Source organism: Rhizobium sp. 16-488-2b (assembly GCF_017741815.1).
Classification (GTDB): domain Bacteria; phylum Pseudomonadota; class Alphaproteobacteria; order Rhizobiales; family Rhizobiaceae; genus Rhizobium.
The window spans coordinates 1-114,204 of sequence record NZ_JAGHMF010000009.1 but is presented as its reverse complement, the minus strand read 5'-3'; the positions used below and the strand labels follow the sequence as shown (position 1 = coordinate 114,204).

The following is a 114,204-nucleotide window of genomic DNA, read 5'->3' as shown; positions in this document are numbered from 1 at the left end:
AGGATCATTCTGGGATCAGCAGCGTCGCTCCGGTCGTTTTTCTAGCTTCCAGTTCCGTGTGGGCTCGCCCAACCTCGCGCAACGGATAGGTCTGATTGACATTGATACGCACTTTGTTGCTCAAAACAACATCAAATAACGCGTTTGCACAATCAGTTAGCTCATCCCGCGTGGCGATATAGGTGAAAAGCGTGGGACGGGTCGCAAAGAGCGAGCCCTTCTGCGCCAGCAACGCCAGGGTGAAATCCTCGATCGGGCCGGATGACTGGCCGAAGGACACGAACATGCCCAAGCGCTTCAGGCAGTCCAGCGATTGCGGGAAGGTATCGCGGCCGATGGAATCGTAGACCACGTCTACGCCCTTGCCGCCTGTTATCTCCGACACGCGCGCGACGAAATCCTCGGTGTCGTAGTTGATGACGTGGTCGTAGCCATGCTCGCGTGCCAGCTCGGCCTTGGCGTCGGATCCGACCGTGCCGATGACGGTCGCGCCAAGCGCCTTGGCCCACTGGCCGGCGATCAGGCCGACACCGCCCGCTGCGGCATGGAAGAGCAGCGTGGTTTCAGGACCGACCTTGAATGTGCGGTTCAAAAGATACTGCGCCGTCATGCCCTTCAGCATCATCGCCGCGGCTGCATCAAGCCCGATGCCATCGGGCACGGTGACGAGATGCCTGGTCTCGATGTTGCGCTCGATGCTGTAGGCGCCGTCGGAGCCGGCATAGGCGACGCGGTCGCCGACCTTGAAATCCGAAACGCCGGGACCGACCGCAGTCACCGTGCCGGCAGCTTCCTTGCCCGGAACGAAGGGCATATGCGGCGCCTTGTAGAGGCCGGTGCGGAAATAGACGTCGATGAAATTCAGGCCGATCGCCGCGTGCCTTATCTGCACTTCGCCGGCGCCGGGCGGCGGCAGGTCGATATCGACATAATCGAGAACTTCGGGACCACCGGTCCCGTTCAGCACGACCGCCTGTGTCTTCGTCATTCCTGTTCTCCTAGCCCAATTCTCCTATGCACGACGTCCCAGCGTCGGCAGGAACTGCAGGACGGCGCCGATGCAATACAGATAGATACCGCTCAGAACGAAAAGAACGAGCGCCCATTGCGGCACGACGAAATGCATCAGCAGCGCATAGATACCGAGCGCCGACCACAGGAAGAAGATGCCGAGATTGAGCGGACGCAGGCGCTGGACGCGCACCGGATGCAGGAAGTTGATTGGTAGGAAGGTCAGGATCACCGAGACGGTGACAACGACGAGCGCCGTTGTGGCGCTGGCATCCATGACGAAGAGCGTGAAGACGATCATGTTCCAGACAACGGGGAAGCCTGAGAAGAAATACTCCTCCGTCTTCATGCCCATGTCGGCGTAATAGATGGCGCTCGAGACGACGATCATGCCGGCGGCGACGAAGGACCAGGGCTCGCCGATCATGCCGCTCTGATAGAGCGCAAATGCCGGCAACAGGACGTAGGTGACGTAGTCGATGATGTTGTCGAGCGTGTCGCCCGACCAGTTCGGCAGCACTTCCTTGACCTTGACCTTGCGCGCGATCGGTCCATCAATACCATCGACCAGAAGCGCCAGCCCCAGCCACCAGAACATGTCGACGAAACGATGCTCGGCGGCGGCGACGACGCCGAGGAAAGCAAGAAAGGAACCGGAGGCCGTCAAAATATGGACGGAAAATGCGCGCATTTCCGCGTAGGGTACGCGCTTGTAATTGAAAATCTTCATGTTTCCCCGAGTTGCCATAAGCAATCCGCACCCCCGAGGCGCGATTTCGGCCTAATATGCATCCTTTGTCAGGCTTCGCCAGAGCAAAAGCGAATGATGCACATCGGGTTTCCCAAACCTGACGATAACATGCATATTTCATGCAACTCGCCACAGAGGGAATGGAATACCTTTAATCCGCCGCCTATTTGTAATATCTCGCTCGCATCGAATTGATGATCGACGAACTACGGGATCCGATACCGCAATGAACGCCCCTGCAAAGACCGAAGAATTCGCAGCCCCAATCCCTGCCGGCGTATTCGCCGAAACCGTTCTCAGCGTCACGCATTACACGGACAACCTGTTCCGCTTCACGATGACGCGTCCTGAAGGTTTCCGCTTCCGCTCTGGCGAATTCGCGATGATCGGTCTCATGGTCGACGGCAAGCCGATCTTCCGCGCCTACTCGATCGCCAGCCCCGCCTGGGCCGAAGAGCTCGAATTCTTCTCCATCAAGGTTCCCGACGGTCCGCTGACCTCGCATCTGCAGGCGATCAAGCCCGGTGACCAGGTGCTGATGCGCAAGAAGCCGACGGGCACGCTGGTGCTCGACGCGCTGACGCCCGGCCGCCGCCTTTACATGTTCTCGACCGGCACCGGCATCGCGCCCTTCGCCAGCCTAATCCGCGATCCGGAGACCTATGAGAAGTTCGACCAGGTCATCCTCACCCACACCACGCGCAACATAGCCGAACTGAAATACGGCTTCGACCTGGTGCACGAGATCCAGAACGACGAACTCTTGCAGGAAGTGGTCGGTGACAAGCTGCTGCACTACGCAACGGTGACGCGCGAGGATTTCGAGTATCGCGGCCGTATCACCGACCTGATCTCCTCAGGCAAGCTCTTCACCGACCTCGGCGTTCCCAAGCTCGATCCCGAGATCGACCGCGGCATGATCTGCGGCTCTTCGGCGATGCTGAAGGACACCAAGGAACTGCTTGAGCAGGCTGGGCTGGAAGAAGGCGCCAACAGCAAGCCGGCGCAGTTCGTCATCGAACGCGCCTTCGTCGGCTGATCGCCTCATCACATCCTTAGAATAACGGCTCCGGAAACGGGGCCGTTTTCATTTTTGGCCGAGGTAATCGATCAGCGTCGTCATGGCCTTGCGTGCTTCAGTCGCCTTGCCCTGCTGGATCGCGCGGATAACGGCGACGTGCAGAGAGATCGAGCGATCCATGCGCTCGGGGCTTGCCTTCGAATACCAGAGCCGGCGCGAATGGGTCTGCACCGGGCCGAGCGCCGAGGTGATGAAGGCATTCGGACAGGACTCTTCGAGAATTTCGTCGAATGCCTTGTCGGCCGCGAAGAAGCCGGCGAGATCGCCGCTGACGGCGCAGTCGTTCATGGCGCGCGCGCATTCGACCAGCTGGTTGCGCTGTCCGTCGGTCGCCTGTTCGGCAACGAGTGCGGCGGCGATCGGTTCGAGTTCGCGGCGAACCTGCATGACATGGACGTGATCGGTCGGCTTGATCTCGGCGATCTGCAGGCCGACGCGCGGCTTCACCACGATCAACCCTTGCCAGGCCAGCTTCTGGATCGCCTCGCGCACCGGCGTGCGGCCGTGTCCCGAGAGATCGATCAGCTGCTTTTCATTGACGAGCGCACCAGGCGTCAACGCCAAGGTCACGATGGCATGTTCCAGCGCCAGATAGGCAAGATGGCTCTGTGAGGAGTTCGGCATCGCGGATCCGTGATTCGAGCTGATATATCATAAGCCCCGCGTTAACGGATTCAATGGCAGGTTGCCATGATATATTAGGCCGCGCCGAGAGCCGTTATTTTACAATGGTTTACTCGTGCCTCAGCGCATCGATCGGATTGAGCTGGGCGGCCCGCCTTGCCGGGAAATAGCCGAAGATCATGCCGATCGCGGCAGAAAAGGCGAAGGCGACGATGATCATCGTCGGGCTCAACACGAACGGTACCTTGAGTAGCGAGACGGCGCCGAAGCCGAGCCCCAGCCCCAGCAGAATGCCGCTCATGCCACCGAATATCGACAGCGCCACCGCCTCGACCAGAAACTGCATCAGCACCTGCCGCTCCAGCGCTCCGATCGCCAGGCGAATGCCGATTTCGCGCGTGCGCTCGGTGACAGAGACCAGCATGATGTTCATGATGCCGATCCCGCCCACGAGAAGGCTGATCGCGGCCACCGCGCCGAGCAGGCTGGTGAGGAGCGTCGTCGTGCCGGTCATCGCGGCTGCGATCTGGGTCATGTCGTTGACGTTGAAATCGTCTTCGCGGCCGGGAATGATCTTGCGCCGTTCGCGCAGCAGGTTTTCCGTGTCCGACTGGACCTTGGATGTCGCAACGCCATCGCGCGCCGAGATCAGGATCATCGAGACATTGGCATTGGCCTTGCCGCCGATACGGCGCTGGTAGACCTTGATCGGCACGATGACGACATCATCCTGGTCGGTGCCCATGCCGGACTGCCCGCGCTTGGCCAATACGCCGATGACACCGCAGGAGACCTTGCCGACACGCACTTGCTGGCCGATCGGATCAGCCGAACCAAAGAGCTGCGAACGGACGGTCTCGCCGAGAACGCAGCGCGCGCGGCCGCGCTCTTCGGCGGCGTCGAAGGTACGGCCGGACGCGATGTCCCAATCCTGTGCGGTGAAATAGTCGTTGGTCGTGCCCATCACCGTCGTCGAGTGGCTCTGCCCCCCATAGATGACGGTCGCGGTGGTCTGGTTGAGCGGCGCCACGGCCCGCAGCCCGCTCACCTGCTCGCTGATGGCATCGACATCGGCGACGGTGAAGCGCCGTGCCTCGGAGCTTGCGCGGCCGGGGCCGAACTGGCCGGGGCGGGCAAACAGCATGTTGGTGCCGAGCCGCGACAGCTCTGACGTGACCTGCGCCGTGGTGCCGTTGCCGATCGTGACCAGCGCGATGACGGCGGCGACGCCGATAACAACGCCGAGAACAGTGAGGAACGAGCGCAGCATGTTACGGCTGATGGCGCGCAGCGCGAGCTTGACCGTCTCAAGAAACATGATGACCCGCCCTTCCCTGATGCACCGTTTCCGCTTCCAGCTTTCCATCGACAAAGCGCAGCAGCCGCTGTGCATAGGCAGCGATATCAGGCTCGTGCGTGACCATGACGATGGTGATTCCCTGCTCGCGGTTCAACCGCGTCATCAGGTCCATGATTTCGATGCTGGTCTTGGTGTCGAGATTGCCCGTCGGTTCATCGGCAAGAAGCAGCGATGGCTGGGTGACGATGGCGCGCGCGATGGCGACGCGCTGCTGCTGGCCGCCGGAAAGCTCCTGCGTCTTGTGATGCTCGCGGCCGCCAAGGCCAACGAGGCCAAGGGCCTCCTTCGCCAGACGATGCCGCTCCGCGGCCGGCATGCCGCGATAGATCAGCGGCAGCTCGACATTCTCGACCGCCGACGTGCGCGGCAAGAGGTTGAAGCCCTGAAAGACGAAGCCCAGCATGTGACGGCGCAGCATCGTCAATTGCGCACGGTCGAAACCGGTGGTCGAGATGCCCTGGAACAGGTAGTCGCCGGCGCTTGGGACATCGAGACAGCCGAGAATGTTCATGGCCGTGGACTTGCCGGAGCCCGACGGCCCCATGATCGCGACGAATTCGTGCTCGCGGATGGCGAGATCGACATGATCGAGCGCACGGATCGAGGCTTCGCCGCGACCATAGATCTTCGACACCTTGCTGAACTCGATGAGAGGCGGCGTGGTCATGGCGCGCCGCTATCTCGACCGCTCGGTCGAATCGGTGATGATCGCTTCGTTTTCCTTGAGATCGCCTGACGTCACCTGGGTGAACTGCCCATCGGAGGAGCCGACCTGGATGACAACAGGCGTTGGTTTGCCGGATTTCAGCACCCAGACCCGACGCTTGGCACCGGTCAAGGTCTCGCCGCCGCCCTGATTGCCGCCGCGAGGACCCATGCGTGGGGGAGCGAACATGCCGAACAGGCCGCGGTTGCGCCTGGTTTCAGTGGCCGGCGGCGCGTAACGCAGGGCGGCGTTCGGCACCATGAGCGTGCTCTTGACCGCTTCGACTGTGACGTCGGCGGTCGCCGTCATGCCCGGACGCAGAAGCAGATCGGCATTGTCGACCGAGAGGATGGCCTTGTAGGTGACGACGTTATTCGTTGTCTCCGAGGCAAAGCGGATCTGCTTGATCTCGGCGGGGAATGTGCGATCCGGATAGGCATCGACCGTGAAGGTGGCTTTCTGGCCAACCGCGATCTGGCCGACATCGGCCTCGTCGACATCGACCTGCAACTCCATCTGCCTGAGGTCGCCGCCGATGACGAAGAGAACCGGTGCCGACAGCGAAGCCGCGACCGTCGCGCCCGGATCGACCGAGCGCGTGAGGATGACGCCATCGATCGGCGAGACGATCTTGGACTTGGTGAGATTGACCTGGGCAAGCTGCAGATCGGCTTCCGCCGACAGCACTGCCGCTTCGTTGATCTCCTTCGTGGCAACGGCCGAATCGTACTTGTAGCGGGCGTCCTCAAGGCTCTGCTGCGTCGTCACGTTGCTTTGGACGAGGTTGCGGTAGCGATCGTAGGAGCTCTTGGCGGACTCCAGATCCGCCGTCGCCTTAACGACGTTGGCCTTGGCCGAATCGAGCTTCGCCTGCGTGCTCTTGACGTCAGCCTCGACCTTGATCGTGTCGAGGACCGCCAACACGTCGCCCGCCTTCACCTCGCTGTTATAGTCGACATTGACGTCGCGAACGGTGCCGGAGAGCTCGCTTGAGATATCGACCTGCTCGGTCGGCTGGACCGATCCGGTGGCGGTCACAAGCACGGTCAGGTCGCCGTTCTTGACCTGCTGCGTGGTGTAGCTCACCTCGCTGCCGCCCTGACGCGCATAGAAATAGTATCCACCTGCCAAAGCCGCTCCGACGACAAGCGATACCAACGAGCGCTTCCACCAGCGGCCCTTCTGCTTCTGCTGGGAAGCGGCAAGGACAGCGGCGAGATCGGCGTTTGCTGTGCTCTTGGGCTTCGTGCTCTGGGGTCTATTGGGCGTTGTCATATCGTTCATGCGGGCGGCCTCGGTCAGATACAGCCAATATGACTGTCAGCTTCGGGAATAACGATCTGAAGCTGAACGCAGGATTAGCAAGTTGACCGCATTGGCACGCAGCAACGTCAAATGGAAATGAAATCTTGGTAATGAAAGTCGAGTTTGTTGCAGGGCGTACGCCGCACATCATCGCTCTCAAGCGCTGATAGCCGTCGTGATTCTTTCCCGGGCGCGGATGGCGCCGATCAGGCGCCAAGTGATTCCAGCGAGACGGGCGGACGACGCTTGGCAGCCATCAAGAGGTCGAGCTCGGTTGCGGATGGACCGAATTTCTCGAACAAGCGAACGGCTTCATCCTGGCCGAGCCTGTATTTGCGCGAGAACTCCGTGAGGCTATAGGCACGGCCACGCAGCACCTTGCGGCTATTGGTGTGTTCGATCACGTTAGTCATGGTCATCTCCTTGTTCAGGGGAGAATTAGGGTCCGGGATCGATTTGTTAAGCTGCGAATGCAATTGAACCGATTGATTTTATTAAATATTTTTCGGGAACTTTATGGCTGCTCGTGCATTTGCGGCGATCGTCGATCCGAAGGCGCTCCAGCAACTCGGGGCTTATCCCAAATTTGAGAGTTGCGGATTTTCCGACCCGCGACCAAAACACCACAAATCTTCTAACTATTTGATTTAATGGTGAGAGCGATGGGGCTCGAACCCATGACCTACTGATTAAAAGTCAGTTGCTCTACCAGCTGAGCTACGCTCTCCCGTGTTGCGAGGCATCTCTGAAAGGCCCCGTCTGGAAGTGCGCGGAACATATGCAGACGCCCCATTGCGGTCAACTGAAAAATCCACCTTTCCTGTGCATTAGGCACATTTCTTGCGGGGGATGGAAAACCACTCGGCTGCCTCCGGAACATTTTGCTGCTGCCGCCAGTTCTAGCGATGGAAAACATCGGAGAACATCATGTCAGACCGTGAAAAAGATATCCGCGACCGCGCCCATGCCATCTGGGAGCGTGAGGGCAGACCTGAGGGACGCCATGAGGAGCATTGGTCGCAGGCCGAGCATGAGATCAATCATGGCGGCGACCAGATCGAGGGTGATGATGTGCCGAACCTCGACGCGCTGAGGGAAGCGGCAAGACAGCATACGGATGCCTTCATCGTGAAGACGGATCTGGAAGATGCCGACGAGCGCGAAGCGACGCCTGGGATGCGTGAGCAGCCATAGCGCGACAGGTAGGCGGAACGACTATGGAATGCAACCAGCAGCCGCGCCATGCGTTGTGTCACAGGTTCCACGAAAAGGATTGTGACATGACTTCCTCCATCACCACGAAGATCGCGGCGGCTCTTTGCGTCATGCTGGCCCTCAGCTCCTGCGGCAATACGATCCGCGGCATGGGTAAAGATGCGGCCAACACCGTTGACGCAACGCAGAATGCGGGCAATCGGGTTGGCAACGCCGCCGCCAAGTAAGGCGGCTAGCTGCGTCTTGGGATCGATAACGAGATCTCGCTAAGGCATCTTGCATGCTTCGGCGAGCGTCTTTACCGGCGAGCCGATCACCCCTACTCTATCGCGGTATTCGTCCACCGAGCGACGCTCGCCAGCAGCCTATCTGTGCGCGAGCCTGAGGATATGGTCATGACCGTTCGTCCGCCGCAATCGCTGAGGCAGCCCTTCTCGGTCGAGGGCGGGTTCAATGTTCTCGAATATGAATTGAGAGCGGAGCGGGCGAACTCGCTTGGACGCAGCGGGCTGAAGGCTGAGGCGGCATTGGCCGAGCTCAAAGGCTGGGATCCGGCGCGCCATGGCCAGGACGATCGCGACGCGCGCCTCAGGAAGGCGGCAGACGCCGTATGGGATCTGTTCGTCCAGCGCGAGATTTGCGGGCTGCGCAACAGCCGCGACGTTATCCAACGCTACGGCATTCCGGACGAGGTTCTGGTGCGGCTTGGATCGACGCAGAAATAAGCGATTACCTCTCCGTTTAGGCCGAGCCGCGCATTTTGCTGCCCGGCACCAGCACCGAAGCCATGACGGTCCTGTTGCGTCCCTGCGCCTTGGCTTCCAGCAACGCCGCGTCAGCGCGCGTCAGCAATGTCGAGACGGCAGCGCATTCCGACAACGAGCCAACGCCGATCGACACCGATATCGGGCCGAGAATGCGGCCGCGATGCGAGAGCGCCAGGCCGCGAATGTTGGAGCGCAGGCGCTCGGCGATCTCGAAGCCTTCTGCATCGCCGATATCAGGCAGCAGAACGGTGAACTCCTCGCCGCCGAAGCGGTAGGCGCGCCCGGCATCGCCGATCGTATCGACGATGGTCTGCGCGACGTAGCGCATGACCTCGTCGCCGGCGTCATGGCCGAACTCGTCGTTGAAGCGCTTGAAGTGATCGATGTCGACCATCATGCAGCTGAGCTGCTCCAGTTCGCGGTTGCGCGCATGCTGATTCATGTCCTCGTCGAGCGATCGCCTGTTATAGAGTCCCGTCAGCGCGTCGCGAATGGAGAGGTTTGTCAGCTTGTCACGCAGTTGCAGGTTGGCGGCAGCCAAGCCGATATTCTCGGCGATAAGCTCCAGATAGAGGCGCGATGCCTCGGCCTCCATATGGCCCTCTGGCCTCTCCTCGAAATAGAGCAGCCCGACGATATCGCCCTGCGCCGTTAGGGGAACGCACAGTCCCATCGTATCGGATTGGTCGAGATGCTGGCAGCTGATGTCGCCGTGCTCGTGAGAGCTCACATGCGGGCGACCGCGCCTGAGGCCCCAGCAGGCCGTCGCGGGAAATACCTGATCGGAGCGCTGCGGCTCATGCCATGAGGAGATGCGCGACAATGTCGAGCGGCTTTCGTTCATGATGTAGAGGTTGCCGGCGAGATCGGGAAAGATCTGCGGGGCGAAGAGCGCCACGACTTCGGCCAGCTCCTCCTGCGCCTGGCAGGCCTGCAGGCGATGCATCATCTGCAGGATGAGGTCCTTCGTCTGCTGGTCGCGCCGGCGCTCGGCGTCCAGACGATCGCGTTCCAGCCCGTTTTCGCGGAAGATGTGGATCGCCTCGTTCATCTCACCTATTTCGTCGCGACGACGATCGAGCGGCACATCGACCGCGTAATCCTGCTTGGCCAGGCGCGTGACGATGCCGGTCATCCTCATCAACGGCATGGCGACGCGGCGCTTGAGGATGAAGTAGAGGACACTGAGAAAGAGAGCTGCGGTGATGGCGAGCAGCGTCTTGGCGATGAAACCCCACCAGTCACTGCGCAGCTGCGTGTCGTGCATCACGGCTTGGGTGCGTGCATTCGTCAGGTCGCGAAAGCGCGTGACGGCGCCGAGAAGCGCCGTCTGCAGGCGGTCGTGTTCCGGGCCGAACAAGGTCTGGCGGGCGCCAGCCTGATCGCCATTGCGATACGCGGCGATCGCCTCTTCCTCGATCCTGTCGAGAACGTCGGCGTTCTTTTCAACGTCTTCCAGCGCTTGCAACTCGATGGTCGTAGCACCTAAATCACGGACGCCCTTGATTGCACGTTCGCGCCGGCGCTCCTCGCCTTCCTTGCCCTGGAAGGCATCGAGATGCCTGATGTCGTCGCGCATGACATAGAGGCGCGCCTCATCGCTGCGCTCTTCGGCGCCCAGCGCCAGACCGTCGGCGAGATCGTCCAGCGCCAGATGTTCCTCAACCGCGATCCGTTCGCGGGTGGCACTTGTGGCAGACAGGATGAAGGCAGAGCCTGAGAGGACGGTCAGAACAACCGTCACTCCGTAGGCCCAGTTGGTGATGACGCTGATCCGCATGTGGGTATATTAGGGCATCCGAATTGCCAGACAATTAACACAGGTTGTATCGACCACGCCAAGCTCCCGAGACGCGAGACGCAAAAAGGTGATTGGCGGCGAGCCACCGGCTGCGCTAGGACTGCGCACGAATGCCCTGCGCCGGAGAACCGCGTGTCGATTGCCGATATTTCCCTGTTGAGTGCCTTGCTTGCCGGCGCCCTGTCATTTCTCTCGCCCTGCGTGCTGCCGCTGGTGCCGCCCTATCTCTGTTACATGGCCGGCATTTCCGTCGAGCAGTTCAGGGGTGGCGGCGCGGTGACTGTTGCTCCGGATGTTCGGCGCGGCGTGCTGTTTTCGGCGTTGTTCTTCACGCTCGGCTTTGCCACCGTCTTCGTGGCTCTTGGGGCCGGCGCGTCGAGCATCGGCATGGCGCTCCGTCAGCATCTCGATCTACTCTCCAAAATCGGCGGGCTGATCATCATCGTCATGGGCCTGAATTTCCTCGGCGTCTTCCGCATTGGCGTCCTGGCGCGGGAGGCACGCTTCCAGGGTAGTGGCAAACCGGCGACGCTGACGGGCGCCTATGTGATGGGGCTTGCCTTCGCCTTCGGCTGGACGCCATGCATCGGCCCGGTGCTCGGCGCCATCTTAGGCGTCGCAGCGTCACGTGAGACCGTGGGCTCGGGTGCCGGCCTGCTGGCCGTTTATTCGCTCGGGCTCGCCATCCCTTTCTGGATCGCCGCCGGCTTCTCCGGCGCCTTCATGGGCTTCCTCACGCGCTTCCGCCGCCATCTCGGCACCGTGGAGAAGGTTATGGGGGTGTTTCTTATCCTAACGGGCCTCGCCTTCATCTTCGGATTCGTCAGCGATGCCGCAATCTGGTTCCAGCAAACCTTTCCAATCCTGATGAAAATCGGTTAAGCCTCAAGTCCTCCCGCAGACAAGCCGTATTGGGCCGCCTATAGCGCCACACCGGCCCCAGCATTGGAATGACCCTTGGCCGACATTGTCAGTCTTCTCCTGCCGTTCTTCGGCCTGATCCTCATTGGCTTCATCGCCGCCAAGGTGACCAAGCAGCCGACCGAGGCGATGGGGTGGCTGAACACATTCATCGTCTATGCCGCCCTGCCCGCGCTCTATTTCAAGCTGGTGTCGCGCACCCCGTTCGAGGATCTGACGCGGATCGACTTCATCGTCACGGATCTCGCCGCCACCTATTCGATCTTCATCGCGATGTTTTTGATCGGCCGCTTCCTGCGCCGCAACTCGTTTGCCGACAGCACGATCCAGGCTTTCGCCGGGTCCTACGGCAATATCGGCTACATGGGGCCAGGTCTTGCGCTGATCGCGCTAGGTGAAGGCGCTGCCGTGCCCGTGGCTTTGATCGTCTGCATCGAAAATGCGTTTCACTTCATCGTCGCGCCGGCGATGATGGCAGCGTCGGGCGACGACAAGCGCTCGCGCGGACGGCTGGCGTTCGATATCGCGCGCAAGGTGGCGCTGCATCCATTCATCTTGTCGACCGCACTTGGCTTCTTCGCGGCCGGCTTCGAGATACCGCAGCCGGCGGCGTTCCAGCGCTTCATCGATTATCTCGCGCAGGCCGCCGCGCCCTGCGCGCTGTTTGCCATGGGTGTCACGCTGGCGCTAAGGCCAATGCGGCGCATTCCTGTCGAAATCAGCTACATCGTTCCAGCCAAGCTGATCATCCACCCCATCGTCGTATACCTTGCGCTGACGACCGTGGGCGGCTTCGATCCGGTGTGGATTTACGCAGCTGTCCTACTTGCCACACTGCCGACGGCGACCAATGTCTTCGTGATCGGCCAGCATTACGGCGTTTGGCAGGAGCGGGCGTCGGCAACGATCCTGATCACCACGACGCTATCCGTGGTAACCGTGTCGCTGTTCCTGATCGCGATGAAGTCAGGCTTTCTTCCGACGTAGATGTTCCTTGATCGCATCCGGGATCGCGCGCAGACCGCGCCCGGGCTCGACACCCTCGCGCATCACCATGCTGCGGAACGGCGGCACGGCGGCCAGGATATGCAGGCCGGCTGCGCGCAGCACTTGCATCGGCAGGAAATCGGATAGAAGCGAGCGGTTCAGCACGTCGACGCTCGCGGTGCGAGTCATGATATCGACGCGGCGCTTGCGGTCGAACTGGCTGCCGGCGTCCTTTGATATCGGCAGTTCCGGCCGGTCGCAGAGTATATCGGTCAGCGCCATGACATCGCGCAAGCTGAGGTTCAGCCCCTGCGCGCCGATGGGCGGGAAGACGTGGGCGGCCTCGCCGATCAGCGCTACCCGGCCCTTGCCTGAGCGATGCGCCATCATGCCCGACAGCGGCCAGATCTGCACGCCCTCCTCGACCGTCACCTTGCCGAGCAGCGATTGCATGCGTTCCTCGACGACGTTGCCAAGTTCGGCCAGCGAAAGCTCGCTGCGCGTCTGAGCATCCGACGGGCTCTGTACCCAGACGAGGCTGGAGCGATTGCCGGGAAGTGGCACTTGCGTAAAGGGGCCGTTTTCCGTGTGGAACTCGGTGGAGATGTTTTCGTGCGGCAGGGAATGCTGGAAATTCAGCACCATGGCCGATTGCGGATAGGACCACTTCTTGACGTCGATACCAACGGTTTCGCGCAGCTTCGACTTGCGGCCATCGGCGCCGATCGCGAAATCGGCCGTGAGCGTTTCGCCATTGTCGAGCGAGATGGAGACGGCGTCTTCGGTGACATCGATCACATCCGCGAAGGCGGTGAAGCGGGTGATGTTACCCTCGGCGGCAGCGGCCGCTTCCAGCACTTCCATCAACGCCTTGTTGGGAAAATTGTAACCGAAGGCTTCGAGCCCGACTTCGGCGGCGCGGAAGGTCGCGGTCGGCGCGCGCAGCAGGCGGTTCGTGCCGTCGATGATGCGCATGGTCGAAAGCGGCGCGGAAGAAGGCCGCAGGCGTTCCCAGAGCGTCAGCCGGTCGATGAAGCGGATCGACTGATCCATCAGCGCCGTGGTCCGGCGATCTTCCCTTGGTGCCGGTGGCGCAACGAGTGCAACGTTGCGTCCGCCGCGTCCTAGGGCGATTGCGGCGATCATTCCGGCCAGTCCGCCGCCGATCACCGCGATTTCGAAAGTCTTCATTGCACCGTTCCGCAAATTCTGAAACGGCGAGCCGGCCTTATGCCGCCGGCTTCGCCTGACGGCGCCAACTATAGCTCTTGCCCGGCTCCGCGTCACGCGCAGTCGGCTGATAATAATGCGGAATCTCCGGCAAGCGCTTCTCGGTGAGACGCTTTATCGCAGTCTCGTTGGTTACAGCGAAGCTATCGATGCCGCAACGCAGCATATGCGGCACCTGGTCGATCAAGACATCGCCGACGGCGCGAAGCTCGTTGGTGTAGCCGAGACGCTCGCGCAGCAGCGAGGCATGGCTGAAAGAGCGGCCGTCGTTGAAGGCAGGAAACGCCACCGCCACGAGTTCGAGGCGATAGAGATAGGGCTCCAGCTTGCGCACGTCGTCGGCGGGCTTGATCAGCACGCCGAAGCCGACTTCATTGCTCTCGTCGGCCTTGGCCACCAGTTCCTCGAGGCTGAGCAGAGGCTTCTGCCCCTCGCCGGCCTTCACCTCTTCGGTCTCGATGACCCAGGGGTCGTTCTCGACGAAGCCGGTTTCTCTCCAGATCCTGGTCATCATGCAGCCTCCGCCTTGGAATCACCGTAGAGCGCATCCTTGAAAGGCTGCGGCCCGACGCGGCGATAGGCATCGAGAAATATCTCGGACGGATCGTTGCGCAGGCCGAGATAGGTATCGACGATCTTTTCGATCGCATCCGTCACCTTCTCCGGCTCGAAGCCACGGCCGATGATTTCGCCGATCGAGGTGTGCTCGTCACCGGAACCGCCGAGCGTGATCTGGTAGAGCTCGGCTCCCTTCTTCTCGACACCCAAGAGGCCGATATGGCCGACATGGTGGTGACCGCAGGCGTTGATGCAGCCGGAGATCTTGATCTTCAGCTCGCCGATTTCAGCTTGACGCTCGGGGTTGCCGAAACGCTTCGAGATTTCCTGCGCGACGGGGATGGAGCGAGCATTGGCGAGCGCGCAGTAGTCCAAGCCGGGACAGGCAATGATATCCGTGATCAGGCCGGCATTGGCTTCGGCGAGACCGATGGCGACGAGGCCGCGATAGACGGCTTCGAGATCGGCCAGCGCTACATGCGGCAGGATCAGGTTCTGCTCGTGGCTGACGCGGATTTCGTCGAAGGCGTATTCCTCGGCGATATCGGCGACCGCATCCATCTGGCTGTCGGAGGCGTCACCCGGGATGCCGCCGATCGGCTTCAGCGAGATCGTCACCATGCCGTAATCGGGATTCTTATGCGGCTGCACATTCTGGTGGACCCAGCGGGAGAACGCCGGATCGGCCTTCTTCCACCGAGCGAGATTTTCCCAGCCTTCGGCACGCTGCGGCAGAGCCGGCGGTGCGAAGTAAGCGGTGATAGCGGCGACGTCGGCTTCTGGCAGCTTCAGCTCGGTGTCCTTCAGCGCCGCGAACTCGACCTCGACCTGGCGGGCCAGCTCTTCAGCGCCCGTTTCGTGGACGAGGATCTTGATGCGGGCCTTGTACTTGTTGTCGCGGCGGCCGTGCAGGTTATAAACGCGCATGACAGCGGTGGTGTAGGACAGCAGGTCCTCTTCCGGCAGGAAGTCCTTGATCAGCTTGGCGATCATCGGCGTACGGCCCTGGCCGCCACCGACGTAGACGGCAAAGCCGATCTCGCCCTTGTCGTTCTTCTTCAGGTGCAGGCCGATGTCGTGGACCTGGATCGCGGCGCGGTCGCGCTCGGCGCCGGTGACGGCGATCTTGAACTTGCGCGGCAGGAACGAGAACTCCGGATGAACGGAGGACCACTGGCGCAGGATTTCGGCGTATGGGCGCGGATCGGCGACTTCATCGGCGGCGGCACCGGCGAAGTGGTCGGCGGTGACGTTTCTGATGCAGTTGCCCGAGGTCTGGATCGCGTGCATCTCGACGGTGGCGAGTTCGGCAAGCACGTCGGGCATGTCCGACAGCTTCGGCCAGTTGAACTGCAGGTTCTGACGCGTGGTGAAGTGGCCGTAGCCACGATCGTAGGTGCGCGCGACATGGGCCAGCATGCGCATCTGCTTGGAATTCAGCGTGCCGTAGGGAATGGCGATACGCAGCATGTAGGCATGCAGCTGGAGATAGACGCCGTTCATCAGGCGCAGCGGCTTGAACGCATCCTCGGCGAGCTCGCCGGACAGACGGCGCTCAACCTGATCGCGGAACTGCGCGACGCGCTCGGCGACAAAGGCGTGGTCAAATTCATCGTAACGGTACATCGTATTCCTCAGACTGCAATGAATGCGGGATCGGCGGGCTTGTAGCCCGGCGCGTATTCCATGGTCGGACCCTGTGCACGAATGCGCTCGCGAAGGCGCAGCGGCCAGAGAACACCATCGGTCTCCTGCACGTCAACCACGGCGACATCGACGACCAGATTATCGGCATAGGACTTCTTGCCGATCGCCTCCAGCGCGGCAACGGCCTCGGCATGGCGCGCGACCAGCGCATCCTGCAGCGACGTCACCCAGGTGCCGTTGGCATCGAGCCAGACGGCGATGCCGTCGGTCAGCCTGTTGGCGGTCAGAACCTTGTCTCCCATAGTCAGCTCCTTAGCAGTTCATCGGACCGGGCGCGTGCACGCACCAGCGGTTCGGACAGTTCGAAATTGGCGCCCGCAACGGCGTCGCCGATGATGACCATGACAGGTCCGGTGAGTTCATCACGGCTCTGCAGATCGGGCAGATCGCGAAGCGTACCATGCATCAGCCGGCGATCGGCGCGGCTGGCGTTCTCGATGACGGCGACCGTCGTCTCCGGCGCGATGCCGGCATGCATCAGGCGCTCGGCAACGGATGCCGCGACGGTGCGGCCCATGTAGACGGCGATCGTGGCGCCCGATACGGCAAGGCTTGCCCAATCGGGAAGCACGTCGCCGGTCAGATCGTGGCCGGTCGTGAAGACCAGAGACGAGGCAACGCCGCGGAGCGTCAACGGCAGTTCGAAATCGGCGGCGGCGGCGAAAGCAGAGGTGATGCCGGGCACGACTTCATAGGCGATGCCGGCGGCGCGCAGAGCGGCCATTTCCTCGCCGGCGCGGCCATAGACCAGCGGATCGCCTGACTTCAAGCGAACGACGCGCTTGCCCTCGCGGCCGAGATAGACGAGGAGGTCGTTGATCTCTTCCTGCGACTTGGAATGACAGCCCTTGCGCTTGCCGACCGAGAGGCGCTCGGCATCGCGGCGGCCCATGTCGACGATTTCCTGCGGCACCAATGCGTCATAGACGATGACATCGGCGTCCATCATCACGCGCTGGGCGCGCAGCGTCAAAAGATCGGCGGCGCCCGGACCGGCACCGACCAGCCAGATGCGGCCCTCGGCCTTGTCGGCGGAGCGCAACAGTTCGTCGGCACGGCGTTGTGCCTGCGGCATATTCTCGTTGGAAACAGCATCGGCCACGGCACCGGAGAAGAAGCGGCGCCAGAAGAGACGACGCGTGGCACCCTTCTCAAGCGCATGCTCGACGCGACCGCGATAGCTGACCGCCAGCTCGGCAAGGCGACCGAGCGACGGCGCCAGCAGCTGATCGACCTGAGCGCGGATCATCTGCGCGAGAACAGGCCCTGCCCCTTCCGTGCCGATCGCAACCGCGACAGGCGCGCGATTGACGAGCGCCGGGGTGTAGAAATCACAGTAGTCGGGCTGATCGACAGCATTGGCTGGGACCTTGGCGGCGCGCGCGGCGTCGACGATGGCGCGATCGGCGGCGGCATCGCCTGTGGCCGCGAAGACCAGCGTTGCGCCTTCGATCTGCTCAGCCGCGAAGGCGGCGCGGACGGTTTCGATGCGGTTGGCGATCAGATGGGCGTGGTAATCGGCCTCGGGGCGATCCGTGTAGGCGACGATCCGGGCCTTGGTGTTCGACAGCAGGCGCACCTTGGCGAAGGCTTCATCGCCATTGCCGAAGACAGCCGCAATCTTGCCTTCGACACGAACGAAGGCAGGAAAAACCGACAGTTGCTCACTCTTGGAAGGCATCATCAATCCATTTCGAAGTTGCCGGAATATGCACCACCCAACCAGCCAAATGAAGAAACATAAATTCCAAACCCGCTACGACCGCGTATTGTTTTACCCGGCATGTCAATGATTTGAGCAAAACTCACCGATGCGGCGCCCGTGGCACGATGAATCACGCTGCAATGCGGCACAAAGCCTGTGACAAATTCGGGTGCGGCCAAGAATCCTCGTTTGCCTCGCGCAGCACCGGCGATAAAGTGCCGGCAACAAGGAGAACACCATGTCCGACACCACCATTGCCGCCCGCCTGCTCGATGTCATGGAGCACGATATCCTGCCGATGACCGAACGTGGCGTCGGCCTCGGCAACAAGGTCTTCGGCGCGGCCATCCTGCGCAAATCGGACCTTTCGCTCGTGGTTGCCGAGACCAACAACGAGCTGGAAAACCCGCTCTGGCATGGCGAGGTGCACACGCTGAAGCGCTTCTACGAACTGGGCGAGAAGCCCGCGACCAAGGACCTGATCTTCCTCTCGACGCATGAACCCTGCACCATGTGCATGTCGGCAATCACCTGGGCGGGCTTCGACAATTTCTACTATTTCTTCAGCCACGAGGATTCCCGCGACGCCTTCGCGATCCCTCACGACCTGAAGATCCTGAAGGAAGTGTTCGGGCTCGAGCCCGGCGGCTACCGGCGCAGCAACGCCTTCTGGAACAGCTTCGCGATCGCCGATCTCGTCGAGACCGAAAGCGATGCCAAGAAGGCCGAGCTGAAGGCGCAGACGGCGCGGATCAAGGCTCGCTACGACGCGCTCTCCGAAAGCTATCAGTCGTCCAAGGGCGACAACGACATTCCGTTGAACTGACACGATCGGCCAGAACACGATGGAAGCCTCCAAAGACATTTCGCGCCTGATAGAGATCATGGCAGCCCTTCGCAATCCCGAGACCGGCTGCCCATGGGACATCGTCCAGACCTTCGAGACGATCAAGCCCTATACGATCGAGGAGGCCTATGAGGTCTCCGACGCGATCGAGCGCAACGACATGGACGATCTCTGCGACGAGCTCGGCGATCTGCTTCTGCAGGTCGTGTTCCATGCCCGCATGGCCGAGGAGGCCGGAGAGTTTTCGTTCGGCGATGTCGTCGAGGCGATCACGCGGAAGATGATCCGCCGCCATCCGCACGTCTTCGCCCGCTCCGAGGCGGATACGCCCGACGCGGTGAAGAAGCAGTGGGACGATATCAAGCAGGCGGAAAAGCCCGAGCGTGCCGAGCGCCGGGCCGCGCGGGGGATCTCGGAGGATTTCAAGGCCGGCTTTCTCGGCTCGGTGCAGCGCAGCTTTCCGGCGCTGACGGAAGCGCTGAAGCTGCAGGAACGCGCCGCCAAGGTCGGATTCGACTGGTCGGCGCCGGAGCCCATTCTCGACAAGATCGAGGAGGAAATCGCGGAACTGAGGGAAGCGCTGGCCTCGGGCGACCACACCAAGGTGAGCGACGAACTCGGCGATCTGATCTTCGCCGTGGTCAATATCGGCCGGCATGTGAAGGCTGATCCGGAGCAATCTCTGCGCGGTACGAATACCAAGTTCAGGCGCCGTTTCAACCATATAGAAACGTCTCTTGAAGCGGAAGGTGAAACGCTGGAGGCCGCGACGCTGGAGCGGATGGAAGAGCTATGGCAGGCGGCCAAGGCCATCGAGCGACAGGTGGGCTGACTGGGCGCGCCATGAAGCTTGAAACGCTCGACATCGCGATTGCCGGCGCCGGTGTTGGCGGTCTTTCGCTGGCCGCCCTTCTGGCAAGCCGAGGCGCCCGCGTGACCATCTATGACCAGATGAGCGCGCCGCAGCCCGTCGGCTCCGGCTTCGTGCTGCAGCCGACGGGGGCGGCCGTGCTCTCGCGCATGGGTCTGCTTGATCAAGTCGAGGCGCGCGGCGCCCGCATCAGCCGCATGCATGGGAGCCTGTCCGGCAACGGTCGGACGGTGCTCGACGTCGGCTACCGCCCAGGCGCCTACGGCATCGCCATCCAGCGCGTCGCGCTGTTCGATCTCTTGCTTGAGGCTGCGATCAGTGCAGGGGTGCGGTTCGAGACATCATCACGGGTGACGGAGATCGAGGCAGGCAGCGCGCCGCGCCTGGTCCTCGACGGCGGCATACGCACAGCGACCGCCGATCTCGCCATCGACGCCATGGGCGCCAACTCGCCGCTCGCCGCGAAGGCCGCCACCGAGCTCGGCTATGGGGCGCTCTGGGCGACGGTTCCGTGGCCGGAGCATGGCGTCTTCCGCAAGGACGAACTGGAGCAACGCTACAAGAGGGCAAGCCAGATGGCCGGCGTGCTGCCTGTCGGCACGGCACGCGACGGCGCGGCTCCGATGGCGACGTTCTTCTGGAGCATCCGCAACAGGGATTTCGAGGCGTGGCGGGCCGCCAGGCGCGAGGTCTGGATCGACTCGGTACGATCCTTCTGGCCTGAAGCGGAAGCGCTTGCCGCCGTGGCCGAGCCGGTACACGCGCGCTACCGGCATCTGACCCGCACGCCGATCGTTGGAAAGCACACGGTGAAGATCGGCGATGCCTGGCATGCGACGAGCCCGCAGCTCGGCCAGGGAGCCAACATGGCGCTGCTCGACGCGGCGTCTCTCGCTTCGGCGCTCTGCCGCGAGGCAACGGTCGGCGAGGCCATCGAGCGTCACCTGAAGCAGCGGCAGATCCATATCCGGTTCTATCAGCTGCTCAGCCGTATCCTGACGCCATTCTATCAATCAGACAGTTCAGTGCTGCCTTTCAGCCGCGACATCATGATTGGCCCGGCGACCAAGCTGCCGCTGGTGCGCAGCCTGATCACAACGCTGGTCACAGGTGAGTTGCTCGATCCGGTTGGACGGATCGAGCTCGATCGACTTGCGTCAGAGAGGAAAGTCGCCGAGCAGGATGAGGGCGCGCTGGTTTAGCCGAGCGCGACACATAGAGAACGGGGGGCGCCTGATCAGCGCTCCCAGTCTTCCTTCGGCCTGGTCGTATTGCCAAGCCGGCGCTCAAGTTCGACAGCTTCCGTTTCAGACAGCCTGAGATCGAGCGTGATCGATCCATCCTCATTGTCTTCGCGGCTGTCGACGATGGCGTGATCGTAAAGCCATGGCAGCAAGGCCAGCTTGTCGACCGGGAGCACGACGGTGGTTTCCGTCAGCACGCCGGACAGCCTGCGGCTGATCTCTTCCATCAGCGCATCGACGCCCTCGCCCGTCACGGCGGAGACGGCCACGACATTGCGCGCGCCTTCCGCCTTCTGGACGATCGCTTCGTGGTTTTCCCGCTCAAGGCGGTCGATCTTGTTCCAGACCTCGATGATACGCTTTTCGCCTTCGGCCTCGTTGATGCCGAGATCCTTCAGGATGCGGAGCACGTCGGCGCTTTGCGCCTGGTTGTCCTCATCGGCCATGTCGCGGACGTGCAGGACGAGGTCCGCTTCCAGCACCTCTTCCAGCGTCGCGCGGAAGGCGGCGACGAGGTGGGTCGGCAGGTCGGAGATGAAGCCGACGGTGTCCGACAGGATCACGGTGCGGCCATGCGGCAGCTTCATGCGGCGCAGGGTCGGGTCGAGCGTCGCAAACAGCATGTCTTCGGCCAGAACACCGGCGCCGGTGATGCGGTTGAACAGCGTCGACTTGCCGGCGTTGGTGTAACCCACCAGTGCCACGATCGGATGCGGCACCTTGCGGCGCTTGGCGCGATGCAGCTGGCGCGTGCGAACCACCTGCTCCAGCTCGCGCTCGAGCTTGATGATGCGGTCCTGCAGCATGCGACGGTCGGCTTCGATCTGGGTTTCACCTGGACCACCCATGAAGCCACCGCCACCGCGCTGACGCTCAAGGTGGGTCCAGCTGCGAACCAGCCGGCCCTTCTGATAGTTGAGATGCGCGAGATCGACCTGCAGCGTGCCTTCCTTGGTGGAGGCGCGGCGGCCGAAGATTTCGAGAATGAGGCCCGTGCGGTCGATGACCTTGGCGTTCCATTCCTTCTCGAGATTGCGCTGCTGAACCGGGGTCAACGGATGATCGACGATAACGAGGCCGGAATCAGTCTCATCAAGGCTGTCCTTGATCTCCTGGATCTTGCCGGTGCCCATCAGCGTTGCCGGACGCGGCTCGCTGACGGTGACGACGGTGCCCTTGACCACATCGAGATCGATCGCCTGCGCCAGGCCAGTCGCCTCTTCGAGGCGGCTTTCCGGCGTGCGGGTCGTGGTGACGGTGTCGGCACTGCCGCGGCTGCCGCGTGCCTGCTTGAGCACGGGCACAACGACGGTCGCACGCATGTCATCCCGGTGCTTCATGGCTTCCGGGATGATCGAATCATTCTTGGTATCACGTGTCGAGATGACGTCTGTCCTGTCAGGAAGCGGATTCTTCGCTTTCGAACATCTGCATCGGCTGGCCGGGCATGATGGTCGAGATCGCGTGCTTATACACGAGTTGCGAATGGCCGTCACGGCGCAGCAGAACGCAGAAGTTGTCGAACGACGTAACAACGCCGGTCAGCTTCACACCGTTAATCAGAAATATAGTCAGGGAAATCTTTTGCTTGCGAACAGTATTGAGAAATAAGTCCTGCAGGTTTTGAGAACGTTCCGCCATCGCGCCGATTCTTTCTTTATTGCCGGCCTTCACGTGCCGGTAAAATACTTCTTATTTTTCCATCAGGCAGCCGACAACCCTCATCCCTGCAGCCTGGAAAGCCTTTGGTATCAAATCGCAATCTTTTCCGCAACGGCGAAAAAGACCTGTCTAATTTTATGCGGCAGCAGATCAACTCATGCGCTGCCGCTACCCTGCCCGCCCATCGAAAAGACACGCCGGCTACCGATCAAGCCTCTGATCAGACACCCAGCGACTTCAACTTGCGGTGCAGCGCCGAACGCTCCATGCCGACGAACTCGGCGGTACGCGAGATATTGCCGCCGAATCGATTGATCTGGGCGATGAGATAATCCTTCTCGAACATCTCGCGCGCCTCGCGCAACGGCAGCGTCATGATGTGGTAGTCGTTCTTGGCCGATACTTTCGGCAGCATGTCGCCGAGGTCGGTCGGCAGCATCTCGGCAGTGATCGGCGCATCCGGGCCATCGGACCGGGCGAGAATCATCAGGCGCTCGATGTTGTTGCGCAGCTGGCGGATATTGCCCGGCCAGTCGTGGGCCTGCAGAACCGCCATCGCATCGTCGCCGATGCGGCGTGGACGAATGCCGGCCTGCTCGGAAATCTGGCGCATCAACTGATCGACAAGGAATGGAATATCCTCGCGACGCTCCGCCAACGACGGCACCTTGACCGGCACCACGGCGAGGCGGTGGTAGAGATCCTCGCGGAACCAGCCCTCGGCAATCCGGCTTTCCAGGTTGTAGGCCGTGGACGAGACGATGCGCACATCGACCTTCACGCGCTTGGAACCGCCAACGCGCTCGAACTGCTGATCGACCAACACGCGCAGGATCTTGTTCTGCGTCTCGCGCGGCATTTCGCCGACCTCGTCGAGATAGAGAATGCCGCGATGGGCTTCCTCAAGCGCGCCGATCTTGCGCGCCTGGCCGGGCGAGCCTTCGGTTCCGAAGAGCGCCACTTCCATGCGGTCGGGCGTGATGTTGGCGGCATTGATGGCCACGAACGGACCACTCGCGCGCGACGACTTCTTGTGGATCATCCGCGCGACCAGCTCCTTGCCGGAGCCGGAGGAGCCGAGGATCATGATGCGGCTGTTGGTCGGCGATACCTTCTCGATCGTCTGGCGCAGCTGCGAGACGGCAACGGAGGTGCCGATCAGCTCGACCGGATCGCCGGCCTTGCGCTTCAATTCGGAGACTTCACGCTTGAGCTTGGAGTTTTCCAGCGCACGCTCGGCAATCAGGATCAGGCGGTCGGCCTTGAAGGGCTTCTCGATGAAATCGAAGGCGCCGCGCTTGATGGCGGAGACAGCGGTTTCGACGTTGCCGTGACCGGAGATCATGACGACCGGAATATCGGGATGGCGCGCCTTGACCTCATCCAGCAACGCCAGACCATCGAGCTTGCTGCCCTGCATCCAGATGTCGAGGAAGATCAGCCGCGGCGCACGGTCCGAGATCGCAGCCAGAGCGCTGTCGCTGTCGTGTGCGGTGCGGGTCTCGTGGCCCTCGTCGGAGAGAATGCCGGAGACGATCTCGCGGATGTCGTGTTCGTCGTCGACGACCAGAATATCAGAGGCCATATGCATTTTCCTTGTCACTTGCGGCCGAGGCGGCGGGCGATTGCTCCAGGCGTGGCAGATGCACGCGGATCATGGCCCCTCTTCCCTGGTCAAAATCAGCGGGTGCATCATGCAGTTCGAGCTGCCCGCCATGTTCTTCAATAATCTTCTTCACGATGGCGAGGCCGAGACCGGTCCCTTTCTCGCGCATCGTCATATACGGCTCCAAAATGCTGTGCCGGTTCTCGACAGGCAGACCGCGCCCGTTATCGATGATATCGACGGTGAAACGGTCACGCGGCTGATCGAGCGATGCGCGTACCAGCACCTTACGCTCCTCGCGCTCGTTGGCCGGAACAGCCTCGATCGCTTCCACCGCATTCTTGATGAGATTGCCGAAGGCCTGCCCCAGCATGCGGCTGTCGAATTGTCCTTCGAGCGGCGCGTCGCCGAACTCCTGAAGGAAGGCGACGTGGCTGTTACCCATCTCGCGCAGGAAGACCGCGTCGTGCAGGATCTTGCGCAGGTCGCTCGGCTCCTTGATCGGCTTCGGCATGCGCGCGAAAGAGGAGAACTCGTCGACCATGCGGCCAATATCGCCGACCTGGCGGATGATCGTCTCGGTGCACTGATCGAAGACGCCGCGGTCATCCTGGTTGATCTGCTTGCCATAGCGGCGCTGGATGCGCTCGGCCGACAGCTGGATCGGGGTCAGCGGGTTCTTGATTTCGTGGGCGATACGGCGCGCCACGTCTCCCCAGGCGGTGGAGCGCTGGGCGATGACGAGGTCTGTGATGTCGTCGAGCGTGATGACGTAGGATTCGCTGAGATCGCGCACTTCCTCGCGCGTTACCTGGACGCTCAGCGTACGCACGGTGCCGGCACGTACCAGCGCGATTTGCTTGCGGAAATCGCCGCGATAGCGCGACGCCGCCTCGGTGAGCACCTGGTCGACCTCGGGCGCGATCTCGGAAAGCTGCTTGCCGAGCATGTCCCCCGCATCGAGTGCCATCAGCGTTTCGGCCGAACTGTTGACGATGGTGACCCGGCGATCATGCTCGACGCCGATGACGGCGGCGGTCACGCCCGACAGCACGGCCTCGATGAAGCGGCGGCGGTCATCCACCTCGTCCTTGGCCTCAAGGATCTCGTCGCGCTGGGTGCGGATTTCGGAGATCATCTTGTTGAAGGTGCGCGACAGGTTGGCGACGTCGCCATCGACGGCGTGCACGGGAACGACGATGTCCATGTTGCCGGAGGCGACGCTGTCGGCCGCGGTGATCAGCAACCGGATCGGGCGGACAATGCGGTCGGCCACGGCGATTGCGGTCCAGATTGCGGCAAGAAGCACGATTAGTGCGAAACCGACATATAGAATGGCAAAAGCGATCTGCAGCGAGAAACGCCCCGCCTCCATCGATTTATACTCGGTGGCGTTCTCCTCCATCATCCGCATCGCGGTCATGACCTTGGGGTCAACCGCGCGCACAGTATAGAGGAAAGCGCCGTCGATGGATTCGAGCCGGATGATGGCGCCGACGAGATTGGTGACACCCGGCGGGATGAGCGTCGGTTGGCCGGCCGAGGCCTTGTTCAAGGCATCCTGCGGGATCGCCGGTAATGGCTTCTCGGTCTTGATATCGGCCTGCGTGATCACAGTACCATCCGCCTCCACCAGGAAGGCGCCGAGCAGGCCGCGTCCCCTCGCCTGGCGTGTCATCAACTCAGCAAAGCCGGTGCGGTCGAGATTGAACAACTGGCGATTGCGCTCGAGATCGTTTGCCATCGAGACCGTCTGGCCCTGCAGATAGCTTGCATTCTCCATCATGTAGGCCTGCCCGATGTTTCGGGAGGAACTGACGATCGACTGCGTCCTCAGCGCGAACCAGCGGTCGAGACCGGCGTTCAGCGTGATACTGGCAAAGAGAGCAACGAGGATGGCGGGCGTGATCGCGACGATCGAGAAGAGGACAACGATGCGGATATGCAGGCGTGCTGCGGCACGGCCACGCTTGCGCGCTTTCAGAAGCCGCGAGACCTCGCGACCGATCAACGCCATAAGGCCGAGGACGAAGAAGGAATTGACGACGACGGAGGTGATGACCACCGGCGATGTCGGGGCGATCGGCGTCAGGCCGAGCAGCACGAAGAGCGTCATCGTGGCGCAGAGGAGCGCGCCCCCGGCAAGCACGAGACCGGGCAGAGCAAACAGCGCGCGGCGATCCGTTACCGTGGTAACTGCTTCGCCCTCCGCCGCCGGCGGCAACGCATCCTGCTTCATTCGTTTAACTCTCCACGCGGCGAAACGCATTTCGCCGCCGTCCATGGGTCAGGGTGAAAGACCGCGCTCGATCTCCCGCTCGTCCATCGTCGAGCCGGATCTTCGGACGCAGAACTGACCGCAGGAACACAAACCCCTTGCGTGACTTATTGGCAACGCAATGTGGCGAAAATGCAACGCATCACGTCACATTGTCAAGCGTTGCAGGGCGTCAAGCGGTGCGGGAGCTTCGGTAGACCGATACGCCGAGTTCGCGGATCTTCTTGCGCAGGGTATTGCGGTTGAGACCGAGCAGATCGGCGGCCTTGATCTGGTTGCCGCGCGTGGCCGTCAGCGCTGCCAGGATGAGAGGATACTCCATCTCGGTCAAAACGCGGTCATAAAGGCCCGGAGGCGGCAGGTTATCGCCGAAAGTCGCGAAATAGGACCGCATGTTTTCTTCGACGGCCTGGGCAATGGTCATGTTGCCATTGCGGATCGGACCCTTCTCGATCGGGCTGTCCGGCACATCGGACCGCAGCTCGGATTCGATGATTTCGCGGGTGATCACATCCTGTGGATAAAGTGCCATCAGACGGCGGATGAGGTTCTCCAGCTCGCGCACGTTGCCCGGCCAGGCGTAAGCCTTCATCAGATCGAGCGCTTCCTGATCGAGGCGCTTGGTGCCGAGGCCTTCCTTCTCCGCCTGCTGGACGAAGTGACGGACGAGATCGGGGATATCTTCAGCGCGGTCGCGCAGCGGCGGCAGGCGCAGCGGCACGACGTTGAGGCGGTAGTACAAGTCTTCGCGGAAGAGGCCCTGGTTGATCGCCTGCTTCAGATCCTTGTTGGTGGCGGCGACGATGCGCACGTCGGTGCGGATCGGGGTGCGACCGCCGACGGTGGTGTATTCGCCCTGCTGCAGCACGCGCAGCAGGCGCGTCTGCGCATCCATCGGCATGTCACCGATTTCGTCGAGGAACAGCGTGCCGCCCTCGGCCTGCTCGAAGCGGCCGGTGGAGCGGGTCTGGGCGCCGGTGAAGGCACCCTTCTCATGGCCGAACAGCTCGGATTCGATCAGATCGCGCGGGATCGCAGCCATGTTGATCGCGACGAAGGGACCGTTGCGGCGCTTGCCGTAGTCGTGCAGCGCGCGGGCGACCAGTTCCTTGCCGGTGCCGGATTCGCCGGTGATCATCAGCGTCAGGTCGGTCAACATCAGACGCGCCAGGACGCGATAGATTTCCTGCATGGCGGCCGAGCGGCCAACCAGCGGCATGCCGTCCTGCACGTCATCTTCGACCTTGGCCGGCTTGCGCTTCGGTTCGGACAGCGCTCGGCCGATGATGCCGATCAGCTCGGTGAGATCGAAGGGCTTGGGCAGATAGTCGTAGGCGCCCTTCTCTGAGGCTTTGATCGCCGTCATGAAGGTGTTCTGCGCGCTCATGACCAGCACCGGAAGATCCGGGCGGGCCTTCTTGATGCGCGGCAGCAGGTCGAAGGCATTCTCGTCGGGCATCACGACGTCGGTGACCACGAGGTCGCCCTCGCCCGCCGAAACCCAGCGCCACAGTGTGGCTGCGTTCGAGGTGATACGCACGTCATATCCGGCGCGGCTCAAGGCCTGATTAAGCACCGTACGAATTGCCGCATCATCATCCGCGACGAGGATCGTTGCTGTCATCGAGAAGGTCCTGTGGGGGTTATGGTTGCGTCCTCAAGCGATGCGTCCTTGGAGGCAGGCATGAGCACGCGGAATGTGGTTTTGTTGGTCTGGCTGTCGCATTCGATGATGCCGCCATGATCACCGATGATCTTGGCCACCAGCGCAAGGCCGAGGCCGCTGCCGTTGGTCTTGGTGGTGATGAAGGGATCGAACAGATGCGGCAGGAGATCGGACGGCACGCCAGGGCCGTTGTCCTGCACGCAGAACTCCAGCGGCAGCGAGATCTTCTCGCGCGTTCCCGCGACAGAGAGGCGGATGCCGGGACGATAGGCGGTCGTCAGCACGACTTCGCCATCCGGGCGGTCGCCGATCGCCTCGGCAGCGTTCTTCACGAGATTGAGGAAGACCTGCACCAGCTGGTCGCGGTTGGCGTAGACCGATGGCAGCGAGGGGTCGTAGTTCTCGGTGATCTTGATGTGACGCGCAAAGCCCGCCTTGGCGACTGCCTTCACATGATCGAGCACGGAGTGGATGTTCACGGGCACGCGGTCGACGGGGCGCTCGTCGGAGAAGACTTCCATGCGGTCGACCAGCGAAACGATGCGGTCGGTTTCGTCGCAGATCAGCCGGGTCAACGCGCGGTCGTCGTCGGTTGCCGAGTGCTCGAGCAGCTGCGCGGCGCCGCGAATGCCGGAGAGCGGGTTCTTGATCTCGTGCGCCAGCATGGACGCGAGACCGGTGACCGAACGGGCGGCGGCGCGATGCGTCAGCTGCCGGTCGATCTTGTCGGCCATCGAGCGTTCCTGGAAGACTATGACGACGGAGCCTGGCTCGCTTGTCACCGGCGCCACGTAGATGTCGACGAGCTTGTCCTGGCCAAGCCTTGGCGAGCTTAGATCGACGCGATACTCGTTGATCGGCGCGCGGCGTTCGCGCACCTGGTCGATCAGCGCCAGAAGCGGGCTGCCGAAGGGAATGAAGGTCGAGATCTTGTAGCGCGCCAGATGCGAGGCGCTGGCCCCGAAGAAGGCTTCCGCCTCCCAGTTGGCAAAGGCGACAAGCCCAGCATCATCGACCATGATGACGGGGTTCTGGATGGCGTTGAGAACGGCCATGGCGACGGCACTGCCGGCATGGGCAGATGATAGCGACGCGTCGTTTGTCATGCAGCCTCCCGGGCATCTGTATTGTCTGCCGCCGCGACCAGGGCATCGTGGAATCGTTGCGAGACCTCGCGTGGGTCGCGTGCGGTCATGATCGCCGCCTTGTCGTTTGCCGACACCGACGGTGCGAAGCGCTCCATATACCAGCCGAGATGCTTGCGAGCATGACGAACGCCGACCGCTTCCCCGTAAAAATCGAGCATCATGCGATAATGTTCGACGGCGATATCGGCGATCTCCCATGGCTGAGGCGCATCGGCTCCGGCGAGCACGCCGGCATGCCACGGGCGCCCCTGGCAGCCACGGCCGATCATAACGGCATCGGCGCCCGAGCGGCGCAGGATTTCATGGGCATCCTCGACCGTTTCGACGTCGCCATTGGCGACCAGCGGGATGGTGAGGACATCGCGCACGGCGCGGATCGCGTCCCAATCGGCGTGTCCTTCGTAAAACTGCATGCGCGTACGGCCGTGGATCGTGACCAGTTGAACGCCGGCGTCTTCGGCACGCTTTGCGATTTCGGGGGCGTTGATCGAATTCTCGTCCCAGCCAAGCCGCATCTTGAGCGTGACGGGAACATCGACCGCCTTGACTGTCGCCTCGATCAGGCCGAGCGCGTGGTCGGGATCACGCATCAGCGCCGAGCCGGAATAGCCGCCGATCACCTTCTTGGCCGGGCATCCCATGTTGATATCGATGATATCGGCACCGTGATCGGCGGCGATCTTCGCGCCTTCCGCCATCCAGTGCGCTTCGCGGCCGGCAAGCTGCACCATGTGCGGATTGAAGCCCGCGGTCTTCAGTCGCGCCCAGGATTGTTCGGTGTCGTTGACGAGTTCGCGGCTTGCCACCATCTCGGTCACCACCAGTCCCGCGCCGTGGCGCCAGGCCAATTGACGGAACGGCATATCGGTGACGCCGGACATGGGGGCCAGCACGATACGGTTGCGCACCGCAACGGTTCCGATGCACAAAGGAGATGCGAGGTGTATGTCAGACAACTGATTATCTTTCAGGCACGCTAAGCAGGTGCACTATTTTTAGACAGATTTAAAAGACTTGCCAAGGGGGAAGTGCCCGAATTGATATTTTTCGGGCAGATGCTGGAATTCGGTGCGCCAAGCCGTTAGAGCACCTCCAGAAATTCTGCTTTTTGGGGATTTATGCCGCAAATGCATCAAAAGCAACCGATATCGATCGGAATTATCGTGGTGGCCGCAGGCCGGGGCGAGCGCGCTGGCGCATCCGTTGAAGGCCCAAAGCAATATCGCCGGATCGGTGGCCGGCCCGTCATTGCCCACACGCTCGAACTTTTTGCGACATGGCATCGGGCGACCGAGATCGTCGCGGTGATTCACGCCGATGACGAAGCTCTGTTTGCGAAGGCAACCGCTGGTGTCACCTCCAAGCTGCCAATCGCGACTGTCCATGGCGGCTCGACGCGCCAACAATCGGTGCTCGCAGGTCTTCGGCATCTGAAGGACAAGGGGATCACCCATGTCCTGATCCACGACGCCGTGCGGCCATTCTTCGATCACGATCTGCTCGACCGCGTCGCGGCCACCCTAGCTGAGGGCGCGCCTGCCGTGCTGCCAGCCATGCCGGTTGCTGATACGCTGAAGCGCGCCGATCAATCCGACATCGTGGTCGAGACCGTGCCCCGCGCGCAGCTCTTTGCCGCGCAGACACCGCAATCCTTCGACTTCGGCATCATCCTTGCAGCGCATGAGAAGGCGGCGGCTGCCGATCGCAACGATTTTACCGACGATGCGGCAATCGCCGAATGGGCCGGCCACCCCGTGACCATCGTCGAAGGCATGGCCGACAATGTAAAACTGACAGTGAGGCGTGATATCGCAATGGCGGACCAGAGACTTTCCAGCACACGCCTTCCCGATGTGCGCACAGGCAACGGCTACGACGTGCACCAACTCGAGGCCGGCGATGGCGTGACGCTCTGCGGCGTTTTCATTCCGCACGACCAGAAGCTCAAGGGCCACTCAGACGCCGACGTCGCGCTGCACGCGCTGACGGACGCGCTGCTTGCCACCTGCGGCGCCGGCGATATCGGCGACCACTTCCCGCCGTCGGACCCGCAATGGAAGGGCGCTCCATCTCGCATCTTCATCGAGCATGCGGCCACGATCGTTCGCGAGCGCGGCGGCACCATCATGAACGCCGACGTGACGCTGATTGCCGAAGCGCCGAAGGTCGGGCCGCACCGCGACACGATGCGCGCCATGCTTTCGGAGTTCCTCGGCATCACGATCGACCGCTGCTCGGTCAAGGCGACGACCAACGAGACCATCGGCTTCGTCGGCCGCCGCGAGGGGATCGCCGCAATCGCCACAGCGACCGTCGTCTATCAGGAGATCAGCCAATGAGCCTCTTTCCCGCCGATATCCTGTCCGAGGCCGAAGCCATCATCAGGACACTGGGAGCGGCGGGATTGATGGTTTCGACGGCGGAATCATGCACCGGCGGGCTGATTGCCGGCGCGCTCACAGAAATTGCCGGCTCGTCGGCGGTCGTCGACCGTGGCTTCGTCACCTATACGAACACCGCGAAGATGGAAATGCTGGGCGTTCAGGAAGCGACGCTTGCGCGTTTCGGCGCGGTATCGGAAGAGACGGCGCGGCAGATGGTACATGGCGCCCTCTTCCGCTCGCGCGCATCGATCGCCGTTGCCGTCACGGGCATTGCCGGGCCAGGCGGTGGATCGGCGGAAAAGCCCGTTGGCCTCGTGCACCTCGCCGCCAAGTCACGGCACGGTGACCTCATCCACAACAGGATGCTTTATGGCGATATCGGCCGCGGCGAGGTTCGTCTCGCCACCGTCAGGACGGCGCTGGCGATGATCCGGCAGCTCGGGCCGCAGTAAGCTGGATCAACTGTAGATCTTGCCGGCGCGCGTTTCGAAAGCTTCGGTGAACATCCGGAAGGCGCGGTCGAACATCGAGCCCATAAGAGCGCCGAGGATGCGGCTCTTGAACTCGTAATCGATGAAGAAATGCACGTTGGAGCCCGACGCGGTGTCCTCGAAGCGCCAGCGATTGTCGAGATACTTGAAGGGGCCGTCGATGTATTTGACGTCGATGACGCGCTCGGCCTTGTTGAGCAGCACCTGCGTCGTGAAGGTCTCGCGGATCGCCTTGTAACCGACCGTCATGTCGGCGATGAGCAGGACCTTGCCATCGCGCTCCTTGCGGCTGCGGATCGCAAGCCCCTCGCAGAGCGGCAGAAATTGCGGGTATTTCTCGACATCGGCAACGAGATCGAACATCTGGTCTGCGGAATGCGGGACGGGGCGGTGCGTTTCGAACTGAGGCATGACCGGCAGTTAAGCGGGCGCGCCGAGAAGATCAAGAAGGCGGCGCATGTCACGGTGCGATTTCAACTGAAGGACGGGCACATCGGGCTTGTATCGCTCAATGCCCGCGAGGATGAGCGGCGCCCACCGGCGCTCGAAATTCCAGATATAGGTCAGGAACTCACCATCCAGCCTTTCCGGGCAACCCGGCGCCATCTCCGGTCGCGCCCTGCCCCGCCAGCGAAGCCACCTCGTGGTGACACCGAGCAGGCAACGCCAGCGCGGCAGCCGAACCCAGAGCACCATATCGGTGCGCGGCATCCTGAGATCGAAGGTCGAGGCGCCGGTGCCGTCCATCAGCCACCGCTCCTCGGCGACAGCGTCCGCGATCATCGCGCGCTCCTCGGCCTTCGGCCTTCTCACCCAGCCGGGCAGCCAATAGAAGTCGCGGTCCATGGATATATGCTGCACACCGAGCAGCGCGCCGAGGCGTTTCGACAGCGTCGTCTTGCCGCCGCCGGAGCAGCCGATCACGAGAATACGGTCGGCGCGGCTGACGAGGTCCGCAGCACTGGTAATATCGGTGACGAAATTCGGCATGTCTTTCCCCTCCCGCAAGCAAAGACCGAATCAGGCTGTCATCCTAGCCGATGGCTTCGAGGCGCTGAAGCAGCCGTGCCATATGCGCCCTGCTCCTCAATTCGACAAGCGGGACGTCAGGCCCATGCAGGCGGATGCCTTCCATGAATTCGGGCACGTCGTCCCTCTCGAAATTCCAGACATAGGACATGAACTCCCGGTCCGGCCATTGTTCCAGGCATCCCGGGGCCATGTCGGGGCGCGTCCTGCCGCGATAGACGATGCCGCGCTTGAAGATGCTCCATAGGCAGAGCCAGCGCGACACCCTCACCCACAGGATCACATCGGCACGCGGCAGCCTGAGATCGAGCGTTCTTGGATTGTTGCCGTCGATGATCCAGCGGTCCTCGGCGACGATCCTGGCGATGATCTCGCGCTGTTCAGGCCTCGGCCTCGACACCCACCCCGGCAGCCAGAAGACCTCGCGGTCCATGGAGACGTAGCGGACGCCGAGAATGCGCGCGAGATTCTGCGCCAGCGTGCTCTTGCCGCCACCTGACGAGCCGAAGATGACGATGCGGTCGGCGCGCTTCAGGAATTCGGCGGCCTCACCGAGATCGGTGAGGTTCAGCCGATGCTTCGGTTGTTGCAACACGGTGGCCTCTTGTCTGATTGCGGGGAAGATCAGGCCGCCTGGACGGGTGTAATCCCGCTGAGATCGCCGGCGGCCCGTCGTGCGACCGCAAGGTCATAGGTGCGCTGCAGATTGAGCCAGAATTCCGGGCTATTGTTGAAATAGCGGGACAAACGCAACGCCGTGTCTGCGGTAATGCCGTTTTCGCCGCGCAGGACACGTTCGATCCGCGTGCGTGGAATTCCCATATCCTCCGCCGCCTTGTAGGCGGAGATGCCGTATTCCTTCAGAAAATCCTCCTTGAGGATTTCACCGGGATGGATGGGGTCGACAGGAATGATCTGCATCCGCATCTCCTAATGGTAGTCGCAGAATTCGACATGATCCGCATTGCCGTCTTTCCAGACGAAGCATATGCGCCACTGATCGTTGACACGGATGGAATGCTGGCCGGCTCGGCTACCCTTCAAGGCTTCAAGACGATTGCTTGGCGGAACACGCAAATCATCAAGGCTTATCGCAGCGTCGAGTGCCATCAACTTCCGTCGTGCCCGCTCAACGACATCCGCCGGGAAATGGCGAGCATCGCGTCGCAGGAAAAGGCCTTCAGTCTGCTTGTTGCGAAAGCCAACGATCATGCGATATCCGTATCGGAAAACGATACGGATATCAATATATCGTCGTTAGGCTGATTACTCCGCAGCCACCAGCAGCTTCTTCTCACGCGCAGCGCGCAGGCGGGCGAAGTCGTCGCCGGCGTGGTGCGAGGAGCGGGTCAGCGGGCTGGAGGCGACCATGAGGAAGCCCTTGGTGTAGGCGACCGTCTCGTAGGACTTGAATTCCTCGGGCGTAACGTAGCTCATGACCGCGTGGTGCTTGCGGGTGGGCTGCAGGTACTGGCCGATCGTCAGGAAGTCGACGTCGGCGACGCGCAGGTCGTCCATCAGCTGCAGCACTTCGTTGCGCTCCTCGCCGAGGCCAACCATGATGCCCGACTTGGTGAACATGGTCGGGTCCAGTTCCTTCACCCGCTGCAGCAGCCGAACGGAGTGGAAGTAGCGGGCGCCCGGGCGCACCGTCAGATAGTTGCCCGGAACGGTTTCCATGTTGTGGTTGAAGACGTCGGGCTTGGCGGCGACGACGCGCTCCAGCGCACCGGGCTTTTTCAGGAAGTCAGGCGTCAGGATTTCGATCGTGGTCGTCGGAGACGCGGCGCGGATCGCCCAGATCACCTTTTCGAAGTGCTCGGCGCCGCCGTCTTCCAGATCGTCGCGGTCGACTGACGTGATGACCACGTGGCTGAGGCCCATCTCCTTGACGGCCTTCGCCACGCTCTCGGGCTCGGCCATGTCGAGCGCGTTCGGCTTGCCGGTCGCGACGTTGCAGAAGGAACAGGCGCGCGTACAGATCTCGCCCATGATCATGAAGGTGGCGTGCTTCTTGTCCCAGCACTCGCCGATATTCGGGCAGCCGGCTTCCTCGCAGACGGTGACGAGCTTGTGCTCCTTCACGATCGAGCGGGTTTCGGCGTAGCCCTTGGAGGTCGGCGCCTTGACGCGGATCCAGTCCGGCTTGCGCATGACCTCGGTATCCGGGCGATGCGCCTTTTCCGGGTGCCGCACGCGCTTTTCAGCGTTTGGATTGATCCTGTCGAGAATAGTTACCATCAATAACCTGCCTTCAAACCGCCGAAACGGCCTCTTTCGTCAGCGTCTGACGAGTTTTGCCAGAAATAGCAAGATACAAGAGCCGATGAAACCCGTGACAAGGTAACCCAGCCAACCGCTGGCGACATAGATCCCGGCGCGGTTGAAGATCGCGCTGGCGATGACGGCACCCACGATGCCGATGACGATGTTCATCAAGACGCCGAAGCGTATGCCCATCAAAATGCCCGCGAGCCACCCCGCCAAGCCGCCGACGATGATCGCCGTAATCCAGCCCACACCTTCCATCCGGTCCTATCCCCTCAAGCTATCGCCCTTGCGATCAACACCACGATGATGGCGCCGACGGTGGCGTGAATGATCTGCACCACGATGGCGCTGTCTATGCCCAGGTTGATCCCCAGCGCGTTGAAGAGAAAGCCTCCGACGAACGCGCCGATGATGCCGCTGAGCAGGCACCGTATCAATCCGCCTCCGCCAACGATCAGGCTGGCGAGGAAGCCCGCGACCAGACCGATCAGGAGGAAGATGAGCAGTGCCTGCGTACCCATAGACATGATGATTTCCTTTCGCTTTTTCCAGTCCGCAATTGAACGTGGTTCAATCCGTCATAGAGAGCGGCGAAGAAAATTATCAAGCGTTGAGGACACGACCGTAAGCATCAAGAACCGCTTCCTTCATGGTTTCAGAAACCGTCGGATGCGGGAAGATGGTGTGCATCAGTTCTTCTTCGGTCGTCTCCAGGTTCATGGCGACCACGAAGCCCTGGATGAGTTCGGTGACTTCGGCGCCGACCATGTGCGCGCCGAGCAGCTCGCCGGTCTTCCTGTCGAAGATCACCTTGCAGAGACCCTGGTCTTCGCCGAGCGCGATCGCCTTGCCGTTGGCGGCAAAGGAGAAGCGACCAACGCGGATATCGCGGCCGGCTTCCTTGGCCTTGGCTTCGGTCAGACCGACGGAGGCGACCTGCGGGTGGCAGTAGGTGCAGCCCGGCACCTTGCCCTTGTCGGTGGCGTGAACGTTCGGCAGGCCGGCGATCTTTTCGACGCAGACGACGCCTTCGTGTTCGGCCTTGTGGGCAAGCATCGGCGGGCCGGCGACGTCGCCGATAGCGTAGATGCCGGCAACATTCGTCTTGCCGTAGCCGTCGATGACGACACAGCCGCGGTCGGTCTTGACGCCGACGGCTTCGAGGCCGAGATTTTCGATGTTGCCCTGGACACCTACGGCCGAGATCATGCGATCGGCGGTGATCTGCTGGACCTTGCCGTCAGCCGTCTCGACGTGCGCGGTCAGGCTATCTGCGGCCTTTTCAACCTTGGTGATCTTGGCGCTGGTCAGGATCTTCATGCCGCGCTTCTCAAGCTGCTTGCGCGCGATCGCGGTGACTTCGACGTCCTCGACCGGCATGATGGTCGGCATGACTTCGACGACGGTGACGTCGACGCCCATCGAGCGGTAGAAGCTTGCGAACTCGATGCCGATGGCGCCGGAGCCCATGACGATCAGCGACTTCGGCAGGGCAGCCGGCTTCATCGCTTCGAAATAGGTCCAAATCAGCTTGCCATCCGGCTCGATGCCCGGCAGCGCGCGCGGGCGGGCGCCGGTTGCGATGATGATGTGCTTGGCGTTGTAGGTGCCCTCGCCCTTGACGTTCTTCGGAACCGGGTTCTGCGGCTCGACGACGGGCTTGGAGGACTTGCCGACGACGATCTCGCCCGGCTTGGTGATCTTGGCTTCGCCCCAGATCACATCGACCTTGTTCTTCTTCATCAGGAAGCCGACGCCACCATTGAGACGCGCGGAGACACCGCGCGAGCGGGCGACAACAGCCTTCACATCGGCGCTCATCTTGCCTTCGAGAACGAGGCCGTAGTCCTTGGCGTGGCTGGCGTGATCGAGCACCTCGGCCGAGCGCAGCAGCGCCTTGGTCGGGATGCAGCCCCAGTTCAGGCAGATGCCGCCCAGGTGCTCGCGCTCGACGATCGCCGTCTTGAGACCGAGCTGGCTGGCGCGCACAGCGGCCACATAGCCGCCGGGACCCGAGCCGATGATGATGACGTCGTAATTCTCAGCCATGTTTTCCTGCCTTTGTTATCGGGCGTCGCGGGTGAGAAGCACCCACTCGTGTTTCCTGCTGCTTTCGAAAAGAGACATCGCCTTCTGGCGCGCCGCTTCCGAAAATCCATTCTTCTTGTAAAGCGACAGAGCCGCTTCATTGTCACTTGCGGTGATCAGACTGACCGGCAGCGTCCCTGCCCTGTCGATCTGATCCATCAGTATTTCCCTGCCGATCCCGATGCCGCGCAGATGGCTATAGACGCCGAGCGTTGCAATGAACCAGCTGCCTACAACCATCTTCTGCAGGTCGATCACCGGCTGCAAAGCCACGCGGTCGACCTCCATATTCTTTACGTCCTCGCCCAGCGCGTAGCCGATCGCCGCGCCCGCCGTCTCTCCGTAGGCTTCGGCCAGCACCGCGTGGCGCCATGTGCCGTAGCCTTCGTCCTGACGCATATTCAGCCGGCCAAGCTCCATCGGCGTATCGCTTCCGGTGCCGCCGAGCTCACCCAGCCAGAGCCAGGAGGCGAAGCCATGCGAGGCAATGTCCGAGAGGATCGCCAGTTCGGCCGCGTCATCCCGTGTGGCGGGACGCAGCGTCACGAAAGACGCCACCGTCAAAGCCCCAACATCATCCGCACGGTCGATTCCATGCCGCGCCCGAGAGCGCGGGTATTTTCGGCATCAAGATGGATGCCGTCGAGTGGCGTCGTCTTGGCGACCGAATTGCCGTCGAAGAAACCGCAGCCGAGTTCGTCGGCGAGATCCCGATAGAGCGTCGCCAGCATCGCCGATTCCTCGATGCCGCCGATGAAGGAGGCCGCGAAGGGCACGTTTGCCGTTTCGCAGATCCTCGGTGGCGCGACGATCAGGATATCCGGCACGTCGAAATCGAACGGCCAGGCGTGGTTGCGGATCAGCCTGACCAGCCGGGCTATGCCCTGGCAGGCGGCGAAGGCAGATCCGGCCACGACATTCTTCATGTCGTTGGTGCCGAGGAGAAGAATGACGAGATCGAGCGGCGCATGCGTCTGCAGGATGGTCGGCAGGATGCGGGCGCCGTTGCGGTCGCAATCGGCCAGATGGTCGTCGAAGGCGGTGGTACGCCCATTCAATCCTTCGGCGATGACCCGGACCTCGTTGCCGAGTGCAGCCTGAAGCGCACTCGGCCAACGATCCTTGTACTCATGACGACCGACGGAAGCGGCGTCATAACCCCAGGTCAGGCTGTCACCATAGCAAAGAACGGTCTTCGTCATTTCCGCCTCCGCCGTTTGATCAGACGAGCATGCCCATCGGGTTTTCGATGTAGCCCTTGAACGCCTGCAGCAACTCCGCGCCCAATGCGCCATCAACGCAGCGATGGTCGGTCGACAGTGTGACGGTCATCACGGTTGCGACCGCCAGCTGACCGTTCTTGACGACCGGGCGCTGCTCGCCCGCGCCGACCGCAAGGATCGTTGCGTGCGGCGGGTTGATGACGGCGGCGAAGTGCTTGACGCCCATCATGCCCATGTTGGAGACCGACGAGGTGCCGCCCTGATATTCCTCGGGCTTCAGCTTGCGGTCCTTGGCACGCTTGCCGAGGTCGCGCATCTCGTTGGAGATGGCCGACAGGGTCTTTTCCTCGGCTTTGCGGATGATCGGGGTGATCAGGCCGCCCGGGATCGAGACAGCAACGCCGACATCGGCGTGCTTGTGCTTGACCATGTTCGCTTCCGTCCAGGAGACGTTGGCATCCGGAACGTCGCGCAGCGCAAGCGCCATGGCCTTGATGACCATGTCGTTGACCGACAGCTTGTAGGCCGGCGCGCCCTCCTTGCGGGGAGCGGCGTCGTTGAGCTGGGCGCGCAGCGCCAGCAGCGCATCGAGCTCGCAATCGACGGTGACGTAGAAGTGCGGCACGGTCTGCTTGGATTCGACCAGGCGCTTGGCAATGACCTTGCGCATGCCGTCATGCGGCACGAGTTCGTAGGAACCCGGTTCGAACAGCTTGAGAACGGTCTCGTCGGATGCGCCCTTCGGCGCGGCGGCCGGAGTCGATGCGGCAGCCTGCGGAGCAGCGGCAGATGCAGCCTTTGCACCACCACCAGCGACGGCGGCCTCGACGTCGCTCTTGACGACGCGGCCATGCGGGCCGGAGCCAGCAACAGCCGACAGATCGATACCGGCTTCCTTCGCCAGACGACGCGCGAGCGGCGAGGAGAAGGTCCGGTTGCCCGTGGAAGCAGCGGCAGGCGCTGCTGCTGGTGCAGGAGCGGCCGCGGGGGCTGCGGCCGGAGCCGGAGCAGCTTCAGTCTTTGTCTCGGCCTTCGGCGCTTCAGCAGCCTTCGGTGCCGGAGCAGCGGAGCCAGCGCCGCTTGCAGCGGCAGCGACATCTTCGCCATCAGCAGCCAGAACGGCGATCAAGGCATTGACCTTGACGCCTTCGGTGCCGGCGGGGACGACGAGCTTGGCGACGACACCTTCGTCGACCGCTTCGACTTCCATCGTCGCCTTGTCGGTTTCGATCTCGGCGATGACATCGCCAGACTTAACCGTATCGCCTTCCTTGACCAGCCACTTGGCGAGGTTGCCCTCTTCCATGGTCGGAGACAGGGCAGGCATCGTGATGTTGATAGGCATCGAAATACCCTTCCCTTGTTACTTGTAGCAGACGGCTTTCACAGCCTGGACGACTTCGTCGACGCTTGGCAGCGCAAGCTTTTCGAGGTTGGCGGCGTAAGGCATCGGAACGTCCTTGCCGGCGATCGTCAGAACCGGCGCATCGAGGTAATCGAAAGCCTGCTGCATGACGCGGGTGGCGATTTCGGTGCCGACCGAGTTCTGCGGGTAGCCTTCCTCGACGGTGACGAGACGGCCGGTCTTCTTGACCGATTCGATCACGGTCGGCAGGTCCATCGGACGCAGCGTGCGAAGGTCGATCAGTTCGACGTCGATGCCGATCTTTTCGAGTTCGGCGACGGCCTTGGTGGCATAGGTCATGCCGATACCGAAGGAAACGATCGTGACGTCCTTGCCCTGACGGTGGATGCGGGCCTTGCCGATCGGAAGAACGAAGTCGTCCATCTTCGGCACGTCGAAGTGCTGACCGTAGAGGATTTCGTTTTCAAGGAAGACGACCGGGTTCGGATCGCGGATAGCAGCCTTGAGCAGGCCCTTGGCGTCGGATGCCGTGTAGGGCATGACAACCTTGAGGCCCGGGATCTGGCTGTACCAGGCCGAGTAATCCTGGCTGTGCTGGGCGCCAACGCGGGCAGCCGCACCGTTCGGGCCACGGAACACGATCGGAGCACCCATCTGGCCGCCGGACATGTAGAGCGTCTTGGCAGCGGAGTTGATGATCTGGTCGATCGCCTGCATGGCGAAGTTGAAGGTCATGAATTCGACGATCGGCTTCAGGCCGGACATCGCGGCACCAACGCCGACGCCGGCAAAGCCGTGCTCGGTGATCGGGGTGTCGATGACGCGGCGTGCGCCGAATTCCTGCAGCAGGCCCTGGGTCACCTTGTAGGCGCCCTGGTATTCGGCCACTTCCTCGCCCATGACGAAGACGTTGTCGTCGGCGCGCATTTCCTCGGCCATGGCGTCGCGAAGCGCTTCGCGAACGGTCATGGAGACCATTTCGGTGCCGGCGGGGATTTCAGGATCGTTCGGAACCTGAGCCTTGGGCTCGGCCGGAACCGGAGCGGCAGCAGCGGCAGGCGCTTCAGCGGCCTTCGGCGCCTCGGCGGCGGCCGGCGCGGCAGCAGCAGGTGCAGCCGAGATGTCGGATGCGGATTCGCCGTCCTGCAGGAGAACAGCGATCTTGGCGTTTACCTTGACGCCTTCGGTGCCGGCGGCAACGAGCAGCTTGCCGATGACGCCTTCGTCGACGGCTTCGACTTCCATCGTCGCCTTGTCGGTTTCGATTTCGGCAATGATGTCGCCGGAGGTGACCTTGTCACCTTCCTGCTTCAGCCACTTGGACAGCGTGCCTTCTTCCATCGTCGGAGAGAGGGCGGGCATGAGAATATCGATTGGCATGGGTCTACCCTCCCCGATTACAGCAGAATGTCGGTGTAGAGCTCGGATGCATCCGGCTCCGGTGCGGCCTGGGCGAAGTCGGCGCTATCGGCAACGATGTCGCGAACGTCCTTGTCGACCGCCTTGAGATCGTCCTCGCTGGCCCAGCCCTTTTCGATGAGGCGTGCCTTGACCTGTTCGATCGGATCCTGCTCGGAGCGCATCTTCTGCACTTCTTCCTTGGAGCGATACTTGGCCGGGTCGGACATGGAGTGGCCGCGATAGCGATAGGTCAGCATTTCGAGAATGATCGGACCCTTGCCGGAACGGCAATGTTCGAGCGCCTCATCGGCAGCAGCCTTGACGGCGCGAACATCCATGCCGTCGACCTGGACGCCGGGGATTCCGAAGCCGGAGCCGCGCAGCGAGTAATTCGACTGCGCCGTGGCGCGAGCCGTGGACGTGCCCATGGCGTAACGGTTGTTCTCGATGATGTAGATGATCGGGAGCTTCCAGAGAGCAGCCATGTTGAAGCTCTCGTAGACCTGGCCCTGGTTGGCAGCGCCGTCGCCGAAATAGGCGATCGAGACGCTGTCATTGCCACGGTAGCGGTTGGCGAAGGCGAGACCGGTGCCGAGCGACACCTGGGCGCCGACGATGCCGTGACCGCCGTAGAAATGCTTCTCCTTGGAGAACATGTGCATCGAGCCGCCCTTGCCACGGGAGTAGCCGTCGATGCGGCCGGTCAGCTCGGCCATGACGCCGCGCGCGGTCATGCCAGTTGCCAGCATGTGACCGTGGTCGCGGTAAGCGGTGATGACCTGGTCACCTTCCTTCTGCGCCATCTGCATGCCGACGACGACAGCTTCCTGGCCGATATAAAGGTGACAGAAACCGCCGATGAAGCCCATGCCGTAAAGCTGGCCCGCCTTCTCTTCGAAACGGCGGATGAGCAGCATTTCGCGATAGGCCTTGAGCTCTTCGTCACGATCGAAATCGGCCACCGGGCCACCATTCGATGCCTTGGCTGCAGGCTTTGCGCTTGTCTTACGGCTGGAAACGGTCGCGTTTTTTCGCGGAGCCATTCAACCCTCCCTATGGGTTTATCGGTTCTTGGGTGGTGCGCACCATAGGGAAGAAATTTCGCCACAGCAATGCCATAAATGCATGGCTCATATTCTGGCGTAAGCTGTTGATAAATATCAATTTATCTCGATTAACCTGAATTCGGTTAATTCGAATAGTGATTGAATATGACGATCTCGTCGGCGCGTGAGAAGTTTAGCTGAAGACGGGCCTTCTCGTCCAGCATGTCCTTATCCATGGAACCATCACTTAGGAGCGCTACCTGCTTTTCAAGGTGCTCGCGCTTATTTTTAAGGACGGCGAGCTCCCTTTCGCGCGCGACGCGCTGGCGCTCGAACACTTCCGTCGCGCGCAGGCCGTAGTCGCCATGGATGCAATGGTAGCCGAAGTAGGAGAGAAACGCGACAGTCATCGCCGGAATGACGAAACGGCCGATCTTTTTCTTCTTATGATGCTTGGTCCACATACACGCATTCTCGAAACGCATTACCCTTGACCAGAAGACTACCGGGCAGAGATTAACCGTCCGTTGACTATGAACGCGGCGCAAGAAAAAACCCGCGCCGGTTGGGGCGCGGGTTCCAAATGCTTGATTTCAGCCAGACTCTTGAATTCGGGCGATTAGCCGCGAAGGATCGAACGGCCGGCGTACTGGGCCTGCGGGCCGAGGCCTTCTTCGATGCGGATCAGCTGGTTGTACTTGGCAAGACGATCCGAACGCGACAGCGAACCGGTCTTGATCTGACCGCAGTTGGTCGCGACAGCGAGATCGGCGATCGTGCTGTCTTCGGTTTCGCCCGAACGGTGCGACATCACGGCGGTGTAGGCTGCCTTGTGCGCGGTGTTGACGGCGTCGAGCGTTTCCGTCAGCGAACCGATCTGGTTGACCTTGACGAGGATCGAGTTGGCGACGCCCATCTTGATGCCGTCGCGCAGGCGAGCAGAGTTGGTGACGAAGAGATCGTCGCCGACCAGCTGAACCTTCTTGCCGGCCAGATCCGTCAGAGCCTTCCAGCCATCCCAGTCGTCTTCCGCCATGCCGTCTTCGATCGAGATGATCGGGTACTGGGCAGCGAGCTGTGCCAGGTACTCGGCCATTGCGCCCGGCTCCAACGTGCGGCCTTCGCCTTCCAGAACGTACTTGCCGTCCTTGAAGAATTCGGTCGAGGCGCAGTCGAGGCCGAGGTGGATGTCTTCGCCAGGCTTGTAGCCGGCTTTCTCGATCGACTTCATGATGAAGTCGAGGGCTTCAGGAGCGCTCTTCAGGCCCGGTGCGAAGCCGCCTTCGTCGCCAACGTTGGTGTTGTGACCCTGAGCTGCCAGTTCCTTGCGGAGCGTGTGGAAGACTTCCGAGCCCATGCGAACAGCTTCGCGGATGGAATCAGCGCCAACCGGCAGGATCATGAATTCCTGAAAGTCGATCGGGTTGTCGGCATGCGCGCCGCCGTTGATGATGTTCATCATCGGAACCGGCAGCAAGTGAGCGGAGGCGCCACCAACGTAGCGATAGAGCGGCAGGCCGGCAGCTTCAGCGGCAGCCTTGGCGACAGCGAGCGAAACGCCGAGGATAGCGTTGGCGCCGAGGCGCGACTTGTTCGGCGTGCCGTCCAGCTCGATCATGATGTTGTCGATCTGGATCTGGTTTTCAGCGTCGATGCCGCCGATGGCGTCGAAGATTTCCGTGTTGGCGGCTTCGACGGCCTTTTCGACACCCTTGCCGAGATAACGCTTGCCACCATCGCGGAGTTCGACGGCTTCGTGCGCGCCGGTCGATGCGCCCGACGGAACGGCGGCGCGGCCCATGCTGCCATCTTCGAGATAGACATCGACTTCGACGGTGGGATTACCACGGCTGTCGAGAATCTCGCGGGCGATAATATCGGTAATAGCGGTCATCGGCTCTTCTCTGCTTGAGGGGTGGATAAATCGTTTGAAATTCGTCTTTAATCGAAGATGCGCAAATTACAATGCCGGTTTGGGGCAGTTTGGGACCCTTTTGCGCATGCTCCTCCACATTGTTCTTCGGTGGCCTAATACACGAACGTGTCAGTCTTTTGAACGTCAGCCCTTGGCGATGGCGTCGAAGGCCAGAAGCTTCTCAAGCAGGCGCGGCATGTCCTTGAGATAGACCATGTTCGGGCCATCCGACGGCGCATTGTCGGGATCTTCGTGCGTCTCGACGAACACACCGGCGACACCGACGGCGACAGCCGCACGCGCCAGCGTTTCCACGAATTCGCGCTGGCCGCCACTGGAGCCACCCTGCCCGCCCGGCTGCTGCACCGAATGGGTCGCATCGAAAACAACGGGCGCGCCCATGGCTTCCATGATGGGGAGCGAGCGCATGTCGGAGACCAGCGTGTTGTAGCCGAAGGAAGCGCCGCGTTCGCACAGCATGATGTTCGGGTTGCCGCTGGCATTCAGCTTGGCCAGCACGTTCTTCATGTCCCAGGGCGCCAGGAACTGGCCCTTCTTGACGTTGATGGCGCGGCCGGTCTTTGCGGCGGCGACCAGCAGGTCCGTCTGCCGGCTAAGGAAGGCCGGAATCTGCAGCACGTCGACGACAGTGGCGACTTCGGCGCACTGCTCTTCGGTGTGGATGTCGGTGAGAACGGGGAAGCCGTATTCCTTCTTCAGATCGGCGAACACTTCGAGCGCCGTTTCAAGCCCGATGCCGCGCTGGGCCGACAGTGATGTGCGGTTGGCCTTGTCGAAGGAGGACTTGTAGACAAGGCCGATGCCGAGCTTGTCGCAGAGCTCCTTCAGCGTGCCGGCGATCATGAAGGCATGGTCGCGGCTTTCCATCTGGCAGGGGCCTGCGATCAGCGACAGCTTGCCGGTGTTGGAAAACACCACACGGCCGGTGCCTTCGCCGACGGCCACTTCGGAATTGGTTTCAGTCATCGTTTCTCCTCGAAGGCGAAGAGCGCGCCCTGGCCGGGTGCGGCCTTCACCAGAATTCGATTGTTCTTGCGTGTATAGGTGATCCCGTTAGCAGCCAAATGCGCCTCTGTCACGGCGAGATCGGCAACGGAAAAGACAATCGCCGCGCCGCGCAGGCCGCGATCGGCCTTGGGCTCGGCGAGATCGTAGTAAGCGTTCAAGCCATCCGGGGACAGGATATTGATACGGGCGTTGCCGGCATCCAGGCTAACACCGAACGCCTCCTCGCGGGTCGCCTGCGCATCCGACGCCAGCTGCAACAGCGGCGCGAACGCCTTGGGGTCGGATGACGACAGCACGATCGACAGGATGCCCAACACACCGTTCGCATGCGTTTCCAAGGCCTTGCGGTCGCTTGGCAGCGGGTTGACGCGCTGGCAGGCGAAGAGGAAGAAATCGGGTGCGCGCAGATCGGCCGCGAAAGCCAGGCGGAACGCCGCGGTCGCCTCGGAACCGTCCGGCATTTTCATCTGCCGGGCGAATTGCAGCATCTCGCCGCCGCTCATGCCATCGGCAGTAAAGCGGGCGTGATCGCCATCAGCATCCGGCGTGCCGAAAACGATCGCCGACAGGCCGTCGTCACCGCAGCGGAAGCGAAAGGCGCGGTCGCGAGCGGTGAAGACGTTGCCGTCTCCTATGGCCGCCTCATAGGCCTCAAGGCTGGCGACGCCGAGCGGCTCTAGATAGGTTTTGTCGGCGAAGAAGACGCAGGCATTCTCGGTGCCGAATGGATGCCGCGCATCGGCGGCAACGGTGAAACCGAGCTTGCCCAGGCGCTCGCGCGCCATCTCGATGTTGACGACCGGCAGCACCACGTGGTCCAGAGGATGGGGGTCACTCATCGGCAAATCCTCCCGAGATCGGCAGAGATGTGCGCTGGCTTTCGCCACAATGCAAGAGGCGAGCGCGGTTTAATCGAATGAAGTGCAAAATCGCGACGATTCCGAGCCAAGTTTTACGAAAATTTAGGCACTTGCGGAACACATATGGAACATATAGTGTCCGTTCTGGCTTTGTTTCACGACTCTGGGGTTCATTTCGATGCTGACACGCAAGCAACAAGAACTGCTTCTGTTCATTCATGAGCGGATGAAAGAGTCGGGCGTTCCGCCATCCTTCGACGAAATGAAGGATGCACTCGATCTCGCATCAAAATCCGGCATTCACCGGCTGATCACCGCTCTGGAAGAGCGCGGCTTCATTCGCCGGCTTCCAAACCGGGCGCGCGCGCTTGAGGTCATCAAGCTGCCGGAAGCCTATAATCCAAGCCTGCAGCCGCGACGCGGCTTTTCGCCGAGCGTCATCGAGGGCAGCCTCGGCAAGCCGCAGCCGGTGGCCGCAGCCCCTGCCCCGAAGGCCGCGCCTAGCGCCGACAACGGCAACTCGGTTTCCGTTCCCGTCATGGGCCGCATCGCCGCCGGTGTGCCTATCTCTGCAATTCAGAACAACACGCACGACATCACCGTCCCCGCCGACATGATCGGCTCCGGCGAGCATTATGCGCTCGAGGTCAAGGGCGACTCGATGATCGAGGCCGGCATTTTCGACGGCGACACCGTCATCATCCGCAACGGCAACACCGCCAATCCCGGCGATATCGTCGTGGCGCTTGTCGATGATGAAGAGGCAACGCTGAAGCGCTTCCGCCGCAAGGGCGCGTCGATCGCGCTCGAAGCCGCCAACCCGGCTTATGAGACCCGCATTTTCGGGCCTGACCGCGTCAAGGTTCAGGGCAAGCTCGTCGGGCTTATTCGCCGGTATCACTGAGTGGTGACGTCACTAGTTGGTGACGAGCCATCGCTAAAGCTGTCGTTGCGCCAATCATAGGCGCGATGGCGCATCCAGGGACGGCCGAGGCTTTCATAGGCGGTCTTGACGACGGGGGTTCCCTGCTCGTCGATACGGATTTCGACGGCGCCTGACCGCCCAAGGGTTTCGCCGGTGAATAGCATAGCGCCGGAGCGGCATGTCGCTTGGCGCAGACGGACGGCCGTGATGACGATATCGGCCACGTCGCAGGCGGGACCGAGATAGGCGGCGTTTTCGAGCGTCGCGATGATGTAGCCGCTGCCGAGCGCCGTCACGCACCATGCGGTCTTGAGGCACTTGAAACCGCTGTCGTTTGTGGAAGCCGCTGCATCGCGCATCATGGCGCGGGTTTCGCGCTGTTGGTTCAGCGTCAATCGCGGCCTTGGCTCGCCCCTTTTAGGCACGGGCAACACCTCGCCGTCGAGGATATCGGGCGGCTTGTGGTCTTCGATGGCGAGCGCGCGCTGCCATTGCCCGAAGATGAAGTCGGGCGGCCGTTCGCGGTTGCTTGCGAGGCTGTCGCCCGTGACTGATGCCACGAGGCTTCCCTCCTCGGAGACGACGAGTTCGGGCGCCGGTGCGGCCGGGAACAGGACAACGACGAGCGTTGCAAGCGCGGCAACCGCAGCGCCGATCCATCGCAGGCGTGTGCGCATCAGCCCCCAGACGAGGAGGCCGAGCACGGCGATCGCGAAATACCATTCCGGGATCCGCCCGATATCGACACTGCCGCCCCAGCCGGACACCATCTTGGCGATGTCGATCACCAGATCCAGCCCGAAGCCAGCGACGCTCCACAGCGGCGCATCCAGGCCAAATGGCGTTGCCAACATCGCAAGCATTCCGAAGGGCATGACGATGAAGGAGATGACGGGCATGGCGAGAAGGTTTGCCGGAAGGCCGTAGCCGCTCAGCCGGTGAAAATGCTCGATCGAGAACAACGCCGTCGAGAAACCGCCGATCATCGAGGTCAGCGCGATGCCGCCGAAGAAGCGGAACGTGATCATGACCGGCTTTATCGCGGGATGCGTGAGGAAGATGCTCTCGCGGTGTCGCCTTCTGATCCAGACGGCAAAGCCTGCCACCAAGGCGAGCGTCGCGGCGTATGACATCTGGAAGCTGGGGCCCAGCACCTCGGATGGGGACATCAAGATGATCAGCAGCGCCGAGAGCGCGATGTTGCGCAGGCTAATCGAGGGGCGATCGAACAGCACCGCGACCAGCATGATCGCCATCATGATGAAGGCGCGCTCTGCGGAGACGGCGAAGCCGGAGATCATGTAATAGGCCGTCAGCGCCAGAAGCGCGCTGCCGGCGGCGAGCTTCTTGGTCGGGTAGGCCTGCGCGAAGCCGGGGAAGAGGCCGAAGAACAGCCGCAGCCCGACAAAGCAGATACCGGCCGACAGCGCCATGTTGAGACCCGAGATCGCGACGATATGCGCGAGGCCGGACTGGCGCAGCGCCTCCGTTGTCTCGTTGGAGATGGCACGTCTCTCGTCGGTGACCAGCGAGGCTGCGAAGGCGCCGGTATCGCCGGGCAGGATGCTCCGGATGCGGTCGCCGATGCTGCTGCGCAAACCGTAGAGCCATTCCATGGCGCGATCGACGGCTGAGAGATCAGCCACATCCGTCTGCGATGGGACAGGCTGCGGAATGCCGTAGAAGAAGCCGTTGGCACCGATGCCGTCGAAATAGGCAGAGAAGGCGAAATCGTTGAGTTCGGGCAATGCCGGTCCGGCCGGCGGCGTCAGGCGCACGCGACCGGTCAACCAGCCACCGACCCGGACGGGCTCGCCGGCACGCGCGACGAGCGAGACCTGCTGCGGCGGACGCTTGAGGCCCGGCTCGTCCGTGCGCGTTACCCTGACGATATAGCGCCAGCGCCCATTTTCATCTCCCTCGCGCCGTTCCACGCGGCCGGTTACAGTCGTCGTCACCGCTGTATCGAGAACGACGGTATCAGCGCGCCAGGTCTCGAGTTGCGCCACGAACATGCCGAGGACGACAAGCAGGCCTGATATCGCCACACGGCGGGTGGCAACGCGCGCAGCGCCTGCCGCGACGAAGACGAGACTAAACAGGATAGCCCAGGCAAGGAGCCGTGAGGGCGGGATATCGACGGCAAGACGAAACCAGCCGATGGCGCCAGCGCCGAGGAAGAGGGGTGAGGCCAGGAAAAAGCGGCCGTGGCCGAATTCGGTGCTGAACGCTTGTGCTGCGACGGCGGCCTGGCGGTGGATTTGGCGGCTCGCGCGACTCAGAAAACCTGACGTCGACTGCGTCAATGGCGCGCGCGTCATTATGGCACGGGCATTTCGCCCTGTTACGGCCGGCAAATTGGCAATTTGCGCCGCTTCGGGTGGTATCAAAACGACGTGACTGGCATTCAACTCCGGCATGCAACGACACCCGAAAGCCACCCTGACCTGCAGTCAGAATGCAGCTCGCGGAACCGAAACGCAACTATAATCGTTTGAATTCAAACGGGAAATAAAACCATCAAAAATGTCAGGTTTATCATTGACTTCCGCTATGCGGAGACGACATCGCTGGAGTGCTTAAAAGTTGATACTGCGATGCACAAAATGGCATCACGGTAACTTGGCATTAGGCGCGCGATCATATAGCTATCGCAGACGACGCTTAACCCTATGGCGCTTTTAAGGCGCCAACCGCCAGTTTGGAGGATCAGCATGACGGATCAAAGCGCAACACTGAAACTCGGTGACAAGACAGTCGACCTTACCGTGAAGAGCGGCACGATCGGACCTGACGTCATCGATATCGGCGCCCTCTATAAGAACACGGCTTCCTTCACGTACGATCCTGGTTTCACCTCGACCGCTTCCTGTGAATCGAAAATCACCTATATCGACGGCGACGAGGGCGTTCTGCTCCATCGCGGTTACCCGATCGAGCAGCTGGCCGAACAGGGCGACTTCCTCGAAGTCTGCTATCTGCTGCTTTACGGCGAACTGCCGACAGCCGCGCAGAAGAAAGACTTCGATTACCGCGTGACGCACCACACCATGGTGCACGAGCAGATGAGCCGCTTCTTCACCGGCTTCCGCCGCGACGCGCACCCGATGGCTGTCATGTGCGGCTGCGTCGGCGCTCTGTCGGCCTTCTACCACGACAGCACCGACATCACCGATCCGCACCAGCGCATGGTCGCTTCGCTGCGTATGATCGCCAAGATGCCGACGATCGCCGCCATGGCCTACAAGTACCATATCGGCCAGCCCTTCGTTTACCCGAAGAACGATCTCGACTACGCGTCGAACTTCCTGCGCATGTGCTTTGCCGTTCCTTGCGAGGAATATGTGGTCAATCCGGTGCTTGCCCGCGCCATGGACCGCATCTTCATCCTGCACGCAGACCACGAGCAGAACGCTTCGACCTCGACCGTTCGTCTCGCCGGCTCCTCGGGTGCCAACCCGTTCGCCTGCATCGCGGCCGGCATTGCCTGCCTCTGGGGCCCTGCTCACGGCGGCGCCAACGAAGCAGCCCTCAACATGCTGCAGGAAATCGGCACGGTTGACCGTATCCCAGAGTACATCGCCCGCGCCAAGGACAAGAACGATCCGTTCCGCCTGATGGGCTTTGGCCACCGCGTCTACAAGAACTACGACCCGCGCGCCAAGATCATGCAGAAGACCACACATGAAGTGCTCGGCGAGCTCGGCATCAAGGACGATCCACTGCTCGACGTCGCCATGGAACTGGAGCGCATCGCGCTGACCGATCCATACTTCATCGAGAAGAAGCTCTATCCGAACATCGACTTCTATTCGGGCATCACGCTCAAGGCTCTTGGCTTCCCCACGACCATGTTCACCGTTCTGTTCGCCCTTGCCCGCACCGTCGGCTGGATCGCTCAGTGGAACGAAATGATCGAAGATCCGCAGCAGCGTATCGGCCGTCCGCGCCAGCTCTACATCGGCGAAGCGCAGCGCGACTACGTTCCGGTTTCCAAGCGTTAATCTCGACGCATCGAGGCTTAAAAAGAAACCCGGTCAGTTCTGACCGGGTTTTTTGTTTTTCAGGACATCAAGTACGATTTCCGCGGCATGAACGCCGGGCGGTTTTTCGGTCTGCATCCGCTCCCAGACGAGATCGTAGCCCTCCATCATCGAGCGGCGCGGCAAGGTGTCGGATGAGAGCTTCTCGGCCCAGCGCGTGAAACTCGCGCCGCGCACGACTTCGTTGATGTATTCGGGAACGACAGCGTAATCCGCCACGAGGTTCGGGATCGCCGCCGTCCAGATCTTGATCTTGCCGGTCATCAGCTTGATGATCCAGTCGGTCTTGTAGGCTGAGACGGTGGGGACGCCTGCAAGCCCCAGCTCCAGGATCACAGTGCCGGATGCAGCCATGGCGGCGTCGGCCTCGGCGAAGGCTTTCCACTTGTCGTCCTTGCCCGTCACCACCTCGGGCTTGACCGGCCAATCCTTGATGATCTCTCGCACCATGGCCTCGCGGCGCGGCGCTGTCGGCAGCACAAAGCGCATGCCTTCGTTGCGGGCGGAGAGCTCGGCCACCGCGTCGCCGAAATAGGGCAAGAGTTTTGATATCTCGGATCCGCGCGAACCTGGCAGAAGCATGATCGTCTTCGGCTCATGCGCAGGGCGCGGCTTGCTTGCCGCCCTCGCCTTGCGGGTCGCGAGAACATCGACGTCAGCGGTCAGGCGATGGCCGACATAGCTTGTCGGCGGCCCGCCCAGCTTGCGCATCACCTCGGGCTCGAAGGGCAGCACGGCGAGCACATGGTCGACATAGGGCAGCATGCGCTGCGCACGGTATTCCTTCCACGCCCAGACACTCGGACAGACGTAGTTGACGACTGGTAGGTCAGGCAGCGCCGTGCGCACGCGCTTGGCCACGCGGTGGGTGAAATCAGGGCTGTCGACAATGACGAGCACGTCGGGCTTGGCGGCGATGACGGCCGCCGCGGTCTGGCGGATGCGCTTGACCAGCGTAGGAAGCTTCGCGAGCACCTGGGTGATGCCCATGATCGACAGCTCGGAGAAATCGAACAGCGATGTCAGGCCCTGCGCTTGCAGCCCCTCGCCACCGACTCCTATCAGTTCCACCGGGCCCGCATATTGCTGCTTCAGCGCGGCGATCAGGTCGGCCGCCAGAAGATCACCGGAGACCTCGCCCGCGATGATCGCGACCTTCAATGCACGCACGTTCATTCAAGCCCCCAGGATGGCAATCCACGATCCAGACCGCAGACGAAGATACCGGCTTCCTTTGCCGCCGATATGACGGCCGGACGATCCAGGATCAGCGCGCGCCCGGCCTCGATCGCCACGCCCGCCAGGCCGGCCTTGCTGGCATTCTCGATCGTCGAGATGCCGATCGATGGCAGGTCGGCGCGCAGATCCTGCTGCGGCTTGCAGAGCTTGACGAGGACGCCGCGGCGGCGCGCCGAAATGCGGCCGGCGGCGCGCAGATCGGCGACCCGCTGCAACATGCTGTCTGTGCCCTCGACACCTTCGAGCGCCACGATGCGGCCACCGACAGAGACGGCGCCCTGCCCGACGTCCAGGCGGCCGAGCGCGTCGGCTGCCGACCCCGCCTTGGCGATATCCTTGACATCGTCGGCTGATGGGGCAATGGCGCCGAGCGGACCGACGGCGGCAAGCAAATCCGGTGCGATCTCCTGCACGCCGATAACGCGGCGACCGTTCTTCTCGATTAGTCCGATCACCATGCGCAGCACGGTATCGTCTCCGCCTGAGAGTAGCGTGCGAATGGTCGAGGGAATGCTTGCGAGCGTCTTCAGCGTCGGGCGAACCTCGCGCCATTCCGGCCGCCTGCGCACGGCGCCGGACATGACGACGCGGTCGATGCGATGGCTATCCAGCATGCCGTCGATGGCGGCGAAATCGCCGACGCCGACAATGGCGTGCTCGAAACCTTCCCAGGAGCGGTCGGTCTCGTTTTTCAGCGCGATGATGAGAGGGTCTTCGCCGGCGCTCTTGGCGGCCTCGGCGACATAGGACGGCAGAAAGCCGCTGCCGGCGATGATCGCCAGGCGGCCTTTTGCCGTGTCACTTGCTGGAGACAAGGTTTATCCCTTCTGTCCCCGCGTCGGAGAAGAGAGCGCGCGATCGCTTTCGGCGGCGATGAAGTCGAGGATCTGGACGACCTGCTCGCAATCGGCGAATTCCTCGCGGATGGCGGCGGCGTTGTCGCGCAGATTGCCTTCGGTTTCGAAGATCGCCTTGTAGGCACGGCGCACGATATGGATCGTGGCGCGATCAATGCCCGCACGCGTCATGCCGACGACGTTGAGGCCGCCGAGCAGACCGGGATTGCCGTTCAGCATGCCATACGGAATGACGTCGTAGCTCACGGCCGAGAGGCCGCCGACGAAAGCATGACGGCCAACGCGGGTGAACTGATGCACGGCGCAACCGCCGCCGAGGATCACGCGGTCCTCGATCACGACATGACCGGCCAGCATCACGTTGTTCGACATGATGACGTGGTTGCCGACGCGGCAATCATGGGCGATGTGCGAATTGGCGAGAAACAGGTTGTTGTTGCCAACGATTGTCTTGCCACCGAAATCGGCGGTGCCCGTGTTGATCGTCACACCTTCGCGCATCGTGCAATTGTCGCCGACCGTCAGCGTCGTCTCTTCGCCGCCATGATGGACGCTCTGCGGATCGCCGCCGATGACTGCCATCGGAAAAATGCGGCATCCCTTGCCGAGCGTGGTGATGCCGCTGACAATCGAATGGGCGAGCATTTCGGTGTTATCGCCGAGCACGACCCGCGGGCCGACGTGGCAGAATGGACCGATCTTGACGTTCTCGCCGATCACGGCGCCGTCTTCGACGACTGCCATCGGGTGAATGCTGGCACTGGCTGCGATCGTGCTCATGCCTGATCCTTGCGCACGATCATCGCGCCGATATCGGCTTCCGCGACCAGCGCTCCGTCAACCTTCGCATCACAGTGGAACTTCCAGATGTTGCCGCGCTGCTTCTGCTTGACGACATGGTACTCCACCCGGTCGCCAGGAACCACAGGCTTGCGGAAACGAGCGTTGTCGATGGTCATGAAGTAGACCAGATTGCCGCTTTCGCCCTCTTTCTTCGCACAGATCGCGCCCGCCGTCTGGGCCATGCCTTCGACCAGCAGGACGCCTGGCATGATCGGCTGCTCCGGGAAGTGCCCGGTAAAATGCGGTTCGTTAGCCGTCACGTTCTTGATGCCGATCGCGGAATCATCGCCGTCGATGTCGATGATCTTGTCGACCAACAGGAACGGATAGCGATGCGGCAGCAGCTTCATGATCTCGATGATGTCAGCCGAGGAAAGCGACTTCTTGACTTCTTCAGCCATTCTTTTCTCCCGTTTTCTTGGGCCCCGTCGTCCGCATCATGACTGCCGCGACTTCGCGCAAAAAGTCATGCGCCGGCCGTGCAGGTATGCCGCCGTAGCGCTCCCCGGCGGGGATGTCGGACACTACGCCGCTCATGGCAGCGATCTGGGCACCGTCGTTAATTGTTATATGGCCTCGAATACCAGAATGACCACCGATCTGCACGCCATCGCCGATAATGGCGCTTCCGGCGATGCCGACCTGCGAGACAACGGCGCAATGACGGCCGATGCGAACATTGTGGCCAATCTGGACGAGGTTATCGATCTTCGTCCCTTCGCCAATCACGGTGTCGTCCATCGTGCCGCGATCGATCGTCGTATTGGCACCGACCTCAACGTCATCCTGCAGGATGACGCGGCCGATCTGAACGATCTTGATCATGCCGCGAGGGCCCGGCGCGTAGCCGAAGCCGTCCTGACCGATGCGTGCACCATTGTGGATGATCACGCGATTGCCGACCAGGGAGCACAGGATGCTGGCCCCGCTGGCGATCGTGCAATCGCGGCCGATCTTGACGCCCGGTCCGATGACGGCGCCGGCGCCGATACGCGTGCCCTCACCGATCTCCGCATGAGCGCCGATTACAGCAAACGGCTCGATCTCGACATTCGCTTCCAGTCTCGCCGTCGGATCGACGGACGCACGATCGGAAACATCAGCACTCACAGAGCGCAAACGCTGAGGTGTTAGGGCGCTCGGATAGAGAAGCCCACCAGCCATCGCGAACGCCGCATGGGCGTTTTTCGACACGAGAACAGGCACATGCGCCGGCACAATCGACTGCAATGCCGAACTGACCAACACCGCGGACGCCTCGCATGTCACGAGTTCGTCCTTGCTCTTCTTGGAAATGACGTAACAGAGATCGCCCGCTTTCGCCCGGTTTACGGGCGAAACGGAACGGATCACGATGTCGGCATGTTTGGGGTCGGCAAGTTCCGCCCCAAGAATTTGCGCTAGCTCCGAGAGCTTCACACCGTCATGGGGCGGAAAGAAATAGGTTTGCTCCATCGGCAAATCTCCAGAACGGAATTCGATTTTACGGTTCCGGACTGCCGATATCAGAATTGGTTGTTGATGCCAAACTTGAAGTGCTGAACCTTGTCGTAGTCTTCCTTCAGGACCGGGATCGCATAGTCGACGCGCAGAGCGCCGAACGGCGAGTTCCAGACGATGCCGACACCGACGGAAGCGCGCAGCGAAGCGTCTTCGCCGTTCACGAACTCCGAACCGCTGACATTGACCTTGTTGCCAAAGAGCGTGCCGGCGTCCGCGAAGACCGCGCCGCGCAGACCGAAGTCACGCGGGAAAGCCGGAAGCGGGAACGATGCTTCAGCCGAAACGGTGAAGTAGGTCGTGCCGCCGAGCGGATCATCCGGACCGCCACCAACGCGTGGGCCGATACCCTTGTTCTCGAAGCCGCGGATGTCGCCGTTCGTCAGCGTGAACTGATCGAAGACATGCAGATCCTTGCCGAAGCCGACTACGTAACCAGCGGAACCGGCGACCGATCCGATGATGTCGGCGTCGTCAGCGAGCGTGTGGTAATAGCGCGCCTTGCCGTAGATCTTGTAGAACTGCGAGTCACCACCGAGGCCGGCGATTTCGTGCGTCAGGCTGGCGTAGATACCTTCACGCGGCAGAACCATGTCGTCGAGCGTGTTGTAGGTCAGCGTCTGCGACACAGACGACTTTACCCACGGGCTATTGTTGACGAGGTCCTGGTATGGCGAGGACAGATCAGAGAGCGAACCAGACGGATCGTACTTCATCTGCTTGTAGTTATAGCGGAACGTCGTCGCCAGATCTTCGGTGATCGGCGCGGTCGCGCGCAGAACGACGTTGTTTTCTTCGTAGTCGTAGTTGTCGTTGCTCGACGTCTCGCTGTGGTTGATGTCGAAGCCGACAGCCAGACGATAGCCTAGGAAGTAAGGCTCGGTGAAGTTCAGGCCGTAGGTACGCGAACCTTCCTGACCACCACCGGCAGACACCTTGATGTACTGGCCACGTCCGAGGAAGTTCTTTTCTTCGATCGAGGCTTCGAGCAGCAGGCCGTCGCCGCCGGCAGCGTAACCCGCGCCGATACCGAACGAACCGGTCGCCTGATCCTGAACATCGACAACGACGACAACGCGGTCCGGCGAGCTGCCAGGCTGGGTCGAGATGTTGACGGTCGAGAAGTAGCCGAGGGCCTCAAGACGACGCTTCGCCTTGGTGATCATCTGCTGATTGAACGCGTCACCTTCGCTCATGTCAAACTCGCGACGAATGACGTAGTCACGCGTACGGCTGTTGCCGCGAATTTCGATACGCTCGACGTAGGCCTTTTCGCCCTGATCGACGAGGTATTCGACGCCGATGGTGTTGTTGTTCAGGTCGCGGTTGCCACGGGGCGTGACACGGGCGAACGGATAGCCGGCCGAAGCCACCTGATCCGAAATCGCTTCCATCGACTTCTGAACTTCCTTGGCGTTGTACACCTGACCTTCATGGGTGCGAACGAGACCCTGAAGCTGCGCGCCGTCGATACCCTGAACGGTGGACTGAACGGAAATAGCGCCGAAATCGTAACGCGGGCCTTCTTCGATGTTGAAGGTCAGCGTGTACTTGTTGGTCGCCTCGTCGAACGCAGCGTCCGAAGACACGATGCGGAAGTCGGCGTAACCACGGTTGTAGTAGAACTGACGGAGCGCTTCTTCGTCTGCGTGCAGCTTGTCGGCGCTGTAGACGTCCTTGCGGGTCAGGAAGGACAGGAAGTTGCTTCGCTTGGTAGCGATGACCGATGCGAGACGGCCAGAGCTGTAGGCGTTGTTGCCGACAAAGTTGATCGAATCGATCTTCGTGCGGTCGCCTTCATTGATGACGAATGCGAGGTTGACACGGCCCTGGCCGAGCGGAACGACCTGCGTCGTCACTTCGACTTCGCTGCGACCGGTCGCCGCGTAGGCGTCCTTGATCGACTGAATGTCAGCCTGGATCTGGGTCTCGTTGTAGGCGCCGGAGGACTGTGTCTTGACGACTGCGGAAAGCTTGTCGTCTTTGATCTTGCGGTTGCCGTTGAACACGACCTGGTTGATCAGCTGAGCTTCCTCAACATTGACCACCAGCGTGCTGCCGGAAACGGAAATCTTGACGTCGGAGAAGTAGCCCGTGTCGTAGAGCTGCTTTACGGAGTCGTCGATGTCGGTATTGGAGAAGCTCTTGCCGGGCTGGATCGTGAGGTTGGACCGCACAGCTTCGGCACCGACGCGGTTTGCACCACGAACGTCAACACGCTGAATGACTGCAGCCTCGGCAGCAGAAGCCGAGATGAACACTGTTGCACCCGCTCCCGACGCAACAATACCTGCAGACAGCGCAACCGCCGATACTGCGTTCAAAAATCTTGAACCAGCCTTCATTTCACCCATTACCTTTTTTCTCGTCCCCATCACCAGGCGTCCCCCGATTCCGGTCACGTGTGTCGTTTTACCCGCTTTTGATATACAAGCAAGGGAGCTAGTTAATTTCTGTTTACTTCATTTCAAAGCGTGACGCTTTCGCCACTACAGCTTTGAAACATCGTAAATAATTCGTAATTTTCCCTCGTCCCGCAATCAGCCGATCAGAGCACTAATATCGTTCCACGTGGCAAAAACCATCAGGCTCAGAACCATGGCCAGTCCGATGCGAAACGCAACCTCCTGTGCCGACGATCCCAACGGCTTTCCCCTCACTGCTTCAATCGCATAGAACATCAGATGCCCGCCATCAAGTACCGGAACCGGCATCAGGTTGAGTAATCCGATCGAAACAGACAATACAGCGGCCAGCTGAAGCAAAGCTGCAACGCCCAGCGTCGCCATCTGGCCGGATGCCTGCGCGACACGGATCGGGCCACCGAGCTGGTCGGGCTTCATGTAACCGGATACCAGATTGCCGATATATTTGAAGGTACCGGTGACGATGTGCCAGGTCTGCAGCGTGCCCTCATGCAGCGCTTCAACCGGCGTGTAGGTCTGCTGGCGGAAGTGTCCGACGTCCTGGTTGGTGACGATACCGATCAGGCCGATCTCTATCTTGTTGCCGAACTGATCGGTCATGTCGGTGCGTTCAGGCACCATCGGCACGTCGATCTTCTCGCCGTTGCGCTCGATCGTCACGACGATCCTCTGCATCGGGCGGATGCTGACGTAGCGGCGCACATCGTCGAAGGTCTGCACCTTGGAGCCGTCGATGGCGATCAGGAGGTCGCCCGGTACGACTCCGGCCTCGGCGGCAACGCTGCCGGGCTTGACTTCAGCGACGACTGGATCGGCGACCGAGCGGCCGTAGATCGAAAACAGGACGGTGAAGATGGCGATTGCCAGGATGAAATTGGCGATCGGGCCTGCGGCGACGGTTGCCGCGCGCTTCCAGAGCTTGGCGCCGGCGAACGACCGCGCACGCTCCTCGTCCGACATCTGCGCGAGCTTGTCCTCATCAGGCTTGCTCGACGCATCCTCGTCGCCGAAGAACCTGACATAGCCGCCAAGCGGGATCAGCGAGAGCTTCCAGCGTGTTCCGTGCTTGTCGGTGAAGCCCAGTAGCTCAGGACCAAACCCGACCGAAAACGCCAGAATGCGGATGCCACTCCAGCGACCGACGAGGTAGTGCCCCATCTCGTGCACGAACACCAAGAGAGAAAGCACGAGCACGAAAGGAACAATATATCCCGTCAGAAACCCAAAAATTTCGGTCAAGCCTGCCATAAAATCCTTCCGTCAGCCTCTATCGACATTATCCGCCGAACAAGGCTGCGCCCAGCGACGCCATCTCTCCGCCCTTTATCAGCGAAAAAAGCCCGGCAAGCAAGAACGCCGCAAAACAGGCGAAAATGAGCCCGTCAACCCGGTCCATGACCCCGCCGTGCCCCGGAATGAGACGGCTGGAATCCTTCACGCCGAAGCGACGCTTGATGAAGGATTCGAAGAGGTCACCCGACTGGCTGCAGACGGACAGCACCAGTGCGACTAGGGCCGCCAACGCTATGCCATCGGGAAATGCCGCGTAGGCCACCAGCACACCGGCAATGACCGCGCAGACGGCGCCGCCGATCGCTCCCGACCATGTCTTGCCGGGCGATATCTTTGGGGCGAGCTTCGGCCCGCCGATGGCGCGGCCGATGAAGTAGGCGAGAATGTCGGTTGCCCAGACGACGGCGAAGACGAAGAGCATCGCGTGCAGGCCGGCTGCATCGCTGCCGCGAATGTTCGCGAGCGCGATCCCGGTCAGCCCGGCATAGACAATCCCCGCCGGGAACCAGCGCGATACGCCACGGGTGACGACAAAGCCGACAGCGATGGCAAAGAACAACAAGAGAAGGATCAGCGAGTAGCCGACAGTGCCGGATACGACAGCAACGGCGATGGCCGCCTGCCCGATCCAGCCGATCGCATTGGCAACCGGCTGCTCACTGGCGAGACGGGTGATCGTCGACCACTCATAATAGATCAAAAGCCCGATAAGGGCCGACAGCAGGCTGAAAGCGAGCCCGCCACACCACGTCGCGGCAAGCACGATGACCGCGAGGATGATGCCCGAGATGATACGAAGCTGCAGTTCGCGGTGCATCAGGTTCCCACCGCCGCCGCGGTTTCGGCGACCAGACCACCAAAGCGGCGGTTGCGGGAAGCGAAGGTCTCAAGCGCCGCGTAAAGCGTCTCGCGGCTGAAATCCGGCCAGTAGTCGGGAATGAAGATGAATTCCGAATAGGCGGCCTGCCAGAGCAAGAAGTTCGACAGGCGCTCTTCGCCGCTGGTGCGGATGATGAGATCGGGATCCGGGATGCCGGCGGTATCAAGCCGGCCATTGATGAGCGCCGGCGTGATATCCTGCGAGCGCAACCGCCCCTGCTCGACATCGCGCGCCAAGCTTGCCATGGCGCGGGCGATCTCGTCGCGCGAGCCGTAGTTGAAGGCAATGATCAGCGTCAGCGCCGTATTGGCCTTGGTGGTCTCTTCAGCGTCGATCAGCAAGTCGAGAATGTCGTTCTGCAGGCTGTGGCGATCACCGATGATCTTCACGCGCACGTTCTGCTTGTGCAGTTCGGCGAGGTCGCGGCGGATGAACGCCTTCAGCAGGCCCAAAAGGTCCGACACCTCGGTTTCCGGACGGCGCCAGTTCTCCGACGAGAAGGCGAAAAGGGTGAGATACTTGACCCCGATGTCGCCAGCTGTGCGCACGGTCTCACGCACGGCGTCAACGCCCTTGCGATGCCCCATGGTGCGCGGCAACCCCCGCTGCTTTGCCCATCGACCGTTGCCATCCATGATTATGGCAACGTGTTCTGGCACAGTCACAAATGTTCTTTCCAACATTTCCCGTCCGGTTTTTACAGTCCAAGGCGCAGGCGCTTTGCGCCTTAGACCTGCATGATTTCCTTTTCCTTCTCGCCAAGCAAGCGGTCGACCTCAGAAATCGTGTCGTCTGTCATCTTCTGCACACGATCCGACTGCGAGCGGCTCAGGTCCTGCCCTATGACACCGTCCTTTTCGGCTTTCTTAAGGCCGTCCATGCCGTCACGGCGAACATGGCGAATCGCAACCTTGCTTTTCTCGGCATAGTCGTGCGCGACCTTGACGAGCGACTTGCGGCGCTCTTCGTTGAGTTCGGGCAGCGGAATGCGCAGGTTCTGGCCGTCGACGATCGGGTTGAGGCCGAGATTGGCTTCGCGGATCGCACGATCGACAGCGCCGACCATCGACTTGTCCCAGACCGAAATGCCGAGCATGCGCGGCTCCGGTACGGTCACGTTCGCGACCTGGTTGAGCGGCACGCGCGAACCATAGGCTTCGACCGTGACCGGGTCGAGAATGTTCGCCGATGCGCGACCGGTGCGCAGCGATGCGATATCGCTCTTGAACGCATTGATCGCGCCATCCATGCGGCGCTTGATATCGTTGATGTCGATGCCTTCACTCATAGCAGTGCTCCCGTCTCGGTAGAAGCTGCGGCGCGCTTTGGGCGCCGCCACTCTGTCAGTTGTCGGTAACGATGGTCTTCAGACCGCCGCCCCGGAGGATTTCAGCAAAACCGCCCTTCTCGTGGATCGAGAAGACGATGATCGGAATGGAATTTTCGCGTGCCAGCGCGACCGCCGCAACGTCCATGACGGCGAGGCCCTTGTCGAGCACTTCCTTATGCGTCAGCTGGTCGAAGCGCGTGGCATCGGGCACCTTCTTCGGGTCGGCGGAGTAGATGCCGTCTACCTGGGTACCCTTGAAGATCGCCTCGGCGCCCATTTCGGCGGCGCGCAGGGCCGCGGCCGAGTCGGTCGTGAAGAAGGGGTTGCCGGTACCACCGGCGAAGATCACCACACGGCCCAGCGACAGATGATAGAGGGTGGCGCGCTGCGAGAAGCTCTCGCAGATCTCCGGCATGGCGATCGCCGAAAGCACCACCGTATCGATGTTAAGCTTGCGCAGCGAGGTCGCCAACGCCAGCGCGTTGATGACGGTTGCGAGCATGCCCATGTGGTCGCCCGTGACGCGGTCACCGCCCTTGGAAGCGACGGCCACGCCGCGGAAGATGTTGCCGCCGCCGACGACGACGCCGACTTCAACGCCCATCTGCCGCGCTTCGGCTATGTCGGCCGCAATGCGGTCGGCCACCGCTACATCGATTCCAAATCCCTGGCTGCCCATGAGGGCTTCGCCAGAAGCCTTGAGTAGAACACGTTTGTAGACAGGCTCTGACGACATCTTGGCTCCTCGTATATTACCGCTGAGTGCCGGATACACGAAGGGCACCGCGTTGTCACGCGATGCCCTTCTGTTTTCACATATATAGGACGATCAGCTCTTGGCGACAGCAGCCACTTCAGCAGCGAAATCGCTCTCTTCCTTCTCGACGCCTTCGCCGAGCAGGAGGCGCGCCATGCCGACGACTTCGATCTTGGCGCCAGCTTCCTTGGCAGCGGCTTCAACCGCAGCACCGACCGTCAGGTCGGGGTTGATGACGAAAGCCTGCGAGAGAAGAGCGACTTCTTCGAAGAACTTGCGCATGCGGCCATCGACCATCTTTTCGATGATGGCTTCCGGCTTGCCGGATTCACGAGCCTGCTCGATGAAGACGTTGCGTTCGCGTTCTGCAACGGTAGCGTCGACTTCTTCAGCGCGGATCGCGAGCGGGTTGGTAGCAGCGATGTGCATGGCAACCTGGCGACCGATCGAGGTCAGGACAGCCTTGTCGCCTTCCGACTTCAGGGCAACCAGAACGCCGAGCTTGCCGATGCCGTCGCCGGCAGCGTTGTGGATGTAGGTCGCGACAACGCCGTGCTCGACTTCGAGCTTGGCAGAGCGGCGCAGCGTCATGTTTTCGCCGATGGTGGCGATCGCGTCCTTGATGGTGTCGGCGACCGGCTTGCCGGATGCCGGGTAGGTCGCAGCCGAGATGGCTTCAACCGAACCGTCGGTCGTCAGGGCAACGTTGGCGATGCCACGAACCAGATCCTGGAAGGCGTCGTTACGGGCAACGAAGTCGGTTTCCGAGTTGAGCTCGACGACAACAGCCTTGTGGCCGGCGCCAGCGATGGCAACCAGGCCTTCAGCAGCAGCGCGACCAGCCTTCTTGTCGGCCTTCGAGATGCCCTTTGCGCGGAGCCAGTCGATCGATGCTTCGATGTCGCCGTTGTTTTCCACCAGCGCCTTCTTGCAGTCCATCATGCCTGCGCCGGACTTCTCGCGCAGTTCCTTCACCAGTGCAGCCGTAATCTCGGTCATAAGCTTCCTCTTGTCGGTTCAAACGGTGGCCCGCGAAGGCGGTGCGGCACCGGATTGAGGCACGAAATGTACCTGTATGTATGACAGCGTGATGAATGACGCGTCATAACGAAACTCAAATGGCGAGAGACTTTTTCCCCTCGCCTGAAATGGTCAAGGCCGCCCAACTTCATGAAAGTCGCGAGCGGCCTTTTCCCAATCTCTGGAAAGCACAGCGGACCATTTGATCCGCCTGCTTCTTTTATCAGGCTTCGGCTTCGCCTTCGAGCGCCGGCTCAACCGGAGCTTCGATCGATGCGCCGAGGTCACGGCCCGACGAGCTCTGCTGACGAGCGATACCGTCGATGGCAGCGCGCGAGATCAGGTCGCAGTACAGAGCGATGGCGCGCGAAGCGTCGTCGTTGCCGGGGATCGGATAGTCGATGAGGTCCGGGTCGCAGTTCGAGTCGATGATCGCGACAACCGGGATGCCGAGGCGCTTGGCTTCGTCGATCGCGATCTTTTCCTTGTTGGTGTCGATGATGAACATCAGGTCCGGCGTGCCGCCCATGTCCTTGATACCACCGAGAGCCTTGTCGAGCTTTTCGCGCTCGCGCTCAAGGTTCAGGCGCTCTTTCTTGTTGTAGCCGGACTGTTCCGAAGACAGGATCTCGTCGAGCTTGCGCAGACGCTGGATCGAGTTCGAAATCGTCTTCCAGTTGGTCATCATGCCGCCGAGCCAACGCGAGTTGACGTAATACTGAGCGGAACGCTTGGCCGAGTCAGCGATGAGCTCGGAAGCCTGGCGCTTGGTGCCGACGAACAGAACGCGGCCGCCACGGGCTACGGTGTCGGAAACAGCCTGGAGCGCGCGCGACAGAAGCGGAACCGTCTGCGCGAGGTCGATGATGTGGATGTTGTTACGATCGCCGAAAATGTACGGCTTCATCTTCGGGTTCCAGCGGTGAGTCTGGTGACCAAAGTGGACGCCTGCTTCAAGCAGCTGGCGCATAGAAAAATCGGGCAATGCCATGCCTAGTTATCCTTTTCCGGTTGAACCTCCGCAAGGCGAACAGCACTCTCTTCGAGAATGCCACCGGGCGGAACGATCCGGATTTCTCCCGGACAATCCCATGCCTTACGTGTGGAATGCGGGGGCCATACCCTCCCCGCCCCGGAAAATCAAGCCTTATCGGCAAAATAACCGCCATGCCCGGCCTATAGACACATTCTGCCCCCTTAGGAGGATCAATCGGCGTCGCACGGCCAGCTTGTCGGCGTCGCCATGCCCTGGGGCAGCTTGGTCTTCGAATCGCCGCAGGCGAGTGCCACCTGCGCCTCTTCGAGCCCGGTCGCCTGTGACAGATCCAGTCCGCTGATCCTTGTCAGGAACAGGAAGGCGCGGTCGAACGAGATCGGACCGGTGAAGGTAGCGCCGCTCAGGTCGGCGCGAGACAGGTTGGTGAGCGAGAAATTCGCGCCCGTTACATCCGCGCCCTTGAAGTTCACGCGGCTGAGCTCGGCCTTTTCGAAATTGACACCCTTGAGCGTTGCACCACTGAAATTGGCTCGCTGCAGTTCCGCACCTGTGAAATTGGCACCCTCGGCCTTAACGCCCTCGAAGCCGGACCGATAGGCCTCGACCTTGGAGAAATTCGCCTTAGTGAGATCGGAGCCGGTGAACCAGGCACGAACCAAGGTCGCCTTCTCCAAATTGGCGGAAGCGAGATTGCTGTGGCTGAGATTGGTGAGCGTGAAATCAGCGTCGGCGAGATTTCCCTTCTGGAAATCGCCGTCCTGCAGCATCAGGTTCTTCTTGTTGCAGCCACCCCAATCGATACCGGCCGACGCGGTCGAGCCGCAATCGGCCGCGGAGATCGAACCAGAAAATGCAGCCGCCAGCATGGCGACAGCCAAGGCCGTCGCGGCCATGATCGATACTCTAAAGCCTGGCAAAATATGCACTCCGCTCGCCGTCAACGCTCATTATAGAGCGATCTCTAGCACAGAGCGCGTCGCTTTGCATACCGTGTCGAATTGAAACGACGAAATCGTTCAACGCGTGCAATTACTTACAGGTGATGTTTTGGCGTCCAGAAGCTCCAGCTTAGAGAGCTTGCCGGTCAGGACGAAATCGCCGTAATCCATCGTCAAGTCGCGGGTGATGCCGTTCTCGTACAGCTTGAACGACATGCGATAGACCGGAAGGGCGTCGGTCTTGGTGTTCTCGTTGAAGTAAGAGATCGTCACCGGCCAGAAGCTAGTTTTGGAAAAGGCGCCTGCATTGCCAGCATCGGCCTCGACGCTGACAGGTGTCACCGCCTTGCCGACAACCGTTGTCGTCGCCAGCGCCTTGTCACCATCATCAGAGCCATCGAAGACGCGGGCTTCGAACAGGCGGGTGCCGGCCTTGGCGTTCTTGATGACATCCATCATGTGCTCGGTGGGGAAGCGGCTGGCGGCCAGCTGCAGCTCCTTGCTCGATGGCTGCTTCAGATCCACCTTGGTCCCGTCGGCCTGATCCTGGGCGGCGCCGTTCACTTCCTTGTCGAGCTGGTCGTCGGTAAACGACTTGGTGTCGAAGGTGAACTTGCGGTCCTTCAGGTTCTCGAACGTATTGGTCTGCTGATCGCTGACGCGCACGGCATCGCCGGTGTCAATCTGCGTCACGAAGCGGAACTTCGTGGTGTAGCCGGTGCAATAGTCGCCGTCGAATTCGTAGACCATGCGGCCGGACATGCCCGAAATGCCGGAGCGTTCCGACGCGTCCTTCAGTTCCAAATCATAGATCGCCCGATGCGCGATCAGGCCCGTGGCCATTACGGCACCTGCAGCGGGTGTCGCCGCATGAGCGGTTGCCGAAACGCCTGCGAGGAACAGCGCGGCAAGACTCGATCGGACCATTGATAATCTCCTGTTGGACTCACCAACGATGTTATAAGAACGCATCCGGCTAAATCGAGGCTCGATCGTGTCACAAAATTGATTCAAGCCCAGATGCATAGTTTTAGAACTATTCACAACAAAAGCGGAGAAGAAAATGTCCGATCAGATCGCAGCACGGCTCAAAGAGATGGGGATATCCTTGCCCCAGGCTGCAGCACCCGCAGCCAACTACGTTTCCTACGTCATCTCGGGTAACGTGCTGCACATCTCCGGCCAGTTGCCGATCGAAAACGGCAAGATCGCGGTTACCGGCCACCTCGGCCGCAATGTCGACGTCGCCACGGGCCAGCGCGCCGCTGAACTCTGCGTCATCAACATCCTGGCGCAGGCAAGTGCAGCACTCGGTGGCGATCTCGGCCGCATCAAGCGCGTGATCAAGCTGAACGGCTTCGTGGCCTCCGTGCCTGAATTCGTCGAGCAGCATCTCGTGATCAACGGCGCGTCGAACCTGATCGCCAATGTTCTCGGCGATGCCGGCAAACATGCGCGTGCCGCCGTCGGCATGGCAGCGCTGCCGATGAACGCCGCCGTCGAAATCGATGCCATCATGGAAATCGCATAATGACCTCTGCAGCATGGCTTAAGGAACGTCCCGTCGCCCACCGCGGCTATCACGACCAGAACAAGGTCGTCTGGGAGAACACGCTTTCCGCCTTCGCGCGCGCGGTCGAGGCCGGCTTTGCGATCGAATGCGACCTGCACTACGCCTCGGATGGCGTTCCTGTCGTCTTTCACGATGAGAATCTGGAGCGGCTTTGCAATCTGAAGGGCGACGTGCGCGAGCGCACATCGAAGGAACTCGGCATGCTCTCCGTCGGCGGAACGGCCGACAAGATCCCGACGCTTCGCCAACTTCTCGAACTTGTGAAGGGAAAAGTGCCGCTCGTAATCGAGCTCAAGGGCCGCGAAACCGACGATGAAGGCTTCGTTGAAGCGGTGCTGGAGGAGCTCGAAGGCTATGAAGGCCAGGTGGCGCTGATGAGCTTCGACCATTGGCTCTTGAAGGAACTGAAGGCGCTGAACGCTCCCTACCCGATCGGGTTGACGGCCGGCGGAAACAAGCCGGAAGAGTTCCAAGCCCATGAAAAGGCTATGAAACACGGTCTCGACTTCATTTCCTATTTCTTTGCCGACCTGCCCAACCCGTTCATCACAGCGGAGCGAGAAAAGGGCATCGTCGTCATCACCTGGACGGTTCGTGACGAGAAGGCGCGCAAGCACACCTTCGAGAACGCCGACCAGATGACCTTCGAGGGCTTCGACCCGCGCGCGTCCGTTTGACGCTCGCTTTTTCAACAAGCCCTCGCTTTTTCATCAAGATACGCGCAGACTGGCGATGCCCCCAAATCATTGAAACGGTCTCGCATTCGCTCCATGACTGATGAACTTTCAATCCGCATAGAGCGGTCTTTCACCGCGATTTCCCCGGAGAGCTGGTCCAAGCTCGCCGGGGCCTCCCGATCAAGCACATCGATCGCCTACAACCCCTTCGTCTCGCATGCCTTCCTGTCGTCGCTCGAGGAATCGGGGTCGGCAACAGCGGAGACGGGATGGCTTGGGCATCACATGCTGCTTGAGACGGCAGACGGACGCCTCGTCGGCGCCCTGCCCGGCTATCTCAAGAACCACAGCCGCGGCGAATATGTCTTCGACCACGGCTGGGCCGACGCCTTCGAGCGTGCCGGCGGCCGCTATTATCCGAAGCTGCAATGCTCGATCCCCTTTACGCCCGCCACCGGCCCGCGCCTTCTGGTCGCTGAGGACTATCCGCGCCTGGCCGTACAGGACGCGATGGCGGAAAGCCTGAAGGAAGTCGTGCGACGGCTCGGCGTCTCCTCCGCGCACATCACCTTCGTGCCCGACGACGAGATGGCGGTGCTGGAGAGCGAGGAGTATCTGCACCGCACCGACCAGCAATTCCACTTCATCAATGAAGGCTATGCCAACCACGATGAATTCCTGGAAACGCTCGCCTCGCGCAAACGCAAGGCGCTGCGCAGGGAGCGTCGGGCGGCGCTCGAAAACGGCATCAGCATCGATTGGCTGACCGGCAGCGACCTGACCGAGGATATCTGGGACCAGTTCTTTGCCTTCTACATGGATACCGGCAGCCGCAAATGGGGACGGCCCTACCTGACGCGGGAATTCTACTCGCTGATCGGCGAGCGCATGCCCGAGGATATCCTGCTTGTCATGGCCAGGCACAATGGCCGCTACGTCGCCGGCGCCATCAATTTCATTGGCTCCGAAACGCTTTACGGCCGGCACTGGGGCTGCATCGAGGATCATCCCTTCCTGCATTTCGAGGTCTGCTATCACCAGGCGATCGATTTCGCGCTCGCCAAGGGGTTGAAGCGGGTGGAGGCAGGCGCGCAGGGAGAGCACAAGCTGGCGCGAGGTTACCTGCCGGTGACAACCCACTCGGCCCACTATGTCGCCCATGCGGGCCTTCGCCAGGCGATCGGCGATTATCTCGCCCGCGAGCGCGATGACGTCGAGCACATGAACGAGATTTTGAGCGAGCACAGCCCGTTCCGTCGCGGCGAGCGGCTACAGGAGGATTGACGCCCTCGCCTCAGCCGCGCTACGCGAACAGGACACCATCAGGAGAGATAAGATGACGAGCGCGGCTTACGACACCAACAACATCTTCGCCAAAATCCTGCGTGGCGAGATCCCCTCGGTCAAGGTCTACGAAGACGAGCACACGCTGGCCTTCATGGATGTGATGCCGCAGGCGCCAGGCCACGTGCTCGTCGTGCCGAAGGCCGCCTCGCGCAACCTTCTCGACGCCGATCCGGCCGCACTCGCCAAGACCATTCCCGTCGTCCAGACGATCGCCAACGCGGTCAAGGAAGCCTTCGACGCCGATGGCGTGTTCGTCTGCCAGTTCAACGAACCGGCCGCCGGCCAGACCGTCTTCCACCTGCACTTCCATGTCATCCCACGCCACGAAGGCATCGCGCTGAAGCCGCATTCCGGCCAGATGGAAGATGGCGCGGTGCTGGCGGCGAATGCGGAGAAGATCAAAGCGGAGCTTTGATCGCTGGAGAAGCGGCTCGCGTCCTGGCCGAACCGCTTTCCGTCTGCCGCAAGGCGACAGCCGCAAGAGCATAGGAAATGGTGAAGACCACCAGTCCGCCAATCACGTCCACCAGATTGTGCCCGCCCTGAATGACGACGGCGGGCATCATCACCGTATTCAAGACGAGAAAAGCTGGGCCAACCCAGCGGATGCGTATCATGAACACCACGGACATCGCGGCCATGACCGTGTGAAACGACGGAAAGCCGATTATGCCGAGCACGTTCTTCGGCGAAATATAGGTCGCGCCGCTCCTTCCGAGTTCCACCACTCCGGCGTTGTAATCCGGTCCAACCGCTAACGGCACCGCATCGGTCACTGCCTGAGGGAGGCTGTAGATCGACGATGCGCCGTATGACGGGAAAAATGACCAGCAGATAATGGCCAGCAGCGCGCCGATGACACCCGTCAGAAGAAAATGCTGCAGAATCCGCAGCCGTCCGGAGAAGCCCAGAACGAAGATGACGACCAGCAATTGGGGCAGCGACGTCGCGTACACGACCCGCAGCACCATTCCGATGCGTGGATAATGCGATGCCCACTCGACGAAGAGCGGCCAATTGAAGCCGAAGAACGCGTCGAAACGCGCCAATGCGGGATCGACAGGGTCGCGGACAATCGGAAACAGCAGATAGTTGAAGACCGATCCGGCGATGGTGAAGAGGATGAAGAGGCCGGCGGCCGTGGCCGTCGCGGCAATAGACGCGTTGCGCCTGACGTGGCGATAGAATTGCCCGAGCGCCATCGCACCAAGGCCGCAGCCAACCATGCCGGCATAACCGACGACATCGATCCCGACGTCCTTTGACCACAGCAAGATGCCGTCAAGCACCGCAAGGGCGGCGATGACAGTGATGATGATGCGCTCGGCGGGCAGAAACACCATGAATCAGGCTCCTAATATCGCCCGATATAGCCGATCGCTTTTAACATTCGCCTAAGTCGATGCCGCGCCCGGCAAGCAACGGACATGAAAAAAGGCGGCTCGAAAGCCGCCTTTTCTATTCGCTTTACTTCTTCGGCACCCTTGGCACCGCGCCCTTCTTCGGCGCGCTCTTGACCTCGGGCTCGGCAACCGCCGCTGCCTTCGACTTCTTGACCGTGGCCTTCTTGGCCTTGGCCTTCGTCTTCAGCTCGCCGTCATCCTCGTCGTCCACCTCGGGGTGCACGACCTCGGCTTCCGGCTTCGGCTTGATCGGCGCGGTGTCCGATACGGCTTCCAGGATGATGCCCGGCTTGCCGTCTTCCTTCGGTCCGACGGTGACGTTGACGACGCCGCCCTTCTTCAGCTTGCCGAAGAGGATCTCGTTGGCCAGCGGCTTCTTGATAACGTCCTGGATAACGCGCGCCAGCGGACGGGCGCCCATCTTTTCGTCGTAGCCCTTCTCGGCCAGCCATGAAATCGCATCCTCGTGCAGGTCGAAGGTAACGTTCCGTTCGGAAAGCTGGGCTTCGAGCTGCATGATGAACTTCTGCACGACCTTGTGGATGACCACTGTCGGCAGCGGCGCGAACGGGATGACCGCGTCCAGACGGTTGCGGAATTCCGGCGTGAAGATGCGGTTCAGCGCTTCCTCGTCCTCGCCCGTCCGCTTGGACGAACCGAATCCGAAGGCGGCCTTTGCCATTTCCGACGCGCCCGCATTGGTCGTCATGATCAGGATGACGTTGCGGAAGTCGATCTTCTTGCCGTTGTGGTCCGTCAGCGTACCGTGGTCCATCACCTGCAACAGGATGTTGTAGATGTCAGGATGGGCCTTTTCGATTTCGTCGAGCAGAACCACGCAATGCGGGTGCTGGTCGACGCCATCGGTCAGGAGACCGCCCTGGTCGAAGCCGACATAGCCGGGAGGTGCACCGAGCAGACGCGAGACCGTGTGCCGCTCCATGTACTCGGACATGTCGAAGCGCAGAAGCTCGACGCCGAGCGACGAGGCCAGCTGCTTGGCAACTTCCGTCTTGCCGACGCCTGTCGGGCCGGAGAAGACGTAGGAGCCGATCGGCTTGTTCGGTTCACGCAGGCCGGCGCGCGCCAGCTTGATCGAGGTCGAAAGCGCTTCGATCGCGAGGTCCTGGCCGTAGACGACCGAGCGCAGTTCCTGCTCGAGATTGGCGAGAACGGCTTCGTCGTCCTTCGATACGCTCTTCGGCGGGATGCGGGCCATCGTGGCGATCGTCGCCTCGATTTCCTTCTCGGTGATCAGCTTGCGGCGCTTGGACGGCGGCAGCAGCATCTGGGCCGCACCGGTTTCGTCGATCACGTCGATCGCCTTGTCCGGCAGCTTGCGGTCGGAGATGTAGCGGGCCGACAGCTCGACCGCCGTCTTGATGGCGTCGTTCGAGTAGCGCAGGTGGTGATACTCTTCGAAGTAAGGCTTCAGCCCCTTCATGATCGCGATGGCGTCGTCGATGGACGGCTCAGCCACATCGATCTTCTGGAAGCGACGCACCAGAGCGCGGTCCTTCTCGAAGAACTGGCGATATTCCTTGTAGGTGGTCGAACCGATGCAGCGGATCGCGCCCGAAGACAGAGCCGGCTTCAAGAGGTTCGATGCATCCATCGCGCCGCCCGAGGTGGCGCCGGCGCCGATCACCGTGTGGATTTCGTCGATGAACAGAACGGCACCAGGATACTCCTCGAGTTCCTTGACGACCTGCTTCAGGCGTTCCTCGAAATCACCGCGATAGCGTGTGCCGGCAAGCAGCGTGCCCATGTCGAGCGAGAAGATCGTCGCATCGGCCAGCGCTTCCGGAACCTTGCCTTCCATGATCCGCTTGGCGAGACCCTCGGCAATCGCCGTCTTGCCGACGCCGGGATCGCCGACGTAGAGCGGATTGTTCTTCGAACGGCGGCACAGGATCTGGATGGTGCGGTTGACCTCGGCATGACGACCGATCAGCGGATCGATCTTGCCGGTCTTGGCCTTCTCGTTGAGGTTGACGCAATAAGCCTTCAGGGCGTCCTGCTGCTTCTTGGCGCCGCCTTCTTCCTCGGTGCCGCGAGCGGCATTGGGCTTGCTCTCGGCTTCGCCTTCCTCGGCGCCACGCGGCGTGCGGTTTTCCGAAGAGCCGGCGCGCTTGCCGATGCCATGCGAGATGTAGTTGACCGCGTCGTAGCGGGTCATTTCCTGCTCCTGCAGGAAGTATGCAGCATGGCTTTCGCGCTCGGCGAAGATGGCGACGAGCACGTTGGCGCCGGTCACTTCCTCGCGGCCGGACGACTGCACATGGATCACGGCACGCTGAATGACACGCTGGAAGCCGGAGGTCGGCTTCGAGTCTTCATCGTATCCGGTGATCAGGTTGGAGAGTTCATTGTCGACGTATTCGACGAGCGTCTTCTTTAGCGCGACGAGATCGACGTTGCAGGCACCCATGACGGCTGCCGCATCGGCGTCGTCGATCAGGGCGAGCAGCAGATGCTCGAGCGTCGCGTATTCGTGATGCCGCTCGTTGGCAAAGGTCAGTGCCTGATGGAGCGCCTTCTCAAGACTAGGCGAAAATGTTGGCACGTTCAGATCCTCACTTCTTTTCCATGACGCATTGCAGCGGATGCTGGTGCTGTCGGGCGAAGTCCATCACCTGGCTCACCTTGGTTTCCGCCACCTCGTATGTAAATGTTCCGCATTCGCCAACGCCGTGGTTGTGGACATGCAGCATGATGCGGGTGGCACTTTCACGGTCCTTCTGAAAAAACCGCTCCAGGATGTGGATGACGAATTCCATGGGCGTGTAGTCGTCGTTCAGAATAAGCACGCGGTACAGGTTAGGCTTCTTGGTCTTCGGTTTGGTGCGCGTTATGACCGAGGTGCCGCGATTTCCGTTGTCCCCGTTCCTTTCGCTGTCATCCTGCATCCGGACGGGCGTTGCGATCATTTTCATTCGTTCCTCGATCAACCCGGCGGAGCATGGGAGATGTGCTTTACCCGCCGAATGTCTGACTACTAACTTAGTTCATAATAGAGCGATTTTAAGCCCCTTGCTTCACACTGCAATCACAATTCGCCCGCGTCAGGCGCAAAGACACAAAAATAGCGCGCAGATTTGAGACTGCCTGACGGCAAAACAAAAAGACCGGCTGCAGATGCGTAGCCGGTCTTTGTATTTCAAGAGGTAAGAGACGTGTGCGCTAAGCTTACGCCGCCGTCTGCGTCGCCACCGGCGCCGGCTTCATTGCCTTGGTGGCGGCCGCGACCGGCGCCTCGTAGGGCTTGTAGGCGCTCTTGGCGATGTCGGAGTACATTTCCGTCAGCTTCGTCGCTTCGGCGACAAAGCTTTCATAGGCGGACTTCACATAGCTGGTCTGCAACTCGAAGACGGCTTCGAAGCTGCGGGCGCCCGAGAGCGTCTCGAAATGCGTGACAGCGTCCTGAAAAGACTTCTTGGAATATTCGGTGGTTTCCGTCGCGATCGCCTGCATACCCTTGGCGGTTTCCGAGTAGCTTTTCAGCACCGCGTCCATGGCTTCCTTGCTCTTGCGATTCGTGTCCTCAAAATTCAGCATGACTATCCTCCTTTGCCGTGCGTCTATGAACAACGTTAGCTGCACCGCACACGAAGTCAAGCGACTTTGTGCAATGCAAAACAATCATTGGTTGCGACGACGATTGTAATCCTGGTCCGATTTTCGAGCGACGTACGTCTTTAATTGATTTCGCTAAAATATATCAGGCGGCCGCAACCGTAAGCTTTGGATAAAAACTCGGTTGCGCGCCGCGAATACTTTCTCGGCGACTATCAGTCGAGGAGATCGGCCGGAACCTTACCGCCATTCTCAGATAGCTTCTTCAGAAGCGCCTTGTGCAGGAACATGTTCATCGTCGCCGAGTCGTTCTTGTCGCCGGTATAGCCGAGCTCGGTCGCCAGCTCCTTGCGCTCGGTGAGGCTCGCATCCATGCCCACCGCCTTCATGAGATCAACGATCGAGCGGCGCCAATCGAGCTTCTGGCCATTCTTCTTCACGGCGGCGTCGAGCACCATGGCGATATCGACCGAGGTCGATGGCACGGAAGTGGCTGGCGATGTGGGTGCAGGGGTCGGAGACGGGCTCGGGGCGGCTGAAGGCGATATCGGCGCCTGCGCGGGCTCAATCTTCGGCGCGGCGGCCGGCGTTGCCTCGGCGGCGTGTGCCTCACCCCAGATTGCGTGTTTGATCTTGTCGAAAATACCCATGTCCGGTTTCCCCTTGATGGTGCTCGAGCACATGCTCAAGCCCAAGATGGGGCGCAAGACCGGGTGGTCCAGAGCGGGACCAGCAATTTCGGCCAGGCCGCGACGTCGCGGCCCAGGCACAATCGGTGCGAGACAAAGCTCGCGACCGGATCAGAGGTCGACGTCGAGGATCGCCATCGAGAAGTTGTACGAGCGGTCACCGTCCTCGTCATCGATATAGACGACGCCCAGAAATTCCTCGCCCATGTAGACTTCAGCGGAGTCGTTCTTGCGCGGACGTGCCTTGACGATCATTTCCGGGTTGAACGTGCGTTTGAAATAGGCGTCGAGTTTCTTGATTTCTTCGGGCTTCACACTGCATCTCCTGAGCGGTCTCAATGGCCGCTTTTTGCATGGGAAATATCGGCCTGTAAAGGCGCGGAGCCGGCTGTGATACCGCTTTCCCCGCCGTTCTTCAGGCCCTGTTGTCGCTATGAGCGACGCGAAAACGCCTAGATGTCGGCGCCCATCACCTGATCCATGATGACCTGATCCATGAGCCTGGATGGTTCCGAACAGCCGGCCGTGCCGACCACCTTGGCGGGTACGCCCGCGACCGTCGTCTTCGGCGGCACCGCCTTCAGCACGACGGAGCCGGCGGCGATGCGCGAGCAATGACCGATCTCGATATTGCCGAGGATCTTGGCGCCGGCGCCGATCAACACGCCGCTGGCGATCTTCGGATGGCGATCGGCGCCCTCCTTGCCGGTGCCGCCGAGCGTGACGCCGTGCAGGATCGAGACGTTATCGCCGATGACGGCGGTTTCGCCGACGACGAGGCCCGTCGCGTGATCGAGGAAGATGCCGCGGCCGATGCGCGCGGCCGGGTTGATATCGGTCTGGAAGACGCTCGACGAGCGGCTCTGCAGGTAGAGCGCCAGATCACGGCGGCCACGATTGAGTAGCCAGTGCGCGAGGCGATGGGTCTGCAGCGCGTGGAAACCCTTGAAATAGAGCAGCGCTTCCATGAAGCGCAGGCATGCCGGATCGCGGTCGTAAACGGCCTGGATATCGACGCGCAGGATGGCGCCCCATTCCGGCCAGTCGGCCAGCATCTGGTCGAAGGTCTGGCGCAGCAGGATCGCCTGCATATCGGGGTGATCGAGACGCTCGCAGATGCGGTAGATCACGCATTCCTCGAGCGAGCGATGGTTGAGAACGGTCGAATACAGAAATGCCGCCAGCACCGGATCGGCTTCGGCGGCAAGACGCGCTTCCTCGCGCAGGCTATCCCAGATCGGGTCCATCGCCTTGAGCGAACCTTGGGTCTCAAGAGGACGAATGTCTGACTTCGCGACCATCGAGGTCTCCTTGTCTTCCGAATGGCATTCCATCCGGGCATTGTATTCCGGCCGGATCGCGCGATCCGGCCACGCCACTGGCGCTTGAGTGTCACCCTATATAGGGCAAAATCCGGCTGATATAAATGGGGCGGCGGAAACAGCTTTTCGCTATTTCCGCATTTTGGTGAACGATCGCCCTTGCGCGCCCGCCCCTGATGTCACCGATCGGAGAGTTCCGCATAAAAGTCGAGAACGGCCGCCTTGAAAACCTTGTCGCCGACGGCAAGCATGTGGTCGCGGCCGGGGATATCGAGCGCGCGGGCATCCGGCATCAGCGCCGCCAGTTCCTGCGGGGAACCGGCGATATCGTCCTTGGTTCCGACGGCGACCAGCGTCGGCGCCTCGATCTTTGCCATGTCGCTGCGTTCGACCAGATCGCGCGAGCCCCTGATGCAGGCGGCGAGCGCCTGGCGGTCGCTCTTCGTCTGCTCGGCGAAGGCGCGGAACATGCGGCCGCGGGCATGGGTGACGCCATCAATCGACGGTGCGAGAAGCGCGTCTGCGATCGGGTCCCAATCGCCGACACCATCGGTCATGCCGATGCCGAGGCCGCCAAGTACCAGCGAGCGGACGCGATCGGGCCTGCTGAGCGCCGCGAAGACCGAGATGCGGGCGCCCATCGAATAGCCGATGAGGTTGGCTTCCGGGATGCCGAGATGATCGAGCAATGCGATGGAATCAGCCGCCATGATCCACGGGCGATAGGCTTCGGAATCATGCGGTTTATCGCTTGCGCCGTGGCCTCTATTGTCCATCGCGATCACCCGGTATCCGGCCTCGCCCAGCGTCTTCAGCCAGCCCGGGTAGACCCAATTGACGCTGGCGGTGGAGGCGAAGCCGTGGATGAGCAGTACCGGCGGTCCCTCGGGATTTCCATCGTCGAAATAGGAAAGGTTGAGGCCGTCGTGCACGAAGGTCGAAAAGGCAGGCGTATTCAAGTTCATCGGGGCAGTCCTGTTTTGCCGGGACCATATTTTATCGGGCCGCTGACGGGAACCCCTGCCCCAATCAAAAAGCACGCCCAAACGCGCCTCCAAAAACTATCGGGCGCGCCTCTCCTTTGGCTCGACACATTTCCGGCGACGCACTATAAGGTGCGCACGTTTTCAAAGGCATTCGGAGATCCCTCATGGCCGGTCACAATATCCCTCACTTCCAGAACGACGGCGGACACCGTGTCATCGAAGTCGGCGTGAAGGAATTCATGTGCACCGGCGCCTCCGTTCCCTACGACCACCCGCATATTTTCATCGACATGGGCGACGAGAACGAGAAGGTCTGTTCCTACTGCTCGACCCTCTACCGCTTCAACGGCGCACTGAAGGCCACCCAGACGAACCCGGCCGGTTGCGTCTTCCACTTCCAGGTCGCCTAAGTCACACGTCGCTTAATTCACCGAAACACAGATTGGATCGACCATGTCGGTCGAACATGCCGCTATTATCGGAGCGGGCGTCGCTGGTCTGACGGCGGCGCTGGCACTCGCCAGGCATGGCATTCGCTCCGAGATCTTCGAACAGGCGCCTGAGCTGACCGAGGTGGGCGCCGGGCTGCAGATATCGCCCAATGCATCGCGCATCCTCGACAAGCTCGGTGTTCTCGACCTGTTGACGCCGATCTGGCTCGAGCCGAACAACATTCGCCTGATCTCCGGCACTACCCTACATGAGTTGGCCGCCGTGCCGTCGGGCCCCGCCGCCCGCGCTCGCTGGGAAGCACCCTACGGGGTGCTGCATCGCACCAGCCTGCAAGGCGCACTGCTTACGGCCGTCAAAGACAATCCGCTCTGCACGCTTCATCTCGGCTCGCGCATCGAAAGCGGCGACATCGCCGCGATCACCCGCGCCGGCGGCGTGATCATCGGCGCCGATGGCGTCTGGTCTAAGACGCGCGACCTTGTCGCCGACAGCCCCTCCTCGCGCTTTTCCGGCAACATCGCCTATCGCTTCACCGTATCGGCGGCGGATGCGCGGGGCATTCTCAACCGCGAGAGCGTTTCAGCCTTTCTCGGGCCATTGGCGCATCTGGTGGCCTACCCGCTGCGCGAGACCGACTGCTTCAACATGGTGGCGATCACCACTGGCCACGCAGCCGCGCGCGAGTGGCTGGCGCAGCCAACGCAGGCGCAGCGCCAACAGTTGCTCGCCCGCTTCTCGCGCTGGAACCCGGCGTTGCTGACACTATTCGAAAAATCCGGTGAGATGACCTTCTGGCCGCTTTACGAGGCGACGCGCGGCAAGTGGCAGAACGACCGCGATACGGTGCTGATCGGTGATGCGGCGCATGCGATGATGCCGTTTGCCGCACAAGGCGCCGCGATGGCGATCGAAGACGCCTACGAGCTGGCGTCGTTCCTGGCCAAGCGCCCTGTTTCCGAAGCGCTGCCGCTCTTCGAAGCCCATCGCGTGCCGCGCGTGAACAGGCTGCGCCAACGCGGCGCGTTCAACCAGTTCGTCTATCACGCCCGCGGTCCATTCCGGATCGGGCGTGATATCGTTCTCTCGCTGAAGCCGCCGCAAAGTCTCGCGGCGGATCTTGACTGGATCTACGCTTATCGCGCGATGGACTGACAGCGCCGCTGATCAGGCCGTCTTGGCGGCAGCGAAGCCGCGCTCGATATCGAGCTTGATATCGGCGACGTCCTCCAGACCGATCTGCAGGCGGATCACCGGACCCTCGGTCGGCGCCCTGGTGACGCGGCGGTCGTTCAGGTTGACGTGGACCGCCAGGCTCTCGAAGCCACCCCAGGACCAGCCGAGACCGAAGATCCTCAGCGCATCGAGGAAGGCATGCGCCTTCGGTTTGAAGGCGGCCGGGCCATCTGCCTTCAGCACGAAGGAGAAGATGCCGCTGGCGCCCTTGAAGTCACGCTTCCAGAGATCGTGGCCCGGGAAGCTCGGCAGCGCCGGATGCAGCACGGCGGCCACGTCTTCGTGGCCTTCCAGCCATTTGGCAATGGTGAGCGCGCTTTCGTAGTGACGCTCGAGGCGCACGCCCATGGTGCGCAGGCCACGCAGGATCTGGTAGGCATCGTCAGGAGCGCCGCAGATGCCGAGCGTGATGTTGGCCTCGTGCAGCTGCTCCCAATGCTTGGCATTGGCCGACACCGTGCCCATCAGAATATCGGAATGGCCCGACGGATATTTCGTCGCCGCATGGATCGAGATGTCGACGCCGTAATCGAGCGGGCGGAAATAGACAGGTGTCGCCCAGGTATTGTCCATCGTCACCACCGCGCCATGCTTGTGGGCGATCGCGGCAATGGCCGGGATATCCTGCATCTCGAAGGTGTTGGACCCCGGCGCCTCGGTGTGCACCAGCTTCGTGTTCGGCTTGATCAGCGTTTCGATGCCGACGCCGATCGCCGGATCGTAATATTCGACGGAAACGCCGAGGCGCTTCAGCATCGCGTCGCAGAAGTGGCGGGTCGGGCCATAGACCGAATCGACCACCAGCGCATGATCGCCCGACGACAAGAAAGCCAGGAACGGCACGGTGACGGCGGCGAGACCCGACGGAACCAGGATCGTTCCGGCCGATCCCTCAAGCGCGTCTATCGCTTCGCAAAGAGCATCGGTGGTCGGCGTTCCGCGTGTTCCGTAGGTGTATTTCTGCGCCCGCTGATCCATCGCCTTGGCGTTCGGAAACAGCACCGTGGACGCGTGCACGACGGGCGGATTGACGAAGCCATGATAGTCGGAAGGGTCATTGCCGATATGCGAAAGGCGGGTATTGATGCCGGCGTTTTGAAGCAGGCCGTCTCTATCTGTCATGTCTAATTAAGCCTTTGGAATGAACGCACTTTGCCGAAGTCTTGGACCTCTCCCGAGGCGTGGTCAACCCCGCTCACGTAACGTAAAGTCGACCAAGAGAACCGGACGGTACGGCAATTATCCAGATATATCAGTAAGTTTACGCGATTTTTTTCGCCAAACACTGCCTTTTGGGTAATCAATTGCTCATTTTGTGAGCCGCGCTTAGCAAATTGCCGAAATATCACGCAATCTTGTGGCGCGAGACTTGACCGTGGTGACATTTCCGACTGTGATAGACCAACTCGCGCCGGGAGGGTGTCGGGTCTTTTGGGGGGTCTGCATGCTTCTGCCGGCGCTCCCACAATAAACAAAAGATAACGGAAAAAGGTTGGGAAAAATGAAGATTAAGCTTCTGTCGGTCGCCATTGGCGCAGCAGTCTTCGCACTTGGCGCTTCGGCAGCTTCGGCGACGACGCTCGGGGACGTAAAAGCAAAAGGGTTCGTTCAGTGCGGCGTCAACACCGGTCTGACCGGTTTCGCGGCACCTGACGCTTCCGGCAACTGGGCCGGTTTCGACGTCGATTTCTGCAAGGCCGTTGCATCCGCCGTCTTCGGCGATCCGACCAAGGTGAAGTACACGCCGACCAACGCCAAGGAGCGCTTCACGGCGCTGCAGTCCGGCGAAATCGACGTCCTGTCGCGTAACACGACGTGGACCATCAACCGCGACACCGCTCTCGGCTTCAACTTCCGCCCGGTCACCTATTATGATGGCCAGGGCTTCATGGTTCGCAAGAGCCTGAACGTGAAGTCGGCTCTCGAGCTTTCGGGCGCGGCCATCTGCGTACAGTCCGGCACCACGACCGAGCTCAACCTCGCCGACTACTTCAAGGCCAACAACCTGCAGTACAATCCGGTGGTTTTCGAAAAGCTCGAGGAAGTCAACGCAGCCTATGATTCGGGCCGTTGCGACGTCTACACCACCGACCAGTCCGGCCTCTACTCGCTGCGTCTGACGCTGAAGAACCCCGACGAGCACATGATCCTGCCTGAGATCATCTCCAAGGAGCCGCTCGGCCCGGCCGTTCGCCAGGGCGACGACCAGTGGTTCGACATCGTTTCCTGGACGGCTTACGCGCTGATCAATGCTGAAGAGTTCGGCATCACCCAGGCCAACGTCGACGAGATGAAGAACTCGCCGAACCCAGACATCAAGCGCTTCCTCGGCTCCGAGGCTGACACCAAGATCGGCACCGATCTCGGTCTCACCAACGACTGGGCTGCAAACGTCATCAAGGGCGTCGGCAACTACGGCGAAATCTTCGAGCGCAACATCGGCCAGGGCAGCCCGCTGAAGATCGCTCGCGGCCTGAACGCGCTGTGGAACAAGGGCGGCATCCAGTACGCACCTCCGGTCCGCTAATCGGCCCCTTATGAAAGCCCGGAAAGGCGGCCAAGCCGCCTTTCCGTCTTCCAAAAAAGAAAAGCCCTAAAAGGGGCACACAGGGGAAAGGCTCGGCATGGCGCAGCAAGAGGCGGCTCACACCACACCCATATCCGAAAACGGCTGGAACTACCGGTCCGTACTCAACGACCCGAAATATCGGGGCATCTTCTTCCAGGTTCTCACCGTCGTCGCACTCGTCGGCCTCGTCTGGTGGATCGCGCACAACACCGCGGCCAACCTCGCACGCAGCAACACGGCCTCGGGCTTCGGCTTCCTGCGCGGCCGCGCCGGCTTCGAAATCGGCCAGTCGCTGATCTCCTACACCAGCGATTCGACCTACGGACGCGCGCTTGTCGTCGGCATCCTCAACACCATGCTGGTGGCAATCACCGGCATCATCACGGCGACCATCATCGGCTTCATCGTCGGCATCGGGCGCCTGTCGCACAACTGGCTGATCGCCAAGCTGTGCCAGATCTATGTCGAGGTGTTCCGCAATATCCCGCCGCTGCTCGTCATCTTCTTCTGGTATTCCGGCGTCCTCGCCGTTCTGCCGCAGCCGCGTGAATCACTGCATCTGCCGTTCAGCATGTTCCTCAACAATCGCGGCCTGGCCTTCCCTCGCCCGATCTTCGAGAGCGGCATGCTCGCGGTGCTGGCTGCCTTCGTGATCGCGATCATCGCCGTCATCTTCATGGCGCGCTGGGCGCACAAGCGGCAGGCGGCCACCGGCAAGCCGTTCCACACCATCTGGGTGTCGATCGGGCTCATCGTCGGCCTGCCCGTCGTGGCCTTCCTGGCATCGGGACTGCCGATGTCCTTCGACATTCCCGTTGCCGGCAAGTTCAACCTCACCGGCGGCTCGGTCGTCGGGCCTGAGTTCATGTCGCTGTTCCTGGCGCTGTCCTTCTACACCGCATCCTTCATCGCGGAGATCGTTCGCGGCGGTATCCGGGGCGTGCCGAAGGGCCAGTCGGAAGCGGCCGGCGCGCTTGGTCTGCATCCCTCCAGCGTCACGCGCCTCGTCGTCGTGCCGCAGGCCATGCGCATCATCATTCCGCCGCTGACGAGCCAGTATCTGAACCTCACCAAGAACTCGTCGCTGGCCATCGCCATCGGCTTCTCGGACCTCGTCGCGGTCGGCGGCACCATCATGAACCAGAGCGGTCAGGCGATCGAGATTGTCTGCATCTGGGGTATCATCTACCTTGGACTGAGCATCCTCACCTCGCTGTTCATGAACTGGTTCAACGCCAAGATGGCCCTGGTGGAGAGATAATACGATGTCCGTATCCAAGAACTCTTTCGTCAGAACCACCATGCTGTCGCCAGAACCCGCTCCGGCGGGAGAAAAGGGCGTCACCGCCTGGGTCCGCAAGAACCTTCTGGCGACGCCGAAAGACGTCGTGCTGACGGTGCTTGCGCTGGCGCTCATCCTCTGGGCGGTGCCGCACATCGTCAACTGGCTGTTCATTCAGGCCGTCTGGTCCGGTCCCGACCGCACCTTCTGCGCAACGACCGTGCAGGGCGGCGTTCAGCCCGAGGGCTGGAGCGGCGCCTGCTGGGCCTTCGTGCAGGCCAAGTACGACCAGTTCATCTTCGGCCGCTATCCGATCAGCGACCGCTGGCGCCCGACCATCGTCGGCATCCTGTTCGTGGCACTGCTGGTGCCGATGCTGATCCCGTCAGTGCCGCGCAAGGGCTTGAACGCCATCCTGCTGTTCCTCGTGCTGCCGGTCGTGTCCTTCTGGCTGCTTTACGGCGGCTTCGGTCTTGAGGTCGTCGAAACGTCGCTCTGGGGCGGCCTGATGGTGACGCTGATCCTGTCCTTCGTCAGCATCGCGGTCTCCTTCCCCTGCGGCATCCTGCTCGCGCTCGGGCGGCGATCGAAGATGCCGGTCATCCGCATGGTCTGCGTGGCCTTCATCGAAATCGTCCGCGGCGTGCCGCTGATCACCGTCCTCTTCATGGCAAGCGTCATGCTGCCGCTGTTCCTGCCGACCGGCTGGACCATCGACAAGCTGCTGCGCGCGCTGATCGGGGTGTCGATCTTCACCTCGGCCTATATGGCCGAAGTCATCCGCGGCGGTCTGCAGGCCATTCCGAAGGGTCAGTTCGAGGGTGCGGATTCGCTCGGCCTCGGCTATTGGCAAAAGACCCGGCTGGTGATCATGCCGCAGGCGATCAAGCTGGTTATCCCCAGCATCGTCAACACCTTCATCGGCACGTTCAAGGATACGTCGCTGGTGTCGATCATCGGCATGTTCGACCTGTTGAACATCGTGCGCCTGAACTTCTCGGACGCCAACTGGGCAAGTGCCGTGACGCCTTTGACCGGCCTGATCTTCGCGGGCTTCGTTTTCTGGCTTTTCTGCTTCGGCATGTCACGCTATTCAAACTTCATGGAACGCCACCTCGACACTGGCCACAAACGATAAGAGCAAGGGGAAAAATCATGGCTGAAGCCCAACCCAAAAAGATGACCGTGTCGGCAACCGATGTTGCCATCGAGATCATCGGCATGAACAAGTGGTACGGTGATTTCCACGTGCTGCGCGACATCAACCTGAAGGTCATGCGCGGCGAGCGCATCGTCATCGCCGGCCCTTCGGGTTCCGGCAAGTCGACGATGATCCGTTGTATCAACCGCCTGGAAGAACACCAGAAGGGCCAGATCATCGTCGATGGCACGGAACTGACCAACGACCTGAAGAAGATCGACGAAGTGCGCCGCGAAGTCGGCATGGTCTTCCAGCACTTCAACCTCTTCCCGCACCTGACGATCCTGGAAAACTGCACGCTGGCGCCGATCTGGGTGCGCAAGATGCCGAAGAAGCAGGCCGAAGAAATCGCCATGCACTTCCTCAAGCGCGTCAAGATCCCCGAGCAGGCCAACAAGTATCCGGGCCAGCTCTCCGGTGGTCAGCAGCAGCGCGTGGCAATCGCCCGCTCGCTGTGCATGAACCCGAAGATCATGCTGTTCGACGAGCCGACCTCGGCACTCGACCCTGAAATGATCAAGGAAGTGCTAGACACCATGGTCGGTCTCGCCGAAGAAGGTATGACGATGCTGTGCGTGACCCACGAAATGGGCTTCGCCCGCCAGGTCGCCAACCGCGTCATCTTCATGGACCAGGGCCAGATCGTCGAACAGAACTCGCCCGCCGAGTTCTTCGACAACCCGCAGCACGAGCGCACCAAGCTCTTCCTCAGCCAGATCCTGCACTAGGACTGCGACAGGACCGCTCAATGAAAACCCGCCGGGCGAAAGCCGCGGCGGGTTTTTCTATGCCCGGTGGGAACCTGGGAACGAAGGCGCCTCCTCACTCTCGGCGTCATCCTCGGCCAACGTGCCGAGGATCTAAGCACGCCGCCGGGAATGCAACGGCGCTACTCAAACCGAGCGAACGAAGCAAAGGCGATGAATGAGGCCGCCGGGTGCCAAGTGTCCATTCCCGTCGAGCAAATGGAGAGACCGGCAGATGCTCGGCACAAGACCGAGCATGACGGCCGAGAGGGGGCTAGCGCCGGAAAGCCGTTGCAACGAAGCCCTTCCCGCCTCGCCGTAGCAGCCAGGCGGGACGGCGGATGCCGTCCCGGGGACGTTCGGCTAATCCGAAATCAGCCCTTCAGCTTGGCATTGCAGAGGCTGTAGAAGCCGCCGCCCTTCTGGATCCACTTCAGGCCGTTCAGCGTGTTGGCGTCCTTGTTGGTGTGGTAGGAATCGACGCAGGTGTGCATGCGGCCCTTGCCGGGGGTTTCCTTGGCGTATTTGGGAGAAATCGCCGTTGGGAAGGTCACGCCCTTGGGAGCGTCCATCGTCGGCTTCTCGGGCTCTGCGCCGGTCGCCATCGTAACGTCAGGTTCGGCGGTCGCATCCGGGCCGCACTGCGCCTTGCGGAAGTCGTTCCACTTGATGTCCTTGGCGGAACCATCCGCCTGCGCCGACTTGTACTTGGCGCTGCACTCTTTCATCGAGAGCGCCGAGGACGGTGTGGCGAAGGCGAGCGCGCCGAGCAGGGAAACAGAGGCAAGAATTGTCAGATGCTTGATCATGGTCATTCCTCCAAAGCCTTATATGCAGGCTAAGCCACTCTTATCCCGGCGCATTTTGTTGTCAACGCGGCTTTTTCGATGGTTGCGCGAATATTGCGTGACACCCGGAATGCCGCATGGCCGGGCGCCCTCGTCCCGCGTCATCCTTTCACGCGGCCGTGAGCGGGTGTATAGTCGCGCCGCTGGTTCTTCCCTGCATTTTTATGGAGGATGACATGCGCCAACCCGACATGCAAAAAGTGGATGCCCTCGTCGGCCGGCTGGTCGGCGATATCGGCGCCGCCGTATCCGGCTCCCTGGTGGTGCTCGGCGACGACGTCGGACTGTTCAAGGCGATGAGCGACGGCGAGCCCGTAACCGCGGCCGAGCTGTCGAAAAAGACGGCGGTCAAGGAACGCTATCTGCGCGAATGGCTGTCGGCGCTCGCCGCCGCCGATTACCTCACCTATGACGAAAAGACCGACCGCTTCCGGCTGACACCGGAGCAGGCGCTCGTCTTCGCCGACGAGGACAGCCCCGCCTTCTTCACCGGCGCGTTCCAGCTGGTGCAGGCGATGTGGACGGACGAGCCGAAGGTGGCCGATGCCTTCCGCACCGGCAAGGGGCTGGGATGGCACGAGCACAGCAACTGCCTGTTTCGCGGCACCGAACGCTTCTTCCGGACCGGCTACAACAACAGCCTTGTCACCGAGTGGATACCTGCGCTCGATGGCGTCGAGGACAAGCTGAAGGCGGGCGCCAAGGTGGCTGATGTCGGCTGTGGCCATGGCAGCTCGACCATCCTGATGGCGCAGGCCTATCCCGCCTCTCGCTTCGTCGGCTACGACTATCACATGCCGTCGATCGAACGCGCCCGGATGGCGGCCAAGGAGGCCGGCGTTTCCGACCGCGTCAGCTTCGAGCAGGCGTCAGCCGCAAGCTTCCCGGCCGGCCGCTACGATCTCGTCGCCATGTTCGATTGCCTGCACGACATGGGCGATCCCGTCGGCGCGGGAAAGCATGTGAAGGAAACGCTTGCGCCCGGCGGTACCTGGATGATCGTCGAGCCCTTCGCGCATGATCACCTCAAGGACAATCTCAACCCTGTCGGCCGCGTCTATTACGGCGCCTCGACGATGATCTGCACGCCAGCCTCCATGTCGCAGGAGGTCGGACTGGCGCTCGGCGCGCAGGCCGGCGAAACGAGATTGCGCAAGGTGGCGCTCGACGCCGGTTTCAAGCATTTCCACCGCGCCACCGAAACGCCGTTCAACATGGTGTTCGAAGTCCGCGCTTGAAAAGAGGCCGCACTCCACGGCCCCAACAGGATCGACGCATCGCCAAACGCTGAAAATAGCCATTAACTATCAAACGGATAGGGAAAAGATCAGCGCATCGCCATTTTTATGCGTTTTGCCGCTTGCGGGAATCCAAGTGCCTGATTATAAGGGCGCCACCACGAAGGAAGCGCCCTTCGTCTATCGGTTAGGACACCAGATTTTCATTCTGGGAAGAGGGGTTCGACTCCCCTAGGGCGTGCCATCGTTTTTTCTTTACAATCAGAGACTTAATGATCTTCTTCGGGCTAAGCCGGGGCAGCCTAAATTTTCCTTAGATAATGGTGCATTTCAATGGGGTCTAAAGTCGGCTCTTCGAAATGACGGAACTCCGGTTCCAAAGGTGCCGGTGTTTACGTGCAGCTACCGAGGATTTCTGGTGATATTACATCTCCATGAACGGAAGCGGGTGAACAACGCTTCGCAGCGGCTGTCCTCGGATACGAACGCGATCACATCATGGAATTACCCTAAGCCACCTCCGTGCAGACGAGGGTACTAAAGGTTCCGACAGGGTAAGATGAGATGAATGCTGAACGAATTATGCTCTCGGCAGCACCCGGCGCGTCCACGATCGCAAGCCCTTTCATCATCGCTGATGTGAAAGGCAGCCGCCCGGTTGTGATCTCGGCTGCTCCAGCCTGCGACATGACGACAACGTTGTCACTGATGCCATTTTCATCAGGTTCCAATCGCGGGGCCAACGGGTTTGCTTTGACGTCAAAGCCGCCGAGCGTCGGCTGGAAGTACCCCCAAGTCCTGCTTTCGATCATCAGGACATAGAAATTAGGCAACTCCATTAGCCGCGAGGTCGATAGAACCTGTTCGAGGCGCTGCTGCATGCTGGTGAGCTGCACGACCGCGTCGTGACGCGATCGTGCCATGTCGATTTGCATCGTTGGATCCGGTTCGGGAAGGAGGCCGATGTCGATCGCCTGTCGTGTCGCGACCGCAACCGCCAATGATTGCGGATGCTCGACCGCAAACTCGATCGTCAAGGAGCAAATGGTGCACATTGCGGGCCTCCTGCCAGATCACGCCGTGACGATCGGGAACCAGAACTCGAAGTTGTCGAGCAAGCCGACGAACTCCGACAGCTTCTTGGGATCACCCGTCAGCTTGGCCTTGCCTTCAACGACCTGCTTTTCCATCGTCGATGTTCCAAGCATGACATCGTTAAGCGCCTCTCTGGTGGTTGAGATCGAGACGTCGGCGCTCGGCGCTGTCTTGTCCTTCGAGTAATGGATAGCCGAATTCTCGACCCCGACGACGTACTTCTCCTTGGTGTCGGTTAGCTCCATGTTGATCTCGATCGACTTGCCCGCGGCGCGGTCGCCGTTGAGACGCACGCCGAGGAAGTCGAAGAACATATCGATCGGCATTGCCTTGATGGTGTCCGGGCTCGCCGTGTTCGGAACCGGAAGTTCAGTCACGCCCTGACGGAGTTCACTCGCGCCCGTCAGGTAGAAGTTGCGCCACGGTCCGGATTCCGCCTGATACCCCAATTGCTCGTAGGTATCGGCCAGAAGCTGCTTGGCAGCGATATTGTTGCCATCGGCAAACACGACGTGATTCACGACTTCGGCAACCCAGCGATAATCGCCCTGTTCGAACGAAACCTGGGCCTGCCGCAGGACGTTGTCGGCACCGCCCATGAAATCCACGTAGCGCTTGCCGGCTTCCGTCGGCGGAAGCTGATGCAGCGTGGCCGGTACACCGTCGAAGAAGCCGAGGCGAAGGTTATATTGGGCTACCGCGTCGTGATAGACCGTGCCGTAGTAGCTGCGGCACGCCCATGTCGTCGCCAAAGCCTGAGGGAGCCGGATAACTTCGCCGATTTCCTTGGGCGTCATGCCGCTATTGGCCATGCGCATGACCTGGTCATGGATGAAGCGGAACATGTCGCGCTGGCTCTTGAGGTGGGCGATGACGCGGTCGTTGCCCCATGTCGGCCAATGGTGAGAGGTGAAGAGGACCTCGGTCTCGTCGCCGAACATGTCGATCGACTGCTGGAGATATTTCGACCACAGCAGGCCGTCGCGAACCTTGGCGCCACGCAGCGTATAGAGATTGTGCAGCGTGTGGCAGGCGTCCTCGGCAGCGCAGAAGGCTTTGTATCTGGGGATGTAGAACATGAATTCCGACGGCGCTTCCGACTCCGGCGCCATCAGCACCTGCAGTTCGACGCCGTCGATGGTGATCTTCTGGCCGGTCTCGGTTGCCCAATCGGTCGGCAGCGCCAGGCCGATTTCGCCGGTTGAGGTCGTCTTACCGAGGCCGCCATCGACCTGGCCCTGTGGACCACGCGGCAGAAGATTGCCGTACATGTAGCTGGCACGGCGGCTCATCGCGTTTCCGGCGATGATGTTTTCGCCGACCGCAGCCTTGGTGAATTCCTCAGGCGCAAGGATCTTGACCTTGCCGGCATCGATATCCGCCTGATTGACGAGACCGCGAACACCGCCATAGTGGTCGACGTGGCTGTGGGTGTAGATGACAGCGACGATCGGCTTGTCGCCGAGCTTCGGGATGACGAGTTCCTTCCAGACGGCCCTCGCCGTTTCGGAGCTGACCAGCGGATCGATAACGATATAGCCTGTGTCGGTACGGATAATGCTCATCACCGAAAGGTCGTAGCCACGGGCCTGATAGATACCATCTACCACTTCGAAAAGACCATGAACCATGTTGAGCTTGGCCATGCGCCACAGGCTGGGGTTCACCGTATCGGGTGCGTCGTCTGCCTCGGAGTTGCCAAGGAAGTTATAGACGCTGAGGTCCCAGACGGGCGTGCCTTCAGCGTTCTTGATGATTGCCGGATCGGGCAGTGCCGCCAGCAGGCCGCGATGCGCATCCTTCGATAAAGCGCGTTGTATTCAAGAGTCGCTTTGGTGGCTGGCTTCGCTGCGACGCCGCTCTTGGGAATGGGAGGCGCGTCTTGCGAGCGTGCCTGGGTGGATTGGCCGACAAGAGTAACGGCCAAACCAGCCGATGCCATGCCACGAAGGAAATCCGATCTGCTGATGCCATTGCCGTCTGAGGAGGTCATTTCGCTTCTCCGATAGGTTCCAACACTTCCGCATGGAAGCAGGGCCTCTACCGACGCAAATTGGAAGTACGTAACGGTAAATCTGCACGTTAAATCTAGGCTTCAGAGCCTGAACGGCAGCGTTAGCGACAGGACTAGCTCAATACCAATCTTTTCCGTTCAGATCAGTCACCTGCCGGTGATACCAGTTATCGTGCTGGGTCGAACCGGGCGCCTCCTTCAGAACCTTGAGTGGCCCTGAACCGAATTATGCCGGTGCCATCACGGCTAGGCATCGCCGTCTCGCACCGGACGCGCCCCCTGCGGACGCGCGCGCTCTCCCACCCTCAATCGCGATATTGCGGCTCCTCTGCGTCGAGCATGCGCTTGATCGCCTCCAGATGCAGCCGTGCGGATTCCGGGTCGCCCTCGCGCATCTGGCGGTAGGCGGCTTCGGCGATATCGGGGGCGACGGGCAGGACCTGGCGGCCGGTGGAGAGCGCCAGCGTCTGCACCTGGCAGGCGCGCTCGAGATAATAAAGATCGTCCCAGGCTTCGGCGATGTTCGGCGCCAGCACCATGACGCCGTGATGCTTCATGAAGACGATGTCGGCGTCGCCGATCGCATTGGCGATGCGGTCGCCCTCTCGCTCGTCCAGCGCCAGGCCGTTGTAGTCGCGGTCATAGGCGGTGCGGCCGTAGAATTTCAGCGCCGTCTGGCCGGCGAAGATCAGCGGCTCGCCCTCGGTCATCGACAGCGCCGTCGCATAGGGCATGTGGGTGTGGAAGGCGACGCGGGCACGCGGAACGCGGGCGTGGATGCGGGCATGAATATAGAAGGCGGTCGCCTCCGGCTCGCCCTCGCCCGAGACGACGTTGCCGTGAAAATCGCAGATCAGAAGCTTCGAGGCTGTCAACTCCCGGAAGGCATAGCCATAGGGATTGACGATGAAGAGGTCGTCATAGCCGGGCACCAGCGCCGAGAAATGATTGCAGATCCCCTCCTCGAGCCCATGGCGCGCCGCCATGCGAAAGCAGGCTGCCAGATCGGCGCGGGCCTGCCAGACCTCCTCGGTGTCGAGGTCCGGCTGGTTGGCGCCGGAAACGCCGGTTGCCGCGGAGGACTTGTTCAGGGAATGCGCCATGTCGATGCTCCATTGCGATTGAATGTAAGGCACTAGAAATATGCGGGCGGAAACTCAGGCAATCGGCAGGCGTCGCCTGATGATCGCGGCATGGTAGCGTGCTCCCGGCAGAAGGCCAGCGTCGTTGAAATCGAAATCGGGATTGTGCAGCGGTGCGGAGCTCTCACCATTGCCCATGAAGACGAAGCAGCCGGGCACGTGTTCGAGGAAGCGCGCGAAATCCTCGGACGCGGTCATCGGTTCGGCGGCAACCTTGACTTGGTCAGCCTGCAGGACAGTGCGGGCGGCGGCCATCGCCTCCTCCACCAAGGTGGCGTCGTTGATGAGCGGCACGAATTCGCGGGTGTAGCGGGTTTCGGCCGTCACGTTGTAGGCCATCGCGGTACCCTCGGCGATGACGCGCATCTGCCGTTCGATCTCGGCGCTCACCTCCGGGCGGAAGCTGCGGGCGTCGCCGAGAATGCGGGCAAGCCCCGGCAGCGCGTTGCGGGTGCCGTCGGTGATGAGTTCGGTGACGGAGACCACGGCGATATCGGCCGGGCTCAGCCGGCGCGAGACGATGGTCTGCAGGTTGGTCACCAGCGCGCAGGCGGCGACCAACACCTCGTTGCCGGATTGCGGCCGGGCAGCGTGGCCGCCCAGCCCGGTGAGCACGATCTCGAAATTATCCTCCGCCGACATGACCGGCCCTGCCCTGGTCTCGAAATGCCCGATCGGCAGGCCCGGCATGTTGTGCAGGCCGTAGATCTCGTCGAAGGGGAAGCGCTGCATCAGCCCGTCGTCGAGCATGGCGAGCGCGCCCTTGCCCCATTCCTCCGCCGGCTGGAACAGGAAGCGCACGGTGCCGTCGAAACCTCCCTCCTCGGCCAATAGCTTGGCGGCGCCGAGCAGCATGGCCGTGTGCCCGTCATGGCCGCAGGCGTGCATCGTGCCCGGCGCTTGCGAGCGGTAGTCCGCTTGTCCCCGCTCGGTGATACGCAGTGCGTCCATATCGGCGCGCAGCGCGATCGCGCGATTACCGGTGCCGCGCTTGAGCGTGCCGACAACGCCGGTGCCGCCGATCCCTTCCGCGACCTCGAGGCCGAACGAACGCAGCTTGTCCGCCACGAAAGCCGCGGTCCTAGTCTCCTCGAAGCCGAATTCCGGATGCGCGTGCAGATCGCGCCGCCATGCGGTCATCTCGTCGTTCAGCGCTTTCAGGTCGGTCATTCCATCGTCTCCCGATCATGCAGAGAGGTCGCGGACGACATCAAGCAGGATGTCGGCGCCGGCGACAAGGTCATCGGCATCGGTATGCTCTTTCGGATTATGGCTGATGCCGTCGCGGCTCGGAACGAAGATCATCGCCGAGGGCGCGATGCGGGCAATCATCTGCGCGTCGTGGCCGGCACCCGATGTCATCCGGCGCGACGACAGGCCGCGTCGGTCGGCCGCCTGCTCTACCAGCGCCACGATAGCTTGGTCGAAGGTCACCGGCTGGAAACGCGCCAGCCGCTCGACGGACACGGTCACACCGTCGCGCAATGCCAGCGCATCGAGAAAGGCGGCAAGGGCCGCCTCCTCCTCGCGCAGACGCTGCTCGTCGGGGCTGCGGAGATCGACGGTGAAGCTTGCCAGCGATGGGATGACATTGATGGCGTTCGGCTCGAAGGCCATGCAGCCGATGGTGGCGACCACGGGAATGTTGGAGGTCGTGGCGCGCTGCCGCAGGAAAACCATCACCTCGGCGGCGGCCTGGCCGGCATCCGAGCGCATCGACATCGGCGTCGTGCCGGCATGGTTGGCGACACCTGATATCGTCACGCGCTGCCAGGAGATGCCCTGCAGGGTCTCGACCGCGCCGATCCGCAGCCCCTCGCGCTCCAGCACCGGGCCCTGCTCGATATGCAGCTCGACATAGGCTTTCGGCCTGAGAAAGCCCGGCTCGAGATCGCCGGCATAGCCGATGCGCGAAAGCTCCTCGCCCAGCACCGAACCGTCCGTTCCAACGCTTGCAAGCGCCGCCTCGACAGAGAACCCGCCGGCATGAACCAGCGAGCCCATCATGTCGGGCGCGTAGCGCACGCCTTCCTCGTTGGTGAAGGCCGCCACCGCGATCGGCCGCGATGGGGCAAAACCGGCTCGTTTCAGCGTTTCGATGACCTCCAGCCCGGCGATCACGCCGTAGCAGCCGTCATAGATGCCGGCGTTGATCACGGTGTCGAGATGCGAGCCAAGCAGCACCGGCGCTTTGTCGGCGATAGGCTCTTCCGTCCATATCCCGAAGATGTTGCCGATGCGGTCTATTTTGACCTCGAGCCCGGCGCCTTCCAGCCAGGAAACCAGCAGATCGCGACCTGCCCGGTCCGCATCCGATCCGGCCAGCCGCGTCAGTCGGCCTTCCTCGCGCCCGACCTCGCCCAGTTCGCGAATGCGCCCGAGCATTCGCTCGCGATCGATGGAAGCGAGGCTCACGCTGATATCTCCATACGGTGACCGACCTTACCCGGTGCGATCCCGACCAGCTCCTCGTAGCGTTGCGGGTCGGTGGCACCCTCGGTGTTGATGACGAAGACGCGCGCCGTCTCATCGAGCCGGAGCGCCGCCTTGGCCTCCGGATCGGACAGCGCGGCGATCAGCCCGGCCAGACCCGCGCCGCCGCTTTCGCCCGAAACGATGACCGGATCGCCGGCAACGGGGCGCGCCAGCCGGTTCATCACCGCGATCGCGTCGGCATCCTCCACGGTCATGAAACCATCCGCAAGCCGGCTAAGGATGCGCCAGGCGATCGGGGATGGCTCGTAGCATTCGAGCATCGCCATGACCGTCGGCTCCGAATGGGCGACGGCGACAGGCCGTCCGGCCTTGGCCGCCTCGAACATGCAGGCGGCGCGGGCCGGATCGACGACAGTGAAAACGGGCCTGTTCTCACCGAGCTCAAGCGCGAGGTGGGCGGCGACCGCCGCCGCGATGCCGCCGACGCCGCATTGCACGAAGACATGGGTCGGCACTTCTGGAAGCTGTTGCAGCGCCTCGCGCACCAGCGCCGTGTAGCCCTGCATGACAAGGCCGGGGATACGCTCGTAGCCCGGCCACGCGGTATCCGACACGATCGTCCAGCCGTTTTCGGTGGCGACGCGGGCCGCTTCCGCCACGGAGACATCATAGGTGCCCTCGACGCGGACCATCTCGGCGCCATAGCGGGCGATGGCGGCGACGCGCTCGGCGCTGACGCCCGAATGAACCGAGATGACCGAGCGGGCGCCGACCAACTGCGCGCCCTGCGCCACCGAGCGGCCATGATTTCCATCCGTGGCGCAGGCAAAAGTCATGGTGGCGGCCACGGCTCTCACGCCAGGCGTCTGCAATTCGGCCATATCGACCGCGTGCCCCAATCGCTTCGATGCCTCGTCGAGCACGAGGCGGGCGACGGCATAGGCGCCGCCGAGCGCCTTGAAGCTCCCAAGCCCAAGCCGGTGGCCCTCATCCTTGACGTGGATGGAGGCAACGCCGAGCGCGCGCGAAAGGTCCGGCAGAGCGTGCAGCGGCGTCGGCTTATGGCCGTCGCGGTGGCTGAGATAGTTTTGCGCATGGGCAGCGCCCTCGGGGCCGAGCATGTCGGCATCGGTTGCAGATAGCGGCTTGCCGAAATCGATGTGCGTGTTCTTCAAAAACATGTCGATCCTTCCTGTCCATAAAGATATATTGCAGGAAGCGCGAAAAAGGCGCTGCAAAACGGCCCCTGTTTTGCAAGTTTGTTTCGTGGAGCCGCCATGTCTGCCGATGGTCTCGACCAATTCGACATCGCCATTCTGAAGATCCTGCAGGAGGACAACACGACGCCGCAGCGGGTAATCGGCGAGGCGGTCAACCTTTCCGCGCCGGCCGTGCAGCGGCGCATCAAGCGGATGGAGCAGAGCGGCGTCATCCGGCAGAACGCGGCACTCCTCGATCCCGCCAAGGTCGGCCAGCCGATCACCATCTTCGTCGAGGTGGAAGTGGACAATGAGCGTGCCGATCTGATCGATGCGCTGAAGCAAAGCTTTGCCGGGGCGCCCGAGGTGCAGCAGTGCTATTACGTGACCGGAGAGGCGGATTTCGTGCTGGTCGTGCTGGTGCCCGACATGGCCCATTACGAGCGGCTGACGCGGCGGCTGTTCTTCGACAGCGGCAATGTGAAGAAATTCAAGACCTTCATCGCCATGGACAATGTCAAATCGACGCTGACGGTGCCGCTCTGACGGGAATCGCTCAGCGCGCGATGGCGCCATCCATCACCCGCAGCTGGACGCGGCGCGAGCCCTGGTAGTGATTGTCGCCGAGCGAGCCCGCCACATGCAGGTTGGCGCCGCGAGAGTTCAGGAGCAGGTTTCCGAGCTGCGTATCGGCGGCGCGGAAAGCTATGCCGTCGAGGCGGGCGCCGTCCATGGCTTCGAGCGTCACCTTCACATGCTTCTCGCCGACGATCCTCGAATCGCGGACGCGATGGGCGGGGATGGCGAAGATCGGCTGCGAATGGCCGGAGCCGTAAGGGCCCGCCGTTTCCAGGCGATCGATCAGGTCGATCGTCGCGCCGCTGGCGCCGATCGCGCCGTCGATCTTGAGCGTCTCGTTGGCCACCAGCGCCGCCACCGTCTTTTCGGCGCGTTCTGCGAAGAAGCCGCGCAGCCGGCCGAGCTTGTCGCGCTCGACGGTGAGGCCCGCCGCCATGGCATGGCCGCCGCCCTTGACCAGCAGCCCCTCGTCGACCGCCGCGCGCACCATCTTGCCCATGTCGAAGCCGTTGATGGAGCGGCCGGAGCCGGTGCCTTTGCCATTGGGGTCGAAGGCGATGGCGAAGGCAGGGCGCTTGAACTTCTCCTTCAACCGCGCCGCGATCAGGCCGACGATGCCTGGATGCCATTTTTCATGCGCGGTGACGATGACCGACGCGCCGCTGCCGTCGCCATATTCGGCGTAGGCTTCAGCCTCGGCTTCCTGCAGCATGTTGGCTTCCATCACCTGGCGGTCGCGATTGAGCTCGTCCAGACGCTCGGCGATGGCTTCGGCTTCGCCGGTGTCATCGAGCGTCAATAGCCGGCTACCGAGTGCGGCGTCGCTGATACGGCCGCCGGCGTTGATGCGGGGGCCGATGAGGAAGCCGAAGTGATAGGGCGTCACCGGCCCGGCGAGGCCTGCCTTGCGAAACAGCGCCGACAGACCGGCATTGCCTTGGTGACGGGCGGCGATCAGGCCCTTGACGACATAGGCGCGGTTCAGGCCCTTCAGCGGAACGACGTCGCAGACCGTCGCCAGCGCCACGATGTCGAGCCATTGCAGGAGGTCGATGCTGCGTGCCTTCGGATGGCCGGCCTGGCGCAGCAGCCGCAGCGTCGCGACCAGCACGAGGAAGACAACGCCGGCAGCACAAAGATGCCCCTGCCCCGACAGATCGTCCTCGCGGTTGGGATTGACGAGCGCATGGCACTGCGGCAGGTCGTGTGTCACCTGGTGGTGATCGATGACGACCACGTCGACATGGCGCTTTGCCGCCGCCGCCAGCGCCTCGTGGCTGGTGGAGCCGCAGTCGACGGTGACGATCAGGCGGGCGCCGTTGTCGATCAACTGGTCCATGGCTGCCGGGTTCGGGCCATAGCCTTCGAAGACGCGGTCGGGAATGTAGATTTCGGATGTCACGCCGAAATGGCTGAGGAAGCGGTACATCAGCGCCGAGGAGGATGCGCCGTCGACGTCGTAATCGCCGAAGATCGCCACCTGCTGGCGGGTGTTGATGGCATCGGCGATGCGCTTGGCGGCCTTTTCGCAATCGGTCAGCTTGTAGGGATCGGGCATCAGCGAGCGCAGCGTCGGGTCGAGGAATTCGACCGCCTCGTCGACGGTGACGCCGCGGCCGGCAAGCACACGGGCGATCAGATCCGGCAGGCCGTGCATCTGCGACATAGCAAGCGCCCGGTTCTGCCCGGCCTGGTCCAGCCGCGAGATCCAGCGATTGTCGAGAACGGATTTCTCGACACCCAGAAAGGCGCGCTGTACCGGATCGGCCGGGATATCCATCATGTCACTCCACTGCCACTACAAGGCCGTTCTACAGAGCCGTGACGGCAAACGAAAGACGGCGGAGCACGCCTGCGCCCCGCCGCCCACAGAATAGATCACCGTACGGTGACGCCGTGTCGCCACGACGCGTGCGAGGCTCAGTCTTCCTTCGGACGCTCGATGCGGATCACCTGCGGTTCGCCGACCAGATAGCCCTCGGTCTTGATCGCCTCGACGGCCTTGCGCACCGAATCCTCGGTGGTCGCGTGGGTGACGAGGATGATCGTCTGGTGGTGCGAGGGCGAAAGGTGCTGCTTGGAGCGCTGCACGATGGATTCGAGCGAGATGTGGTTTTCGGCCATGCGGGTGGCGACTCTGGCGAAGACGCCGGTGCGGTCGAGCACCGTCAGGCGGATGAAATAGCCGCCCTCGTGGCTCTGGATCTGTGCCTTGCGGTAAGGCTCGAGCGACTTGGCCGGATGGCCGAGCACGGGAACCTGCTGGGCGCCCGGGCGGCTCTTGGCGATGTCGGCGATATCGCCGAGCACGGACGAGGCCGTGGCATTGCCGCCGGCGCCGGGGCCGACCATCAGGAGCTCGCCGAGAATGTCGGATTCGATCGCAACCGCGTTGGTGACGCCATCAACCTGGGCGATGACGCTATCGACGGGCACCATGGTCGGGTGCACGCGCTGCTCGATGCCGGTATCCGTGCGCTGGGCAACGCCGAGCAACTTGATGCGGTAGCCGAGATCGGCGGCCGCGTGGATGTCGTCGATCGAGATGTTGGTGATGCCCTCGAGATAGATGTCGTCGACGGCGATCTGGTTGCCGAAGGCGAGCGTCGTCAGGATGGAGAGCTTGTGGGCGGTGTCGTTGCCCTCGATGTCGAAGGCCGGATCGGCTTCGGCGTAGCCGAGGCGCTGGGCTTCCTTCAGGCAATCGGAAAACGACAGGCCTTCCTTCTCCATCTTGGTCAGGATGTAGTTGCAGGTGCCGTTCATGATGCCGTAGACGCGCGAGATCGTGTTGCCGGTCAGCGATTCACGCAGCGCCTTGATGACGGGGATGCCGCCGGCGACGGCCGCTTCGAAGTTGAGCAGCGCGCCCTTCTCCTCGGCGATCCTGGCAAGCTCGACGCCGTGATAGGCGAGCAGCGCCTTGTTGGCTGTCACCACGTGGAGACCGCGCTGCAGCGCGGCGCGGACGGCGATGTTGGCCGGTCCCTCGGCGCCACCGACGAGCTCGACGAACACGTCGATGTCACCCTTGGTCGCGAGTTCCTCGGGCGTATCGAACCATTCGATGCCGCCGACATCAATGCCACGGTCCTTGGTCTTGTCGCGGGCGGAAACGCCGGTGACCAGGATCGGCCGGCCGCACGTCGCGGCAAGCTGGTCGCTGCGCTGCTGAATGATACGAACGAGAGAGGCACCAACGGTACCCAAGCCCGCAACGCCGATTTTAAGGGCATCTGCCATGGATCGATCCTGAAATATGTCATGAGTGGCAGCCGCCGGAGCGGCTGCCGAAAGAACTGATTGTATCAGCGGTGAGCGTTCAACGAGACGACATTGTGCATCGTCTCATCGGCGGTGGACATGAATTTCTTGATGTTGCGCGCCGCCTGACGGATACGGTGCTCGTTTTCGACGAGCGCCAGACGCACGTAATCGTCGCCCATTTCACCGAAGCCGATCCCCGGCGCCACGGCAACGTCGGCCTTTTCGACCAGGAGCTTGGAGAACTCCAGGCTGCCGAGATGGCGGAACTTTTCCGGGATCTTCGCCCAGGCGAACATGGTCGCTGCCGGCGGCGGCACTTCGAAGCCGGCCTTGCCGAAGCTGTCGACCATGACGTCGCGGCGGCGCTTGTAGACGCCGCGGACTTCGGCGATATCCGAGCCGTCGCCGTTCAGCGCGTGCGTGGCGGCAACCTGGATCGGCGTGAAGGCGCCGTAGTCGAGGTAGGACTTCACGCGGGTCAGCGCCGCGATCAGGCGCTCGTTGCCGACGGCAAAGCCCATGCGCCAGCCGGGCATGGAGAAGGTCTTCGACATCGAGGTGAACTCGACGCAGACATCCATGGCGCCGGGCACCTGCAGCACCGATGGCGGCGGGTTGTTGTCGTCGAAGTAGATTTCCGAATAGGCAAGGTCGGAGAGCACGATGATGTCGTGCTTCTTCGCGAACGCGATGACGTCCTTGTAGAAGTCGAGCGTCGCGACATAGGCCGTCGGGTTCGACGGATAGTTGACGATCAGCGCCAGCGGCTTCGGGATCGAGTGCTTCACGGCGCGTTCCAGCGGCGGGAAGAAGCTGTCATCCGGCTCGACCGGCAGAGAGCGGATCACGCCGCCCGCCATCAGGAAGCCGAAGGCGTGGATCGGGTAGGTCGGGTTCGGGCAGAGAATGACGTCGCCGGGCGCGGTGATCGCCTGCGCCATGTTGGCGAAGCCTTCCTTGGAGCCGAGGGTGGCGACCACCTGCGTATCCGGGTTGAGCTTCACGCCGAAGCGGCGGGCGTAATAGGCGGCCTGGGCGCGGCGCAGGCCGGGAATGCCCTTGGACGAGGAATAGCGATGCGTGCGCGGGTCCTGGACCACTTCGCAGAGCTTGTCGACGATCGCCTTGGGGGTCGGCAGGTCAGGGTTTCCCATGCCGAGATCGATGATATCGGCTCCGCCCGCTCGCGCGCTTGCTTTCAAACGGTTGACCTGTTCGAAAACATAAGGCGGCAAACGCCGGACTTTGTGAAACTCTTCCATCTCTTTCCCCACGGAAACGCGGCCACCATGACCGCAAATCGAAGTTCGTCCTAACTTCCGGCTGCTTGCGACACGAACTTCAGAATCGCCAAGGCCGTATTCATCAGACGTCCAGCGCACGGCGATTCTTTGACGGACCGCCTCGGGGCTGACGCTTTATCAGGAAAATTTCATCTTCCGCACCTGACGGAAGGCTTTGCTTGCAAACGCCAGAGAAGGCAAGGCCTTATTTGGTGATTTCGGACAGCGTTTCCGGGCCGTGGTCTTCGGCGAGCTTGCGGTATTCCGCAACGCGGCGCTGGTATTCGGCTTCCGAGATGGTGCCCGCCTTGCGCCGGTTGCTCAGCGCCGTCAGCTTCTGCTGCAGGCCGGAGGCTTCCTCGTCGTTCATCTGAACGTTGGCGGCGGTCAGCGGCGCGCCGAAGCCAGGATAGCCATCGCGATAGTGCGACAGACCGCTTTCGGTCGGCGCTTCGCCCTTGGTGGCGTTCATGACCACGGCGGTCGGGGCCGCCTGCTTTGCGGCAAACGCGGCCTTTTCCTCAGGCGTTCGCATGCATCCGGCAAGCGCCATGGCCGCGGCGGCGCCGATGAGGGCGATGCGGGTGACGTTTGCGATGGTACGAATGCCTGTGTTGGTCATGCCAGAGGTTCCAAATCCTTAAGCTGCTTCGACTTGTTAAATTCGCAGCCTGCACAAAGCAATAGCATGAAGGCATGTCTGCGGAACTTGTTTTCTTGATCCGAGCGGATACAACTTGATTTGGATAGAGATGCTGCCGCCGGAGGAACCGCGTGACCGACAGCAACCAGGACAAGAGCGATAAGGGCCAAGGCCCGGGCTTCGAGGCAAAGGATTTCGATCCTTACATGCTGAAGGACCCGGAAACGATGGCGCTGAACTTCGCCCGTGCCTTGGAAAACCTGGGAAAAGCGGCATCCGCCTGGCTTGGCCCGCGCGAAAGCGGCGAGATCCGCGAAAACACCGCCGACCCCGTCACCGACATGGTCAAGACGCTCTCCAAGGTCAGCGAATACTGGATCTCCGATCCGCGCCGCGCCTTCGATGCGCAGACCAAGCTGATGACCAGCTTTTTCGGCGTGTGGATGCGCTCGATGCAGCGCATGCAGGGCGAATCGCTCGAGCCGGAGCCCGATCGCAAGGACAAGCGCTTCGCCGATCAGGACTGGGAGAAGAACCCCTTCTTCGAATTCCTGAAGCAGGCCTATTTCATTACCGCGGACTGGGCCGAAAAGCTGGTCACCGACACCGAGGGGCTCGACGAGCACACGCGGCAGAAGGCCAACTTCTACGTCAGGCAGATCACGGCGGCGATCTCGCCGACCAATTTCGTCGCCACCAATCCGCAGCTCTATCGCGAGACGATCGCGAGCAGTGGTGAAAATCTGGTGCGGGGCATGAAGATGCTTGCCGAGGACATCGTGGCGGGCCATGGCGACCTGAAGCTTCGGCAGACGGACATGACCAAGTTCGCCGTCGGCCGCGACATGGCGCTGACGCCGGGCAAGGTGATCGCCCAGAACGAGATCTGCCAGATCATCCAGTACGAGCCGACGACCGAGACCGTGCTGAAGCGCCCTCTCCTCATCTGCCCGCCCTGGATCAACAAGTTCTACATTCTCGACCTCAATCCGCAGAAGAGCTTCATCAAGTGGTGCGTCGATCAGGGGCAGACGGTGTTCGTTATCTCCTGGGTCAACCCGGATGCGCGCCATGCGGCCAAGGATTGGGCGGCCTATGCGCGCGAAGGGATCGATTTCGCCCTCGAGACGATCGAGAAGGCGACCGGAGAGAAGGACGTCAACGCCATCGGTTATTGCGTCGGCGGCACGCTGCTGGCCGCGACGCTGGCGCTGCATGCCAAGGAGAAGAACAAGCGCATACGCTCCGCGACGCTGTTCACCACCCAGGTCGATTTCACCCATGCCGGCGACCTCAAGGTGTTCGTCGACGAGGAACAGCTGACGCGGCTTGAGAACTACATGAAGGTGACCGGCTATCTCGACGGCTCGAAGATGGCGACCGCTTTCAACATGCTGCGCGCCTCCGAGCTCATCTGGCCCTACTTCGTCAACAATTACCTCAAGGGCCAGGAGCCGATGCCCTTCGACCTCCTGTTCTGGAACGCCGATTCGACGCGGATGGCGGCGGCCAACCATGCCTTCTACCTGCGCAACTGCTATCTGAAGAACGCGCTCACCAAGGGCGAGATGGTGCTCGACGGCCAGGCCGTGTCGCTGAAGAGCGTCAGGATCCCGATCTACAATCTCGCCACCCGCGAGGACCATATCGCGCCGGCGAAATCGGTGTTCCTCGGCAGCCAGTTCTTCGGCGGCAAGGTCGATTTCGTGCTCGCCGGCTCCGGCCACATCGCCGGCGTGGTGAACCCGCCGGACAAGAAGAAGTACCAGTATTGGACCGGCGGCCCGGCCAAGGGCGAATACGAAGACTGGCTCATCGACGCCGAGGAAGCGGCCGGCTCCTGGTGGCCGCACTGGCAGGCCTGGATCGAGGCCAAGGACGGCAAGCGGGTACCCGCCCGCAAGCCTGGTGGCGATGCGCTCAACGCGCTCGAGGAAGCGCCGGGCAGCTATGTGCTGGAGAAGGCGTAGTCTATAGTCAAAGCTTTGTGTGCGCCTGCACGGCTTCCAAAATGGCGGGCACGATACCCGGCGCCAGTGGCAGAGTCGGATCCTGGTAGGCGGCAAAGGGCGCGTCCGGCACGTCCGCTTTCAGCATGTGCGTGACACCGGGCAATTGCACCACCCGTGCATGCGGCATCGATCGCGCCAGCAAGCCGGCGTCCTCGACTGTCACCTGAAAATCACGATCGCCCTGGAGGATGAGCACGGGCAGGCTCAGTCCCTTGGCCAGCGCCACGGGATCGTAGCTGAAAAGATCGACCATGTATCGCTGCAGGCCTTGCCGAAACAGGGGCTGCAGGACGGCACTCATGGTCCCGACATCCGTTCTCTCCCCCTGCTCCAGCCCGGAGATGATACGGTCGATTTCCGCAAGATAAGGCGCATTGGCCGGGTTGTTGCGGAACTGCTCGCGCATCAGCGTGCTCACGCGTCGGCCCGGCGCGGCCAGCAGGATCAGTCCGCAGGGTGTCGCGCCACTTGCGGCGGCGGCCAGCGCCACGAGGCCACCCTCGCTGTGACCGGCGATCCACACGCAATCCGTGCCGATCCGCTCGGCAAAAGCGCGCTGCCAGAGATCGACGTCGGCGGCATAGTTGGCAATCGTCACATCCTCCGGATCGGCGATCGCATCTTTGCTGCCGAAGAAGCCGCGCTTGTCGATCCTCAGCGTGCTCAGGCCGGCTGATGCCAGTGCCTCGGCAAGCAATCTATAGCTGTCGCTGCGAAGCCCCATCGGGCTGTTGCCATCCCGGTCGATCGGACCGGAACCCGGCACGATGACGACGCCGGCGCTAGCGCCAGGCACGATGATCGCCTCGCCCTCGAGCTGTCCCTGCGGTCCGGGAACAGTCATCACCTCGGCGCTTGCGGTCACGCCGGAAGCAAGGACAAACGCGGAAATAGCGGATGAAAGAAAAAGCCGACGCATTGATAAACCCGGTCATGGCTCCCGGTCACGATCGCGACCGTGAAGCTGTTCAATAAAGTTTGCCGCAATGAATTTCTGGCAATGATGTTCAAAATCTCGGCTCGTAACCTATTCCGCTATTACAGATCAGCGCAAGCCGCCCGGACGGCAGACATCACCATCCGGGGACATTTTCTTAATTCACTCAAACACAATCACGCTCGCCGGCGATGGCGGCAGCGGGCTGATCGCGATGTCGCGGAAGCCCGCCATCGAGGCCATCTCGCGCAGGTCGGATGCCGTATAGGCGTCGCCGCGTGGTGTCGTCGCCAGCATTTCGAAGGCGAAGGCGGCGGGGAAGTCGGGGGAGACGCGGTCCTCGTTGGGGACGAACTCGACGGCGATCAGTTTGCCCGTGGCGCCGAGGCTTGGGCGTGCCTTCTTCAGCAGTTCCGCGCAGCCGGCGATATCGAAGTGATGCAGGAAGTTCGGCAGCATGATGAGATCGTAGTCATTGCCCCAATCGACATCGAAGGCGCTGCCGGCGATGAAGCTGAAACGATCGGCCACACCGGCCGCCGTCGCATTCTCCCGCGTCAGCTCCAGCACCGGCTTCCAGTCAAGCGCGACGATCCGCGCCTGCGGAATGGCCCTGGCGATCTCGATGCCGAAATAGCCGGGCCCGGCGGCGATATCGAGCACCTTTGACGGTGGCTGCGGCCATGCCGCGACGCCGGCGGCGAGCGTCCTGCCCGCCCCGCCGGTAAAGGCACCCATGGCGCGCGCGAAGCGCACCCATACGGGATTATCCGGCGAGAGGTTCGCCAATCCTTCGGCGCCGCCATTGCGCACGCAGGCGGCGGGGTCGGTCAGAAAGAGCGAGAGCATCTGCGGTGCCGCGATGAAATCGATCGCCGAGCCCATATAGGCCGGCGAATGGCGATCGAGGAACACGGCGCTCGAGGGTGTCAGCGCGTAGGTGTCGCCGCTCTTGCCGAGGAAGCCGGCAACGACGAGATAGTCGCAGAGAATGCGGACGCCGCGCTCGGCGCATCGCATCTCCGATGCCGCCGCCTTGGCCGTCTGGCCGGTTCCGATGACGGTGAAGAGGTCGAGTTCGATCGCCGCCTTGATGGCGGCCGTCTTGCGGACGGCGAACATCGCATCGACAAGCAAGGCCGGCGAAATCTCGTTAACAGAAGCGGTTTGTGCCGAAGACATTGGCGTTTCCCCTCGGAAGCCTTCGATGCCTTTTCATAGCATATCCGCAATATCTTTTCCCGCTAATATTTATGTCAAAACGGCGACATAGGACGTAATGCCCGGCGGAGGCCGAGGAACATTAGAAAAAATCGAACAAGATCAATATGGTTAGCGGACAAGGTGAGGAATTTCGAAACAGGCGTCACCGCCGTAAAGGGTTTGGTTACCATAATTCGGCATCATCTGAGCCAACCGGAAATAAGCAACAGGCCGCATTTTGGCCCTGTTGCTCCATTACCGGCCCCGGCGAAGAAGTATCAATCTATCTGTACCGCCGGCCTTAGTAACGAGTTGTGAAAGACGAGTGTTATGGCGTTTGCGGTCGATGTGTTTGCCAATACCAGGCCAGTAGGTACGTCCATTTCTCGTTTCAGTCGCTCATTCCGCCTTATGTCCGGGGCGGGTCTCATCGGTGCTAGTTTTGCTGCCTCGGCATGGGTCGTGACGTCGATCGCGACGATGCACGCCGTCGCTCCCGCACCCTACAAGAACGCTATCGGCGATATCGCGCTCGTGCAGCACGCCGCCGCGGCCGCTCCCAAAGAGCGCAATATCCACGTCAGCAAATTCTCGCGCCTGCAGCCGCTGACGGCGGAAAACCGGTCATCGAAGCGTGATCGCCTGCTGACGCCTGACGTTCTGAGAGCCGCCTTCGTCGGCAGCTCCGGCCCTGTCATCGCTGACGCCATGCCGGCGCGCACCGTCGTTGCAGCCGCGCAGCCGTCGAAGGTCAAGGACGACGCCGTTGCCGCAGCCCCTCAGGTCGCCAGCGCCAGCTCATCCGATCGCATCGTCATTCCGTCCAAGGCCGAGATCGCGGCACTCGAAGGCCCTGCCCTGCTCGCGCTTGCCGCCATGCCGAAAGCCGCTTCGGATGAACAGCAGGCCCGCGTTGCCGTCAACGCGCCCGCTTCCATTCCCGCGAAGCCCGCCCCTGTCGAAGTGGCGAGCGTCGATGTCGAAAGCGACGCCAGCAAGGGCGACGACGCCGGCAATGCCTTCGGCCTCGTTCTCAACGACAACAATTCCGTACCGCTGCCGATGGCCCGTCCCGACGGCATGACCAAGCGCGCGCCGGCAAACGACCGCGCCAGCCGCCCTGCCGAACCGGTTCTTGCCTATGCACGGCCTGATATCGGTGATGATGAAGGCGAAATCCCTGTCGTGCCGAAGCGCCAGGCAAGCCCTGTCGCCCGCGCCGGCGTCGCGGTCTATGACATCTCCGCAAGCATGGTCTACCTGCCCAACGGCGAACGCCTCGAAGCCCATTCCGGCCTCGGTAAGATGCGCGACAATCCGAAATATGTTCGCGAGAAGATGCGCGGCCCGACCCCGCCGCACACCTACCAGCTGACGATGCGCGAAAGCCTGTTCCACGGCGTCGAGGCGATCCGCCTCAACCCGGTCGGCGGCGCCGGCAACATCTTCAACCGCGTCGGTCTGCTCGCCCACACCTACATGCTCGGCGCGCGCGGCGACTCCAATGGCTGCGTCTCCTTCAAGGACTACAAGCGCTTCCTCGCCGCCTTCAAGCGCGGCGACATCCGCCAGCTGGTGGTCGTCGAAAGCATGCCCGACAAGCCGCGCTCCACCTTCGCCTCGCTGTTCTCGTCGCGGTCCTAAGACCGCGACGTCACTCGCTTCACGTCAATTCAGCGGCCGCCGGCGGCCTCGATGATCATCTGCGTGATCTCGTCGGGATGCGAGATCAGCGACAGGTGGCTGGACTTGAGCTCGATCGTCTTGGCGCCCATGCGCTTGGCCATGAAGCGCTCCAGATCCGGATTGATCGTCCGATCCTCCGTCGACACCGCGTACCAGCTCGGTTTCGAGCGCCACGCCGCCTGCGTGGTCTTGCCCGTTAGCAACGCCTTGTGGAACGGCTCCTGCACCGCATAGAGCACCTTGGCCTTCGCCTCCGGCAGATCACCGGCGAAATCGCGCAGGAATGCTTCCTCGCTCAACCGTCCTTCATCGCCATCAAACACGATCCCGGCCGAGGCCAGCGGGGTCGGATAGGTCTTCGCCAGCGCCGTATAGTCCTCGCCCGCATCGGGCGCGCGGGCGGCGACATAGACCAGCGCCGAAACCTTGGGATGGACGCCGGCCTCGGTGACCAGCATGCCGGAGAAGGAGTGGCCGACGAGGACGGTCGGACCATCCTGGCGATCCAGCACCTTCTCGACCGAGGCAACGGCCTCCGGCAATGTGGTCAGCGGGTTCTGCACGGCGGTGGCGTTGAAGCCGGCTGCCTGAAGGCGCGCGATCACCTCCGTCCAGCAGGAACCGTCGGCGAACAGCCCGTGGGCCAGAACGATGTTGCGTGCCTTGGCGGGCTGCGCCATCGCGGCCATGCCGCGCGTGGAAATGAGGGAAGCGGCAGCACCGGCGAGAAGCGCTGTCGAGAAAGTCCGTCTGTTGATCATCATGGTCTTTACCTTCGGCTTTGATCCATCCGATCCTGCGACAGGCTGTGACCTCGCGCATGATCGGCACCGGTCGATCTGCATCGGCCTGCCGGTTCTCTTCCGGGCACCGTCGCGACACCACTGAATGGTGTCGCCGTGCCTTGGCCAAGACCTGCAGCCAAGACACGATCGCCGGCTGGCGCAGGTGAGGATGCCCCTCGTTCAGGCATGCCGTTTATGCCTGATTGTCCTGACGCAACCCGTATACGCCGGTGTCGGCGGGTTTGTTACAGGTCGGGTGCGCGGCAGGACGACTTTAAGCGATCAGATTTCCTTGAGGCTCGGCGCATTGTCCAGCCGGCCGATCAGCGTGGCGCTCGCCTCGTTGAGGCCGTTCACCTCGACGGAAACGCCATGCGCCTTGAAGCGCTGCACCACGCGGTCCAGCGCCGCGACGGCGGTGATGTCCCAGAAATGCGCGTGCGTCAGGTCGATCGTCACCGCCATGCCCTCGGCATCGGCGATATCGAAGGCATCGATGAAGACGTCGGCGGAGGCGAAGAAGACCTGGCCGGTCACATGATAGGCGATGCGCTCGCCAGCCTCGTCCGTGTCCTTGCGGACCGACAGCAGCTTGGCGACCTTGAAGGTGAAGAAGACGCCGCTGAGGAGTACGCCCACGGTGACGCCGAGCGCCAGGTTGGCGGTGAAGACGGTGACGACGACGGTTGCCAGCATGACGATGCTCGAGGTCTTCGGATGCACCACCATGGTCTTGACCGACGACCAGTCGAAGGTGTCGATCGACACCATGACCATGATCGCGACCAAGGCCGCGACGGGCACCTGCGAGACCCATGGCTTCAGGAGCACCATGAGGATCAACAGCAGCGCGCCGGCAAACAGCGTCGAGAGACGGCCACGGCCGCCGTACTTCACGTTGCTGACCGTCTGGCCGATCATGCCGCAGCCGGCGATGCCGCCGAACAGGCTGGCGGCGGCGTTGGCGATGCCGAGGCCGGCGCATTCGCGGTTCTTGTCGCTCGTGGTGTCGGTGAGATCGTCGACGACGCTCGCCGTCATCATCGATTCCAGCAGGCCGACCATGGCAATCGCCAGCGCCGGGCCGGCGATGATCTCAAGCGTCTCCAGGTTCAGCGGCACTTGCGGCCAGGCGAAGATCGGCAGCGAATCCGGCAGCTTGCCGAGATCGGCAACCGTCAGCACCGGCAGATGCAGGCCGACGGAGGCAAGGGTGAGCAGCAGGATGCAGATCAGCGGCGACGGGATGGCGGTGGTGATGCGCGGCGCGATGTAGATCACCGCGAGGCCGGCGGCCAGCATGGCATAGGCGATCCAGTCGCCGCCGATGATATGCGGCAATTGCGCGCCGAAGATCAGGATCGCCAGCGCGTTGACGAAGCCGGTGCGGACCGATTTCGACACGAAGCGCATCAACACGCCGAGGCGCAGCAGGCCGAACACGACCTGGATGACGCCGGCAAGCAGGCCGGCGGCAAACAGGTAGGGCAGCCCGTGGGCGTGCACCAGCGGTGCCGCGACCAGCGCCACGGAACCGGCGGCGGCCGAGATCATCGCCGGGCGGCCGCCGGTGAAGGCGATGACGATGCCGATGACGAAGGAGGCGAAGAGGCCGACCTGCGGATCGACGCCGGCGACGAAGGAGAAGGCGATGACCTCGGGGATCAGCGCGAAGGTGGCGACGGCGCCGGCAAGCATTTCGCGGGTGGGATTGGAAAACCAATCCCGGCGGAAGGAGGATACGTGCATGTTGGTGATATCTCGCAAAGCGTGGCCCAACGCGCCCGGACGGGCGGTCGAAATATGGCGTGCAGGTTTTGCGTTGTCTGGCGGATCGGCGGCCAGAAGAGCCACCCGGAGTTTCACCGGGTCCGTGGTGAGTACGTCCGTTATAGCCCGCCTTTTTGCCGCGATGCAATATCAGCGAGCCATTTGATGACCTCAGGCGTTTGGCGTCGGACGCCGCAAAATCCGTTTCCCTTTTGTACTCTTTGCCTCTTCCATTTCGCGCTGACTCTCTCCATATTCCGGCCATGGCCAAATCTCCGAAAAAGTCCCCCGCCCCCGATGGTTTCGAGGAAGCTCCCCAATCCGCGTTCGAAGGCGCGCCCCTTGAGGGTTCCGTCGCCGATTGGGTGAAGCAGCTGGAGGCCGATGCGGAGGCATCCGGTGTCGAGACGCAGCGGCAGATCGCCTCCAAGGCCGGCAAGCACCGCAAGAAGGTGGAGATCGCCGCCTCCAAATCCGCACGCGGCACCTCGATGGGCGGCTCGACCGACCCGAAGACGCGCGCCGCGGCCGGCCTCAACCCGGTCTCCGGCCTCGACGTTTCGCTCGAAGACGCCGCCGCGCTGAAGGCCGGCACAGCGGTGACCGCCACGGTGGAGGCACTTTCGGCGCTGATCGAGAGCGGCAATCCGCTGTTCAAGGACGGCAAGATGTGGACGCCGCATCGCCCGGCCCGGCCGCCGAAATCCGAAGGCGGCATCGAGATCCGCATGAATTCCGAATATTCACCTGCCGGTGACCAGCCGACAGCGATCAAGGACCTCGTCGAGGGCCTCGACAATGGCGACCGCAGCCAGGTGCTGCTCGGCGTCACCGGCTCCGGCAAGACCTTCACCATGGCCAAGGTGATCGAGGCCACCCAGCGCCCGGCCGTCATCCTGGCGCCGAACAAGACGCTGGCCGCCCAGCTCTACAGCGAATTCAAGAACTTCTTCCCCGACAACGCGGTGGAGTATTTCGTTTCCTACTACGACTACTACCAGCCGGAAGCCTATGTGCCGCGCTCCGATACCTTCATCGAGAAGGAAAGCTCCATCAACGAGCAGATCGACCGCATGCGCCACTCCGCCACCCGCTCGCTGCTCGAGCGCGACGATTGCATCATCGTCGCCTCCGTCTCCTGCATCTACGGTATCGGCTCGGTCGAGACCTACACCGCCATGACCTTCCAGATGGAGGTCGGCGACCGGCTGGACCAGCGCCAACTATTGGCCGACCTCGTGGCGCAGCAATACAAGCGGCAGGACATCAACTTCGTCCGCGGCTCCTTCCGTGTTCGAGGCGACACGATCGAAATCTTCCCGGCCCACTTGGAAGACGCGGCCTGGCGCATCTCGATGTTCGGCGACGAGATCGACGCCATCACCGAGTTCGACCCGCTCACCGGCCAGAAGACCGGCGACCTGAAGAGCGTGAAGATCTACGCCAACAGCCACTATGTCACCCCGCGCCCGACGCTGAACGGCGCCATCAAGGCGATCAAGGAAGAGCTGCGCCTGCGCCTCGCCGAGCTTGAAAAGGCCGGCCGCCTGCTGGAAGCCCAGCGCCTGGAACAGCGCACCCGCTACGATGTCGAGATGCTGGAGGCCACCGGCTCCTGCGCCGGCATCGAGAACTATTCGCGCTATCTCACCGGCCGCAGCCCCGGCGAGCCGCCGCCGACCCTGTTCGAATATATCCCCGACAACGCCCTGCTCTTCATCGACGAAAGCCACGTCACCATTCCGCAGATCGGCGGCATGTACCGGGGCGACTTCCGCCGTAAGGCGACGCTTGCCGAATACGGCTTCCGCCTGCCGTCCTGCATGGACAACCGCCCGCTGCGCTTCGAGGAATGGGACGCGATGCGCCCCGACACCGTCGCCGTCTCGGCCACTCCCGGCGGCTGGGAACTCGACCAGTCCGGCGGCGTCTTTGCCGAGCAGGTGATCCGCCCGACCGGCTTGATCGACCCGCCGGTCGAAGTCCGCTCGGCCCGCAGCCAGGTCGACGACGTGCTCGGCGAAATCCGCGAGACCGCTGCCAAAGGATACCGCACGCTCTGCACCGTGCTCACCAAGCGCATGGCCGAGGACCTCACCGAATATCTGCATGAACAGGGCGTGCGCGTCCGCTACATGCACTCCGACATCGACACGCTGGAGCGTATCGAGATCATCCGCGATCTTCGTCTGGGTGCTTTCGACGTCCTCGTCGGCATCAACCTTCTGCGCGAAGGCCTCGACATTCCCGAATGCGGCTTCGTGGCCATTCTCGACGCCGACAAGGAAGGTTTTCTGCGCTCCGAGACCTCGCTGGTGCAGACCATCGGCCGCGCGGCGCGTAACGTCGACGGCAAGGTCATCCTCTATGCCGACAACATCACCGGCTCGATGCAGCGCGCCATGGACGAGACCGCCCGCCGCCGCGAAAAGCAGGTGGCTTACAACACCGAACACGGCATCACGCCGGAATCGGTGAAAGCGAAGATCTCCGACATCCTCGACAGCGTCTACGAACGCGACCACGTCCGCGCCGATATCTCCGGTGTATCAGGCAAGGGCTTTGCCGACGGCGGCAACCTCGTGGGCGGCAACCTGCAGACCCATCTCAACGCGCTGGAAAAACAGATGCGCGACGCCGCAGCCGACCTCGACTTCGAAAAAGCCGCGCGCCTGCGCGACGAAATCAAACGCCTCAAGGCCGCCGAACTCGCCGTCATGGACGACCCGATGGCGCGCGAGGAGTCCAAGGCCATGGAAGGCATCAAGCGCAACGCCAAGGCGACCCGCGAGTCCCTCAACCCATCGGCAACCTCAACGAACTCCCTCCCCCCTGTGGGGGTCCGAAGGACGGGTCGAGACGAGGGGCTCGACCCCGGTCAAGTTGGGGAGGGGAAAGCCGCGAGCGCCGAGGCCACCTCCCTCTTCCAGAAACCCACCCTCGACGACATGGGCCCAGGCACCGACACCGCCATCCCGTCTCGCACCTTCCGCAGGAACGACCTCGACGAAATGACCGTCGGCCGCACCGAAAAGCCCGTATCAGGGAAGCTCCCGGAAAAGCCCGACGCCGCCAAAAGCACCAAGCGCTTCTCCCCCCTGCTCGAAGGCCAACCCGACCGCGACGACCCGCGCCCCCTGATGCGCGGCAAGACAGGCGTCGGCAGCTATGAGGATGCGGGGGATGTGAAGAGGCAGAAGCGGACGAAGGGCAAGACGGGGCGGCCGGGGCGGTAGGTGGCGCCAGCTTGACGCCACCGACCAAACTCCCATAATCGCCTGAACCGGAGGTTCTCCATGAACGCGATTACCGTCCATCTTCCCGACGAGACCGCTGCCCGCCTCGATCGCCTGGCCGACAAGCTATCCAAGCCAGCAGACAGCGTCGCCGCCGATGCAATCGAGGATTTTCTCGCCCGCGAGGAATGGCAGTTGGCTGAAATCGAGGCCGGTCTAGCGGAAGCCGACCGGGGAGAATTTGCGAGCGAAGATGAGGTGAACGCGGTTTTCGCCAAGTATGGCGTAACGACACGCGGCGCCTGATGCCGCCAATCCGTTACACGAGGCGCGCGCTCGGCAATCTAAGGCACATCGGTGAATGGATCGGGCAGGACAATCCCACTGCCGCGCAACGCGTCATCGCCCGACTTGCCGCCGCTATCGATCTCCTGCTTGCTCAAACTTCTCTCGAAACAGTCGCGACGCATTGGGTTGCATGAGGCATGCAATCAAAATACCCTAGATAGCATCTGGGGGATTCGCATGGACAAATCGAAACACGACTTATCACTTATGTCTCTACATGTCGGAGACGTACTCGTACTATTTGCTTACTATTTAATTTTATTGATTTTGTCTCTTGTCTTTTTGATAGAGCAAATAATAAGCGCCGCAGCGCTGAACAATATTGGGCAATTTGACGCAATAATTTCTGTTATAGCGGCATCTATTTCCGGATCTACGATTTTTTATAGCCGAAAGCTCTATAAGGCCTCGATAAACAGCTCTTATGAATTCATAGCGGACAACAAAATATCCCCGGCAAGGGTAGGCACTTTTTTCTTTTTTGTTTTGAGACCAATATTTGGCGCGGTTTTTTCCATGGTTGTTTATGCCCTTTGGCGCGCATCAGTTCATGCGTCTACAAGCGGTGGAGACACCCCCAAAGAGTTCATCTTTATCGTCATTCCGATAGGCTTCTTCGCAGGATTCTCTGCGGGGCGCTTACTGGAGCAATTCGAAGAAAAATCAATTAACGACCTTGTTGGGAAGACTGACGACAAATGAAATCGAAGGCTGAGATCGACAAAAGGATAGTAGAGCTTGAAAAGCTGGCTGCAACTGTTCTCGAAATAAAGCGTAGGTCTCGTCCAAGAAGACCTATCGTAATAGAATTTGCAGGATCGCCAAAAGCAGGAAAATCAACTTGCATTGGATCGCTAGATATATTTTTGCGGAGAAACAACTTCCGGACAAAAATACTTACTGAGAGGGCAAGTGTTTGCCCCATACCTAATAAATTTGATCCAATTTTCAACGTGTGGACAGCATGCGCGGCTCTAAACCAGCTTTCAGAAACGTTGGCAAATTCCGCTAAGAAAGTCGACGTCATAATCTTAGACCGTGGATTCTTCGATGCACTCTGCTGGTTTGAGTGGCAGCGCGAAGAAAAGTTGCTTCGCAATGATGACTTTGAGCGATTCACGAGCTTTTTCACGTCAAATCGATTTCGTATGTGCATCGATCTCGTGCTAATATTTGAGGCCTCTCCAAATACTTCTAGCGAACGGGAATACAAAAACCTTTTGACTCGAAAGGAGGGAAGTATCATGCGAAGCGAAGTTTTGAGTTCTTACCTTGAGTCAATCAAGAAAACCAAATTGAAGTACACTTCATATTTCAGAAATATTACTGAGTACAACACAGACGATCAAGATCAGAATGCGGTAAGCTATAACATAACAAAGACAACATTAAACCTGTTGAAGAACCTCGCTGATGAAAAGATAGGATACATACCGAAGTCTGAAATTTCTCACTTGCCGACGATCTTCGATTACAGCGAGATATCGGATTACGTCGAAAAAAACCTTAGTTTCAACGATAGAAACGAAGTTGAGGAAGATAAAACACTTCTGCAGCTTATTCCAATTGCCGTTATCAAAGAAAAAGGAAAAGATGAGTTTCTGGTGGGGACCAAGGCTGTGCGGGCTACTTCCTCATCGTCACCCGAGAAGGGTAAGACGCTTTGCTATTTCGGTGGTCATGTAAGAGAAGAGGACGCCAATCTGTTGGGTTCTGGTAGTAAACTCGACGTCCTGAAGCAATGCGTATATCGCGAAGTCAAGGAAGAGATCGGGATTGACCTCGATCCTGACCAACTAAATCCAAAGTGTATATGGGTTCGCGATGGCACCAAATCCGACCACCATCTAGCGGTTGTATTTATCATCGAACTGTCCTTGTCGAGAATAAAGCTCAGCGTCGACGGAGAGGAATTTGCTCGTTATGAAAAAAAGGGGCGGACCGGAACTGGAGACATAGTTTCGGCCTACGAGTTGATGCAATCGAAGATAGATACATGGACACAGAATATCATCAAGAACGTTGCGGCGGCTAATTACCGCGAAAAAGACCCAACTCAACCGACGCTGTTCAGCGGAAAAAGATAGTTGCAAGGGTTGGGCTGATAGCCGAATCCGGCAATTGGTTTACTTGTCTTGCCTTCGACGTGGCATCGAAATCGGAGCAAACGGTCGATATCGTTTGCTCCAGTTTCTGTTATCGAATTTTCCCCCACCCTCCCCAC

Annotated in this window: 110 protein-coding genes, 2 tRNA genes, 1 pseudogene and 1 other annotated feature; of the genes and pseudogenes, 33 read left to right on the top strand and 80 right to left on the bottom strand. The window is 61.5% G+C overall.

What is annotated here, in order from left to right; all coding sequences use genetic code 11:
* Positions 1-4: 4 nt before the first annotated feature.
* The gene (locus J5286_RS11135; protein ID WP_209190377.1) at positions 5-988 is read right to left on the bottom strand and encodes a quinone oxidoreductase family protein; all 984 of its coding nucleotides are present in this window, start codon (positions 986-988) and stop codon (positions 5-7) included.
* Between the two features lie 24 nt (positions 989-1,012).
* Entirely contained in the window at positions 1,013-1,741 is a 729-nt protein-coding gene (gene pcsA / locus J5286_RS11130) for a phosphatidylcholine synthase (RefSeq protein ID WP_112821653.1), read from the bottom strand.
* A 247-nt stretch (positions 1,742-1,988) separates the two neighbouring features.
* Here pcsA and J5286_RS11125 point away from each other — a divergent pair, with 247 nt between their 5' ends.
* Positions 1,989-2,801: a ferredoxin--NADP reductase gene (locus J5286_RS11125; protein WP_047510339.1), complete on the top strand. Its 813-nt coding sequence runs from the start codon at positions 1,989-1,991 to the stop codon at positions 2,799-2,801.
* A 48-nt stretch (positions 2,802-2,849) separates the two neighbouring features.
* Here the strand turns inward: J5286_RS11125 and J5286_RS11120 are convergent, their stop codons facing one another.
* The 6 genes from J5286_RS11120 to J5286_RS11095 all read right to left on the bottom strand — a co-directional run bounded on the left by J5286_RS11120 (position 2,850) and on the right by J5286_RS11095 (position 7,565).
* The gene (locus J5286_RS11120; protein ID WP_209190376.1) at positions 2,850-3,467 is read right to left on the bottom strand and encodes a GntR family transcriptional regulator; all 618 of its coding nucleotides are present in this window, start codon (positions 3,465-3,467) and stop codon (positions 2,850-2,852) included.
* Positions 3,468-3,576: 109 nt separating this feature from the next.
* Positions 3,577-4,785, bottom strand: coding sequence for an ABC transporter permease (locus J5286_RS11115; protein WP_209190375.1), 1,209 nt, complete (start codon positions 4,783-4,785; stop codon positions 3,577-3,579).
* Positions 4,775-5,494, bottom strand: a complete 720-nt coding sequence (locus J5286_RS11110) for an ABC transporter ATP-binding protein (RefSeq protein WP_209190374.1) — start codon at positions 5,492-5,494, stop codon at positions 4,775-4,777. The genes J5286_RS11115 and J5286_RS11110 overlap by 11 nt, the downstream gene beginning before the upstream one ends.
* 9 nt (positions 5,495-5,503) lie before the next feature.
* Complete coding sequence (locus J5286_RS11105; protein ID WP_209190373.1) at positions 5,504-6,817, bottom strand: efflux RND transporter periplasmic adaptor subunit; 1,314 nt, start codon at positions 6,815-6,817, stop codon at positions 5,504-5,506.
* A gap of 227 nt (positions 6,818-7,044) precedes the next feature.
* Positions 7,045-7,251: a hypothetical protein gene (locus tag J5286_RS11100; RefSeq protein WP_018899952.1), complete on the bottom strand. Its 207-nt coding sequence runs from the start codon at positions 7,249-7,251 to the stop codon at positions 7,045-7,047.
* 238 nt (positions 7,252-7,489) lie between these two features.
* Positions 7,490-7,565: transfer RNA gene (locus J5286_RS11095), tRNA-Lys, on the bottom strand.
* A gap of 209 nt (positions 7,566-7,774) precedes the next feature.
* Between J5286_RS11095 and J5286_RS11090 the strand changes: the two are divergent.
* The 3 genes and pseudogenes from J5286_RS11090 to J5286_RS11080 form a co-directional block, all read left to right on the top strand.
* Positions 7,775-8,032 (top strand): annotated as a pseudogene (locus J5286_RS11090) (DUF2934 domain-containing protein); the annotation flags it as partial.
* A gap of 86 nt (positions 8,033-8,118) precedes the next feature.
* Entirely contained in the window at positions 8,119-8,280 is a 162-nt protein-coding gene (locus J5286_RS11085) for an entericidin domain-containing protein (RefSeq protein WP_018899955.1), read from the top strand.
* A gap of 168 nt (positions 8,281-8,448) precedes the next feature.
* Positions 8,449-8,778: a DUF6665 family protein gene (locus J5286_RS11080; RefSeq protein ID WP_348529255.1), complete on the top strand. Its 330-nt coding sequence runs from the start codon at positions 8,449-8,451 to the stop codon at positions 8,776-8,778.
* 16 nt (positions 8,779-8,794) lie between these two features.
* Here J5286_RS11080 and J5286_RS11075 read toward each other — a convergent pair whose 3' ends face one another.
* On the bottom strand, positions 8,795-10,600 hold the full coding sequence (locus tag J5286_RS11075) for a diguanylate cyclase (RefSeq protein ID WP_209190371.1): 1,806 nt from the start codon (positions 10,598-10,600) through the stop codon (positions 8,795-8,797).
* A gap of 153 nt (positions 10,601-10,753) precedes the next feature.
* On the opposite strand from J5286_RS11075, the gene J5286_RS11070 reads away from it, so the two are divergent.
* Together J5286_RS11070 and J5286_RS11065 are read left to right on the top strand one after the other, a co-directional pair.
* On the top strand, positions 10,754-11,503 hold the full coding sequence (locus J5286_RS11070; protein WP_018899958.1) for a cytochrome c biogenesis CcdA family protein: 750 nt from the start codon (positions 10,754-10,756) through the stop codon (positions 11,501-11,503).
* Positions 11,504-11,578: 75 nt separating this feature from the next.
* Positions 11,579-12,529, top strand: coding sequence for an AEC family transporter (locus J5286_RS11065; RefSeq protein WP_209190370.1), 951 nt, complete (start codon positions 11,579-11,581; stop codon positions 12,527-12,529).
* On the opposite strand, the gene J5286_RS11060 is transcribed toward J5286_RS11065, so the two are convergent.
* From J5286_RS11060 to J5286_RS11035, 6 genes are read right to left on the bottom strand one after another with little or no spacing between them, the layout of a single operon-like run.
* Positions 12,509-13,720, bottom strand: a complete 1,212-nt coding sequence (locus J5286_RS11060; RefSeq protein WP_209190369.1) for a UbiH/UbiF family hydroxylase — start codon at positions 13,718-13,720, stop codon at positions 12,509-12,511. The two genes, J5286_RS11065 and J5286_RS11060, sit on opposite strands and share 21 nt — an antisense overlap.
* A gap of 37 nt (positions 13,721-13,757) precedes the next feature.
* Positions 13,758-14,270 (bottom strand): DUF934 domain-containing protein, encoded by a 513-nt coding sequence (locus tag J5286_RS11055; protein ID WP_209190399.1) that lies wholly within the window; start codon positions 14,268-14,270, stop codon positions 13,758-13,760.
* Positions 14,270-15,943, bottom strand: coding sequence for a nitrite/sulfite reductase (locus J5286_RS11050; RefSeq protein WP_113235800.1), 1,674 nt, complete (start codon positions 15,941-15,943; stop codon positions 14,270-14,272). Before J5286_RS11050 ends, J5286_RS11055 begins: the two co-directional genes overlap by 1 nt.
* A gap of 8 nt (positions 15,944-15,951) precedes the next feature.
* Positions 15,952-16,266 (bottom strand): DUF2849 domain-containing protein, encoded by a 315-nt coding sequence (locus J5286_RS11045; RefSeq protein ID WP_111561437.1) that lies wholly within the window; start codon positions 16,264-16,266, stop codon positions 15,952-15,954.
* 2 nt (positions 16,267-16,268) lie between these two features.
* Entirely contained in the window at positions 16,269-17,705 is a 1,437-nt protein-coding gene (cysG, locus tag J5286_RS11040; protein ID WP_209215345.1) for a siroheme synthase CysG, read from the bottom strand.
* 2 nt (positions 17,706-17,707) lie between these two features.
* Positions 17,708-17,908, bottom strand: a complete 201-nt coding sequence (locus J5286_RS11035; RefSeq protein WP_209190367.1) for a hypothetical protein — start codon at positions 17,906-17,908, stop codon at positions 17,708-17,710.
* A gap of 59 nt (positions 17,909-17,967) precedes the next feature.
* Between J5286_RS11035 and J5286_RS11030 the strand changes: the two genes are divergently transcribed.
* The 3 genes from J5286_RS11030 to J5286_RS11020 are packed head-to-tail and all read left to right on the top strand — an operon-like array spanning position 17,968 to position 20,649.
* Positions 17,968-18,555 (top strand): nucleoside deaminase, encoded by a 588-nt coding sequence (locus J5286_RS11030; RefSeq protein WP_209190366.1) that lies wholly within the window; start codon positions 17,968-17,970, stop codon positions 18,553-18,555.
* A gap of 19 nt (positions 18,556-18,574) precedes the next feature.
* Positions 18,575-19,408, top strand: coding sequence for a nucleoside triphosphate pyrophosphohydrolase (gene mazG / locus J5286_RS11025; protein WP_209190365.1), 834 nt, complete (start codon positions 18,575-18,577; stop codon positions 19,406-19,408).
* A gap of 11 nt (positions 19,409-19,419) precedes the next feature.
* Entirely contained in the window at positions 19,420-20,649 is a 1,230-nt protein-coding gene (locus J5286_RS11020; RefSeq protein ID WP_245205781.1) for an FAD-dependent oxidoreductase, read from the top strand.
* 35 nt (positions 20,650-20,684) lie between these two features.
* Here J5286_RS11020 and hflX read toward each other — a convergent pair whose 3' ends face one another.
* The 7 genes from hflX to dusB all read right to left on the bottom strand — a co-directional run bounded on the left by hflX (position 20,685) and on the right by dusB (position 30,007).
* Positions 20,685-22,013, bottom strand: a complete 1,329-nt coding sequence (hflX, locus tag J5286_RS11015; RefSeq protein WP_209190397.1) for a GTPase HflX — start codon at positions 22,011-22,013, stop codon at positions 20,685-20,687.
* Positions 22,014-22,089: 76 nt separating this feature from the next.
* Complete coding sequence (hfq, locus tag J5286_RS11010) at positions 22,090-22,332, bottom strand: RNA chaperone Hfq (RefSeq protein WP_018325164.1); 243 nt, start codon at positions 22,330-22,332, stop codon at positions 22,090-22,092.
* A gap of 241 nt (positions 22,333-22,573) precedes the next feature.
* On the bottom strand, positions 22,574-23,938 hold the full coding sequence (gene ntrX / locus J5286_RS11005) for a nitrogen assimilation response regulator NtrX (RefSeq protein ID WP_018899970.1): 1,365 nt from the start codon (positions 23,936-23,938) through the stop codon (positions 22,574-22,576).
* Positions 23,928-26,198 carry a sensor histidine kinase NtrY-like gene (locus tag J5286_RS11000; RefSeq protein WP_209190364.1) on the bottom strand — a complete coding sequence of 757 codons (2,271 nt, stop codon included), beginning with the start codon at positions 26,196-26,198 and terminating at the stop codon, positions 23,928-23,930. The genes ntrX and J5286_RS11000 overlap by 11 nt, the downstream gene beginning before the upstream one ends.
* A 211-nt stretch (positions 26,199-26,409) precedes the next feature.
* Positions 26,410-27,861: a nitrogen regulation protein NR(I) gene (gene ntrC, locus J5286_RS10995; RefSeq protein ID WP_209190363.1), complete on the bottom strand. Its 1,452-nt coding sequence runs from the start codon at positions 27,859-27,861 to the stop codon at positions 26,410-26,412.
* Entirely contained in the window at positions 27,858-29,009 is a 1,152-nt protein-coding gene (locus tag J5286_RS10990; protein WP_018899973.1) for a two-component system sensor histidine kinase NtrB, read from the bottom strand. Before J5286_RS10990 ends, ntrC begins: the two co-directional genes overlap by 4 nt.
* A complete protein-coding gene (dusB, locus tag J5286_RS10985) occupies positions 29,006-30,007 on the bottom strand; it encodes a tRNA dihydrouridine synthase DusB (RefSeq protein WP_280638466.1) in 1,002 nt (333 codons plus the stop codon). Before dusB ends, J5286_RS10990 begins: the two co-directional genes overlap by 4 nt.
* A 162-nt stretch (positions 30,008-30,169) precedes the next feature.
* Here dusB and J5286_RS10980 point away from each other — a divergent pair, with 162 nt between their 5' ends.
* Positions 30,170-31,390: a bifunctional 2-C-methyl-D-erythritol 4-phosphate cytidylyltransferase/2-C-methyl-D-erythritol 2,4-cyclodiphosphate synthase gene (locus J5286_RS10980; RefSeq protein ID WP_209190362.1), complete on the top strand. Its 1,221-nt coding sequence runs from the start codon at positions 30,170-30,172 to the stop codon at positions 31,388-31,390.
* Positions 31,387-31,887 carry a CinA family protein gene (locus J5286_RS10975; RefSeq protein WP_209190361.1) on the top strand — a complete coding sequence of 167 codons (501 nt, stop codon included), beginning with the start codon at positions 31,387-31,389 and terminating at the stop codon, positions 31,885-31,887. Before J5286_RS10980 ends, J5286_RS10975 begins: the two co-directional genes overlap by 4 nt.
* Positions 31,888-31,893: 6 nt before the next feature.
* Here the strand turns inward: J5286_RS10975 and J5286_RS10970 are convergent, their stop codons facing one another.
* The 18 genes from J5286_RS10970 to J5286_RS10885 form a co-directional block, all read right to left on the bottom strand.
* On the bottom strand, positions 31,894-32,337 hold the full coding sequence (locus J5286_RS10970) for a type II toxin-antitoxin system RatA family toxin (protein ID WP_018899977.1): 444 nt from the start codon (positions 32,335-32,337) through the stop codon (positions 31,894-31,896).
* A gap of 9 nt (positions 32,338-32,346) precedes the next feature.
* Positions 32,347-32,916, bottom strand: a complete 570-nt coding sequence (locus tag J5286_RS10965; protein ID WP_209190360.1) for a P-loop NTPase family protein — start codon at positions 32,914-32,916, stop codon at positions 32,347-32,349.
* Between the two features lie 43 nt (positions 32,917-32,959).
* Entirely contained in the window at positions 32,960-33,547 is a 588-nt protein-coding gene (locus J5286_RS10960; protein ID WP_209190395.1) for a P-loop NTPase family protein, read from the bottom strand.
* A gap of 32 nt (positions 33,548-33,579) precedes the next feature.
* Entirely contained in the window at positions 33,580-33,876 is a 297-nt protein-coding gene (locus tag J5286_RS10955) for a HigA family addiction module antitoxin (RefSeq protein ID WP_037178042.1), read from the bottom strand.
* A gap of 9 nt (positions 33,877-33,885) precedes the next feature.
* Positions 33,886-34,167 (bottom strand): type II toxin-antitoxin system RelE/ParE family toxin, encoded by a 282-nt coding sequence (locus J5286_RS10950; RefSeq protein ID WP_209190359.1) that lies wholly within the window; start codon positions 34,165-34,167, stop codon positions 33,886-33,888.
* A 54-nt stretch (positions 34,168-34,221) separates the two neighbouring features.
* Positions 34,222-35,196, bottom strand: a complete 975-nt coding sequence (gene lipA / locus J5286_RS10945; protein WP_037178038.1) for a lipoyl synthase — start codon at positions 35,194-35,196, stop codon at positions 34,222-34,224.
* Between the two features lie 39 nt (positions 35,197-35,235).
* Positions 35,236-35,484 (bottom strand): GlsB/YeaQ/YmgE family stress response membrane protein, encoded by a 249-nt coding sequence (locus tag J5286_RS10940; protein ID WP_209190358.1) that lies wholly within the window; start codon positions 35,482-35,484, stop codon positions 35,236-35,238.
* Between the two features lie 14 nt (positions 35,485-35,498).
* Complete coding sequence (locus tag J5286_RS10935; RefSeq protein ID WP_047510255.1) at positions 35,499-35,753, bottom strand: GlsB/YeaQ/YmgE family stress response membrane protein; 255 nt, start codon at positions 35,751-35,753, stop codon at positions 35,499-35,501.
* A 76-nt stretch (positions 35,754-35,829) separates the two neighbouring features.
* Positions 35,830-37,275: a dihydrolipoyl dehydrogenase gene (gene lpdA / locus J5286_RS10930; RefSeq protein WP_209190357.1), complete on the bottom strand. Its 1,446-nt coding sequence runs from the start codon at positions 37,273-37,275 to the stop codon at positions 35,830-35,832.
* Between the two features lie 15 nt (positions 37,276-37,290).
* Positions 37,291-37,872, bottom strand: coding sequence for a GNAT family N-acetyltransferase (locus J5286_RS10925; RefSeq protein WP_209190356.1), 582 nt, complete (start codon positions 37,870-37,872; stop codon positions 37,291-37,293).
* A 2-nt stretch (positions 37,873-37,874) separates the two neighbouring features.
* Positions 37,875-38,516, bottom strand: a complete 642-nt coding sequence (locus tag J5286_RS10920; protein WP_113012001.1) for an SGNH/GDSL hydrolase family protein — start codon at positions 38,514-38,516, stop codon at positions 37,875-37,877.
* Positions 38,517-38,535: 19 nt separating this feature from the next.
* Positions 38,536-39,882 carry a pyruvate dehydrogenase complex dihydrolipoamide acetyltransferase gene (locus J5286_RS10915; protein ID WP_209190355.1) on the bottom strand — a complete coding sequence of 449 codons (1,347 nt, stop codon included), beginning with the start codon at positions 39,880-39,882 and terminating at the stop codon, positions 38,536-38,538.
* An 18-nt stretch (positions 39,883-39,900) separates the two neighbouring features.
* On the bottom strand, positions 39,901-41,283 hold the full coding sequence (locus J5286_RS10910; RefSeq protein ID WP_037178027.1) for a pyruvate dehydrogenase complex E1 component subunit beta: 1,383 nt from the start codon (positions 41,281-41,283) through the stop codon (positions 39,901-39,903).
* A gap of 17 nt (positions 41,284-41,300) precedes the next feature.
* Positions 41,301-42,347, bottom strand: a complete 1,047-nt coding sequence (pdhA, locus tag J5286_RS10905; RefSeq protein ID WP_018899990.1) for a pyruvate dehydrogenase (acetyl-transferring) E1 component subunit alpha — start codon at positions 42,345-42,347, stop codon at positions 41,301-41,303.
* Positions 42,348-42,493: 146 nt separating this feature from the next.
* A complete protein-coding gene (locus tag J5286_RS10900) occupies positions 42,494-42,814 on the bottom strand; it encodes an FtsB family cell division protein (protein ID WP_209190394.1) in 321 nt (106 codons plus the stop codon).
* A 155-nt stretch (positions 42,815-42,969) separates the two neighbouring features.
* Positions 42,970-44,244 carry a phosphopyruvate hydratase gene (gene eno, locus J5286_RS10895; RefSeq protein ID WP_065694334.1) on the bottom strand — a complete coding sequence of 425 codons (1,275 nt, stop codon included), beginning with the start codon at positions 44,242-44,244 and terminating at the stop codon, positions 42,970-42,972.
* A 165-nt stretch (positions 44,245-44,409) separates the two neighbouring features.
* The gene (gene kdsA, locus J5286_RS10890; RefSeq protein WP_018899993.1) at positions 44,410-45,252 is read right to left on the bottom strand and encodes a 3-deoxy-8-phosphooctulonate synthase; all 843 of its coding nucleotides are present in this window, start codon (positions 45,250-45,252) and stop codon (positions 44,410-44,412) included.
* Positions 45,249-46,133, bottom strand: a complete 885-nt coding sequence (locus tag J5286_RS10885; RefSeq protein WP_209190354.1) for a VOC family protein — start codon at positions 46,131-46,133, stop codon at positions 45,249-45,251. Before J5286_RS10885 ends, kdsA begins: the two co-directional genes overlap by 4 nt.
* Before the next feature lie 199 nt (positions 46,134-46,332).
* Between J5286_RS10885 and lexA the strand changes: the two genes are divergently transcribed.
* Positions 46,333-47,058 (top strand): transcriptional repressor LexA, encoded by a 726-nt coding sequence (gene lexA / locus J5286_RS10880; protein ID WP_209190353.1) that lies wholly within the window; start codon positions 46,333-46,335, stop codon positions 47,056-47,058.
* Here the strand turns inward: lexA and J5286_RS10875 are convergent.
* Positions 47,052-49,499 carry a ComEC/Rec2 family competence protein gene (locus tag J5286_RS10875; RefSeq protein WP_449089385.1) on the bottom strand — a complete coding sequence of 816 codons (2,448 nt, stop codon included), beginning with the start codon at positions 49,497-49,499 and terminating at the stop codon, positions 47,052-47,054. The two genes, lexA and J5286_RS10875, sit on opposite strands and share 7 nt — an antisense overlap.
* Before the next feature lie 294 nt (positions 49,500-49,793).
* Here J5286_RS10875 and gltA point away from each other — a divergent pair, with 294 nt between their 5' ends.
* The gene (gene gltA, locus J5286_RS10870) at positions 49,794-51,083 is read left to right on the top strand and encodes a citrate synthase (protein ID WP_209190351.1); all 1,290 of its coding nucleotides are present in this window, start codon (positions 49,794-49,796) and stop codon (positions 51,081-51,083) included.
* 33 nt (positions 51,084-51,116) lie between these two features.
* Here gltA and lpxB read toward each other — a convergent pair whose 3' ends face one another.
* The 15 genes from lpxB to J5286_RS10795 all read right to left on the bottom strand — a co-directional run bounded on the left by lpxB (position 51,117) and on the right by J5286_RS10795 (position 66,129).
* Positions 51,117-52,298, bottom strand: a complete 1,182-nt coding sequence (lpxB, locus tag J5286_RS10865; RefSeq protein WP_209190350.1) for a lipid-A-disaccharide synthase — start codon at positions 52,296-52,298, stop codon at positions 51,117-51,119.
* The gene (locus tag J5286_RS10860) at positions 52,295-53,176 is read right to left on the bottom strand and encodes an LpxI family protein (RefSeq protein WP_209190349.1); all 882 of its coding nucleotides are present in this window, start codon (positions 53,174-53,176) and stop codon (positions 52,295-52,297) included. The genes lpxB and J5286_RS10860 overlap by 4 nt, the downstream gene beginning before the upstream one ends.
* A 3-nt stretch (positions 53,177-53,179) precedes the next feature.
* Positions 53,180-53,998 (bottom strand): acyl-ACP--UDP-N-acetylglucosamine O-acyltransferase, encoded by an 819-nt coding sequence (lpxA, locus tag J5286_RS10855; RefSeq protein ID WP_018900000.1) that lies wholly within the window; start codon positions 53,996-53,998, stop codon positions 53,180-53,182.
* Positions 53,995-54,462, bottom strand: coding sequence for a 3-hydroxyacyl-ACP dehydratase FabZ (gene fabZ, locus J5286_RS10850; RefSeq protein ID WP_047510230.1), 468 nt, complete (start codon positions 54,460-54,462; stop codon positions 53,995-53,997). Before fabZ ends, lpxA begins: the two co-directional genes overlap by 4 nt.
* The gene (lpxD, locus tag J5286_RS10845) at positions 54,455-55,516 is read right to left on the bottom strand and encodes a UDP-3-O-(3-hydroxymyristoyl)glucosamine N-acyltransferase (protein WP_209190348.1); all 1,062 of its coding nucleotides are present in this window, start codon (positions 55,514-55,516) and stop codon (positions 54,455-54,457) included. The genes fabZ and lpxD overlap by 8 nt, the downstream gene beginning before the upstream one ends.
* Positions 55,517-55,566: 50 nt before the next feature.
* A complete protein-coding gene (bamA, locus tag J5286_RS10840) occupies positions 55,567-57,906 on the bottom strand; it encodes an outer membrane protein assembly factor BamA (protein WP_209190393.1) in 2,340 nt (779 codons plus the stop codon).
* 195 nt (positions 57,907-58,101) lie between these two features.
* Positions 58,102-59,235 carry an RIP metalloprotease RseP gene (gene rseP, locus J5286_RS10835; protein ID WP_209190347.1) on the bottom strand — a complete coding sequence of 378 codons (1,134 nt, stop codon included), beginning with the start codon at positions 59,233-59,235 and terminating at the stop codon, positions 58,102-58,104.
* Positions 59,236-59,263: 28 nt separating this feature from the next.
* Positions 59,264-60,097: a phosphatidate cytidylyltransferase gene (locus J5286_RS10830; protein ID WP_209190346.1), complete on the bottom strand. Its 834-nt coding sequence runs from the start codon at positions 60,095-60,097 to the stop codon at positions 59,264-59,266.
* Complete coding sequence (locus J5286_RS10825; RefSeq protein ID WP_209190345.1) at positions 60,097-60,843, bottom strand: isoprenyl transferase; 747 nt, start codon at positions 60,841-60,843, stop codon at positions 60,097-60,099. The genes J5286_RS10830 and J5286_RS10825 overlap by 1 nt, the downstream gene beginning before the upstream one ends.
* Positions 60,844-60,887: 44 nt before the next feature.
* On the bottom strand, positions 60,888-61,448 hold the full coding sequence (frr, locus tag J5286_RS10820; RefSeq protein WP_018900007.1) for a ribosome recycling factor: 561 nt from the start codon (positions 61,446-61,448) through the stop codon (positions 60,888-60,890).
* 55 nt (positions 61,449-61,503) lie between these two features.
* A complete protein-coding gene (gene pyrH, locus J5286_RS10815; protein WP_018900008.1) occupies positions 61,504-62,226 on the bottom strand; it encodes a UMP kinase in 723 nt (240 codons plus the stop codon).
* A 93-nt stretch (positions 62,227-62,319) separates the two neighbouring features.
* Positions 62,320-63,246 (bottom strand): translation elongation factor Ts, encoded by a 927-nt coding sequence (tsf, locus tag J5286_RS10810; RefSeq protein ID WP_018900009.1) that lies wholly within the window; start codon positions 63,244-63,246, stop codon positions 62,320-62,322.
* A 244-nt stretch (positions 63,247-63,490) separates the two neighbouring features.
* A complete protein-coding gene (rpsB, locus tag J5286_RS10805; RefSeq protein ID WP_047510222.1) occupies positions 63,491-64,258 on the bottom strand; it encodes a 30S ribosomal protein S2 in 768 nt (255 codons plus the stop codon).
* A gap of 215 nt (positions 64,259-64,473) precedes the next feature.
* Positions 64,474-65,157, bottom strand: coding sequence for a pentapeptide repeat-containing protein (locus J5286_RS10800; protein ID WP_245205790.1), 684 nt, complete (start codon positions 65,155-65,157; stop codon positions 64,474-64,476).
* A 123-nt stretch (positions 65,158-65,280) separates the two neighbouring features.
* Positions 65,281-66,129 (bottom strand): cell envelope integrity EipB family protein, encoded by an 849-nt coding sequence (locus J5286_RS10795; protein ID WP_018900012.1) that lies wholly within the window; start codon positions 66,127-66,129, stop codon positions 65,281-65,283.
* Between the two features lie 136 nt (positions 66,130-66,265).
* On the opposite strand from J5286_RS10795, the gene J5286_RS10790 reads away from it, so the two are divergent.
* The 4 genes from J5286_RS10790 to J5286_RS10775 all read left to right on the top strand — a co-directional run bounded on the left by J5286_RS10790 (position 66,266) and on the right by J5286_RS10775 (position 69,214).
* Positions 66,266-66,733 (top strand): RidA family protein, encoded by a 468-nt coding sequence (locus tag J5286_RS10790; RefSeq protein WP_113235827.1) that lies wholly within the window; start codon positions 66,266-66,268, stop codon positions 66,731-66,733.
* A complete protein-coding gene (locus J5286_RS10785) occupies positions 66,733-67,452 on the top strand; it encodes a glycerophosphodiester phosphodiesterase (protein ID WP_209190344.1) in 720 nt (239 codons plus the stop codon). The genes J5286_RS10790 and J5286_RS10785 overlap by 1 nt, the downstream gene beginning before the upstream one ends.
* Positions 67,453-67,545: 93 nt before the next feature.
* The gene (locus tag J5286_RS10780) at positions 67,546-68,736 is read left to right on the top strand and encodes a GNAT family N-acetyltransferase (RefSeq protein ID WP_209190343.1); all 1,191 of its coding nucleotides are present in this window, start codon (positions 67,546-67,548) and stop codon (positions 68,734-68,736) included.
* Positions 68,737-68,788: 52 nt separating this feature from the next.
* Positions 68,789-69,214, top strand: a complete 426-nt coding sequence (locus J5286_RS10775) for an HIT family protein (protein ID WP_018900016.1) — start codon at positions 68,789-68,791, stop codon at positions 69,212-69,214.
* Here the strand turns inward: J5286_RS10775 and J5286_RS10770 are convergent.
* From J5286_RS10770 to J5286_RS10735, 8 genes are all read right to left on the bottom strand, one after another.
* Entirely contained in the window at positions 69,198-70,142 is a 945-nt protein-coding gene (locus J5286_RS10770; RefSeq protein WP_209190342.1) for a phosphatase PAP2 family protein, read from the bottom strand. The two genes, J5286_RS10775 and J5286_RS10770, sit on opposite strands and share 17 nt — an antisense overlap.
* 124 nt (positions 70,143-70,266) lie before the next feature.
* Positions 70,267-72,768, bottom strand: coding sequence for an ATP-dependent Clp protease ATP-binding subunit ClpA (gene clpA / locus J5286_RS10765; RefSeq protein WP_018900018.1), 2,502 nt, complete (start codon positions 72,766-72,768; stop codon positions 70,267-70,269).
* Positions 72,769-72,778: 10 nt separating this feature from the next.
* Positions 72,779-73,132, bottom strand: a complete 354-nt coding sequence (clpS, locus tag J5286_RS10760; RefSeq protein WP_018900019.1) for an ATP-dependent Clp protease adapter ClpS — start codon at positions 73,130-73,132, stop codon at positions 72,779-72,781.
* 259 nt (positions 73,133-73,391) lie between these two features.
* A complete protein-coding gene (locus tag J5286_RS10755) occupies positions 73,392-73,760 on the bottom strand; it encodes a phasin family protein (protein ID WP_047510208.1) in 369 nt (122 codons plus the stop codon).
* 233 nt (positions 73,761-73,993) lie between these two features.
* Positions 73,994-74,428 carry a DUF3597 domain-containing protein gene (locus J5286_RS10750; RefSeq protein WP_209190341.1) on the bottom strand — a complete coding sequence of 145 codons (435 nt, stop codon included), beginning with the start codon at positions 74,426-74,428 and terminating at the stop codon, positions 73,994-73,996.
* A gap of 150 nt (positions 74,429-74,578) precedes the next feature.
* Positions 74,579-74,782 (bottom strand): DUF3126 family protein, encoded by a 204-nt coding sequence (locus tag J5286_RS31525; RefSeq protein ID WP_018900022.1) that lies wholly within the window; start codon positions 74,780-74,782, stop codon positions 74,579-74,581.
* A 137-nt stretch (positions 74,783-74,919) separates the two neighbouring features.
* The gene (gene cysE / locus J5286_RS10740) at positions 74,920-75,768 is read right to left on the bottom strand and encodes a serine O-acetyltransferase (protein WP_026283285.1); all 849 of its coding nucleotides are present in this window, start codon (positions 75,766-75,768) and stop codon (positions 74,920-74,922) included.
* 200 nt (positions 75,769-75,968) lie between these two features.
* A complete protein-coding gene (locus J5286_RS10735) occupies positions 75,969-76,754 on the bottom strand; it encodes an alpha/beta fold hydrolase (RefSeq protein ID WP_209190340.1) in 786 nt (261 codons plus the stop codon).
* A gap of 185 nt (positions 76,755-76,939) precedes the next feature.
* Here J5286_RS10735 and J5286_RS10730 point away from each other — a divergent pair, with 185 nt between their 5' ends.
* Together J5286_RS10730 and J5286_RS10725 are read left to right on the top strand one after the other, a co-directional pair.
* Positions 76,940-77,185, top strand: coding sequence for a zinc-finger domain-containing protein (locus J5286_RS10730; protein ID WP_018900025.1), 246 nt, complete (start codon positions 76,940-76,942; stop codon positions 77,183-77,185).
* 43 nt (positions 77,186-77,228) lie between these two features.
* Positions 77,229-78,380, top strand: a complete 1,152-nt coding sequence (locus J5286_RS10725; RefSeq protein ID WP_209190339.1) for an FAD-dependent monooxygenase — start codon at positions 77,229-77,231, stop codon at positions 78,378-78,380.
* Positions 78,381-78,392: 12 nt separating this feature from the next.
* On the opposite strand, the gene J5286_RS10720 is transcribed toward J5286_RS10725, so the two are convergent.
* Positions 78,393-79,583, bottom strand: coding sequence for a cystathionine beta-lyase (locus J5286_RS10720; RefSeq protein ID WP_209190338.1), 1,191 nt, complete (start codon positions 79,581-79,583; stop codon positions 78,393-78,395).
* Between the two features lie 379 nt (positions 79,584-79,962).
* Here J5286_RS10720 and J5286_RS10715 point away from each other — a divergent pair, with 379 nt between their 5' ends.
* From J5286_RS10715 to J5286_RS10700, 4 genes are all read left to right on the top strand, one after another.
* Positions 79,963-80,988 carry an amino acid ABC transporter substrate-binding protein gene (locus tag J5286_RS10715; protein ID WP_111561393.1) on the top strand — a complete coding sequence of 342 codons (1,026 nt, stop codon included), beginning with the start codon at positions 79,963-79,965 and terminating at the stop codon, positions 80,986-80,988.
* Positions 80,989-81,085: 97 nt separating this feature from the next.
* Positions 81,086-82,291 carry an amino acid ABC transporter permease gene (locus J5286_RS10710; protein ID WP_209190337.1) on the top strand — a complete coding sequence of 402 codons (1,206 nt, stop codon included), beginning with the start codon at positions 81,086-81,088 and terminating at the stop codon, positions 82,289-82,291.
* Between the two features lie 4 nt (positions 82,292-82,295).
* Entirely contained in the window at positions 82,296-83,450 is a 1,155-nt protein-coding gene (locus J5286_RS10705) for an amino acid ABC transporter permease (RefSeq protein WP_111561391.1), read from the top strand.
* Between the two features lie 17 nt (positions 83,451-83,467).
* Complete coding sequence (locus tag J5286_RS10700; protein ID WP_018900031.1) at positions 83,468-84,241, top strand: amino acid ABC transporter ATP-binding protein; 774 nt, start codon at positions 83,468-83,470, stop codon at positions 84,239-84,241.
* 392 nt (positions 84,242-84,633) lie between these two features.
* On the opposite strand, the gene J5286_RS10695 is transcribed toward J5286_RS10700, so the two are convergent.
* On the bottom strand, positions 84,634-85,068 hold the full coding sequence (locus tag J5286_RS10695; RefSeq protein WP_112433923.1) for a hypothetical protein: 435 nt from the start codon (positions 85,066-85,068) through the stop codon (positions 84,634-84,636).
* 215 nt (positions 85,069-85,283) lie between these two features.
* On the opposite strand from J5286_RS10695, the gene J5286_RS10690 reads away from it, so the two are divergent.
* Together J5286_RS10690 and J5286_RS10685 are read left to right on the top strand one after the other, a co-directional pair.
* On the top strand, positions 85,284-86,345 hold the full coding sequence (locus tag J5286_RS10690) for a class I SAM-dependent methyltransferase (protein ID WP_209190336.1): 1,062 nt from the start codon (positions 85,284-85,286) through the stop codon (positions 86,343-86,345).
* A gap of 169 nt (positions 86,346-86,514) precedes the next feature.
* Positions 86,515-86,589, top strand: a tRNA-Glu gene (locus J5286_RS10685).
* Between the two features lie 265 nt (positions 86,590-86,854).
* Here the strand turns inward: J5286_RS10685 and J5286_RS10680 are convergent.
* From J5286_RS10680 to J5286_RS10655, 6 genes are all read right to left on the bottom strand, one after another.
* Complete coding sequence (locus J5286_RS10680) at positions 86,855-87,400, bottom strand: hypothetical protein (RefSeq protein ID WP_209190335.1); 546 nt, start codon at positions 87,398-87,400, stop codon at positions 86,855-86,857.
* 18 nt (positions 87,401-87,418) lie between these two features.
* Positions 87,419-89,107, bottom strand: a complete 1,689-nt coding sequence (locus J5286_RS10675) for an alkyl/aryl-sulfatase (protein ID WP_348529254.1) — start codon at positions 89,105-89,107, stop codon at positions 87,419-87,421.
* Between the two features lie 652 nt (positions 89,108-89,759).
* Positions 89,760-90,557: an aldolase gene (locus J5286_RS10670; RefSeq protein ID WP_209190334.1), complete on the bottom strand. Its 798-nt coding sequence runs from the start codon at positions 90,555-90,557 to the stop codon at positions 89,760-89,762.
* A 54-nt stretch (positions 90,558-90,611) separates the two neighbouring features.
* Positions 90,612-91,766: a M20 aminoacylase family protein gene (locus J5286_RS10665; RefSeq protein WP_209190333.1), complete on the bottom strand. Its 1,155-nt coding sequence runs from the start codon at positions 91,764-91,766 to the stop codon at positions 90,612-90,614.
* A 15-nt stretch (positions 91,767-91,781) separates the two neighbouring features.
* Positions 91,782-93,011, bottom strand: coding sequence for a Zn-dependent hydrolase (locus tag J5286_RS10660; RefSeq protein ID WP_209190332.1), 1,230 nt, complete (start codon positions 93,009-93,011; stop codon positions 91,782-91,784).
* Positions 93,008-94,213 (bottom strand): diaminopropionate ammonia-lyase, encoded by a 1,206-nt coding sequence (locus tag J5286_RS10655; protein ID WP_209190331.1) that lies wholly within the window; start codon positions 94,211-94,213, stop codon positions 93,008-93,010. The genes J5286_RS10660 and J5286_RS10655 overlap by 4 nt, the downstream gene beginning before the upstream one ends.
* Positions 94,214-94,309: 96 nt before the next feature.
* On the opposite strand from J5286_RS10655, the gene J5286_RS10650 reads away from it, so the two are divergent.
* Entirely contained in the window at positions 94,310-94,777 is a 468-nt protein-coding gene (locus tag J5286_RS10650; RefSeq protein WP_112945712.1) for an Lrp/AsnC family transcriptional regulator, read from the top strand.
* Positions 94,778-94,787: 10 nt separating this feature from the next.
* Here J5286_RS10650 and recJ read toward each other — a convergent pair whose 3' ends face one another.
* The 4 genes from recJ to J5286_RS10630 form a co-directional block, all read right to left on the bottom strand.
* Positions 94,788-96,590 (bottom strand): single-stranded-DNA-specific exonuclease RecJ, encoded by a 1,803-nt coding sequence (gene recJ / locus J5286_RS10645; RefSeq protein WP_449089386.1) that lies wholly within the window; start codon positions 96,588-96,590, stop codon positions 94,788-94,790.
* A 140-nt stretch (positions 96,591-96,730) separates the two neighbouring features.
* Positions 96,731-98,053 (bottom strand): homoserine dehydrogenase, encoded by a 1,323-nt coding sequence (locus J5286_RS10640; RefSeq protein ID WP_209190329.1) that lies wholly within the window; start codon positions 98,051-98,053, stop codon positions 96,731-96,733.
* 65 nt (positions 98,054-98,118) lie between these two features.
* Positions 98,119-99,339, bottom strand: coding sequence for an LL-diaminopimelate aminotransferase (locus J5286_RS10635; RefSeq protein WP_018900041.1), 1,221 nt, complete (start codon positions 99,337-99,339; stop codon positions 98,119-98,121).
* Positions 99,340-99,565: 226 nt separating this feature from the next.
* Positions 99,566-99,982 (bottom strand): hypothetical protein, encoded by a 417-nt coding sequence (locus J5286_RS10630; RefSeq protein WP_047512040.1) that lies wholly within the window; start codon positions 99,980-99,982, stop codon positions 99,566-99,568.
* Between the two features lie 152 nt (positions 99,983-100,134).
* Here J5286_RS10630 and J5286_RS10625 point away from each other — a divergent pair, with 152 nt between their 5' ends.
* Positions 100,135-101,973: a PHA/PHB synthase family protein gene (locus J5286_RS10625; protein WP_209190328.1), complete on the top strand. Its 1,839-nt coding sequence runs from the start codon at positions 100,135-100,137 to the stop codon at positions 101,971-101,973.
* A 7-nt stretch (positions 101,974-101,980) separates the two neighbouring features.
* Here J5286_RS10625 and J5286_RS10620 read toward each other — a convergent pair whose 3' ends face one another.
* Both J5286_RS10620 and J5286_RS10615 read right to left on the bottom strand, forming a co-directional pair.
* Positions 101,981-102,934: an alpha/beta hydrolase gene (locus J5286_RS10620; RefSeq protein WP_209190327.1), complete on the bottom strand. Its 954-nt coding sequence runs from the start codon at positions 102,932-102,934 to the stop codon at positions 101,981-101,983.
* A 180-nt stretch (positions 102,935-103,114) separates the two neighbouring features.
* Positions 103,115-104,134: a methyltransferase gene (locus J5286_RS10615; protein WP_209215344.1), complete on the bottom strand. Its 1,020-nt coding sequence runs from the start codon at positions 104,132-104,134 to the stop codon at positions 103,115-103,117.
* A 351-nt stretch (positions 104,135-104,485) separates the two neighbouring features.
* Between J5286_RS10615 and J5286_RS10610 the strand changes: the two genes are divergently transcribed.
* Positions 104,486-105,799 carry a DUF2778 domain-containing protein gene (locus tag J5286_RS10610; RefSeq protein WP_209190325.1) on the top strand — a complete coding sequence of 438 codons (1,314 nt, stop codon included), beginning with the start codon at positions 104,486-104,488 and terminating at the stop codon, positions 105,797-105,799.
* 29 nt (positions 105,800-105,828) lie between these two features.
* Here the strand turns inward: J5286_RS10610 and J5286_RS10605 are convergent, their stop codons facing one another.
* Together J5286_RS10605 and J5286_RS10600 are read right to left on the bottom strand one after the other, a co-directional pair.
* Positions 105,829-106,605 carry an alpha/beta fold hydrolase gene (locus J5286_RS10605; RefSeq protein WP_209190324.1) on the bottom strand — a complete coding sequence of 259 codons (777 nt, stop codon included), beginning with the start codon at positions 106,603-106,605 and terminating at the stop codon, positions 105,829-105,831.
* 303 nt (positions 106,606-106,908) lie between these two features.
* The gene (locus tag J5286_RS10600) at positions 106,909-108,375 is read right to left on the bottom strand and encodes a SulP family inorganic anion transporter (RefSeq protein ID WP_113200295.1); all 1,467 of its coding nucleotides are present in this window, start codon (positions 108,373-108,375) and stop codon (positions 106,909-106,911) included.
* Positions 108,376-108,446: 71 nt separating this feature from the next.
* Positions 108,447-108,502, bottom strand: a sequence feature (sul1 is cis-regulatory element that is thought to sense ions involved in sulfur or methionine metabolism; They are found in Alphaproteobacteria).
* Between the two features lie 157 nt (positions 108,503-108,659).
* Between J5286_RS10600 and uvrB the strand changes: the two genes are divergently transcribed.
* The 5 genes from uvrB to J5286_RS10575 are packed head-to-tail and all read left to right on the top strand — an operon-like array spanning position 108,660 to position 114,067.
* Positions 108,660-111,632, top strand: a complete 2,973-nt coding sequence (gene uvrB, locus J5286_RS10595) for an excinuclease ABC subunit UvrB (RefSeq protein ID WP_209190323.1) — start codon at positions 108,660-108,662, stop codon at positions 111,630-111,632.
* Between the two features lie 60 nt (positions 111,633-111,692).
* On the top strand, positions 111,693-111,938 hold the full coding sequence (locus J5286_RS10590; RefSeq protein WP_209190322.1) for a CopG family ribbon-helix-helix protein: 246 nt from the start codon (positions 111,693-111,695) through the stop codon (positions 111,936-111,938).
* Positions 111,938-112,114: a type II toxin-antitoxin system RelE/ParE family toxin gene (locus J5286_RS10585; protein WP_209190321.1), complete on the top strand. Its 177-nt coding sequence runs from the start codon at positions 111,938-111,940 to the stop codon at positions 112,112-112,114. The genes J5286_RS10590 and J5286_RS10585 overlap by 1 nt, the downstream gene beginning before the upstream one ends.
* A 43-nt stretch (positions 112,115-112,157) precedes the next feature.
* Positions 112,158-112,682: a hypothetical protein gene (locus J5286_RS10580; protein WP_209190320.1), complete on the top strand. Its 525-nt coding sequence runs from the start codon at positions 112,158-112,160 to the stop codon at positions 112,680-112,682.
* The gene (locus J5286_RS10575; RefSeq protein ID WP_209190319.1) at positions 112,679-114,067 is read left to right on the top strand and encodes an NUDIX hydrolase; all 1,389 of its coding nucleotides are present in this window, start codon (positions 112,679-112,681) and stop codon (positions 114,065-114,067) included. The genes J5286_RS10580 and J5286_RS10575 overlap by 4 nt, the downstream gene beginning before the upstream one ends.
* Positions 114,068-114,204 lie beyond the last annotated feature (137 nt).

Coding starts and splice junctions, on each gene's coding strand:
- J5286_RS11030 (WP_209190366.1), top strand. CDS start 17,968: ATGTCCGACACCACCATTGCCGCCCGCCTGCTCGATGTCATGGAGCAC.
- J5286_RS11105 (WP_209190373.1), bottom strand. CDS start 6,817: ATGAACGATATGACAACGCCCAATAGACCCCAGAGCACGAAGCCCAAG.
- J5286_RS10975 (WP_209190361.1), top strand. CDS start 31,387: ATGAGCCTCTTTCCCGCCGATATCCTGTCCGAGGCCGAAGCCATCATC.
- uvrB (WP_209190323.1), top strand. CDS start 108,660: ATGGCCAAATCTCCGAAAAAGTCCCCCGCCCCCGATGGTTTCGAGGAA.
- J5286_RS10700 (WP_018900031.1), top strand. CDS start 83,468: ATGGCTGAAGCCCAACCCAAAAAGATGACCGTGTCGGCAACCGATGTT.
- J5286_RS10715 (WP_111561393.1), top strand. CDS start 79,963: ATGAAGATTAAGCTTCTGTCGGTCGCCATTGGCGCAGCAGTCTTCGCA.
- ntrC (WP_209190363.1), bottom strand. CDS start 27,861: ATGACAGCAACGATCCTCGTCGCGGATGATGATGCGGCAATTCGTACG.
- hfq (WP_018325164.1), bottom strand. CDS start 22,332: ATGGCGGAACGTTCTCAAAACCTGCAGGACTTATTTCTCAATACTGTT.
- cysG (WP_209215345.1), bottom strand. CDS start 17,705: ATGCCTTCCAAGAGTGAGCAACTGTCGGTTTTTCCTGCCTTCGTTCGT.
- J5286_RS11060 (WP_209190369.1), bottom strand. CDS start 13,720: ATGAAGACTTTCGAAATCGCGGTGATCGGCGGCGGACTGGCCGGAATG.
- lpdA (WP_209190357.1), bottom strand. CDS start 37,275: ATGGCTGAGAATTACGACGTCATCATCATCGGCTCGGGTCCCGGCGGC.
- J5286_RS10690 (WP_209190336.1), top strand. CDS start 85,284: ATGCGCCAACCCGACATGCAAAAAGTGGATGCCCTCGTCGGCCGGCTG.
- J5286_RS10915 (WP_209190355.1), bottom strand. CDS start 39,882: ATGCCTATCAACATCACGATGCCTGCCCTGTCTCCGACCATGGAAGAG.
- J5286_RS10800 (WP_245205790.1), bottom strand. CDS start 65,157: ATGGCCGCGACGGCCTTGGCTGTCGCCATGCTGGCGGCTGCATTTTCT.
- J5286_RS10910 (WP_037178027.1), bottom strand. CDS start 41,283: ATGCCAATCGATATTCTCATGCCCGCCCTCTCTCCGACGATGGAAGAA.
- J5286_RS10590 (WP_209190322.1), top strand. CDS start 111,693: ATGAACGCGATTACCGTCCATCTTCCCGACGAGACCGCTGCCCGCCTC.
- J5286_RS10665 (WP_209190333.1), bottom strand. CDS start 91,766: ATGACCGACCTGAAAGCGCTGAACGACGAGATGACCGCATGGCGGCGC.
- fabZ (WP_047510230.1), bottom strand. CDS start 54,462: ATGGCTGAAGAAGTCAAGAAGTCGCTTTCCTCGGCTGACATCATCGAG.
- J5286_RS11110 (WP_209190374.1), bottom strand. CDS start 5,494: ATGACCACGCCGCCTCTCATCGAGTTCAGCAAGGTGTCGAAGATCTAT.
- pcsA (WP_112821653.1), bottom strand. CDS start 1,741: ATGAAGATTTTCAATTACAAGCGCGTACCCTACGCGGAAATGCGCGCA.
- J5286_RS10600 (WP_113200295.1), bottom strand. CDS start 108,375: ATGCACGTATCCTCCTTCCGCCGGGATTGGTTTTCCAATCCCACCCGC.
- J5286_RS11085 (WP_018899955.1), top strand. CDS start 8,119: ATGACTTCCTCCATCACCACGAAGATCGCGGCGGCTCTTTGCGTCATG.
- J5286_RS11050 (WP_113235800.1), bottom strand. CDS start 15,943: ATGTACCGTTACGATGAATTTGACCACGCCTTTGTCGCCGAGCGCGTC.
- J5286_RS10780 (WP_209190343.1), top strand. CDS start 67,546: ATGACTGATGAACTTTCAATCCGCATAGAGCGGTCTTTCACCGCGATT.
- J5286_RS10955 (WP_037178042.1), bottom strand. CDS start 33,876: ATGCAGATCATTCCTGTCGACCCCATCCATCCCGGTGAAATCCTCAAG.
- pyrH (WP_018900008.1), bottom strand. CDS start 62,226: ATGTCGTCAGAGCCTGTCTACAAACGTGTTCTACTCAAGGCTTCTGGC.
- frr (WP_018900007.1), bottom strand. CDS start 61,448: ATGAGTGAAGGCATCGACATCAACGATATCAAGCGCCGCATGGATGGC.
- J5286_RS10575 (WP_209190319.1), top strand. CDS start 112,679: ATGAAATCGAAGGCTGAGATCGACAAAAGGATAGTAGAGCTTGAAAAG.
- rseP (WP_209190347.1), bottom strand. CDS start 59,235: ATGGCAGGCTTGACCGAAATTTTTGGGTTTCTGACGGGATATATTGTT.
- J5286_RS11100 (WP_018899952.1), bottom strand. CDS start 7,251: ATGACTAACGTGATCGAACACACCAATAGCCGCAAGGTGCTGCGTGGC.
- lexA (WP_209190353.1), top strand. CDS start 46,333: ATGCTGACACGCAAGCAACAAGAACTGCTTCTGTTCATTCATGAGCGG.
- J5286_RS10935 (WP_047510255.1), bottom strand. CDS start 35,753: ATGTCTATGGGTACGCAGGCACTGCTCATCTTCCTCCTGATCGGTCTG.
- J5286_RS10755 (WP_047510208.1), bottom strand. CDS start 73,760: ATGCTGAATTTTGAGGACACGAATCGCAAGAGCAAGGAAGCCATGGAC.
- J5286_RS10790 (WP_113235827.1), top strand. CDS start 66,266: ATGTCCGATCAGATCGCAGCACGGCTCAAAGAGATGGGGATATCCTTG.
- pdhA (WP_018899990.1), bottom strand. CDS start 42,347: ATGGCTCCGCGAAAAAACGCGACCGTTTCCAGCCGTAAGACAAGCGCA.
- J5286_RS10640 (WP_209190329.1), bottom strand. CDS start 98,053: ATGGCAGATGCCCTTAAAATCGGCGTTGCGGGCTTGGGTACCGTTGGT.
- J5286_RS10875 (WP_449089385.1), bottom strand. CDS start 49,499: ATGCCGGAGTTGAATGCCAGTCACGTCGTTTTGATACCACCCGAAGCG.
- J5286_RS10630 (WP_047512040.1), bottom strand. CDS start 99,982: ATGACCAACACAGGCATTCGTACCATCGCAAACGTCACCCGCATCGCC.
- eno (WP_065694334.1), bottom strand. CDS start 44,244: ATGACCGCTATTACCGATATTATCGCCCGCGAGATTCTCGACAGCCGT.
- lipA (WP_037178038.1), bottom strand. CDS start 35,196: ATGGTAACTATTCTCGACAGGATCAATCCAAACGCTGAAAAGCGCGTG.
- J5286_RS10670 (WP_209190334.1), bottom strand. CDS start 90,557: ATGGCGCATTCCCTGAACAAGTCCTCCGCGGCAACCGGCGTTTCCGGC.
- J5286_RS11115 (WP_209190375.1), bottom strand. CDS start 4,785: ATGTTTCTTGAGACGGTCAAGCTCGCGCTGCGCGCCATCAGCCGTAAC.
- J5286_RS10705 (WP_111561391.1), top strand. CDS start 82,296: ATGTCCGTATCCAAGAACTCTTTCGTCAGAACCACCATGCTGTCGCCA.
- J5286_RS10770 (WP_209190342.1), bottom strand. CDS start 70,142: ATGGTGTTTCTGCCCGCCGAGCGCATCATCATCACTGTCATCGCCGCC.
- J5286_RS10650 (WP_112945712.1), top strand. CDS start 94,310: ATGTCTGCCGATGGTCTCGACCAATTCGACATCGCCATTCTGAAGATC.
- mazG (WP_209190365.1), top strand. CDS start 18,575: ATGGAAGCCTCCAAAGACATTTCGCGCCTGATAGAGATCATGGCAGCC.
- J5286_RS10655 (WP_209190331.1), bottom strand. CDS start 94,213: ATGTTTTTGAAGAACACGCACATCGATTTCGGCAAGCCGCTATCTGCA.
- J5286_RS10720 (WP_209190338.1), bottom strand. CDS start 79,583: ATGACAGATAGAGACGGCCTGCTTCAAAACGCCGGCATCAATACCCGC.
- J5286_RS10900 (WP_209190394.1), bottom strand. CDS start 42,814: ATGTGGACCAAGCATCATAAGAAGAAAAAGATCGGCCGTTTCGTCATT.
- recJ (WP_449089386.1), bottom strand. CDS start 96,590: ATGGATATCCCGGCCGATCCGGTACAGCGCGCCTTTCTGGGTGTCGAG.
- J5286_RS10965 (WP_209190360.1), bottom strand. CDS start 32,916: ATGCCGAATTTCGTCACCGATATTACCAGTGCTGCGGACCTCGTCAGC.
- J5286_RS10795 (WP_018900012.1), bottom strand. CDS start 66,129: ATGGTCCGATCGAGTCTTGCCGCGCTGTTCCTCGCAGGCGTTTCGGCA.
- rpsB (WP_047510222.1), bottom strand. CDS start 64,258: ATGGCATTGCCCGATTTTTCTATGCGCCAGCTGCTTGAAGCAGGCGTC.
- J5286_RS10785 (WP_209190344.1), top strand. CDS start 66,733: ATGACCTCTGCAGCATGGCTTAAGGAACGTCCCGTCGCCCACCGCGGC.
- J5286_RS10710 (WP_209190337.1), top strand. CDS start 81,086: ATGGCGCAGCAAGAGGCGGCTCACACCACACCCATATCCGAAAACGGC.
- J5286_RS11120 (WP_209190376.1), bottom strand. CDS start 3,467: ATGCCGAACTCCTCACAGAGCCATCTTGCCTATCTGGCGCTGGAACAT.
- J5286_RS10620 (WP_209190327.1), bottom strand. CDS start 102,934: ATGCGTCGGCTTTTTCTTTCATCCGCTATTTCCGCGTTTGTCCTTGCT.
- J5286_RS10725 (WP_209190339.1), top strand. CDS start 77,229: ATGTCGGTCGAACATGCCGCTATTATCGGAGCGGGCGTCGCTGGTCTG.
- gltA (WP_209190351.1), top strand. CDS start 49,794: ATGACGGATCAAAGCGCAACACTGAAACTCGGTGACAAGACAGTCGAC.
- J5286_RS10825 (WP_209190345.1), bottom strand. CDS start 60,843: ATGTTGGAAAGAACATTTGTGACTGTGCCAGAACACGTTGCCATAATC.
- bamA (WP_209190393.1), bottom strand. CDS start 57,906: ATGAAGGCTGGTTCAAGATTTTTGAACGCAGTATCGGCGGTTGCGCTG.
- J5286_RS11080 (WP_348529255.1), top strand. CDS start 8,449: ATGACCGTTCGTCCGCCGCAATCGCTGAGGCAGCCCTTCTCGGTCGAG.
- J5286_RS10635 (WP_018900041.1), bottom strand. CDS start 99,339: ATGGAAGAGTTTCACAAAGTCCGGCGTTTGCCGCCTTATGTTTTCGAA.
- J5286_RS11020 (WP_245205781.1), top strand. CDS start 19,420: ATGAAGCTTGAAACGCTCGACATCGCGATTGCCGGCGCCGGTGTTGGC.
- cysE (WP_026283285.1), bottom strand. CDS start 75,768: ATGGTCGCGAAGTCAGACATTCGTCCTCTTGAGACCCAAGGTTCGCTC.
- J5286_RS10830 (WP_209190346.1), bottom strand. CDS start 60,097: ATGCACCGCGAACTGCAGCTTCGTATCATCTCGGGCATCATCCTCGCG.
- J5286_RS10610 (WP_209190325.1), top strand. CDS start 104,486: ATGGCGTTTGCGGTCGATGTGTTTGCCAATACCAGGCCAGTAGGTACG.
- hflX (WP_209190397.1), bottom strand. CDS start 22,013: ATGCGTGCGACCGTCGTTGTGCCCGTGCTCAAGCAGGCACGCGGCAGC.
- kdsA (WP_018899993.1), bottom strand. CDS start 45,252: ATGACTGAAACCAATTCCGAAGTGGCCGTCGGCGAAGGCACCGGCCGT.
- J5286_RS10940 (WP_209190358.1), bottom strand. CDS start 35,484: ATGGAAGGTGTGGGCTGGATTACGGCGATCATCGTCGGCGGCTTGGCG.
- J5286_RS11000 (WP_209190364.1), bottom strand. CDS start 26,198: ATGAAGCAGGATGCGTTGCCGCCGGCGGCGGAGGGCGAAGCAGTTACC.
- J5286_RS10990 (WP_018899973.1), bottom strand. CDS start 29,009: ATGACAAACGACGCGTCGCTATCATCTGCCCATGCCGGCAGTGCCGTC.
- J5286_RS10605 (WP_209190324.1), bottom strand. CDS start 106,605: ATGATGATCAACAGACGGACTTTCTCGACAGCGCTTCTCGCCGGTGCT.
- J5286_RS10920 (WP_113012001.1), bottom strand. CDS start 38,516: ATGACGAAGACCGTTCTTTGCTATGGTGACAGCCTGACCTGGGGTTAT.
- J5286_RS11055 (WP_209190399.1), bottom strand. CDS start 14,270: ATGACCAGGATCTGGAGAGAAACCGGCTTCGTCGAGAACGACCCCTGG.
- J5286_RS10735 (WP_209190340.1), bottom strand. CDS start 76,754: ATGAACTTGAATACGCCTGCCTTTTCGACCTTCGTGCACGACGGCCTC.
- J5286_RS11045 (WP_111561437.1), bottom strand. CDS start 16,266: ATGGGAGACAAGGTTCTGACCGCCAACAGGCTGACCGACGGCATCGCC.
- J5286_RS10750 (WP_209190341.1), bottom strand. CDS start 74,428: ATGGGTATTTTCGACAAGATCAAACACGCAATCTGGGGTGAGGCACAC.
- J5286_RS10970 (WP_018899977.1), bottom strand. CDS start 32,337: ATGCCTCAGTTCGAAACGCACCGCCCCGTCCCGCATTCCGCAGACCAG.
- lpxA (WP_018900000.1), bottom strand. CDS start 53,998: ATGAGCACGATCGCAGCCAGTGCCAGCATTCACCCGATGGCAGTCGTC.
- J5286_RS11135 (WP_209190377.1), bottom strand. CDS start 988: ATGACGAAGACACAGGCGGTCGTGCTGAACGGGACCGGTGGTCCCGAA.
- J5286_RS10680 (WP_209190335.1), bottom strand. CDS start 87,400: ATGTGCACCATTTGCTCCTTGACGATCGAGTTTGCGGTCGAGCATCCG.
- J5286_RS10775 (WP_018900016.1), top strand. CDS start 68,789: ATGACGAGCGCGGCTTACGACACCAACAACATCTTCGCCAAAATCCTG.
- J5286_RS10885 (WP_209190354.1), bottom strand. CDS start 46,133: ATGAGTGACCCCCATCCTCTGGACCACGTGGTGCTGCCGGTCGTCAAC.
- lpxB (WP_209190350.1), bottom strand. CDS start 52,298: ATGAACGTGCGTGCATTGAAGGTCGCGATCATCGCGGGCGAGGTCTCC.
- tsf (WP_018900009.1), bottom strand. CDS start 63,246: ATGACCGAGATTACGGCTGCACTGGTGAAGGAACTGCGCGAGAAGTCC.
- J5286_RS10980 (WP_209190362.1), top strand. CDS start 30,170: ATGCCGCAAATGCATCAAAAGCAACCGATATCGATCGGAATTATCGTG.
- J5286_RS10695 (WP_112433923.1), bottom strand. CDS start 85,068: ATGATCAAGCATCTGACAATTCTTGCCTCTGTTTCCCTGCTCGGCGCG.
- J5286_RS10615 (WP_209215344.1), bottom strand. CDS start 104,134: ATGTCTTCGGCACAAACCGCTTCTGTTAACGAGATTTCGCCGGCCTTG.
- J5286_RS10730 (WP_018900025.1), top strand. CDS start 76,940: ATGGCCGGTCACAATATCCCTCACTTCCAGAACGACGGCGGACACCGT.
- J5286_RS10585 (WP_209190321.1), top strand. CDS start 111,938: ATGCCGCCAATCCGTTACACGAGGCGCGCGCTCGGCAATCTAAGGCAC.
- J5286_RS11125 (WP_047510339.1), top strand. CDS start 1,989: ATGAACGCCCCTGCAAAGACCGAAGAATTCGCAGCCCCAATCCCTGCC.
- J5286_RS10950 (WP_209190359.1), bottom strand. CDS start 34,167: ATGATCGTTGGCTTTCGCAACAAGCAGACTGAAGGCCTTTTCCTGCGA.
- ntrX (WP_018899970.1), bottom strand. CDS start 23,938: ATGGCCTCTGATATTCTGGTCGTCGACGACGAACACGACATCCGCGAG.
- J5286_RS11075 (WP_209190371.1), bottom strand. CDS start 10,600: ATGCGGATCAGCGTCATCACCAACTGGGCCTACGGAGTGACGGTTGTT.
- clpS (WP_018900019.1), bottom strand. CDS start 73,132: ATGATCGCAACGCCCGTCCGGATGCAGGATGACAGCGAAAGGAACGGG.
- J5286_RS10580 (WP_209190320.1), top strand. CDS start 112,158: ATGGACAAATCGAAACACGACTTATCACTTATGTCTCTACATGTCGGA.
- lpxD (WP_209190348.1), bottom strand. CDS start 55,516: ATGGAGCAAACCTATTTCTTTCCGCCCCATGACGGTGTGAAGCTCTCG.